This window comes from [Mycobacterium] fortunisiensis (genome assembly GCF_019050325.1).
In the GTDB taxonomy this organism is placed as follows: Bacteria; Actinomycetota; Actinomycetes; order Mycobacteriales; family Mycobacteriaceae; genus Mycobacterium; species Mycobacterium fortunisiensis.
Genome location: NZ_VOMB01000010.1, coordinates 57,672 through 173,014 on the forward strand (window position 1 = coordinate 57,672; position 115,343 = coordinate 173,014).

Below are 115,343 nucleotides of genomic sequence, written 5' to 3' on the forward strand. Positions count from 1 at the left end.
GGACGCAAAGGCATCAAGCAGGCGCGCGCTACCATCGCGCTGGTCGATCCGGGAGCGGAGTCGCCGCAGGAAACCTGGTTGCGGCTCTTGGTCATTCGCGCGGGTTACCCTCGCCCACAATCGCAGTATCCGGTCTGCAACGAGTACGGCGCGGTGATCGGTGAGGTTGACCTCGCCTGGCCGGAACTGAAGATCGCTCTCGAGTACGAAGGCGTTCATCACACCGACCCTGAGCAGCTTCGCAAGGACATCCTGCGAGTCGACGCGATGATCGAGATGGGGTGGATCGTCATTCGGGTCACTCGCCGGGACGGTGCGGCCAACGTGCTCGGCCGGATCGCCAAGGCCTGGGCCTCGCGTATGTAGCGCTGTGACGGAAAAAGGGCCTAAAAATCGCCACAGCGCTTCACGCGTGATGCCCGGGCCCCGGGCGGAGGGGCTGAAGTGAAAGGTGCGACGCGCGAGGGCCAGAAAAGGTCGCCCGAAACCGGAACTAGCCCGCGAATTCGGCTGCCAGCCCGTCGATTCCAGCGCGAATTGCCGTCAATGCGTCCGCGCGGGCCTTGAGCTTGCTCGCCACATGCGCACCGGCATGCAGCGTGCCCGCCGCCTCGGCGGCCACCTCCTGAGCGCGGGACAACACGGTGTCGGCCTCGACGGCCTCATCGAGCCACCCGCCGGCGACCGCCGCATCTCCGCTGAACGTCGCCGCCATCGCGATCGCGCGCTGAAAAGTGGCCGGTGTCAACCGCATCCGCATGATCTCGATCGCCGCGATCGGCAGCGTCATCCCGATCTTCACCTCATTGGCCTGGCAGCGCGCCGTCGCGGCGCCGACCCGGTGATCGCCCGACAACAACAGGAACGAGCCCATCGCGATGGCATGTCCGGTGGCGGCCATCACCACCGGCACCGGGAAACTCAAACACCGCACCGACAATTCGAAACCGCCGGCCAACATGGCCAGCGTGGCCGCCGGGTCACCGGCTGCGAACACGCTCAGATCGAACCCACCGCTGAACACCTTGGGGCTGCCCGCCAAGACCACGGCTTTCACCTCGCCGCCCGACGCGCCCTGCGTCGCCTGGTCCAACGCGCCGTTGAGCTCGTCCTGCATGGCCGGTGACAGGGCGTTGACCTTGCCGTCGTTCATCGTGATCGTGGCGACGGCGTCGTTGAGCTCGTAGCTCACCAGGGGACTCATCGCAGCAATGGTAGTGAGTGGGCTCAGGCCCGGTGCCGCCTACCGGAGCCGGCCGGCTTGATCAGATCGGTCTCGGGATCGTCGTCGTCGTAATCATCGTCGTCATCGTCATGGCCGGTCTCGTAGCGGTCCCGCCAGCGCGCCCGCGCCTCGGCGCCCAGCGCGTTGATGCGGTTGATCTCCGAACGCAGCTTCTGCTCGTCGGTCTCCTTGGCCGCGTACTGGAAATACGTCAGCACCCCGCGCAGCAACTCCAGCTTCTGCTTCTCCTGCCGGGCCCGGTCGTGCGTGGTCAGCAACTCCATCCGGTCCACCGGCGGCAGCGTCGCCCAATCCAGGATCACGGTGTTGCGCAGCTTGCGTCCGCTGGGCTTGCCGGGGGAGCCGGGCTCGTCGTAATAGGTGATGGCACCGTCGAACCGCGACGCGATCGCCTCACCCAGCTGCTTGCGGTCCAGCGCCGAATCCCACACGATGCGCCACTCCTGCGACGGCGCCAGATACGGGATCTCGGCCGGCAGATTCAACGGCACGATGTCGACGAAGTTGTCGTCATAGGAGCTCTCGTACTTTCCGACCGTCGGCGGGTTCGCGAACTCGAACCGCAGACCGTAGGCCGGGCGCTGCCCGTAATTGCGGACCACCAACTCCACCAGATGCCAGTCCGCGCTGCTGGGTTCCATGAACACCGACACATTGGGCTGGGTCAGCTCGGCCCGCCGCTCCCTGGCCTTCAGATACTGCCGCCACGCATAGACCAACGCGATGACCACGACGATGATGGCCACCCACGCCGCGAGCGCGGTCCACGCGCCCGGTTCGAAACCAGCCAACTCACGCCCCCGGTCCGTGATCGAATCGATGATCCCCACCAAGTGGGTATACCACGGCCTTTCCGTGCGGGCAGCGGTCCGGACCAGCAAACGACCGCGAAAACCCGGGCTACGACGCGAGCGCGGTGAGCACGTCGCGGGGCATCGTCACCGGGACCGGGGTGTGCACCAACCGCTCCCCGCGGGCCAGCCAGTCGACGTCGGTCCACTCGATCCGCGCAGGCAGCCGCCGCCAGTAGTGCGGATGCGAGCGCAGGTACAGCTCGACGCTGGCGTGCACCTTGGCGTCCAGCGGCGGCCGGCAGCGCCCGATCACCGGCGCGGTGCCGGCCAGCGCATCCAGATCGGTGGGGCAACTGCTGTGGTCGAAGACCCGCAGGCCCGCCGCGGCGGCGCCGTCCAGCATCCAGTCCAGGGCGATGTCGGCCAGCGGCCAGCAGGCTCCGGTGCCGCCGGTGATGTCGGCGCCCGATCCGCGGAACCACACCTCGTCGAGGTGCTCGCAGTAACGGATGGTGTGGCGGCCGCCCTCCACCGCCACGGCGTGCCGGCCGGCCTGGACCGTGGGCAGCGGCCCCATCCGCTGCTTGGTGCCCGGGGTGGCCGTCGCGTTCCACAGCCCGACGAACCGCACCGGCACGGCCGGATCGCGGTCGCCGAACAACTGCGCCGCCAGCACCCGGATGTGCCGCCAGTCCTGGGGCGTGCGTGCGGTGCGGGGCAGCACGTAGGTGGCCAGCGCGTAGTCCAGCACGTCGTCGGAGTGGGCCGGCAGCAACCCGACCGTGCCCAGCAACGTCGCCAGCTCGCCGGCGCGATGCCCGCCCTCGCCGCCGCCGAAGACGAAGATGCGGTCCCCGGGATCCCAGGCCTCGCCGAGGAAGCGGTACGCCTCCACGATCGCGGCACGGGCTTCGCTGACGGCATCGGCGCGGCGGCCCGGCGTGATCCGTCTGCCGTATCTCCGGCCCGTGCCGCTGTGATACCAGGTCAGCTGATCGGTGTCGTCGAGCAACCGGAACAGGAGCTCGGTATTCGATGCGTCACGCAGTCCGGGCTGTTCATCTGTGTGGTCGAAGCACAGTGCGATGTTCTTCACGGCGACCCCCGGCGGGACTGTCAACTACTCCTCGAAATTGCTGACCATTACTTTGCCGGGTTGGTCGGCCGATGTCCTGAGTATTGGACTACTCGAATCGCGTCGGAGGGTGCCTTTTTCCCTATGCAATGGGATGAACAACGAAATCCGTGGCAGCTAGCCGGTCAGGTAGTGGAATTTCCCCGTCGCTGCCGCGTCAATTCGGTGGATTTCGCATTATGGGCTACTGAATCGATTCCTCAGCCGCCCATCAGCATGCGCCATTGCTCCAGGTTCGAGGCCCGATACACGTAGTTGCTGCGTTTGACGTTCTCGAGCGTGGCACTGGGCTCGGCCGAGTACCAGTGGCCGGGATAGACCGTCGGGTCCCCGGGCAGTTCGGCCAGCGCCTGCAGGCTGCGGAACATGTCGTCGACGTTGCCGCCGGGAAAGTCGGTGCGGCCGCAGCCGTCCAGGAACAACGTGTCCCCGGCGACCAGCCGGCCGTCGAGCAGGAAGCACTGACTGCCCGGGGTGTGGCCCGGCGTGTGCAGTAGCTCGATCTCCACCGCGCCGACCGCCACCTTGTCGCCATGCCCGTGGCCGGTGAGCTCGCTGGGCGCGATGCCGGTGACCTTGGCGACCCAGTCGGCCTCATGGGTGTTGACGTGAACCGGCACGCTCTGGCGTTCCAGCAACTCCGGGAGGCCGGCCAGCGTGAAGCCCATCATCGAGCCGCCGACGTGATCGGGGTGATGGTGGGTGACCAGCACACCCGACAGGTGCATGCCGTCGGCCTCGAGCAGGTCGACCAGATCGTTGGCCGCATACGCCGGATCGACCATGACGGCATCACCCGTCTCGCGGTCGCCGATCAGGTAGGCGAAGTTGCGCATCTGCTGGGCGATCACATCGTCGGCCGCGTAGTCACGGCCGGCCAGCAGCTGCCGGAAATACAAGCGGTCTTGGGCCTTGGGCTCGGACATGCGCCCAAGCCTATTGCCGTGTCGTGTCGCCATCCCCACCGCCGCCGCGGCAGGTATCCGTGCAGGTCCAAAAACCGCACGTCACCACGTGTTTAAGCCCACACGCAGAAAACTCGCATCAAAAATGCGGAATTACTAGCGTCAGCCTCATGCACCTCACCCGATTCACCGACCTGGGACTGCGCACCCTGATGCTGCTGTCCGCCGGTGAGTCCCAGGAACGGCGCATCACCACCCGCACCATCGCCTCGGGCGCCAACGCCTCCGAGCACCACGTCGCCAAGGCCGTCTCCAAGCTGGCCGAACTCGGCATGGTGCACGCCCGACGCGGCCGGATCGGCGGCCTGGTGCTCACCGACGCCGGCCGCAACGCCTCGATCGGCTGGCTGGTGCGCGAACTCGAAGGGGACCGCGAGGTCATCGAATGCGGTGGCGATTCCCCCTGTCCGCTGATCGCAGCCTGCCGGCTGCGCCGGGTGCTGGCCGATGCGAAGGAGGCGTTCTATCGCGAACTCGACCGCTACACCGTCACCGACCTGACGGCAGACAACCGCCTGCCGATTGTTTTACAACTCACAACCGAAGGGAATCCCCGATGACCGTCACCAGCCCCGAGCCGTCTGCGGTACGCGACGAACTCGAGCCGCGCCACGCCGAAATCGTCTCGGCGACACTGCCTCTCATCGGCGCCCACATCGACGAGATCACATCGGAGTTCTACCGGCGGCTCTTCGCCAACCACCCCGAGCTGTTGCGCAACCTGTTCAACCGCGGCAACCAGGCGCAGGGCGCCCAGCAGCGTGCCCTGGCGGCCTCGATCGCCACGTTCGCCACCCATCTGGTCAACCCCGACCTGCCGCACCCGTCGGCCCTGCTGGCGCGGATCGGACACAAGCACGCCTCGTTGGGGATCACCGCCGAGCAGTACCCGATCGTGCACGACAACCTGTTCGCGGCGATCGTGGCGGTGCTCGGCGCCGAGACCGTGACGGCCGACGTCGCCGAGGCCTGGGACCGGGTGTACTGGATCATGGCCGACACCCTGATCGCGCTGGAGCGTGACCTGTACGCGGGCGCTGGCGTCGAACCCGGTGACGTCTTCCGCCGGCTGCGCGTTGTCTCGCGCGTCGACGACCCGTCCGGTGCCGTGCTGGTCACCGTGCGGGCCACCGAACCCGTCCGGTTCACCCCCGGGCAGTACGTCTCGGTCGGCGTCACCCTGCCCGACGGCGCCCGCCAGCTGCGCCAGTACAGCCTGGTCAACGTGGCCGGGTCGACCGATCTGACGTTCGCGGTCAAACCCGTCGACGCCGCCACCACCCAGCCCGCCGGCGAGGTGTCGTCCTGGATCCGGGCCAACGTCTGCGTGGGCGACCTGCTCGACGTCACACTCCCGTTCGGCGACCTCTACACCGGCGGCCGGCCCGACGGCCCGCTGGTGCTGGTGTCGGCGGGCATCGGGGTCACCCCGATGATCGGCATCCTGGAGTTCCTGGCCGCCGAGGCCCCCGACACCCAGGTGCGCGTCCTGCATGCCGACCGCAGCGACACCGCCCACCCGCTGCGCGAGCGCCAGCACGAGCTGATCGAGGCGCTGCCCAACGCCAACCTCGACCTCTGGTACGAGGACGGTGTCACCGCCGGCGCCCCGGGCGTGCACGCCGGCCTGCTCAAGCTCGACGGCGTCGAGCTGCCCGCCGACGCGGCGTACTACCTGTGCGGCGGAGCCGGGTTCGTCGAGGCGGTCCGCACCCAACTCGGTGACCGGGGCGTCGCCCACGAGCGGATGCACTGCGAGCTGTTCGCGCCCAACGATTGGCTCCTGGATTAACCGACCAGGCAAAACAGCTCCCCGGCGGCCGCGCTGACCTGCGGTTTGGTTTGGCTGCCGGGGAGGTTGTACCCTCTTTAAGGCCCCGCAGCCGCAACGCCGCGGGGACAAGCCCCCTTAGCTCAGTCGGCAGAGCGTTTCCATGGTAAGGAAAAGGTCAACGGTTCGATTCCGTTAGGGGGCTCGGTGGACGAGCAGGCGGTGCGCCGACTCGCATCATCGGGGCGGTGTAGCTCAGCTGGTTAGAGCGCACGACTCATAATCGTGAGGTCGGGGGATCGAGTCCCCCCACCGCTACAGGAACATCACACAAGCAGAGCGTGATTCAAGCAGGGAGAAGCTGACGTGGCGTCGAGTACCGACGTACGGCCGAAGATCACTTTGGCGTGCGAGGTGTGCAAGCACCGCAACTACATCACCAAGAAGAACCGCCGCAACGATCCCGACCGGCTCGAGATCAAGAAGTTCTGCCCCAACTGCGGTACCCATCAGCCGCACAAAGAGTCGCGGTAGCCCCACCCTCGTGGCTTTATCGACGAACATCGTCGGGATGCATTACCGGCATCCTGAGCACTACGAGGTTGGTCGCGAAAAGATTCGTGAACACGCGCTCGCGGTCAAAAACGACGATGCGTTTTTTCACGACGAGGCTGCGGCCGCCGAGATCGGACACGATCGGCTGCCCGCGCCGCTGACCTTCATCTGTATCTTCGGCTACCAGGCGCAGTCGGCATTCTTCGAAAACGCCGACATCGGTATCAACGACGCTCAGATCGTGCAGGTGGACCAGGAGCTGAAGTTTCTCAAGCCGATCAAGGCCGGTGACAAGCTCTACTGCGACGTGTACGTGCATTCCGTGCGCAAGGCGCACGGAACCGACATCATCGTGACGAAGAACATCATCACCGACGACAAGGGTGATGTGGTCCAGGAGACCTACACGACCCTCGCCGGGCGTGCGGGTGACGGAGAAGAGGGTTTTAGCTGATGGCGCTGCGCGAGTTCAGTTCTGTCAAGGTCGGCGACACACTTCCGGAGCGGGTGATCCCGCTGACCCGTGGGGATCTGGTCAACTACGCCGGCGTGTCCGGTGACCTCAACCCGATCCACTGGGACGACGAGATCGCCAAGCAGGTCGGCCTCGACACCGCAATCGCCCACGGCATGCTCACCATGGGCCTCGGCGGCGGCTACGTCACCGCCTGGGTGGGTGACCCGGCCGCGGTGACCGAGTACAACGTGCGATTCACCGCCGTCGTCCCGGTCCCCAACGACGGTGTGGGCGCCGAGATCGTGTTCAACGGGCGGGTCAAGTCCGTCGACCCCGACGAGAAACTGGTCACCCTCGCCATCTCGGCGACCGCAGGCGGAAAGAAGATCTTCGGGCGCGCTGTCGCGACCGCACGACTGGCGTAAGGAGCTTCAGGCCATGGCACTCAAGGCTGACATCCGCGGAATGGTCTGGAAGTACCCATACCCGTTCCTGATCGGCCGTGAGCAGATCCGTCAGTACGCCAAGGCCGTCAAGGCCATGGACCCGGCCAGCCACGACGAGGCGGCGGCCGCCGAGCTGGGCCACGACGCCCTGGTCGCCCCGCTGACCTTCGCTTCCACGTTGGCGCTGCTGGTGCAGGAGCACTTCTTCCAGAACGTCGACATCGGCATGGAAACCAAGCAGATCGTCCAGGTCGACCAGAAGTTCATGTACCGCAAGCCGCTCAAGGCCGGCGATCAACTGCATGCCGTCATGGAGATCGCCTCGGTCGAGGAGCGTTTCGGTGCCGACATCGTCGTCACCCACAACGTCTGCACCAACGACGACGGTGAGGTGGTCCTGGAAGCCATCACCACGATGATGGGCCACGACGCCGACGACTCCATCCAGGTCAAGTGGGACCCGGAGACCGGCAAGGTGATGCGGAAGGCCGCCGGGGAGTAACGGTGACACGTGGGCGCGATTAGTTTCTGGCGCCTACGCCGGGTACACTCGGCAACCGGGGTTTTTCCCATTTCAGCGCGCTGTCCGTCGGCTTGAACCATCGAACGGGCCGCGCGCGAATTGTGTAAGCCTCGGCGCAGTACGGTGATAACAGCGCCAGCATGTCACCGACAGAGGGGCGTAGCTCAACTGGCAGAGCAGCGGTCTCCAAAACCGCAGGTTGCAGGTTCAAGTCCTGTCGCCCCTGCTCAAACTGAATACTCGACAACGTGTGGACACTGGATAGTGACCCCGACAACCAGTCCGCCAGGAAATGAACGGAGTATGCGGTGAGCGACGAGCGCGAAGGTGCCGGCTCCGCAGACGACGCTGGAACTGACGCCGGCACCGACAACGGAGCAGCGGACACCACCCACGGTCAGACCGCGGTGGTGACCCGGCCGCTGCGCCCGACCGGCAAGCGGACCCGTCGCGGCGCGGTCGGTGAGACCGACAGCGACGAGACCGCCGACGACGACGTATCGAGCGACGACGCGAAGGCCGGGTCCGGCAAGGCCGGCAAGAGCAAGAAGGCCAAGAAGAAGACCGGGCCGTCGCGCAACCCGATCATGTTCGTCGTCAACTACCTGCGACAGGTCGTTGCCGAACTGCGCAAGGTGATCTGGCCGAACCGCAAGCAGATGGTCAGCTACACCTCGGTGGTGCTGGTTTTCCTGGTGTTCATGGTTGCGCTGATCGCCGGCGCCGACCTCGGCCTGGCGCGACTGGTGTCGCTGGTGTTCGGCACCTGATCTGGAATTGAGAGAGGACTGACAACGTGACCACGTTCGACGGCGACGAGACGTTCGCCGACGATCCGACTCAGGACCACGAGGCCGCCGAGTCGCAGACCGACGACCAGCAGGCCGACAGCCCGGAGACCGAGGCCGCCGAGGCGGCCGAGACCGAGACGGCCACCGAGGACGCGCCTGCTGCCGACGAGGCACCTGCCGCCGAGGAGGACGAGGAAGAGGATCCGGCAGTCGCGCTCAAGAAAGAGCTGCGTCTCAAGCCCGGCGACTGGTACGTCATCCACTCCTACGCCGGTTACGAGAACAAGGTGAAAGCCAACCTCGAAACCCGCGTGCAGAACCTGGACGTCGGCGATTACATCTTCCAGGTCGAGGTGCCCACCGAAGAGGTCACCGAGATCAAGAACGGCCAGCGCAAGCAGGTCAACCGCAAGGTGCTGCCCGGCTACATCCTGGTCCGCATGGAACTCAACGACGAGTCGTGGGGCGCGGTCCGCAACACGCCCGGCGTCACCGGCTTCGTCGGCGCCACCTCGCGCCCGTCGCCGCTGTCGCTGAACGACGTGGTGAAGTTCCTGCTGCCGCAGGGCGCGGCCAAGAAGCCCGCCAAGTCCAGCGCCGCCGCCGCGGCCGGTGCCAGCACCGAGGCCACCCTGGAACGGCCGGAGATCCTGGTCGATTTCGAGGTCGGCGAGTCCGTCACCGTCATGGACGGCCCGTTCGCGACGCTGCCCGCCTCCATCAGCGAGGTCAACGCCGAGCAGCAGAAGCTCAAGGTGCTGGTGTCCATCTTCGGCCGCGAGACACCTGTCGAACTGACCTTCAACCAGGTCTCCAAGATTTAGTCGCCACAGCGGCTAGAAACAACGGGCGTTTACCCGCCCTTGGATGAGCAAGTAAAGGAACACCACAAGCATGGCCCCGAAGAAGAAGGTCGCCGGGCTCATCAAGCTGCAGATCCAGGCCGGGCAGGCCAACCCCGCCCCGCCCGTCGGTCCTGCACTTGGCCAGCACGGCGTCAACATCATGGAGTTCTGCAAGGCGTACAACGCCGCGACCGAGTCGCAGCGCGGCAACGTCATCCCCGTGGAGATCACCGTCTACGAGGACCGCAGCTTCACGTTCGCACTGAAGACCCCGCCCGCCGCCAAGCTGCTGCTCAAGGCCGCTGGTGTGCAGAAGGGTTCGGGCGAGCCGCACAAGACCAAGGTCGCCAAGGTGACCTGGGATCAGGTGCGCGAGATCGCCGAGACCAAGAAGGCCGATCTCAACGCCAACGACATCGACGCCGCGTCGAAGATCATCGCCGGCACTGCCCGGTCGATGGGCATCACGGTCGAGTAGTTCGGCACCAAGCAATTGTGGGAGGGCCCGCTTCGGCCCGCCAACCACAGACTCTGAATTGGAGATTCAATGAGCAAGAACAGCAAGGCATACCGCGAAGCCGCGGAGAAGATCGACCGGACCAAGCTCTACACGCCGCTTGAGGCCGCGAAGCTGGCCAAGGAGACTTCCTCCAAGAAGCAGGACGCCACCGTCGAGGTCGCCATCCGCCTCGGTGTTGACCCCCGCAAGGCTGACCAGATGGTCCGCGGCACCGTCAACCTGCCGCACGGCACCGGCAAGACCGCCCGCGTCGCGGTGTTCGCCGTCGGTGAGAAGGCCGAGCAGGCGCTGGCCGCCGGCGCCGATGTCGTCGGCAGCGACGACCTGATCGAGAAGATCCAGGGCGGTTTCCTGGACTTCGACGCCGCGATCGCCACCCCGGATCAGATGGCCAAGGTCGGAAAGATCGCCCGCGTGCTGGGCCCGCGCGGTCTGATGCCGAACCCCAAGACCGGCACCGTCACCCCCGATGTCACCAAGGCTGTGGCCGACATCAAGGGCGGCAAGATCAACTTCCGTGTCGACAAGCAGGCCAACCTGCACTTCGTGATCGGCAAGGCGTCCTTCGACGACGCCAAGCTGGCCGAGAACTACGGCGCCGCCCTCGACGAGGTGCTGCGGGCCAAGCCGTCCTCCTCGAAGGGCCGTTACCTCAAGAAGGTGACCGTCTCCACCACCACCGGTCCGGGTATCCCGGTTGACCCGGCGGTGACCCGGAACTTCACGGAGGCGTAGCTCGCGGAGCCGACCATCGGCACCGAGGCGTAATTCTTTAGCCCGAGTGGCCAGTTGCGGCACAAGATTCTCTGAATCGCGTGTCATAACTGGCCATTCGGCGTTCCTGGGGTCTCTATATTTCCAGGTGTTCTCCAGGTGTGCCGCCTAGACTCGGTCCCATGAGGGACCACACGGTGGAAACCGTCTGCCGCTGCGGCCACGACGGCTCGGCGCACTCTCATTATCGTGCCGGGGCAGAGTGCGCGTTGTGCAGCTGCCGGCGGTTCCGGCGCCCCTCCGCGCTGCGGCGCCTGCTGAGCCGGCGACGGTAACCCCGCTAGCCACACTCGGAAAGACGGCGCCGCAGAAATGCCGCAGCGGGGGCGGAGACGCTGTCGAATCGCAGGGCGATCCGATACCAGTCCGCTGCCTCGGCGCGCCGGCCGGACCGCCGCAGCAGATCCGCGCGAATCGAGGCCACCGTGTTCGTCCTGGCCAGCCGCACATCGTCGGCAACGTCGTCGAGAGCAGCCAGACCGGCACCGAAGCCGTCGCGAAAACCGATGGCCAGGGCCCGATTTGCCCGAACGACGGGCGAATCGGTCAGGGCCAGCAGCCGGTCGTAGGCCAGGCAGATGGTGGCCCAGTCGGTCTGCTGCCAGGTGGGTGCCGTGGCGTGCAATGCCGCGATCACCGCTTGCGGAAGATAGGTTCCGGTGGCGCCCTCGGCGAGCCGTAACTGCTCCAGACCCCGCGCGATCCGGCCACGATCCCATTGGCTGCGGTCCTGCTCGTCAAGTGGCACCAGGGCACTGCTGCCGTCGACCCGGGTCCGGCGGCGCGAATCATGCAGCAGCACAAGCGCAGCGAGAGCATGCACGTCCCGATCGTCGGGCATGAGTGCGCACAACTCGCCGGCCAGGCGTACGCCCTCGTCGCACAGCTCGTCACGGATCGCCGACGGGCCGGCCGTGGACCAGTAGCCCTCGGTGAACACCGAGTAGATGCAGCCGAGGACGTGCGGCGTGCGTTCTGCCAGCAGCTCCCGTGGCGGCACCCGCAACGGGATATTGGCCTGACGAATCTTGTTCTTGGCCCGCGTGATTCGCTGGCCCACCGCCGCCTCCGACTGCAGCAGGGCGCGGGCTATCTCGGCGACGGTGAGCCCGGAGATCAGCCGCAGCGTGAGCGCCAGCTGGGAGCTGCGGTCCAACGCGGGATGGGCGCAGGTGAACATCATCCGCAGCTCGTCGTCACGCACCGGGTGCAGCTCGGCGTCCGTCGACGCTCCAACACGCTCGTACACGGCAGCGAGTTCCTTTCCGGGACGCGCGGATTCCCGCCGCAGCCGGTCCAGGGCGCGGTTGCGCGCCACGGTGGTCAGCCAGGCCCCGGGCTTGTCGGGAACCCCCTCGGCCGGCCATACCCGTAGCGCCTGCGCGCAGGCCTCCTGAACGGCGTCCTCGGCCACGCCGAGGTCACCCGACCACCGGGCGATGACAGCCACCGCCGGGCCCCACTCGCGCCGAAAGACGCCGTCCAGGTGGGTCATCGGGCGTTACAGGCCGGAGACACCGGAGAGCTGCCGGACCTCGATGACAGACGCCGGAATCATCGAGGCCAGCGTCACCGCCTCGTCGTGGTCGGCGGCCCGCAGCACATAGAAGCCGTTGGCCACTTCGGCACCTTCGATGTACGGCCCGTCGGTGAGCAACACCTTGCCGTCGCGTACCCGCACCGTGGTGGCGGTCGACGGCGGATGCAGCGGCGCGCCCGCCAGAGTCTTGTCGCCGATGGTCTTGGCGAGTTCGACGTGCAGGCCTGCCTGCGCATTCCAGGCGTCGGTACCCGGTGTGTTGACGGCCTCGGGCGGCTCCAGCAGCAGTGCCAGCCAATCGTTGCCCAGCGGCTGCTCGGGCGCCTGCCAATGCACCATCGGCCACACCTCGACCGCGCCGTACTGGGCCACCGGAATGTCGCGGGCCAAGGCCAGCGCGTCATCGAGATTGTCGGCCTCGAACACGTAGTAGCCGCAGGCCACCTCGGCGCCTTCGGCGAACGGGCCGTCGGTGGCTACCGTCGGCGGTGCCGACAATGGGACCAACGGATTGTCCGGACCCCCGGCGATCCGGGTGGCGGCGGTGGTCCTGTCCAGCGCGTCACCGGCCCGGATGGCCGCCCCGGCCTTGGCGTGGAATGCCTGGAAGGCCGCCACGCATTCGGCCCGCTGCTCGGGCGCGAGTTCCACGTCCTGGCTGATCAGTAATGCGAAGTAATGCATCGTCGTCTCCCGGTGGGCAGTGAGCAGAACCGTCTGTTCCACTCTCTACCCATCCGACGAACGAGGCCCCCAGGACCCGACAGCTCGCGCAGAACTACTTCTGCAACGTGAACTGATGCACGCTGATATGCCCCGAGGCGAAGTACTTCTGGCAGCCGTTGAGGTACTTGTCATAGCGGTCATAGACCTGCTGGCCCTGGATCGCGATGGCCTCGTCCTTGTGCGCCTCCAGCGCCTCCGCCCAGATCTTGAGGGTCCGCACGTAGTGCGGCCCGATCTCCTGCAACTGGGTGAGCGTGAACCCGGCCTCGAGTGCCCGCTCCTTCTCCATCGCCACCGAGGGCAACCGGCCACCCGGGAAGATCTCGGTCATGATGAAATGGGCAAACCGGGCATCTTCGAATGTCATGTGCAGGCCGAGCTTCTGGCCTTCGCGAAGGTCGAAACCGGTGATGTTGTGCAGCAACATGACGCCACCGTCGGGCAAGGCGTTATAGGTCGTCTCGAAAAAGGCCGGATACCGTTCGAATCCGAAATGCTCGAACGCGCCGATCGACACGATGCGGTCCACTTTGTCGGTGAACTCTTCCCACCCTTGCAGTCGGACCTCGACATTGCGATTGGTGGGGATCTTGGAGAGCTTATCGATGGCGTATTCGCGCTGCTCGCCGCTGAGCGTCAGACCGATGACGTTGACGTCGTACTTCTCGATGGCGCGCGCCATACCGCCGCCCCACCCACAGCCAATGTCCAGCAGGGTCATCCCCGGCTCCAGTCCGAGCTTGCCCAGCGCCAGGTCGAACTTGGCGTTCTGGGCCTCGTCGCCCGTCATGTCCTCGCGTTCGAAATAGCCGCACGTATAACCCATAGTGGGGCCGAGAAACAGCTCGTAGAATTCGTTTGAGATGTCGTAGATCGACTGCAGTTCTTCGTATTTGGGTGTCAATTTCGGCATTCGAAATGCTCCAAACCTTCGAGTTCTCCCCGCCGGGCGCCAGCCTACCGCAGGTAACTGCCAGGAGCTCTTGACTGCTGTCTGCGCGTTTCGCTGGCAAACAATGGTGTTTCGGGCACCGCGCCAAGCAATTGGATGGTGCCTGCGATGACCGGGGGGAGTGGAGTCTGGGCAGCGAAGAAATGCGCTCGCGACTATCGGGCCGCGGCGAAATTGGTCTTCAGCTCGCCGACGATCTCGTCCCACACCGGTTCGGGCAGCTCGTGACCCATTCCGTCGATCAATACCAGGCGGGCGTCGGCGATTGCCCGGGCCACCGCGCGGCCCCCGAATGGGCGCATCAACCGGTCGGCCAGGCCGTGGATCACCACGGTCGGGGCGCTGATCCGCTTGTCGTGGTGACGCAGGCTGCCGCTGCCCAGAATGGCGTCGAAATGCCGCGCGATGCCGGCCGGGTAGTACGCACGGTCGTACAGCTCGGCGGCCTGTGCCCGGATCTCGTCCTCGGGGGTGGGGTAGCCGGGACTGCCGTTGAGCCGGCTGATCCGAACCGTGTTGTCGATGACGGCTTCTCGTGACGAGTTCGCCGGTGGGCCGGTGATCACCGACAACAGCTGTTTGATGCCGGGCGGTGGCAGCAGCGGCTGATTGTTGCTGGAGAAGATCACCGCCAGGGATTTGGTGCGCGGCGCATACCGTGACGCGAAAACCTGGGCGATCATGCCGCCCATCGAACCGCCCACGACGTGCGCGGCGTCGATGTTGAGGTGATCGAGCAGCGCGGCGGCGTCGTCGGCGACGTCTTCGAGGGTGTACACCGCCGGGCTGCGCAGGCCGAGAAACGATCGGGCCATCCGCAGCGGCAGCGGTGAATCCGCCCGTGTGCCCGACAACTTGGTGGACAGGCCGACGTCGCGGTTGTCGTAGCGGATGACGCGCAAACCCTGATCGACGAGCTTTTCGCAGAAACCGGTGCGCCACATCAGCATCTGCGCGCCCAGGCCCATGATCAGCAGCACCGCCGGATCATTCGGGTCGCCCATGTCCTCGTAGTACAGCTCGATGCCGCCGGGCTCCGCCGGTGACGGGGCGAAGCCGGTGCGCACCTTGATGCCGGCCACTCAGGACTCGGTTTCGTCGGTAGTTGGATTCTCCTCGCGCGAGCGCTCGTCGGTAACCGGGTCGGCCAGCTCCGACTGCTTGTGCTCCCGGCTGATGTCCACCATGAAATTGGCGAAGTAGCCGGAGAACTGCGGATCGCTCATCATCTGCCACTTCGGGGCCAGCAGCTTCATGTACCGCTCGACGTAGAGGAACTGCTTACCGATCAGTACCAACTCGCGCGGGAGCTTGACGTCGTAGGCGTCGGCCAGCGCCGAGAGCTGCTTGCCGATCTCGGCGTAGCTCATATCGCCCAGCGTCGACATGGTCAGCGGGGTGGCGAAGCGCTCCAGGTCCTTGGCGGCCTCCGCCTCGGGTTTCATCGTGCCCACCGCGCCCATCAGCACGACGATCTTGCCCGCGGCGGCGTGGTCCTTCTTGACCAGCAGGGCGTAGACCAGCTCGCGCAGCAGCCAGCGGGTGCGCGGGTCGATGCGGCCCATGATTCCGAAGTCGAAGAACACGATCTTGCCGTTGTCATCGACGTAGAGGTTGCCCGCGTGCAGGTCGCCGTGGAACAGGCCGTGCCGCAGGCCCCCCTCGAACACGCTGAACAGCAGTGCCTTGACCAGCTCGGTGCCGTCGAACCCCTTCTTGCGGATCGCGGCGACGTCGTCGATGCGAGTGCCCTGGATGCGCTCCATGGTCAACACGCGGGGGCTGGTGAGATCCCAGTACACCTGCGCGACGCGGATGTTCTCGCCCAGCGGCGAGGAGTGCATGTGCGAGACCCAGGCATCCATCGACTGTGCCTCCAGCCGGAAGTCCAGCTCCTCGGCCAGGTTGTCGGCGAAGTCGGCCACCACGTCCTGGGCGGACAGCCGCCGGCCCAGCTTGGCCAGCTCCACCAGCTGGGCGCCCCGCTTGAGGATCTGCAGGTCCGCGGCGACCCGGCGGCGGATGCCCGGGCGCTGGATCTTGACCACCACCTCCTCACCGCTGTGTAGCGTGGCGTAGTGCACCTGGGCGATCGAGGCCGATGCGAACGGTTTCTCGTCGAAGCTCTTGAACAGCTTGCTGGGCTCGTCGCCGAGTTCTTCCTGGAAGAGTTGTTGTACGGCTTGCGCATTCGCCGGGGGAACCCGGTCGAGCAGCCCGCGGAACTCGCGGCTCAGCGGTTCGCCGAAGGCGCCGGGGCTGGACGCGATGATCTGGCCGAACTTCACGTAGGTGGGGCCCAGGTCCGAGAATGTCTGCGGCACCTGCTTGATGATCTTCTGCTGCAGGGACCCGGGGCCGAACATGCTGGCGGCGACGCGGGCCCCGGTGCGGGTGATCTGCCAGCCGGTGGCGCCGATTCGCGCGGCCTCCACCGGCAACGGCACCCGGCTCAACCTGGCGACCTCGCGGTGCTTGGTTTTCGGCGGCGTAGTGCTCATACCAGCAGTGTCTCAAAGCCCGCGGTGGGGCCAAAAACTTGTGTGCCGTGCATCACACCGAGGCGAAACTGTCCTCGGCCTGTTCGCGGGTGAGAACGGGGTCGCTGCCGCGGACGTAGGTGGGCTCGGTGTGCGGCGCGAGCGCGGGGTCGACGCCGTTCGCGACGCGTTGCTGGGCGGCCCGGAATTCCAGGGTGGTGCCCGCCGCGGTGTGCACGCCGTTGATGATCGACCACACGATGGCGCGCCGGGCGGCGCGCTCGATCGGGTTCGGGTCGGTGTGCCCGATCAGTTGCTTGGCCCATTTCGGCATGGTGTCGCGGATCGCCCAGTCCATCGCGCTGTGCGGCATCGACAGGTTGGAGCCGGTGCTCATCGCGGTGCCGTGGGTGAGTGCCAGCTTGGGCAGGTAGGAGTGCAGGCAGTCCAGCGTCTCGGCTTTCGTGGCCGGCAGGTCGGTGCCGCCGAGGGCGTGGCCGACCCGGACGAACTCGCCGTAGTAACGGTCAAGCTTCTTGCCGCGCAGTGGGTTTGGATGGTAGATCTCGTGCGCGGTGGCCAGCCCCCAGACCACTGTGGCGTAGTTCCAGCGCAGCCAGTCGGGGTCGTCGGCGTCGTAGACCGCGCCGTCGGGGCGGGTGCCCTTGATGGTGTGGTGCATGGAGCGCACGGTCTTGGCCACCCGTTCGGCGGTTTCGGTGTTGCCGTAGGCGGTGCCGATGAAGAACGCGATGGAATGACCCAGCCGCACCGCGGCACCTCTCGGGTCGATCTCGGGGATGCCGTTGCCGTCCTCGTCGCGCTTGACCAGGCGCGAATGGTGGATGCCCATCCAATAGATCGACGGATCGAGGCGTTCGATGTAGGCCGCGCACTGCAGGCCGAAGATCAGGGCCTCGGTGTGGGAGTGCACGTGCCAGACCGCGCTGCCCGGGCCGAACCATCCCGGGTCGCCGGCCGGGCCGGCGAACTCCATGCCACGGAAGTAGTTCTGCCGAACGTCCTTGTCGAACTTGCGCTGCAGCATCTGCTCGAGCACCTGGTGTGGCATGTCCACCGCAGACCCCTTTCTGGTCACACCTGTAGCCAGAATACATTTTGGTTACGGGTGTGACCAGACTTAGTGTGTAGGCATGTCCAGTCCGACGCGATGGGCCGGTGTGCCACTGACGGACCGCCGGGCCGAACGCCGTGGCCTGCTGATCGACGCGGCCTACCGGCTGTTCGGAGACGGTGGCGAAGCCGCGCTGTCGGTGCGCTCGGTGTGCCGCGAATGCGGGCTGAACACCCGGTATTTCTACGAGAGCTTCGCCGACACCGACGATCTGTTGGGGGCGGTGTACGACGACGTCAGCGCGGCACTGGCGGCCGACGTCGACGTCGCGATGACCGGGGCCGGCGACTCCGTGCGGGCCCGCACCCGCGCCGGGATCGCCGCCGTGCTGGGCTTCAGCTCGGCCGATCCGCGCCGCGGGCGGGTGCTGTTCACCGATGCCCGGGCCAATCCGGTGCTCGCCGCCCGGCGTGCGGCGACCCAGGACCTGTTGCGTGAGGCCGTGCTGTCCGAGGGGGGCCGGCTCAACCCGGGCTCGGATCCGGTCGCCGCCCAGGTCGGTGCGGCCATGTACACCGGGGCGATGGCCGAGCTCGCCCAGCAGTGGCTGGGCGGCAACCTGGGCGACGACCTTGGGGTGGTGGTGGATTACGCGCTACGGCTGGTGCTCGGCGGCGGTGCCGCCGGTTAGGCCCCGGCAGGCCGCCAGCGCTTGATCCAATCGGTTTCGGGCCACTGCTCCTCGGCCGCCATCAGCTCGTACATCGTGGCGCGGTCGATGGATTCCCGGATGATGTCGGCGTGGCCGGCATGCCGGCTGAGCTCCTCGATGAGGTGCATGACCACCCACCGCACCGACCAGTGCTCGACGTCCTGCGGGAACCACGGCACATCGTGGGGTACGGGAACGGCGGTGTCGAGGTCCCGCTCGGCGAAAACCCGTAGCGTCTCGGCATTTTGGGCCTTGAACGCCTCGAGTAGTCCGGCGAGGGTCTCGTCCTCACGCATCACGTGCAGATCGGCGTACTCGGCCGCCTGCTCCTCGAACGGGCGGGAATCTGGCGGTGGGAACTGCGGTGCATGCTCGGCGCGGTCGGCCCAGCCCTTCTGTACGGCCGTGACGTGCTTGATCAGGCCGCCGACCGACAGTGCACTCACCGACGGGGTGGACCGGGCCTGCTCGTCGGTGAGGCCGTGGGCGACCGCGAAGAAGGCGTTCTGCTGAAAGGCGACGAACTCGATCAGGGTGTGACGTTCGTCGATGGCCGGTGGGGGCATTCCTGGCATGGCTCAGTTCTCCTTGGTGGTGGGGGTGTGCACGTAAAGATCACGGATGCAGGCGATTTCGGCGCCGTGGTGGATCGCTTCGCGGTTGATGTGCAGGACCAGCTCGGACATCGGGTGATCGGCCCATGGGCCTTCGGCCGGACCGACGGGCTTCGCCAGGTCGCGTTCGTCGAGTTTGCGGACCCCATCGATCCAGTTCCGGTACGCCTCGTCGAGTTGACTCAGGGCGGTGTCCGCGTCGGTGGCATACGGCCAGGACTCGTAGTCGGCGGGCGGGCCGCCGAAGTGCGAGTGGCTGCGCATCGCGAACACGCCGACGATCACGTGCGCCAGCCGCCACGCGATCGTGGTGAACGGATCCGGTTGTGGTGCTGGATAACTGAAGTCGATACCGCCGTCGGGATGGACAGTCCAGCAGTCCGGCACCGGTTGCCAGAAGTACTCGTCGTCGGTCAGGCCGTCCAATCGCGGACGCAGGTGATGCGTCCAGTGGAAATCGAGTTGGTCGGCCAGCAGGTTGCTCCACATAGGACTACCGTGCCACGCATAGAGGACAGTTTCGGTCCTAAAAGTGCGGCAAACTTGTCGGCATGTCTGAAACCACCGGTCGGGTGCTGCAGCTGCTGGGGTTGCTGCAATCACGCCGGGCGTGGACGGGCGCGGAGCTGGCCGACCGGCTCGGCGTCACCACCCGCAGCGTCCGTCGGGACATCGAGCGGTTGCGCGCACTCGGATATCCCGTCCATGCCGGCAAGGGTCACGGCGGCGGCTATCGGCTCGGCGCGGGCGCGGCGCTACCGCCGCTGCTGCTCGACCCCGACGAGGCCGTCGCGATGGCCGTCTGCCTGCGGCTGGCCGCCGGCGGCAGCATCGCCGGCGTCGGCGAATCCGCCCTGCGGGCGCTGTCCAAACTCGACCAGGTGATGCCGGCCCGGTTGCGTTCGCAGGTGTCGGCGGTGCACGACGCCACCGTCACGCTCGCCTCGCACTCCTCGGACACGCCGGTGGAACCCGAGGTGCTGATGACCCTGGCCCGCGCCTGCCGCGACCGCGAACACGTCAGCGCGGATTACACCGACATCCGGGGCAACCACACCCAGCGCCGACTGGAGCCCTACCAACTGGTGACCACCGGCCGGCGCTGGTACCTGATGGCCTATGACCGTGACCGTGCGGACTGGCGCAGCCTGCGGCTGGACCGGATGTCGGCAGTGGCGGCCCGCGGCACCACGTTCGTGCCGCGCGACGCTCCGGACGCCGCCGACTATGTCGGCCGCTCGATCAGCTCCTCGCCCTACCGCTTTGTCGCGCGGGTGCGCTACCACGCACCGCAAGCGGTTGTGGCGCAACGCTTTCCCCCCGCGTCGGCCACGGTCGAGGCGGACGGGCCCGATGCCTGCATCGTCACCGCCGGCGCCGATGACCCCGAGCGCATGGTGCTGTACTTCGCGACGGTGGGGTACGAGTTCGAGGTGCTCGAACCGCCGGAGGTGGCTGACGCGGTGCGCACCGTCGCCGACCGGCTGCGGCTGGCTTCTCCGCGCGAGCAGACGTGAACGTACCCGGGTAACGACGTTACGGGGTACCGGAGGGTCTGCTCGGCAGGAGAATGCGGCAGGGGCAGATCAGGTGATACCGAGCCGGCCGATGAGCATCAGAAATGCCGCGGCGAAATCGTTGTCGGCTGTGGCGGCACGCACCGCGTCCCAGTCGACCTGCTCGCGCACCGCACGCACCGCCGGCAACAGCGCCGCGAAATCACAGTGGTGCTCGTTGAGCGACAGCAGTTTCTCCGACACCACCACCGTCGGCGGCAACACCGGCATCCGGATCGCCAGCACGTCGACCACGTCGGCGGGACTCAGCGTGGTCGCGTCCACCGACACCCCGTTGAGTTGATAGAGCACGTCGACCAGCACATCGTCATCGGCGTACGCCTTGAACAACCAGTCCTCCGGGGCGTGCACGATCTGGAAGCCGGCCTTACGCAATGTCACCTCCGCCGCTTCGGCGTCAGCTTCGGCGACCACGAAATCCACGTCGTGCACCGGTTCGGGTGCGCCGTAGACCCACAGCGCGTAGCTGCCGCCCAGCGCGAACCGCGGCCCATGCGTCTTGAGTGCCGATGCCGCGCGTTTCAGGGCCTCGCGCAGATCGTCGTTGCGGTCGAGCACGTGCCATCCCGGGTGTCAGGGCAGGCCCGTGATGGGGCCGATGCCGGAGTGGGTACTGAGTACCCATGCGCCTGGCCACTTTCAACATCCTGCACGGACGCAGCGTCCACGACGGCGACGTCGACCTGAGTCGGCTGGCCGCGGCAGTGGCCGAACTCGACGCCGACATCCTCGCGCTGCAGGAGGTCGACCTGGACCAACCCCGCTCGGGCAAGGCCGACCTGACCGCGGTGGCCGCCGATGCGATGAACGCCGGGTACCACCGCTTCGTCGCCGCGATCTCCGGAACCCCCGGGGCGACGTGGATGGCGGCCACCGGACGTGAGCAACCCGGCACCGCCGCCTACGGCATCGCCCTGCTGTCCCGGTACCCGGTCGAGAACTGGCAGGTACTGAGACTGCCGCGGATCCCGGTCCGGTTCCCGATGTACGTCTCCGGAATCCGCCGGTTCCGCATCATTCACGAGGAACCCCGCGCGGCGATGGTGGCCCGGATCGACACCCCGCTCGGTGCCATGACGGTGGCCAACACCCACCTGTCGTTCGTGCCGGGGTGGAACCGGGTGCAACTGCGGCACCTGCTGCGCGACGTGAACGGCTTTCCCGGCCCGAGGCTCCTGCTGGGCGACCTGAACACGGCCCGCCCTGGCCGCTGGCGTCCGCTCGGGGTGGCGCCGACGTTCCCGGCCACTGCGCCGACGACCCAGCTCGACCACATCCTCACCGACGACCCCGATTTGTCGTCGGCCTCATGTGCCGCACCGCACCTTCCGATTTCGGATCATCGGGCGCTGGTTGCCGACATTTCGGCGTCCTGACGCCGTAGGGTTTTGCAGATGCACGTCACGTCAGTGGAGACGACGGAGCTGTTTGCCGGGCCCGAGGATTCCCCTCGGCAGCTGGTGCGGGTGCGCTACGAGGCCTGCGCGGCGCCAACCCCGGTGCAGGTCAGCGGGGACGGCCTGTCGGGTGAGGCCATCGCCGCCCCCGGAGCCGGTGCCGTCGAGGTGCCGGTGCACGTCGACGGGGGAGCGCCCGGTGAGGTCCGGCGGGCGCGGGTGGGTTCGACGGACTTCGATTTCACCGTCGCCGAACCGGGCTGGACCATGTACATGATCAGCCACTTCCATTACGACCCGGTGTGGTGGAACACCCAGGCCGCCTACACCAGCGTCTGGACCGAGGATCCGCCCGGCCAGTGCCGGCAGACCAACGGCTTCGACCTGGTGGCTGCCCACCTGGAAATGGCCCGCCGCGAACCGGAATACAAGTTCGTGCTGGCCGAGGTGGACTATCTCAAGCCCTACTGGGATGCCCGGCCCGAAGACCGGGCCGACCTGCGCCGGTTCCTGGCCGAGGGGCGCGTCGAGATCATGGGCGGCACCTACAACGAGCCCAACACCAACCTGACCAGCCCGGAGACGGCGATCCGGAACTTCGTGGCGGGCATGGGGTTTCAGCGTGACATCCTCGGTGCCAGACCGGCCACCGCGTGGCAACTCGACGTGTTCGGGCATGACCCGCAGTTTCCCGGGATGGCCGCCGATGTCGGCCTGACCTCCAGTTCGTGGGCGCGCGGGCCGCACCACCAGTGGGGCCCGATGCAGAACGACGGCGACCCCGAACGGATGCAGTTCGCCAGCGAATTCGAGTGGATCGCCCCGTCCGGCCGCGGGCTGCTCACCCACTACATGCCCGCCCACTATTCGGGCGGCTGGTGGATGGACTCGGCCGCCTCATTGGCCGAAGCCGAGGAATCCACCTACGCGCTGTTCACCAAACTCAAACGAGTTGCCTTGACCCGCAACGTACTCCTGCCGGTCGGCACCGATTACACCCCGCCGAACAAATGGGTCACCCAGATCCATCGGGACTGGAACTCCCGCTACGCGTGGCCGAAGTTCGTCTGCGCGCTGCCGTCGGAGTTCTTCGCTGCGGTGCGGGCCGAGATGGATTCCCGCGGGTTGCGGCCGTCCCCGCAGACGCGTGACATGAACCCGATCTACACCGGCAAAGACGTCTCCTACATCGACACCAAACAGGCCAACCGGGCCGCCGAGGACGCGGTGCTCGACGGTGAGAAGTTCGCAGTGTTCGCCGGGCTGCTCGGCGGTGCGGACTACCCGCAGGCCGCGTTCGCCAAAGCCTGGGTGCAATTGGCCTACGGCGCACACCACGACGCCATCACCGGCTCGGAGTCCGACCAGGTCTACCTCGATCTGCTGACCAGCTGGCGCGACGCCTGGGAATTGGGCATCGCCGCACGCGACAACGCGCTGAGCCTGCTGTCCGCGGCCGTCGACGGATCGGTGGTGGTGTGGAACACGGTGGCGCACAACCGAACCGATATCGTCACCGTGCACCTCGAAGATTCCTTTCCAGGTGCGGTACTCGACAGCGACGGCAACGAGGTGCCGGTGCTGGCCGCCGAGGACGGGAAGACGGTCAGCTGGCTGGCCCGCGACGTGCCGTCGCTGGGCTGGCGGTCCTACCGGTTCGCCCCCGGAACCGGCAGCGGCTGGGAACCGTTGGCCGGGCACGAGATTGCCAACGACCGCTACCGGTTACGCGTCGACGCGGCGCGCGGCGGCGGGGTGTGCTCGCTGACCGACGCCGGCCGTGAGCTCATCGCCGCCGGCGGCGTCGGCAACGAACTGGCCGTCTACGACGAGTACCCGGCCCATCCCGAGGCCGGGGAAGGGCCCTGGCACCTGCTGCCGACCGGGCCGGTGGTGTGCTCATCGGCCACCCCGGCCGACGACGTGCAGTGTTATCGCAGCCCGCTCGGGCAGCGTGTCGTTGTCCGCGGACGGATCGCAGAGTTACTGCGCTACACCCAGATCCTCACGTTGTGGGACGGCGTGGACCGCGTCGACTGCCGCACCGTCATCGACGAATTCGTCGGCGCCGACCGGCTGGTGCGGTTGCGCTGGCCCTGCCCGGTGCCCGGTGCGCTGCCGGTGAGCGAGGTCGGCGACGCGGTGATCGGACGCGGGTTCGGGCTCATGCACGACCGCTCGGCAGCCCAAGCCGTCGATGCGGCACAGCACCCGTGGACCCTGGACAACCCGGCCTACGGCTGGTTCGGGCTGTCCTCGGCCGTGCGGGTGCGTATCGGTGCGGATGTCCGGGCGGTATCGGTGGCCGAGGTGGTCGCGCCCGAGACCGAGGACGCCGACGACACCGCCGGTGCCGACCCGCGCGAGCTGATGGTGGCCCTGGTCCGCGCCGGGGTGACCGCCACCTGCAGCGCCGCCGACAAACCCCGCTACGGCGATCTGACCGTGGACTCCAACCTGCCCGACACCCGATTCGCCCTCGGCGGCCCGGACGAAAACCCGTTTACCGCAGCGGTTCTGGCAGCGGCCGACATCACCTACGCCGACGAGCTCAAACGCCAGCTGGACGAAACCGGATCGGCGCGGGTCTGGGTCCCGGCGGCCACGCCGTTGACCGAGCACTGGGTGCCCGGGGCGGACCTGCGCGGGGTGCGCACCCTGCCGGTGCTGATCCTGGCCGGCGACCTCGGCGCGGTGGTCGAGGACCTGGGCGACGCCGAGATCGTCGTTGACCAGCGGGCCCCGGCCGAAGAAGTGCCGTTCGAGGACCGCACCGTCGCGCTCCTCAACCGCGGTGTGCCGAGCTTCGCCGTCGACCCCGACGGCACCCTGCACACCTCACTGATGCGGTCCTGCACCGGATGGCCCTCGGGCACCTGGATCGACCCGCCGCGGCGTACCGCACCGGACGGATCCAACTTTCAATTGCAGCACTGGACACACACCTTCGACTACGCCCTGGTGAGTGGCACCGGTGATTGGCGTGCGATGGGCGCGGCGTCGAGTGCCGCCGAGTTCAACCGGCCGCTGCTGCCCGTCGTACCGGATTCGGACGGGGCCGGCGGTCTGCCGGGATGGGGCTCGCTGCTGGAGATCGAGCCGGCCGGCGCAGTCCAACTCGGTGCGCTCAAAGCGACCGGCAACCCGCTGGCATCGGGCAGCCTACGCAGTGCGGACCCCGCCGACGGGGTTACCGCCCGCCTGGTCGAGATCACCGGCAGCAGTGCCGAAGTCACCCTCCGCTCCGGGTTGCGCGCGGTCTCGTCCGCGGCGAACCTGAACCTGCTGGAGGAGCCCGCGCCGGAGCAACCCTCACACCTGAGCCTGCACGGCTACGAGATCGCCACGGTCTCCACCCAACTGAACCAACCCAGGGTGTTGTCCGCCGAGCATCGACAGCTTGCCCCCGACGCCGAAGTGGCCCAACCCCTCTACGCCCGCTACTGGCTGCACAATCGCGGCCCCGCACCGCTGGGTGGGCTGCCCGCCGTCGCGTATCTGCATCCGGAGAGCGTCTCCGCCCGGCCGGGTGCCGAGGTGGTCGTGCGGCTCACCGCGGCCAGCGACTGCACCGACGGCGCCCTGCACGGGCGGGTGCGGTTGTCTGCGCCGCCGGGTTGGGACGTGCAACCCGACGAGCTGGCCTACGTGCTGCCGCCCGGCGAGCATCTGGAAACCGATGTGGTGCTGAGCATTCCGGCGGATGTTGCGCCTGGGCTGTATCCATTGCGTGCCCAGCTCGCGGTCACCGGCAGCGATTCGGGTGCGCTGCCGCCGTCCTGGCGGCAGGTGGTCGAGGATGTCTGTGTGGTCACGATCGGTGCGCCCGAGGCCCAGGTGCTCACCCTCGTGTCCGAACCGCAGCCCGTCGAGGTCAAGGCCGGCGAGACCGCCGGCCTGACGATCACCATCGGCACCGACGCGGGTGCCGGCCTGACCGCTGAGGCCCACCTGATCAGCCCGTGGGGGACGTGGGAGTGGATGGGCCCGGCCGCGGTGGGCGTCGAGTTGCCGGCCGGCGGGACCGCCGAGATCGGGTTCGAGGTCGCGCCACCACCCTGGGTCGAGCCAGGGGAATGGTGGGCGTTGATCCGGGTCGGTTGCGCCGGACGGCTGATCTACTCCCCGGCCGTGAAGGTGACGGTGCGATGAATTCTGCGCCGAATCCGGCGGCCTACGCGGCGCGGGTGGCAGGAAAACCGGTGCCGCTCACCGAGATCGACGAACGCGAGGCCGCGCTGCGGGCCGGGAACCGGGCGGCCGCGCTGCCGCGCCCACACACCAGTGAGGGGCGGCAACTGCGCCGCTGGATCACCCAGTTGGCGGTGGCCGATCGGGTGGTGGCCGACGAGGCCGCGGCGCGGGGACTGTCGCCCGACGGTGCGCCCGCCCACGACGAGGTGCTGCCCGATACCGCGGCCCGGCTCGAGATCGGCAGCGTCGCCGCCGCCACCCTGGCCACCCCGCTGGCCCGAGCGGTGTTCGCGGATGTCACTGCCGCCGTGGATGTTTCGGAAACCGAAGTGACCGGCTATCACGCGCGCAACCCGATGCGCTTCGCGGTCCGGCGATCCGGTGCTGACGGCTGGCGGGCCCGGCCCGTCGCGCCCGCGCTGCACGAGGTCCGTGAGCGCATCGCCGCGCACCTGCGGGCTGCCGCACGCCGACAGGTTTTCCGGCAGTGGCTCGATGCGCGGTGTGCGGCCGTGGTGGAACTGGCGCCCGGATACGAACATCCCGGTGATCCCCGTCAACCGGACAACACCCACAAACACTAGGAGCGCCACGTGAGCCTGAACCTGGCGGTCGACATCGGTGGCACCAAGATCGCGGTCGCTCTGGTCGATCCCGACGGGCAACTGGTTCACCGGGCGCAGCTGCCCACCCCGGACGGTGACGCCGAGGCAGTGTGGGTCGCCGTCGACACCCTGCTCGGCGAGGCCCTGCGGCACGGGCCGGCGGCCGCCGTCGGCGTCGCCTCGGCCGGGCCGATCGACCTGGCCGGCGGCACCGTCAGCCCGATCAACATCCCCCAGTGGCAGCACTTTCCGATCGTCGAGCGGGTGGCCGCCAGCTCCCGGTTGCCGGTGCGCCTCGGCGGCGACGGGCTGTGTATGGCACTCGGTGAGCAGTGGCGTGGCGCGGGGCGGGATGCGCAGTTCCTGCTCGGCATGGTGGTGTCGACGGGGGTGGGCGGTGGGCTGGTGCTCGACGGCGCGCCGTACGACGGCCGCACCGGCAACGCGGGGCACGTCGGCCACGTCGTCGTCGCGCCCGACGGAGGTGACCCGTGCGCCTGCGGCGGGCACGGCTGCGTCGAGACCGTCGCGTCGGGCCCCAGCATGGTGCGGTGGGCCCGGGGACAGGGCTGGGGCGGCACCGACGCCAAGGCGCTCGGCGATGCGGCGGCATCCGGTGATCCGCTGGCGCTCAAGGCCTTTGACCGCGGTGCCCGGGCGGTGGCGGCGACGATCGCGTCGGTGGGCGCGGTCTGCGACCTGGACCTGGCGGTGATCGGTGGGGGAGTGGCCAAGTCAGGGGCGCTGCTGTTCGGCCCACTGCGCGCGGCGCTGGCCGACTATGCCGGCCTGGAATTCCTGCGCGGGCTGCGGGTGGTGCCGGCCGAGCTGGGCGGAGACGCCGGCCTGGTCGGCGCGGCGGCTCTGGCCCGCGGCCTCTGACGCTCCATGTGGGTGCGGCCCCAGTCGCACAGCGCCTGCAGTATCGGCGCCAGCGTCATGCCGTACTCGGAGATCGAATAGTGCACGCACGGCGGCACCGTGCCCGCGTCGTGGCGGTCGATGATCCTGGCGTCGACCAGATCGTGCAGATGCCGGATGAGCATGCGCTCGGTGATGTCGGGGATGCTGCGCCGGAGTTCGGCGGTGCGCATCGGCCCGTCGGACAACCGCCACAGGATCGTGCCTTTCCAGCGGCCGTCGATCACCGACAGCGTCGCGTCGATCGGGCAGTCACCGATCTCCTTCTTCGAAACTGCCACGTCCACCTCTTTCCTGTGCTGACTAATTTGTCAGTACCTTGTTTTCTGTCAGCATAGTGATCAGGCTTGACGGCATGGAACAGGTTGTGCAGATTCTTGCCGTGATCGTCGTCGGTCCGCTCCTGGGTGTCGAATTCGGGGTCGCCGCATTCACCAACCCGATCCTGCAGCGACTTCCCGAGGCCGCCTACTGGCAAGCGCGGGGCGCCGGCGGCCGGATCCTCGGGACGGCGATGCCGTTCTGGTATCTGGGGTCGGCCGGGCTGGTGGCCGCGGCGGCGGTGTGGAATCGCGGACCGCTGCTCATCGCCGCGGTCGTGCTGATGGGGTTGATCGTCCTGCTGTCGGTCACCGTGCTCGTGCCGATCAACAACCGCGTCGCGGCGGCAGTGGGCGCCCCCGGCGCCGGTGGCGTTGCCGAGGACGCCGAGCACTTCCACGAGTTGGCCCGGCGTTGGGACCGCCTGCACTGGGTGCGGGTCGGCCTCCTGGCCGCGGCGTTTGTGTTGGTGGTGCTCGCCGGCGCACGCTGAGGCGCGGCGAACGTGCGCAGCACGCCGGTGCCCGGCGGCGCGTCTGGGGGCAAACGCGCACGCTCGCGGTGTGGATTAGGAAGTCACCGGGGGCGTCGGCTACTCTGGTCGGGTTCCACCGAAGACCGTCGGTCACCTAGCAATAGGTTGAAGGTCCGGGAAGTGTCCCGGCGGCCCACGCAGGAGGACGAGGCTAGACCAGTTTCGTGCTGGATATCTCTGCGCCCCGACCTGTCTGCGTCGGGGCGTTCGTCATTTCACGGCCCCAAGTTGGTGGAGCGCCCGATACCCACCACAAGGAGGCATGCATGGCCAAGGCTGACAAGGCCACGGCGGTTGCCGACATTGCTGAGCAGTTCAAGGCGTCGACGGCCACCGTCGTCACCGAGTACCGCGGGCTGACTGTGGCCAACCTGGCTGAACTGCGTCGTTCCCTCGGCGCCTCCGCCACGTACACCGTCGCCAAGAACACTCTGGTGAAGCGCGCTGCGACCGAAGCCGGCATTGAAGGTCTCGACGAGCTGTTCGCCGGTCCCACGGCGATCGCGTTCGTCCAGGGCGAGCCGGTTGACGCCGCCAAGGCGATCAAGAAGTTTGCCAAGGACAACAAGGCGCTCGTCATCAAGGGCGGCTACATGGACGGCAAGGCGCTGTCCGTCGCCGAGGTCGAGAAGATCGCCGACCTCGAGTCGCGCGAGGTGCTGCTCGCCAAGCTGGCAGGTGCCATGAAGGGCAACCTGTCCAAGGCCGCAGGCCTGTTCAACGCACCTGCTTCTCAGGTGGCCCGCCTCGCCGCGGCGCTGCAGGAGAAGAAGGCCGGCGAAGAAGCAGCGTAGCTGCGTCGTTTGAACCACTGCTCGCAAAGCAACCGCACATAACCACCCACCATCTGTAAGAAAAATCAGGAAGGACCATCACCATGGCCAAGCTGTCCACCGACGAACTGCTCGACGCGTTCAAGGAAATGACCCTGCTGGAGCTCTCTGAGTTCGTGAAGCAGTTCGAAGAGGTCTTCGAGGTCACCGCCGCGGCTCCGGTCGCCGTTGCCGCTGCCCCGGGTGCCGCCGCCGGCGGTGCCGCCGAGGCCGGCGAGGAGCAGTCTGAGTTCGACGTCATCCTCGAGGGTGCCGGCGACAAGAAGATCGGCGTCATCAAGGTCGTCCGCGAGATCGTCTCCGGCCTGGGCCTGAAGGAAGCCAAGGATCTGGTCGACGGCGCTCCCAAGCCGCTGCTGGAGAAGGTTTCCAAGGAGGCCGCCGAGGACGCCAAGGGCAAGCTGGAAGCTGCCGGCGCCAGCGTCACCGTCAAGTAGTCCATACCTGGACCGCACGAATCCCCGGATCCCCACGGATCCGGGGATTCTTTGCTGTGTGAGCAGGATTGGTGTGAAAGTGCACCGGGTATATAGGTACAAGCATGTGTGGGTGGTACCCAGTGCGCTATGGTGACTCAAGCCACAGGCCGCAGCAGGTGGCGGGGTGAGCCGTAGGCGGAAGGATCTTTATGGGCGTCCAAATCGATGTGACGGGGCTGAGCAAATCTTTCGGATCGTCAAAGATCTGGGAGGACGTCACGATGTCGATCCCCGCTGGCGAGGTCAGCGTGCTCCTGGGCCCGTCGGGTACCGGTAAATCCGTCTTCCTGAAGTCGCTGATCGGCCTGCTGCGCCCCGAGCGCGGTGAGATCATCATCGACGGCACCAACATCCTGGAGTGCTCGGCCAAGGAGCTCTACGAGATCCGCACCCTGTTCGGGGTGCTGTTCCAGGACGGCGCCCTGTTCGGCTCGATGAACATCTACGACAACACCGCCTTCCCGTTGCGCGAGCACACGAAGAAGAGCGAGAGCGAAATCCGCAACATCGTGATGGAGAAGCTCGAGCTCGTCGGTATGCCCAACGACGGTCACAAGTTCCCCGGCGAGATCTCCGGCGGTATGCGCAAGCGCGCCGGCCTGGCCCGCGCCCTGGTGCTCGACCCGCAGATCATCCTCTGCGACGAGCCGGACTCCGGTCTGGACCCGGTGCGTACCGCCTACCTGAGCCAGCTGCTCATCGACATCAACGCGCAGATCGACGCGACGGTGCTGATCGTGACGCACAACATCAACATCGCCCGGACCGTGCCGGACAACATCGGCATGCTGTTCCGTAAGCAGCTGGTCATGTTCGGTCCCCGTGAGGTGCTGCTGACCAGCGAGGAGCCCGTCGTCAAGCAGTTCCTCAACGGCCGCCGGATCGGTCCGATCGGTATGTCCGAGGAGAAGGACGAGGCGACCGCGGCCGCCGAGCAGGCGATGCTGGACGCGGGTCAGCACGACGGCGGTGTCGAGGAGATCGAGGGCGTGCCGCCGCAGCTGACCGCCACCCCGGGTATGCCCGAGCGTGCCGGTGTGGCCCGCCGTCAGGCCCGGGTGCGCGAGATCCTGCACACCCTGCCGCCGGCCGCGCAGGCCGCCATCCTGGACGACCTGGACGGCACCCACAAGCTGCCGGTGCACCAGTTCGGCGACGAGCCCACGACCCGGCATCAGCGGCCCGTCGAAGACGACGCGCCCACCGGTGTCATCGAGGTGCCACACCAGGCGTGAGTTTTCGCCAATCAGGCCGGGCCCATTCGGGTCCGGCCTGATTTGTGTCGTGAGAGGGCAGGAGCCGAATGCACGCGCAGCGGGGTCAGCCCACCCGATTCGAGGAATTGGGCGGCGGCGTCACCCGGGCGCACGGCGTCGCGCACCGGCACATGACCCACCAGCTGGCGCGGGCCGAATACCTCTCCAAACGTTGGCTGTGGGTCGTTTTGGCCCTGGTGACCGTTGTCGTCCCCGTCGTCCCCGTTCTTTCCGCCCGCATACCGTTCTCGGGCGAGAATCTCCCTTATCTCCTGTACGGGCTGGCGTTCGCCGTCGCCATGGGTGTCGGGGTCTTCACCGTGTTCGGGTTCGGCGTGCTCGTTCTCGCAGCACCCCGGAGCTGGGCGCTCAAGCTGCCTGCCGGCACTGCCGTGTGGGCCGAGTTCAGGCCGGAGGCCATCGGTATCGGCTGGTTGGAGCGCTTCGATGCGCTCTACCTCGACCAGGTACTTCAGGTCCGGCGTGTTGACTCGGTTCTCGTGGTGCAGGGCGTCGGTGACATCGAACTGCTGATCCCCGACGAACTGGTACCGCCGGACATCGCCGCCACATTGCTGTCCACCTTCAAAGAGCGTCGCCGGGTGATTCCGTCGTATTCGGAGGCGGCGAGGCCCGGGCTGAGGCAGCGGACGGGTCCCGACGGGGTGACCCGCACCAGGGACATTGCCGACGCCGGCCTGGCCGACGAACTGGGCGCCGCGGTCAAGCGCAGTGTCGTGACGCGATTGGCGCTCGCACTCGCGATCCTCATACCGCTGGTGGTGCTCGGCTATTCGTATGTCGAGGACGGGCAGCTGACCGCGTCTTCGGTGCTCCGCGCGGCTGTGCTGATGGTCGCCGCTGTCGGTGCGCTCACGTACGTGGTGTACTTCGCGACACCGGCGAAATTCCGTCAGTTGGTTCCGCCCGGAGCGCCGATCGCGGCCGAGTTCGGTCCGCAGCAGATCGGGGTACGTCTCGGAGGCCATCTGCAGATCCTGAAGCTGGACGGTATCGAACGCGTCTGGCACGCTGACCACGTATTTCACGTCTCGGCGCGAAGTTTGGGAGCAGGGCTGGTCATCCCGGACCGGCTGGTTCCGGCGGATGTCGCATCAGGGCTGTTCGCCCAATTCGGCGCGGCGTGACCCGCGGACAAGATAACGCCCGCTCAACCGTTGCGCGAGCTGCGGATCCGGGGCAGAGTTGGGCGCATCAAACCGCGCGTCACCTCTTGACGGAAGGCCATGGACAGGCCAATCTGTTGGGCAGCATGTGTGAAGGGTTTAGTGGACGCCAGCCAGCGCCGGGTGACCCAATTCATGCAGTGGATGTGTGGTGGTTGAGGAATGCGCCGTCTTGCGCTATCGTTGGACGTTGCGCTGGCTGCACCCTGCCCACCCTCACCTGATCTGCACATAATGTTCTAGCCTGAGCGTTGCTCAGTATCTAGTCCTGTGCCGTGCGTATGGGGTTCTGGACAGGCCAAAGCCAGCCGAACCGACGCAGAATCGCGGCCCAGAAGGACGGCTCTTGCTGGCCCTTTCAAAAGTCGCATGAGGTGCTGGAAGGATGCATCTTGGCAGTCTCTAGCCAGAGCACAGCGAACGCTAACACCAATAACTCCGTCCCAGGAGCACCGAACCGAGTTTCATTTGCCAAGCTCCGCGAACCGCTTGAGGTTCCGGGGCTTCTGGACGTTCAGACGGATTCCTTCGACTGGCTCGTCGGAGCGGACGGCTGGCGCCAGAAGGCTGTCGATCGCGGTGAGACCGACCCCAAGGGCGGCCTCGAAGAGGTGCTCGAAGAGCTCTCCCCGATCGAGGATTTCTCGGGCTCGATGTCGCTGAGCTTCTCCGACCCGCGCTTCGACGAGGTCAAGGCTCCGGTCGACGAGTGCAAAGACAAGGACATGACGTACGCGGCCCCGCTGTTCGTCACGGCCGAGTTCATCAACAACAACACCGGTGAGATCAAGAGCCAGACGGTCTTCATGGGTGACTTCCCGATGATGACCGAGAAGGGCACCTTCATCATCAACGGCACCGAGCGTGTCGTGGTGAGCCAGCTCGTGCGCTCGCCCGGTGTGTACTTCGACGAGAGCATCGACAAGTCCACCGAGAAGACGCTGCACAGCGTCAAGGTGATCCCGGGCCGCGGTGCGTGGCTGGAGTTCGACGTCGACAAGCGCGACACCGTCGGTGTCCGTATCGACCGCAAGCGTCGTCAGCCGGTCACCGTGCTGCTCAAGGCGCTGGGCTGGACCAGCGAGCAGATCACCGAGCGCTTCGGCTTCTCCGAGATCATGATGGGCACCCTGGAGAAGGACAGCACCGCCGGTCCCGACGAGGCCCTGCTGGACATCTACCGCAAGCTGCGTCCGGGCGAGCCGCCGACCAAGGAGTCCGCGCAGACCCTGCTGGAGAACCTGTTCTTCAAGGAGAAGCGCTACGACCTGGCCCGCGTCGGCCGCTACAAGGTCAACAAGAAGCTGGGGCTGAACCTGGACAAGCCGGTCCAGTCCTCCTCGAACACCCTGACCGAGGAAGACGTCGTCGCCACCATCGAGTACCTGGTGCGCCTGCACGAGGGCCAGACCACGATGACCGTCCCCGGCGGCGTCGAGGTTCCGGTCGAGGTGGACGACATCGACCACTTCGGCAACCGTCGTCTGCGTACCGTCGGTGAGCTGATCCAGAACCAGATCCGGGTCGGCCTGTCCCGCATGGAGCGCGTCGTGCGTGAGCGCATGACCACCCAGGACGTCGAGGCGATCACGCCGCAGACCCTGATCAACATCCGTCCCGTCGTGGCGGCGATCAAGGAGTTCTTCGGCACCAGCCAGCTGTCGCAGTTCATGGACCAGAACAACCCGCTGTCGGGCCTGACCCACAAGCGTCGTCTGTCGGCGCTGGGCCCCGGCGGTCTGTCCCGTGAGCGTGCCGGCCTTGAGGTCCGCGACGTGCACGCCAGCCACTACGGCCGGATGTGCCCGATCGAGACCCCTGAGGGCCCGAACATCGGTCTGATCGGCTCGCTGTCGGTGTACGCCCGGGTCAACCCCTTCGGCTTCATCGAGACGCCGTATCGGAAGGTGGCTGATGGTGTTGTCACCGACCAGATCGACTACCTGACCGCCGACGAGGAGGACCGCCACGTCGTGGCGCAGGCCAACTCGCCGATCGACGCGGACGGTCGCTTCAGCGAAGACCGCGTCATGGTCCGTCGTAAGGGTGGCGAGGTCGAGAACGTGGCCCCGTCCGACGTGGACTACATGGACGTCTCGCCGCGCCAGATGGTGTCGGTCGCGACCGCGATGATCCCGTTCCTCGAGCACGACGACGCCAACCGCGCCCTGATGGGTGCCAACATGCAGCGCCAGGCGGTTCCGCTGGTGCGCAGCGAGGCCCCGCTGGTCGGTACCGGTATGGAGCTGCGCGCCGCGATCGACGCCGGCGACGTCATCGTCTCGGAGAAGGCGGGCGTCGTCGAGGAGGTCTCGGCCGACTACATCACCGTGATGGCCGACGACGGCTCCCGGCACACCTACCGGATGCGCAAGTTCGCCCGGTCCAACCACGGCACCTGCGCCAACCAGCGTCCGATCGTGGACGCCGGGCAGCGTGTCGAGGCCGGCCAGGTCGTCGCCGACGGTCCGTGCACCGAGAACGGTGAGATGGCCCTGGGCAAGAACCTGCTCGTGGCGATCATGCCGTGGGAAGGCCACAACTACGAGGACGCGATCATCCTGTCCAACCGCCTGGTTGAAGAGGACGTGCTCACCTCGATCCACATCGAAGAGCACGAGATCGATGCCCGCGACACCAAGCTGGGCGCCGAGGAGATCACCCGGGACATCCCGAACGTCTCCGACGAGGTGCTGGCCGATCTCGACGAGCGCGGCATCGTCCGCATCGGCGCCGAGGTCCGCGACGGCGACATCCTGGTCGGCAAGGTCACCCCGAAGGGTGAGACCGAGCTGACCCCGGAGGAGCGCCTGCTGCGTGCCATCTTCGGTGAGAAGGCCCGCGAGGTCCGCGACACGTCGCTGAAGGTGCCCCACGGTGAGTCCGGCAAGGTCATCGGCATCCGCGTGTTCTCCCGCGAGGACGACGACGAGCTGCCCGCCGGCGTCAACGAGCTGGTCCGCGTGTACGTGGCCCAGAAGCGCAAGATCTCCGACGGCGACAAGCTCGCCGGACGCCACGGCAACAAGGGCGTCATCGGCAAGATCCTGCCCGTCGAGGACATGCCGTTCATGCCCGATGGCACCCCGGTGGACATCATCCTGAACACCCACGGTGTGCCGCGTCGTATGAACATCGGCCAGATCCTGGAAACCCACCTCGGGTGGGTGGCCAAGGCCGGGTGGAACATCCAGGTCGCGGACGGAACTCCGGAGTGGGCATCCAACCTGCCCGAAGGTCTGCTGTCCGCTCCGACCGACAGCATCGTGAGCACTCCGGTGTTCGACGGTGCCCGCGAAGAGGAGCTGGCCGGTCTGCTCGGCTCGACGCTGCCCAACCGTGACGGTGACGTCATGGTGAATGCCGACGGCAAGGCGACGTTGTTCGACGGCCGCAGTGGCGAACCGTTCCCGTACCCGGTGACGGTCGGCTACATGTACATCCTCAAGCTGCACCACCTGGTGGACGACAAGATTCACGCCCGCTCCACCGGCCCGTACTCGATGATCACCCAGCAGCCGCTCGGTGGTAAGGCGCAGTTCGGTGGTCAGCGGTTCGGCGAGATGGAATGTTGGGCCATGCAGGCCTACGGCGCCGCCTACACCCTGCAGGAGCTGCTGACCATCAAGTCCGACGACACGGTCGGCCGCGTGAAGGTGTACGAGGCGATCGTCAAGGGCGAGAACATCCCCGAACCCGGTATTCCGGAGTCGTTCAAGGTGTTGCTCAAGGAGCTGCAGTCGCTGTGCCTCAACGTCGAGGTGCTCTCCAGCGACGGCGCGGCGATCGAGATGCGTGACGGTGACGACGAGGACCTGGAGCGTGCTGCTGCCAACCTCGGTATCAACCTGTCGCGCAACGAATCCGCTTCAGTCGAAGACCTCGCCTGATCTCGCCCAGTACTCAAGTTTCAACACCCGCAAGGGGAAAGGGAGTTACGTGCTAGACGTCAACTTCTTCGATGAACTCCGCATCGGCCTCGCCACCGCGGACGACATCCGCAACTGGTCCTTCGGCGAGGTCAAGAAGCCGGAGACCATCAACTACCGCACGCTCAAGCCCGAGAAGGACGGCCTGTTCTGCGAGAAGATCTTCGGACCGACTCGCGACTGGGAGTGCTACTGCGGCAAGTACAAGCGTGTCCGCTTCAAGGGCATCATCTGTGAGCGCTGCGGCGTCGAGGTCACTCGCGCCAAGGTGCGTCGTGAGCGGATGGGCCACATCGAGCTGGCCGCGCCCGTCACGCACATCTGGTACTTCAAGGGTGTTCCGTCCCGGTTGGGCTACCTGCTCGACCTGGCCCCGAAGGATCTGGAAAAGATCATCTACTTCGCGGCTTACGTGATCACCTCGGTCGACGACGAGATGCGCCACAACGAGCTGTCCACGCTCGAGGCCGAGATGGCCGTCGAGCGCAAGGCCGTCGAGGATCAGCGCGACGCCGACCTGGAGGCCCGGGCCCAGAAGCTCGAAGCCGACCTGGCCGAGCTCGAAGCCGAGGGTGCCAAGTCCGACGTGCGCCGCAAGGTGCGCGACGGCGGCGAGCGGGAGATGCGTCAGCTCCGCGACCGGGCCCAGCGTGAGCTGGACCGGCTCGACGAGATCTGGACCACCTTCACCAAGCTGGCCCCCAAGCAGCTCATCGTCGACGAGGTGCTCTACCGCGAGCTGCAGGACCGCTACGGCGAGTACTTCACCGGTGCCATGGGCGCGGAGTCGATCAAGAAGCTCATCGAGAACTTCGACATCGAGGCCGAGGCCGAGAGCCTGCGCGAGACCATCCGCAGCGGCAAGGGCCAGAAGAAGCTGCGCGCGCTCAAGCGCCTGAAGGTCGTCGCGGCCTTCCAGCAGTCGGGCAACTCCCCGCTGGGCATGGTGCTCGACGCCGTCCCGGTGATCCCGCCGGAGCTGCGTCCGATGGTTCAGCTCGACGGTGGCCGCTTCGCCACCTCCGACCTGAACGACCTGTACCGCCGCGTGATCAACCGCAACAACCGGCTCAAGCGACTGATCGACCTCGGCGCGCCCGAGATCATCGTCAACAACGAGAAGCGCATGCTTCAGGAGTCGGTGGACGCGCTGTTCGACAACGGCCGTCGCGGCCGTCCCGTCACCGGGCCCGGTAACCGTCCGCTCAAGTCACTGTCCGATCTGCTCAAGGGCAAGCAGGGCCGCTTCCGTCAGAACCTGCTCGGTAAGCGCGTCGACTACTCGGGCCGTTCGGTCATCGTGGTCGGCCCGCAGCTCAAGCTGCACCAGTGTGGTCTGCCCAAGCTGATGGCACTCGAGCTGTTCAAGCCGTTCGTGATGAAGCGTCTGGTCGACCTGAACCACGCGCAGAACATCAAGAGCGCCAAGCGCATGGTGGAACGTCAGCGTCCACAGGTGTGGGATGTCCTCGAAGAGGTCATTGCCGAGCACCCGGTGCTGCTGAACCGTGCACCTACGCTGCACCGCCTGGGTATCCAGGCCTTCGAGCCGCAGCTGGTGGAAGGCAAGGCCATCCAGCTGCACCCGCTGGTGTGTGAGGCGTTCAACGCCGACTTCGACGGTGACCAGATGGCCGTGCACCTGCCGCTGAGCGCGGAGGCGCAGGCCGAGGCCCGCATCCTCATGCTGTCGTCGAACAACATCCTGTCCCCGGCGTCGGGTAAGCCGCTGGCCATGCCGCGTCTGGACATGGTGACCGGTCTGTACTACCTGACCACCGAGGTTCCCGGCGATGTCGGCGAGTACGTGCCGGCCGCCAAGGATGCCGCGGAGCAGGGTGTCTACAGCAGCCCGGCCGAGGCCATCATGGCGCTGGACCGCGGCGCCCTGTCGGTGCGCGCCAAGATTAAGGTGCGGCTGACCGACGCCCGTCCGCCGGCCGACGTCGAGGCCGAGCTGTTCGAGGGTGGCTGGAAGCCGGGCGACGCCTGGACCGCCGAGACCACGCTGGGCCGGGTGCTGTTCAACGAGCTGCTGCCCAAGGGCTATCCGTTCGTCAACGAGCAGATGCACAAGAAGGTCCAGGCCCGGATCATCAACGATCTGGCCGAGCGTTTCCCGATGATCGTGGTGGCGCAGACCGTCGACAAGCTCAAGGACGCCGGTTTCCACTGGGCCACCCGCAGCGGTGTCACGGTCTCGATGGCCGACGTGCTGGTGCCGCCGCAGAAGCAGGAGATCCTGGAGCGGCACGAGGCCGAGGCCGAGGCGATCGAGCGCAAGTACCAGCGCGGCGCGCTGAACCACAACGAGCGCAACGAGTCGCTGGTCAAGATCTGGCAGGACGCCACCGAAGAGGTGGGTAAGGCGCTGGAGGAGTACTACCCGGCCGACAACCCGATCATCACGATCGTGAAGTCCGGCGCCACGGGTAACCTCACCCAGACCCGCACCCTGGCCGGCATGAAGGGGCTGGTGACCAACCCGAAGGGTGAGTTCATCCCGCGGCCCATCAAGTCGTCGTTCCGTGAAGGCCTGACGGTGTTGGAGTACTTCATCAACACCCACGGTGCCCGTAAGGGTCTGGCCGACACCGCGCTGCGTACCGCCGACTCGGGTTACCTGACCCGTCGTCTGGTGGACGTGTCGCAGGACGTCATCGTGCGCGAGACCGACTGTGAGACCGAGCGCGGCATCGTCGTCACGCTGGCCGAGCGCGGCCCCGATGGTTCGCTGATCCGCGATGCGCACGTCGAGACCTCGGCGTTCGCCCGCACCTTGGCCACCGACGCGGTCGATGACAAGGGCAACGTCGTCATCGAGCGCGGCCATGACCTGGGTGACCCGGCCATCGACGCGCTGCTGGCCGCCGGTGTGTCGCAGGTGAAGGTCCGCTCCGTGCTGACCTGCGCCTCGGCGTCGGGTGTGTGTGCCAAGTGCTACGGCCGCTCGATGGCCACCGGCAAGCTGGTCGACATCGGCGAGGCCGTCGGCATCGTCGCCGCCCAGTCCATCGGTGAGCCCGGTACCCAGCTGACCATGCGTACCTTCCACCAGGGTGGTGTTACCGGTGGCGCCGACATCGTCGGTGGTCTGCCTCGCGTGCAGGAGCTGTTCGAGGCCCGTATCCCGCGGAACAAGGCGCCCATCGCCGACGTCGCGGGCCGGGTCCGGCTGGAGGAGAGCGACAAGTTCTTCAAGATCACCATCGTTCCCGACGACGGTGGCGAGGAAGTTGTCTACGACAAGCTCTCCAAGCGTCAGCGGCTGCGCGTGATCACCCACGAGGACGGCTCCGAAGGCGTGCTGTCCGACGGTGACCACGTCGAGGTCGGCGACCAGCTGATGGAAGGCTCCGCCGATCCGCACGAGGTGCTGCGCGTCCAGGGCCCCCGCGAGGTGCAGATCCACCTCGTCAAGGAGGTCCAGGAGGTCTACCGGGCCCAGGGTGTGTCGATCCACGACAAGCACATCGAGGTCATCGTCCGGCAGATGCTGCGTCGCGTCACGATCATCGACTCGGGTGCCACGGAGTTCCTGCCCGGCTCGCTGACCGAGCGTGCCGAGTTCGAGGCCGAGAACCGTCGCGTGGTGGCCGAGGGCGGCGAGCCCGCGGCCGGCCGTCCGGTGCTGATGGGTATCACGAAGGCCTCGCTGGCCACGGATTCGTGGCTGTCGGCGGCGTCGTTCCAGGAGACCACTCGCGTGCTGACCGATGCGGCGATCAACTGCCGCAGCGACAAGCTGCAGGGTCTGAAGGAAAACGTGATCATCGGCAAGCTGATCCCGGCCGGTACCGGTATCAACCGTTACCGCAACATCCAGGTGCAGCCGACCGAAGAGGCCCGCGCTGCGGCGTACACGATCCCGTCCTACGAGGATCAGTACTACAGCCCGGACTTCGGTGCGGCCACCGGTGCCGCGGTGCCGTTGGACGATTACGGATACTCGGACTACCGGTAGTCACTGACGAAGAGGTCCCCGCGCCCGTTGTCTGGGTGCGGGGGCTTTTTCGTGGGTCCGGGCATGTCGTGGCGTCCCGGATCAGGCTCGAGCCTGCTTTGTCACGGCAGAGTGGCTCTCGGCGCCGACAGCCACTCTCGCGTGACAAAGTTGGACGGCAAAGTCATGTCACCGGACCCACCTAGACTTGGCGGCGTGCTCATCGGCTCCCATGTAGACAACACCGACCCGTTGGCGGCGGCCGTCGCAGATGGCGCTGACGTGGTGCAGTTCTTCCTCGGTAACCCGCAGAGCTGGAAGAAGCCCAAACCTCGCGACGACGCCGACATGCTGAAGGCGTCGGGCGTCGGCCTGTATGTGCACGCGCCCTACCTGATCAACGTGGCCTCGGCGAACAACCGGGTGCGGATCCCGTCGCGCAAGATTTTGCAGGACACCTGCGACGCCGCCGCCGAGATCGGCGCCACCGCGGTGATCGTGCACGGCGGCCACGCCGACGACAACGACATGGCGGCCGGCTTCGAGCGCTGGGTCAAGGCGCTGGATTACCTGGAAACCGACGTTCCGGTCTACCTGGAGAACACCGCAGGCGGTGACCATGCCATGGCCCGGCATTTCGACACCATCGCCCGGCTGTGGGAACGCATCGGGGACAAGGGAATTGGCTTCTGCCTGGACACCTGTCACGCCTGGGCGGCGGGGGAGGCGCTGATCGATGCGGTCGACCGGATCAAGGCCATCACCGGCCGGATCGACCTCGTGCACTGCAATGACTCACGCGATGCGGCCGGCTCTGGCGCCGATCGGCATGCGAATTTCGGTGCCGGGCAGATCGATCCGCAGTTGTTGGCGGCGGTGGTAAAGACAGCTGATGCGCCGGTGATCTGTGAGACGTCCGACGCGGGCCGCAAGGACGACATCGCCTTCCTGCGCCGGCACGTCGACTGAACACGCAGGTCACAGGAATGGCTTTCAACGGCAACATGACGCGTAGGTGAACTAACGTCATCGCGGTGACCGCGGTTGATGACTCGGTAGCCGAAGAAGCTCCAGCGCAAGCAGTCGGTGAGACCCGTGCTCACCGACTGCGCGTGCTGCGGTATGCGGCGATCCTGATCTGGGCGGGTGTGGTCGGCTATCGCACCGTCACCGACGGTTTCGCCTTCAACCGCGAGTTGCTGCTGCTGTATATCTGCACCGGCCTGCTCGCGGCCAGCATCGGCCAGGGCCGGCGCATGTTCTATGTGATCCGGGACTGGCTGCCCTTTGCGCTGGTGCTGGTGGCCTATGACCTGAGCCGCGGCGCGGCGACCCTGATCGGCCGGCCCACGCTGTGGCACTGGCAGGTCGATGTCGACCGCTGGATGTTTTTGGGGACGGTGCCCACGGTGTGGCTGCAGGAGCGGCTGAAGCTGCCCCATCCGCCGTGGTGGGAAGTTGTGATCAGCACGGTCTACATGTCGTTCTTCATCCTGCCCTACGTGGTGGCCGGGGTGCTGTGGCTGCGCGACCGGGAGGAGTGGAAGCGGTTCGTCCGGCTGTTCGTCGGCTTGTCGTTCGCGGCGCTGGCCATTTACGCGTTGCTGCCCGCCGCCCCGCCGTGGGCGGCCGCGCGGTGCACCGCCGAGGACATCGACGGTGGACCGTCCGGGCCGCGGTGCATGTTCCGTTCGGCCCGCGAGGCGGTCGATGGGGGACTTCTCGGCGCGATGCAGTCCAGCCAGGACGGTGCGCACGACTGGATCGAGCGCATCGTCACCCGGGGCTGGGGCAAACTGCACCTGCACAGTGCCACCGCTCTGATCGATCAGGGCCAGGCCAGCGTCAACCTGGTGGCGGCCATCCCGTCGTTGCATGCCGGGTTGACGGCCGCGGTGGCGGCGTTCCTGTGGCATCGGGTGAATCGGGGCTGGCGGCCGGTGCTGGTCGCCTATCCGCTCATCATGGCGTTCACCCTGGTGTACACCGCCGAGCACTACGTCGTCGACATTCTGCTGGGCTGGACGCTGGCCGCGGTGGTGGTGATGCTGCTCAACCGCTACGAGGCGCGACGGCAGGCGCGGGCCGGGGCGTGAGGCGACGGCTCAGGTGACCCGGCCGCCGTTGACACCGATGATCTGGCCGGTGACGTAGCCGGCGTCGTCGGAGCACAGGTAGCTGCATGCGCCGGCGATGTCCTCGGGCTCGCCGATCCGCCGGACCGGGAGCCGGGCGGCCAGCGCCTCGACGTCCCCGAGGTGCCCGCGGTCGGCGGAGGCCCGCATCATCGGCGTCATGATCGAGCCGGGCGGAATGGTGTTGACCGTGATGCCGCTGGGGCCCAACTCCAGCGCCAGGCATTTGGTCATCGCGATCATGGCGCCCTTCGACGAGGCGTAGTGCGTCATGTACTCCGAACCGGTCTGCGCGCTGGAGGAGGAGATGTTGACGATGCGGCCCCAGCCGGCCTCGGTCATGTCACCCACGACGGCCTGGGTGCAGTAGAACGCACTGTTGAGGTTGACCTTGATGATCCGGTCCCACTGCTCGTCGGTGATGTCGACGAAACGCTGGAAGCCGGTGATGCCGGCATTGTTCACCAGTACCAGGATCGGGCCGAGCTCGTCGCGCACCCGCTGCATGGCGGCGTTGACCTGCTCGCGCACCGAGACGTCGACCCCGCCGAGCGCCAGCGCCCGGTACCCGGCCGAATTGATCTGGGCGGCAACGTGTTCGGCGGCGTCGCCGTCCAGGTCGACGATCGCCACCGCGAAACCGTCGCGGGCCAGCCGCCGGGCGATCGCCTCGCCCATTCCTTTGCCGCCGCCGGTGACGACGGCGGTGCGGGCAGGGTTGCGGGCGTGGTCGGTACTTGTCATGTCTCTCCGTTCGTGTGGTGTGCTCAGCGACCCGTCAATGCGGTCACCACCGGGGCAAACGCCTCGAGTTGTGCCTGCTGGATGGTCACGTAGTTGATGCCGAACCGTTCGCGCCGGGCCTGCAGAGTCTCGATGATCGAGGGCACCGGCCCGGCCAGAACGTTGGGATGGTCGGTCAGGACCGGCAGTGGCAGGCCGGTGTCGGCGCTGATGGTCTGTAGTGCCGAGGCCGGGTCGGAGGTGACGGTGGTGAAGTACGGCGAGCTCTCCACGTCGAGGTCGGTCAGGCGCGCGCCGGCGGCGTCGCGTACGTAGCCGATGCGCCGCATTGCCTCCTCGGCCGGGCTCAGCCCGTCGGCGTTGCGGTGCTCGAACGGCACGTTGGAGATGCTGACGATGTCGGCGGCACGTGCCGCGAAGGACAGCACGCGGCGCCGGCCGCCGCCGATCATGATCGGCGGATGGGGTTGCTGCACCGATCGGGGCCGCCCGGCGTAGCCGGCCACGTTGACGAATTCGCCGGTGCGGGAGAGCTGTTCGCCGGCGCAGTGCTCCTTGAACAGCGCGACCACCTCCTGCAGTTTGTCGATCCGCCGACCGGGCCGGTCGAAGTCCAGACCCATGGCGCGATACTCGCCCTCGCTCCAGCCCGCGCCGATGCCGAACTCCAATCGGCCGTCGGACAGCAGGTCCAGCGTCGCGGCCTCCTTGGCCAGCACCGCGGGCACGTGGTAGTCGACGCAGAACACCCGGCAGCCCACCCGCAGCGTGGTGGTGGCGGCCGCGGCCATCGCCATCGCGGCGATCGGCGCCAGGTCCTGCCGTGGGGTGTGTGCCGCGCGCTGCGCCGGGCCGGGGCCCAGATAGTGATCGGCGAGCAGCAGCGTCGAGTAGCCGAGATCTTCGACGGTTGTGGCCAACTGGCGCCACTGTGCCCCGGATGCCGCGTTGGTGGCCTGGACGGCGAAGCGGAAGGGGCGGTGCGGCATATGGGTAGCGTAGCTAGCTATCTGCAGAAAAGAAACACTTGTGTTTATTTTTCCCGCGCGACGTCAGCGGGGTGTGGTGCCGAGCAGGAAGAGCCGGATCGCGCTGCGCAGATGCCGGTCCTGCTGCGCCTCGGTCCGGAAGATGCCGAAGTCGGCCAGTCGGGCCGGCACCGATTCCACCAGGGTGAGAAAGTGCTCGGCGGTGAGTTCGGCGTCGTCGACCTCGATCCGTCCGCGGGCGGCGTGCCGGCGCAGCAGGTCGGCGAGCACACGTTGGCGCGGCGCCCACGTCATCGAATCCGCCGCGACGGCGAACTCTGGGAACTGGGCGGCCTCGGTCATCGCGATCCGTTTGAGCTTGACGTTGCGTGGGTGCGTGGCGCGGGCGATCGCCAACCGGCCGAAGGCGATCAGATCGGCCTCGAGGTCGTCGGTGTCGGTCATGGTGAACGAGTCGTCGTCGGCGATGCCGGACAGCGCCCACGGGATGACGTCGAGGAACGCCGTGCGCTTGTCGGGGTAGCGGGCGTAGAGGGTCTTGCGGGTGATGCCCGCGGCGCGGGCGATGGCGTCCATGCTCGTCGCGGCGTAACCGGATTCCAGGAACGCCTCCACTGCGGCTTCCCGGACCCGCCGGTCGAGTTCCTGCGCCTCGGTCCTGGTGGGCCGTCCGCGCCGAGTCGTCACCCGTGAAGTGTAGGTACCGGCAGCCGTCGCGGGCCGGACGCCGCGGGCATTACAACTATTGTGCGGTTGTAGGAAATTTGTAACACTGGAGGTATGGCTCATCTTTCCGGGACCCACGTCGTCACCAACCAGGTCCCCCCGTTGCAGGACTACAACCCGGCCACCTCGCCGGTACTCGCCGAGGCTCTGATCCGCGAGGGCGGGCAGTGGGGCGTCGACGACGTGTACGAACTCGGCGCCCTGAACGGCACCGCCAAGGCGCAGCGCTGGGGTGAACTCGCCGACCGCAACCAGCCGATCCTGCACACCCACGACCGTTACGGCCACCGCATCGACGAGGTCGAATACGACCCGGCGTACCACGAACTGATGAATACGGCCGTCACGCACGGCCTGCACGGCGCACCGTGGGCCGACGAGCGCGAAGGCTCACACGTGGTGCGTGCCGCCAAGACCTCGGTGTGGAACGTCGAGCCCGGCCACATGTGCCCGATCTCGATGACCTACGCCGTGGTGCCGGCGCTGCGGTTCAACCCGGAACTGGCCGCGGTCTACGAGCCACTGCTGACCAGCCGGATGTACGACCCCGAACTCAAGCTCGCGACCACGAAAGCCGGTATCACCGCCGGCATGTCGATGACCGAGAAGCAGGGCGGGTCCGATGTTCGTGCCGGCACCACCGAGGCCACCCGCAATGCCGACGGGAGCTACAGCCTGACCGGCCACAAGTGGTTCACCTCCGCACCGATGGGCGACATCTTCCTGGTGCTCGCGCAGGCACCCGGTGGTCTGAGCTGTTTCTTCCTGCCCCGCATCCTGCCCGACGGCACCCGCAACCGGATGTTCCTGCAGCGGCTCAAGGACAAGCTCGGCAACCATGCCAACGCCTCCAGCGAGGTGGAGTACGACGGGGCCACCGCCTGGCTGGTGGGTGAAGAGGGCCGCGGCGTGCCGACCATCATCGAGATGGTCAACCTCACCCGGCTGGACTGCACGCTGGGCAGCGCCACCAGCATGCGCAACGGTCTGGCGCGCGCGGTCCATCACGCCCAGTACCGAAAAGCCTTCGGCGCCTACCTGATCGACCAGCCCCTGATGCGCAACGTGCTCGCCGACCTGGCGGTGGAGGCCGAGGCGGCCACCATGCTGGCCATGCGGATGGCCGGTGCCACCGACAAGGCGGTTCGCGGTGACGAGCGCGAGGCGTTGTTGCGGCGTATCGGCCTGGCGGCCGGCAAGTACTGGGTGTGCAAGCGGGCCACGCCGCACGCCGCCGAGGCGATGGAGTGCCTGGGCGGTAACGGCTACGTCGAGGAGTCCGGCATGCCCCGGCTGTACCGGGAGGCCCCGCTGATGGGCATCTGGGAAGGCTCGGGCAACGTCAGCGCACTGGATACGTTGCGCGCCATGGCAACCCGGCCGCAGAGTGTCGAGGTGCTCTTCGACGAACTCGCCCAGACGGCTGGTCAGGATCCGCGGCTGGACCGGCACGTCACGGCCCTGCAGAACGACCTGGCCGACGTGGAGACGATCACCTATCGGGGACGCAAGGTCGCCGAGGACATTTCGCTGGCCATGCAGGGCGCCCTGCTGGTGCGTCACGGTCATCCGGCCGTGGCCGAGGCGTTCCTGGCCAGCCGGCTCGGCGGGCAGTGGGGCCAGGCTTTCGGCACCCTGCCGACCGGACTCGACCTGGCGCCGATCCTCGAGCGCGCCCTGGTCAAGGGGTGACACCTCCGCGTCTGCTCGGCGAGGTAATGGGGGAGGGGGAACCCGGCGTGGCGACGCTCAAACGGATGACCGCCCGGTCGGTGGTGTTGAGCGTGCTGCTCGGTGCGCATCCGGCCTGGGCGAGCGCCGCCGATTTGGTGCGGCTGACAGCCGATTTCGACATCCGCCAACCTACCCTCAGGGTGGCGCTGACCCGGATGGTCAGCGCCGGTGACCTGATCCGTTCAGAGGACGGCTATCGGCTCTCCGCCCGGTTGCTGACCCGGCAGCGGCGCCAGGACGACGCGATCGACCCCAAGCTGCGTGCGTATGACGGTCAGTGGCTGACCCTGGTGATCACCAGCGTCGGCACCGATGCCCGGACCCGGGCCGCACTGCGGAACACGCTGCAGCAGTATCGGTTCAGCGAGCTGCGCGAGGGGGTGTGGATGCGGCCGGACAACCTCGACCAGGTGTTGCCGCCGGAGGTCGCGGGCAGAACCAGGCTGCTGCGCGCCCGGGACGAGGATCCGGCCGGGCTGGCCGCCGAGCTGTGGGACCTGCCCGGCTGGCGGCGGACCGGCGAGCAGCTGTTGGATGCCATGGCTGCCGCGACCGACGTTCCGGGCCGCTTCGTCACGGCCGCCGCCATCGTGCGTCATCTCCTGGCCGACCCGGTGCTCCCGGGAGAACTGTTGCCGGGCGGCTGGCCGGGCGCCGATTTGCGCAAGGCCTACAACGACTTTGCCGCCGAACTGGTCGCCCGGCGCGACCGCACCGAGCTGATGGAGGCGACATGACCGAACCCGTCCGGGTGGACCGCAACGGGCCGGTGACCACCGTCGTCATCGACCGGCCGCACGCCCGCAACGCGGTCGACGGCCCCACCGCCGCGGCCCTGGTCGCGGCGTTCGAACAGTTCGACGCCGATCCGGACGCCGCGGTCGCGGTGCTGACCGGTGCCGGTGGAACCTTCTGCGCCGGAGCCGATCTGAAGGCGTTCGGCACACCGCAGATGAACCGGCTGGACCCCGCCGGCCCCGGTCCCATGGGGCCGAGCCGAATGGTGTTGTCCAAGCCGGTGATCGCGGCGATCAGCGGCCATGCGGTGGCCGGTGGATTGGAGCTGGCACTGTGGTGTGACCTGCGGGTGGTCGAGGAGGACGCCGTGCTGGGCGTGTTCTGCCGACGGTGGGGGGTACCGCTGATCGACGGCGGCACCGTGCGGCTGCCCCGGCTGATCGGGCAGAGCCGCGCCATGGACCTGATCCTGACCGGCCGTGCCGTCGACGCCGCCGAAGCTCACGCCATCGGCCTGGCCAACCGCGTCGTGCCCAAGGGCCAAGCCCGCCAACGTGCCGAGGAACTGGCCGCCGAACTGTCTCGGCTGCCTCAGCAGTGCCTGCGGGCCGACCGGCTCTCGGCGCTGCACCAGTGGGGTGAAACTGAGCAAGCGGCAATGGAATTCGAATTCGACAGCATCGAGCGGGTCAAGGACGAGGCCGCTGACGGGGCCGGCCGCTTCGCTGCGGGCGAGGGCCGTCACGGCGCCCGCGCTTAGCCCGCACACTGCCCGCGTGTCGATCGGCCGGCACGCCGGTACCATTCCCACCTGGCCCGCGGCAGTCGCGGTGCAGCGGGGGGAGGACCAGTTGAACTATCCGGGGGGCTTCGACCAGAACGTCAACCCGTGGCCGTCGGCGGGACAGCCGCCGATGGGCCAGTCGCCGGTTGCCGGCCCAGGATTCGGCTACGGCAATGCCCCGGGTTGGCCGCCCGCGCCGGCACCGCGGTCCGGCCCGAGCGGCCTGCTGATCGCCCTGTTGGTTCTGGCCGTGGTGGTCGTGTTGGTCATCGGCGGTGTGGCCGCCTACTTGCTGTGGCCCAACGGCGATGCCCCGGTGAAGGAATCGGCCCTGAGCGATGTGCTGCTCACCCCGCAGGAGGCGGGCGAGATTCTCGGTACCGGACCGTTGGTCGGCATGCCAGACGAAGGTGACGAAATCTTCACCACATTCGGTGACCCGATGCCCGCGGCCGTTGACGAAGACTGTGACATCGGCAGCCCCGACGAACCGGCGGCGCATGAGGGCAGCGGCTGGACCGGGGTACGGGTGCAGTACCTGCAGGCAGCGCCGACGGACGACACGTACACCGATCCGAACGGGATCAGCTTTCCCTCGTACATCCAGTCTGTGGTGGCCTACCCGGACGCGTCCGCGGCCACCGACTTCGTCGCCGCCACCCGGCCCACGTGGGAACACTGCGCCAACCGCACGGTCAATCTGCGCGCGCGTGACCAACCCGACGACCCCGACCTCATCTGGGACTTCGGCGCCGTGTCCGAACGCGACGGCACGGTGACCTGGCCGGCGGTACGGTCGGACACCGGTGAGCGGTGTGTCGAGGCCATGGCGGCGCGGAACAACCTCGTCATCGAGCTAGAGGTCTGCAACAAACCGTTCGACCCGGTTGGCGCTGAAGCCCTGGTCGCCAAGATCGGCGAGAAGATCGCTGCCGCGCCGCGCGGGGACTGAGCCCGGCGCTCAGCCCTTGTTGACCTTGTTGTTGCTGCCGGTGTTGTTGACCTTCGGGTCGCCGTCGCGGTAGGTGACGGTGTTGTTCAGCCCGACGATGGTCAGGCCTTTGTCGATCCGCTCGAAGGTGATCTTGTTGTCGGAGCCACCGATGTTCACATTGGCGCAGGTGCCTTTGACGGTCAGCGTGTTGTTGGTGCCGCCCACCGTGAGTGACTTGCCGTCGGCGCAGTCGATGTCGGTGGTGGTGCCGACCGACATGTAGTTGATGGTGTTGCCGACCTCGACGTTGACGCCGGAGGATCCCGCGGTGGCCGACGGGGCTGAGGTGTCCGAGCTTTCGGAACCACACGCCGCCAGGGTCAGTGCGGTGGCCACCGCGGCGGCACCGACGATCAACTGGGTATAGGGCAAGCGGGTGAACAAGGTCTGTCTCGGCTTTCTGTTCAGGCTATTCAGGCAGGGACACGACTGATGTTGTTGGTCATCCCGGTTTCACGGCCGCGGTCCACCACGATGGGATCGCCGTTCTTGTAGAACACCGTCTGGTTCCAGCCGTACACGGTGATGTCGTTGATCACGTTGTCGGCCACGATCACGTTGGACGTCCCCTGCACCGTGATGGCCCAGCAGGTCCCCAGGGCGGTGATCCGGTTTTCGGATCCGTTGACGAACAGCGTGCCGTTGTTGCAGTCCATGGTTTTTTCGACGCTCTGGCCGGTGATGTGGGTGTCACCGTCCTTGGCCGCGGCGCCGGGCGCACCGACGGTCAGCGCCAGCGGAAGTACGAGTGCACCGGCTGCCAGCCAGACCGGCTTCCTGCGACCCACAGCTGTCCAATTCACGGTGCGTTCCCCTTCCGATGCGCTTCACGAAGAGTACGTGGCGCCCTGCCTGTGACGGTAAACGTTCATCAGTTTGACCGACCGCCGGGACCGCGTGCCGCCGACCGGTCGCGTGCGGTGTTCGTGCTGGGTACCGTATTCAGCAATGCGTCGGTGTGTTGTTCAGGCTGCTGCCGTGGCAGTCACAGCCGTGGTGACCGTCGCGGGGTGTTCGCACACCATCGGCGGGACTGCGCAGCGCGCGTCGAGCGACACCGTGCACGCCGAACGCAGTTTCGGGTACGTCGACGATCGCTGCGGGTTGCTGGTCGACAGCACGGTTCAAGAGATCCTGGGTGCCGACAACGTGGTGCGCCCGTACAGCGGGGCGGTGTGCCAGTACGTGTTGTCCCGCGCAGCCGCGCCCGACGCCGGATCGCCGGTGATGCTCGACGTGACCTTCTCCTGGTTCGAGAAAGGGTCGTTGCAGCGGGAGCGGGCTCTGGCCCAGAGCCGCGACGCCAGGCTCACCGACACCGTGGTCGAGCGGCAGCAGGCATTCCTGGCGCGACGGGACGTGACCGGTGCGGCGTGCTCGGCGACCTCGGCGGCCGGTTCCGGCGTGATCAGCTGGTGGGTCCAGGTCCGCGGCGCCGCCGGTCGTGCCGGCCAGGCCGACCCGTGCCGGGACGCCAAGAAGCTGCTCTCGGCCACCCTGCAGTCGGAACTCTGACCGTGGCGCACCGTCTCCGGGTGGGGATCTGTCTGGCCGGTCTCGCGATCGGCGCGGCACTGCTGCCGGCGTGCGGGCCGGCGCAGGAGGCGCCCGGCCCCGCCGCGGGCGCGGCCGGCGGGGGTTTCCGCGGCGCGGAGTGCAACGGTGTCACCGACGCCGACATCGCCGATGCCGTCGGATCGCAGATGTTCACCCGGGCGGTGGTCAGCGACACCGGGTGTTTCTGGCAGGAGAACTCGGTGCTGGGCACCTTCGGCGCCGGCATGGGGATTTCGACGTGGTGGTACCGGGGCAGTGACATGGACACCGAACGAACGCTGGAGACCAGGGCCGGACGTACGCTCACCGAGCTGTCCATCGACGGCAACAAGGGATTCCGCGCCGCCGACGCGAACGTGTGCAGTATCTATGTGGCCAAGGGCGACGACGTCATCACCTGGTCGATCCAGACGATGAACCCGGCCACGCTGCCCGCCCTGTGCGAGGTCACCGAGAAACTCGCCCGCCTCAGTCAGGGCCGGGTGAACTGATCTGTGCCCGGTGAGGGGCTACAGTTTCACGGCAACCGGAACCGGGTCGGTATCACCTAGTTCCGACAATCACCTCTACCCGAAGGCAGTGCGCACATGTCAGCTCGGCCGGAGCCACAGGCTGCTGGCACTCGGCGTGCCTCGGCGCGGCCGGCGCGGACCACCAGGCTCAGTCGCGACACCATCGTCAACGCTGCGCTGACGTTCCTGGACCGGGAAGGCTGGGACGCGTTGACCATCAACGCCCTGGCCGGCCAGCTCGGGACCAAGGGGCCGTCGCTCTACAACCACGTGAACAGCCTCGATGACCTGCGCCGCACGGTCCGGATGCGGGTGATCGACGACATCATCGAGATGCTCAACACGGTCGGCTCCGGCCGTACCCGTGACGATGCGGTGTCGGTGATGGCCAGCGCCTACCGCAGCTATGCCCATCACCACCCCGGCCGCTACTCGGCATTCACCCGGATGCCGTTCGGCGGTGACGACCCGGAGTACTCGGCGGCCACCAAGGCAGCGGCCGGACCCGTGATCGAAGTCCTGGCCTCCTACGGCCTGGAAGGTGAGGATGCGTTCTACGCTGCGCTGCAGTTCTGGGCGGCGCTGCACGGTTTCGTGCTGCTGGAGATGACGGGTGTGATGGACGACATCGACACCGATGCGGTGTTCACGGATATGCTGCGACGGTTGGCCTCCGGTATGGGGCAAACGAGGTCGTAGCGTCTGACCTGGGATTAGGTCGTCGTGAGCGGGTTTGGTTCGGCACGCCCAGCCCTGGTATCGTGGTAGATCGTGCCTGGCCGGAAGGCGCACGCAGCTGAGTGCTTCGCAAGCGTGCCCGCACGCCGGGCCAATTTGCATGTCTAACACGCAACGGAATTCCACCGGTGTAAGAACGTGCGACACGCCCGGGCGCGGGGGCCGCGGCCGGGAGAAAACTGCAGTACAGAGACTTAAGAAACAGCAAGAGCACCAAAGCAACACAGAGAAAGCCGGTACATGCCAACCATCAACCAGCTGGTCCGCAAGGGTCGCCGCGACAAGGTCGCCAAGGTGAAGACGGCGGCACTCAAGGGCAGCCCGCAGCGCCGCGGCGTGTGCACCCGCGTGTACACCACCACCCCGAAGAAGCCGAACTCGGCGCTTCGCAAGGTCGCCCGCGTGAAGCTGACCAGCGGGGTCGAGGTCACCGCCTACATCCCCGGTGAGGGCCACAACCTGCAGGAGCACTCGATGGTGCTGGTGCGTGGTGGTCGTGTGAAGGACCTCCCCGGCGTCCGTTACAAGATCATCCGCGGGTCGCTGGACACCCAGGGTGTCAAGAACCGCAAGCAGGCACGTAGCCGTTACGGCGCGAAGAAGGAGAAGAGCTGATGCCGCGCAAGGGACCCGCGCCGAAGCGTCCGTTGGTCAACGATCCGGTTTACGGGTCGCAGCTGGTCACCCAGCTGGTCAACAAGGTTCTGCTGGACGGCAAGAAGTCGTTGGCCGAGCGCATTGTCTACGGTGCGCTGGAGCAGGCCCGCGACAAGACCGGCACCGATCCGGTCGTCACCCTCAAGCGTGCGCTCGACAACGTCAAGCCCGCCCTCGAGGTGCGCAGCCGCCGCGTCGGTGGTGCCACCTACCAGGTTCCGGTCGAGGTGCGCCCCGATCGCTCCACCACGCTGGCCCTGCGCTGGCTGGTGAGCTTCTCCAAAGCCCGTCGTGAGAAGACCATGGTCGAGCGTCTGGCCAACGAGATTCTGGATGCCAGCAACGGCCTGGGTGCCGCTGTGAAGCGTCGTGAGGACACTCACAAGATGGCCGAAGCGAACCGGGCTTTCGCGCACTACCGCTGGTGACGCACGGAGCTTGCTCCGTGCGCGGCGAAGCCGCGGCCAGATTCAAAGACAGCCTTTAGACAGTAATCTTCCCGAAGGGAATCCCGTGGCACAGGACGTGCTGACAGACCTGAACAAGGTCCGCAACATCGGCATCATGGCGCACATCGACGCCGGCAAGACGACGACGACAGAGCGCATCCTCTATTACACCGGCGTCAATTACAAGATCGGTGAGACGCACGACGGCGCCTCCACGACCGACTGGATGGAGCAGGAGCAGGAGCGTGGTATCACCATCACCTCCGCAGCCGTGACCTGCTTCTGGAACAACAACCAGATCAACATCATCGACACCCCCGGGCACGTCGACTTCACCGTCGAGGTGGAGCGCAGCCTTCGGGTTCTCGACGGTGCGGTCGCCGTCTTCGACGGCAAGGAAGGTGTCGAGCCGCAGTCCGAGCAGGTGTGGCGTCAGGCCGACAAGTACGACGTGCCGCGGATCTGCTTCGTCAACAAGATGGACAAGCTCGGTGCGGACTTCTACTTCACCGTGCAGACCATCAAGGACCGCCTCGGGGCCAAGCCGCTGGTGATCCAGCTGCCGATCGGCGCCGAGAACGACTTCGTGGGCATCATCGACCTGGTCGAGATGAACGCCAAGGTGTGGCGCGGCGAGACCAAGCTCGGTGAGAGCTATGAGACCGTCGAGATCCCCGCCGAGCTGGCCGACAAGGCCGCCGAGTACCGCAGCGAGCTGCTGGACACGGTCGCCGAGACCGACGAGGAACTGCTGGAGAAGTACCTCGGCGGCGAAGAGCTGACGATCGACGAGATCAAGGGCGCCATCCGCAAGCTGACGGTGAGCAGCGAGCTGTACCCGGTGCTGTGCGGCAGCGCGTTCAAGAACAAGGGTGTGCAGCCGATGCTGGACGCCGTGATCGACTACCTCCCGTCGCCGCTGGACGTCGAGTCCGTCAAGGGCCACGTCCCCGGCAAGGAGGACGAAGAGGTGCTGCGCAAGCCGTCGGTCGACGAGCCGTTCGCCGCGCTGGCCTTCAAGATCGCCGTGCACCCCTTCTTCGGCAAGCTCACCTACGTCCGGGTGTACTCGGGCAAGGTCGAGTCCGGCGCCCAGGTGATCAACGCCACCAAGGGCAAGAAGGAGCGGCTGGGCAAGCTGTTCCAGATGCACGCCAACAAGGAAAACCCGGTCGAATCTGCTTCGGCGGGCCACATCTACGCGGTGATCGGCCTGAAGGACACCACCACCGGTGACACCCTGTGCGATCCGAACCAGCAGGTCGTGCTGGAGTCGATGACCTTCCCGGATCCGGTCATCGAGGTGGCCATCGAGCCCAAGACCAAGAGCGACCAGGAGAAGCTGGGCACCGCGATCCAGAAGCTCGCCGAAGAGGACCCGACCTTCAAGGTGCACCTGGACCAGGAGACCGGCCAGACCGTCATCGGCGGTATGGGCGAGCTGCACCTGGACATCCTGGTGGACCGCATGCGTCGCGAGTTCAAGGTCGAGGCCAATGTCGGTAAGCCGCAGGTGGCCTACCGCGAGACCATCCGCCGCAAGGTGGAGAAGGTCGAGTTCACCCACAAGAAGCAGACGGGTGGCTCCGGCCAGTTCGCGAAGGTGCTCATCGACCTCGAGCCGTTTATCGGCGAGGACGGTGCCACCTACGAGTTCGAGAACAAGGTCACCGGTGGCCGCATCCCGCGCGAGTACATCCCGTCGGTCGATGCCGGTGCGCAGGACGCCATGCAGTACGGCGTGCTCGCCGGCTACCCGCTGGTGAACCTGAAGGTGACGCTGCTCGACGGCGCCTACCACGAGGTCGACTCCTCGGAAATGGCGTTCAAGGTGGCGGGTTCGCAGGTGCTGAAGAAAGCTGCGCAGGCAGCCCAGCCGGTCATCCTGGAGCCCATCATGGCTGTCGAGGTCACGACGCCCGAGGATTACATGGGTGACGTGATCGGCGACCTGAACTCCCGCCGTGGTCAGATCCAGGCCATGGAGGAGCGGAGCGGTGCGCGCGTCGTCAAGGCGCAGGTGCCGCTGTCGGAGATGTTCGGCTACGTCGGCGACCTTCGGTCGAAGACCCAGGGCCGGGCGAACTACTCCATGGTGTTCGACTCGTACGCCGAGGTTCCGGCGAACGTGTCGAAGGAGATCATCGCGAAGGCGACGGGTCAGTAAGTAGACGGGCCAGTAGTCTCTGACCCGCCCGCCTCGGCGGAACACAACTGAACACATCAACACTGCTTAAGTACAAGCACCAACACAGTCCAGGAGGACACCACAGTGGCGAAGGCGAAGTTCGAGCGGACGAAGCCGCACGTCAACATCGGGACCATCGGTCACGTTGACCACGGCAAGACCACGCTGACCGCAGCAATCACCAAGGTTCTGCACGACAAGTTCCCCGAGTTGAACGAGTCGCGCGCATTCGACCAGATCGACAATGCGCCTGAAGAGCGTCAGCGCGGCATCACGATCAACATCTCCCACGTGGAGTACCAGACCGACAAGCGTCACTACGCCCACGTGGACGCCCCCGGTCACGCCGACTACATCAAGAACATGATCACCGGTGCCGCCCAGATGGACGGCGCGATCCTGGTGGTCGCGGCCACCGACGGCCCGATGCCGCAGACCCGCGAGCACGTGCTGCTGGCCCGCCAGGTGGGTGTGCCCTACATCCTGGTGGCGCTGAACAAGTCGGACGCCGTGGACGACGAGGAGCTCATCGAGCTCGTCGAGATGGAGGTCCGCGAACTGCTGGCCGCCCAGGACTTCGACGAGGACGCCCCGGTCATCCGGGTCTCCGCGCTGAAGGCGCTCGAAGGCGACCCGAAGTGGGTCAAGTCGGTCGAGGACCTCATGGAGGCCGTCGACGAGTCCATCCCGGACCCGGTTCGTGAGACCGACAAGCCCTTCCTGATGCCCGTCGAGGACGTCTTCACCATCACCGGTCGTGGCACCGTGGTGACCGGTCGCGTCGAGCGTGGCGTGATCAACGTCAACGAAGAGGTCGAGATCGTCGGCATCCGCCCGACCACGACCAAGACCACCGTCACCGGTGTGGAAATGTTCCGCAAGCTGCTCGACCAGGGCCAGGCCGGTGACAACGTCGGTCTGCTGGTTCGTGGTATCAAGCGCGAGGACGTCGAGCGTGGCCAGGTTGTGGTCAAGCCCGGCACCACCACCCCGCACACCGAGTTCGAGGGCAGCGTCTACATCCTGTCCAAGGACGAGGGCGGCCGCCACACGCCGTTCTTCAACAACTACCGCCCGCAGTTCTACTTCCGTACCACGGACGTGACCGGCGTGGTGACCCTGCCCGAGGGCACCGAGATGGTGATGCCCGGTGACAACACCGACATCTCCGTCAAGCTGATCCAGCCCGTCGCCATGGACGAGGGCCTGCGCTTCGCGATCCGCGAAGGTGGCCGTACCGTCGGCGCCGGCCGGGTTACCAAGATCATCAAGTAGGCTCCGCCTACGATCCTCTAGGTGATCTAGTTCCACAGCACTGCGAAAGCGGCGCTCACCTCTCCGGTGAGCGCCGCTTTTGTCTTTCCGGAGTGTTCTTGCTGGGTCCGGTGTAACGGCTGTGATAGGTGAGACGATCTTCAATGCATAGGTGAGCTAGACGGGTTGGGGACGAACATGATGCGACGGATGTGGGCACTGGCGAGTGCGACGGTGCTGGCCGGTGCGGTTCTGGGACTGGCCGCCGGCACCGCCCAGGCCGCACCCGACTGCCCGGACCTGCACTGGATCGGTGTTGCCGGCTCGGGGGAGCGGGATGATCCGAGCACCAACGCCGGCATGGGCCGGGTGGTCTACAACTCGTTGCGCGACCTGTCCGGTTGGGTGCGGCAGGACGGCCGGACCCTGACCGGCGAGGCTGTGGTCTACCCGGCGGCGCCCGTCCCCGAGGACGGTGACGTGCTGGGCTGGGCCGGATTCATGAGCAGTGTGGATGCCGGGGTGGCCGCACTGGGCAACCAGTACGCGGCGTTCACCCGGCAGTGCCCGGACACCGAGGTGGTGCTGGCCGGCTACTCGCAGGGCGCGATGGTGGTGCACCGCAACCTGGCCGCGCTGTCAGACAGCCCCAACCTGACTGCCGCGTTGCTGGTGGCCGACGGCGACCGGTTGCCGAGCGATCCCACCGTGAACCTGGGCACGGCCACCGCGGTGCGCGGCGCGGGCAAGGGCGTCGCGCAGGACTGGCCGATCCTGTCCCACGCACCGGCGGCGCTCCCGGCGTCGGTCGGGAGCCGCACGATCAGCGTCTGCGACCGTGGCGACGCGGTCTGCGACTACGACTCGGACGCCGAAGAGGTGACCGCCACCGCGATCGCCGTGCACACCAGCTACGCGCGATCCAGCAGTGGCGGATTCCGGTGGACCTGGCCGCTGTACCAACTGCTGGGGCCCTCGCCGGTGCCGCAGCAGACCTTGCCGGTGGATGGCTCAACGGGCGGTGTCATTCACTCCTGACCCGGGTGGTCCCGAGCGCTAATCTGGTGCGGTCATTCCGACGACGGGAGCGCGATGTCCACATTCTGGCGGTACCTGCGCATCCAGGCGTTCGTTCTGCTCTGCGGCATCGTCGGCCCGATCTTTTTGACCGTCTACTTCGTCAGCGGCAGCGATCCGATGATGCAATGGATGCTCTGGGTCGGTCTGCTGATCACCGTCGTCGACATCGTGATCGCGGTGGTGATCACCGCCATCGGGTCGAGATCGGCGGCGCGGACCCAGAGGCTCGAGCAGGTTGGTGTGCTGGCGTTGGCGCAGGTGGTCGGTATCCATGAGACCGGTACCCGGGTGAACGAGCAGCCCCTGGTGAAGTTGGACCTGCAGATCTCCGGGCCCGGGATCGCGCCGTTCGCCACCCAGGATCGGGTGCTCGCCTCGGTGTCACGGTTGCCGATGATCACCAACCGCACACTGGTCGCGCTGGTGGATCCGAGCACCAGCGAGTACCAGATCGATTGGGCGAGAAGCGGCCTCGTCAGCGGTCTGATGCCGGCGACGTTCACGCTGGCCGAGGAGAACAAAACCTACGACCTGACCGGTCAGCCCGGTCCGCTGCTGGAGATCCTGCAGATCCTCAAGGCGCACGGCATCGGGGTCGACAGCATGGTCGACCTGCGGGCCAATCCTGCCGCCCGCGAACAGGTTCAGGCGGTGGTGCGACGTGCCGCAGCGCAGCAGACCCCGACCCCGGCGCCCGCCGCTCCGGCGTCGTCCGCGCCGTTTCTGGCGCCTCCGGCCCCGTCGACCGCGCAGCGACTCCAAGAGCTGGAGACCCTTCGCGCCACCGGTGCGGTCAGCGAGGACGAGTACACCGCGAAGCGGCAGCAGATCATCGCCGACCTGTGAGGATCCCACTGACTGATACCACTTCAGGAACACGTTCTACTTCTGCTGTTAGCCTGGGCCCAGACGCACCGAAAGGACCCCGGAATGGCGGCAGGTAACACCACATTGGACGGCAAGGTCGCCTTCGTCACGGGCGCTGCCCGCGGTCAGGGGCGGGCGCATGCGGTGCGGTTGGCCAACGAGGGCGCCGACATCATCGCGATCGATGCGTGTCGTCCGGTCGACGAGACGATCACCTATCCGGCTGCGACGCCGGAGGATCTGGCCGAGACCGTGGCCGCGGTGGAGGCGGCCGGCCGCAAGGTGCTGGCCCGCGAGGTCGACATCCGCGACCTGGCCGCCCAGCAGCAGGTGGTGTCCGACGGGGTCGAGCAGTTCGGCCGGCTCGACATCGTGGTGGCCAATGCCGGTGTGCTCAGCTGGGGACGGTTGTTCGAGCTGTCGCCCGAGCAGTTCGACGCGGTCGTCGACGTCAACCTCAACGGCACCTGGCGCACCATCCGGGCCGCGGTGCCGGCGATGATCGAGGCCGGCAACGGCGGGTCGATCATCATCGTCAGCTCGTCGGCGGGGCTCAAGGCCACCCCGGGCAACGGCCACTACTCGGCCTCCAAGCACGGCCTGGTCGCCCTCACCAATGCCCTGGCCCTCGAGGTGGGCGAGTTCGGCATCCGGGTCAACTCGATCCACCCCTACTCGGTGGACACCCCGATGATCGAGCCCGAGGCCATGGCCGAGGTGTTCGCGAAGTACCCGAACTACCTGCACAGCTTCGCGCCCATGCCGTACCAGCCGGCGGGCCAGGCGGCCGAGGGCCTTTCGGCGTTCATGTCGCCGGCCGAGGTCGCCGACGTGGTGGCCTGGTTGGCCGGTGACGGGTCGGCCACCTTGTCGGGCAGCCAGATCGCCGTCGACCGCGGCGTCCTGAAGTACTGAGTTCCCGGCTCGCGGGGTCAGCCCGGCAGCACCAGCACCGGAACCGGGCTGTGCCGCAGGATCTTTGATCCGTGTGAGCCCAGAAACACCCGGGCCGCCGCGCCGCCGGGCGAGGTACCGATGGCCAGGATCTCGCCCTCGAGCCAGTCGGTGGCATCGAGCGCTTCACTCCAGTCGTTGCCGGTGACGACCTGTTGTTCCACGTCGTCGCCGACGACGCCGTCTGCCTTCAATCGGGCCAGTGCCCGCCGGGCCTGCTTCACCCATTCGCCGAGGACCGCGTCCTCGGCGTGCAGCCCGACCGTGGGCGGGTACATGTTGCGCCCGCGTACCGCGAACGTCACCACCCGCATGGGCGTGCCGAGACGCCGGCTCAACTCGCTCACCTGCCCAACCACCGGCACCGCCTCGGGGGACCCCGGGTAGGCGCACGTGATCCGCACCAGCGCACCGGATTTCGGGCGACGATAGCCGCGCGGGCTGATCGCCAGCGGGACGGGGCAGGAATGCAAGAGCCGATCGGCGGTCGAACCCACCACCACCTGACCCAACTGTCCGTCGGCGGCCGAGCCGAGGACCAGGAGCTCGGCGTCGAGCGTGGCGACGGCTTCCAGCAGGCCACCGGGCACCGACCGGTGCGCGAATTTGTGGAAGCTGACGTCGAGGCGGTCGTCGAGGGCAGCGACGTGCGCCCGGGCCTGTTCCGCCGAGGAGGCGGCCAATTGCGCTGCGTACTGGGCATATTCGGCGTCGACGCGGGCCGGCGACGGGTTCAGCCACGGTTGTGGGACGACGGTGGCCACCGCCAGCGAGGCCTTCAGCGTCCGGGCGGCACCGACGGCGAGGTGCAGCGCCGCCGCGCCGCCCTTGCCGGCGAGGTATCCGAGGACGACGGTCATCGGGTGTCCTCAGGGCCGGGCGTCGTCATCGCGTCATCCACACCGGCGGCCGGACCCGGGATGTATCCGTCGCCGCCGTCGTTGAGCGCGCTATGGTGCCGGCTCCACAACAGGTAGAAGGTGAGCACCACGCCGACCCAGAGCCCGAACCACAGCCAGGTGATGTTGGGCAGGCCGTAGAGCACGAACAGGCAGGCCGCCACCGAAAGGACCGGGGTCACCGGGTAGCCGGGAACCTTGAACGCGCGGGGCAGGTCCGGTTGCCGGACCCGCAGGATGATCACCCCGACGGACACCACGATGAACGCGATGAGGGTGCCGATCGAGACGAGGTCCCACAGATAGTCCAGCGGCACGAGCCCGGCCAGGGCGCCGGTGATCGCGCCGACCACGACGGTGTTGTTCACCGGAGTCATGGTGCGCGGGTTGACCTTTGCGAACATCGCGGGCAGGAGTCCGTCGCGGCCCATGGCGAACAGGATGCGGGTTTGGCCGTACATCACCACCAGCGTCACCGAGAAGATCGAAATCACCGCGCCCACCGCCAGAATGGTGCTGGCCCAGGTCTGGCCGTGCAGGATGTTGGTGAGCATCACCGACAGACCGGCCTCCGACTGTGCGTCGGAGCCGAACTCGTCGGCGGATTGGGTGCCCAGGCCGGCGAAGGCGACCAGGATGTAGACGCTGGTCACCACTGCCAGTGCCCCGAGGATGGCCCTCGGCATGGTTTTCTGAGGGTCCTTCACCTCGTCGCCGGCGGTGGACACCGCGTCCAGACCGATGAAGGTGAAGAAGATGGTGCTGGCGGCCGCGGTGATCCCGGTGAACCCCTTGTCCCAGAACCCGGCGAAGTGGTCGGTGGTGAAGGCGGTGAACGCGACGGCCACGAACATGCCGAGCACGCACAGCTTCAGGATGACCATCACGGTGTTGACCGTCGCGGATTCGCTGGCGCCGCGGATCAGCAGCAGGGCGCACATGAGGATCAGGACGGTCGCGGGCAGGTTGATCACGCCGGGGTTCTCGCCCCACGGGGCCGCCGACAACGCGTGCGGCAGGCGCCAGTCGAAGAGGTTTTGCAGCAGTTGGTTGAGGTATCCGCTCCAGCCGACCGCGGTGGCCGATGTCGAGACGCCGTACTCGAGGAGCAAGCACCCCGCGACGCCCATCGCGACGAACTCGCCCATGGTGGTGTAGGCGTAGGAATAGGTGGAGCCGGAAACCGGTACGGCCGCCGCCATTTCCGCATAGCAGATCGCCGACATCCCGGCGGCGATGCCGGCCACCACGAACGACACCAGCACCGCGGGCCCGGCTTTGGGCACCGCCTGCTGCAGCACGATGAAGATTCCGGTACCGACGGTGGCCCCGACGCCGAACATGGTCAGCTGGAATGTGCCGAGGCTGCGCCGCAGGTGGTCGGACGCCCCATGGGCGACCGGCGCGCCGATTACCGGGCGGCGTCGCAACATCTGACCGGGAAGGTTGTTGGCTCGGGCGGGCATGAGGCCTCCTTGCTGCCGATCAACCGATTATCGGCGCACCTCGGCCAGCGCATCGGCGAATTGGTCAACGGCCCAGTCGAGCTCGCCGGCGGTCACCACCAGGGGCGGGGCGAAACGCAAGGTCGAGCCGTGCGTGTCCTTGACCAGCACGCCACGTTCGGCCAATGCCAGACCGAACTGTCTGCCGGTGCCCAGGGCGGGGTCGATGTCCACCCCGGCCCACAGGCCCAGCCCGCGCACGGCCCGCACTCCCTGCCTGACCAGGTCCATCAGGCGGGCATGCAGGTGGGCTCCGAGTTCGGTTGAACGCCGCTGGAATTCGCCGCGACGCAGCATATTGACCACGGTAATGCCGATGGCCGCGGCCAGGGGATTGCCGCCGAAGGTGGAGCCGTGCTCGCCGGGATGCAGCACCCCCAATACGTCCCGATCGGCCACCACCGCTGACAGCGGAACCACCCCGCCGCCCAGCGCCTTGCCGAGCAGGTAGATGTCGGGCACCACGTCCCAGTGTTCGCAGGCGAAGGTTCGTCCGGTGCGGGCCAGGCCGGACTGGATTTCGTCGGCGATCAGCAACACCCGGCTCCGGGTGCAGATTTCGCGAACCCGGGGCAGGAAATCGGCGGGCGGGACGATGATCCCGGCCTCCCCCTGGATGGGCTCGATGAGCACCGCGGCGGTGTGGGCGTCGATGGCGTCGGCCACGGCGCGATGGTCGCCGAACGGTACCGAGCGGAAACCGGGCGTGTACGGGCCGAACCCGCGCCGGGCCGTCTCGTCGTCGGAAAAGCTGATGATCGTGGTGGTGCGGCCGTGGAAGTTGTTGTGCGCCACGACAATATTCGCGCGGTTGGCCGGTACGCCCTTGACGTCGGCGCTCCACTTGCGGGCCACTTTGATGCCGCTCTCCACGGCTTCGGCACCGGTGTTCATCGGCAACACCATGTCCTTGTCGCACAATTCGGCCAACGCCTGGGCGAACGGGCCCAGCCGGTCGGCGTGGAAGGCCCGGCTCACCAGGGTCAGCCGGTCCAGCTGTGCGTGCGCGGTGGCCATGATCTCGGGGTTGCGGTGCCCGAAGTTCACTGCCGAATATGCGGCCAGACAGTCCAGATACCGGCGGCCGGTCACGTCGGTGATCCAGGCGCCCTCGGCGTCGGCGGCCACCACCGGCAGGGGCGCGTAGTTGTGGGCGAGGTAGCGATCGTCCAGCGCGATCGCCGATTCCGGGGTGACGTGGTTTCCCACCCGCTCCAGGGCGGTCATGGGTGCAGCTCCAGGGTGCAGCATTTGACCGATCCGCCACCTTTGAGCAGTTCGGAGAGGTCGACGCCGATCGGTTCGAAGCCGGCCTGGCGGAGTTGGGCGGCGAAGCCGGTGGCGGCCGCGGGCAGCACCACGTTGCGGTTGTCGGACACCACGTTGAGGCCGAGGACGTAGGTGTCGGCCGAGCTCACCTCGATGGCGGCGGGAAACAGTTCGGTGATGCGCTGCTGCGCCTCGGCGCTGAAGGCCGGGGGATAGTAGGCGATCGTCGAGTCGTCGAGCACGGCCAGCGCGGTGTCGAGGTGGTAGAACCGTGGGTCGACGAGTTCCAGGCTGGTCACGGTCCGGCCGGTCAGTGCCGCGATCTCGGCGTGGGCACGGCGGTCGGTGCGAAAGCCATGGCCGGCCAACAGATGTGACCCGACCAGTAGCAGGTCGCCCTGGCCTTCGTTGACGTATTGGGTGCGCAGCGGACGGTAACCGAGGCCGGTCATCCACTCGGCGTACGCGTCGGCCTCGCCGGCGCGCTGCGGATAGGCGAACCGGGCCACCACCGCGGTGTCGCCGATGAGGAAGCCGCCGTTGGCGGCGTACACCATGTCGGGCAGGCCGGGGCGGGGCGCCACCAGCTCTACGGTGTGCCCGAGGTCGGCGTAGACCTGGCGCAGGGTCTCCCACTGGCTGCGGGCCAGCGTGGGGTCGACGGGGGTGCTGATGTCCATCCATGGGTTGATGACGTATTCGACGGTGAAGTACTGCGGTGCGGTCATGGCGTAGCGGCGGGTGCGCGCTGTCCGTTGGTGCGTGATCGTGGGCATGACTTCGTCGGAAATAGTCATGAATCGACGATAAGAAGCCATTCTGGCGCAATCAATCGTTACCCGTTGCGTACCAGCTGGGCATATGTTGCGTAGATTATGCGAGTGCGACGTTTTATTGCGTGGAGGTGATCGTGGAGCGACTGGACGACACCGATGAACGGATCCTGGCCGAGCTCACCGAGCACGCCCGGGCGACGTTCGCCGAGATCGGGCAGCGGGTGAATCTGTCGGCGCCCGCGGTCAAGCGCCGGGTGGACCGCATGGTCGCCGACGGGGTGATCCGCGGTTTCACCACCGTCATCGACCGCAATGTGCTCGGCTGGCACACCGAGGCCTACGTGCAGGTGTTCTGTCAGGGCACGATCGCCCCAGATCAGTTGCGCGCGGCCTGGATCGACATTCCCGAGGTGGTCAGTGCGGCCACCGTGACGGGCACCGCCGACGCCATCCTGCATGTGTTGGCCCGCGATATGCGTCACCTCGAAGAGGCCCTGGAACGCATCCGCGCGACCGCCCGCATCGAGCGCAGCGAGAGCATCGTGGTGTTGTCCAACATCATCGAACGGGGCCGGCCGTGAGGCCGGCCTGTGACCGACGCCGGTGGCGTGCGCAAACGTAGGGTGGCGCACAACGCTTGACCGCCATCGTGTAAAAACCCCACGTGACTACTTCAACGGGATCAGCAGCGGGCATCGTCATCGTCGGTGGCGGGCTGGCGGCGGCCCGCACGGCGGAACAGCTGCGGCGTTCGGAGTACACCGGGCCCGTCACCATCGTCAGCGACGAAGATCATCTGCCCTACGACCGGCCTCCGCTGTCCAAGGAAGTGCTGCGCGCCGAGACCGATGACGTCACGCTCAAGCCCGCGGAGTTCTACGCCGAGAACGACATCACGCTGCGGCTCGGATCTGCCGCGCAATCGGTGGACACCGCGGCCAAGACGCTGAAGCTGGCCGACGGCAGCGAGGTGGGCTACGACGAGCTCATCATCGCCACCGGGCTGGTTCCCAAGCGCATCCGGTCGTTCGGCGATCTGCCCGGCATCCACGTGCTGCGGTCGTACGACGAGAGCATGGCCCTGCGCGAGCATGCCGGGAAGGCTCAGCGCGCCGTGGTGGTCGGGGCCGGCTTCATCGGCTGTGAGGTGGCGGCGAGCCTGCGCAAGCTGGGCGTCGAGGTGGTGCTCGTCGAGCCGCAGCCGACGCCGCTGGCCTCGGTGCTCGGTGAGCAGATCGGCGCGTTGGTGACCCGGCTGCATCAGGCCGAAGGGGTCGACGTGCGCTGCGGTGTCGGGGTCAGCGAGGTGCGCGGTGCCGAGCGCGTCGAGCAGGTCCTGCTCGGTGACGGCACCGAACTCGACGCCGATCTGGTGGTGGTCGGTATCGGCTCGCACCCGGCCGTCGACTGGCTCGAAGGCAGCGGGATCGAGCTCGACAACGGCGTGGTGTGCGACGAGCTCGGCCGGGCCAGCGCCCCGAACGTGTGGGCCATCGGCGATGTCGCGTCGTGGCGGGATCACGTGGGTGGTCAAGTGCGGGTTGAGCATTGGAGCAACGTGGCCGACCAGGCCCGGGCCATGGTGCCGGCGATGCTGGGCCAGGAGGCCTCGCCCGTGGTGTCGGTGCCGTACTTCTGGAGCGATCAGTACGACGTCAAGATCCAGTGCCTGGGCGAGCCCGAGGCCGACGATGTGGTGCACGTCGTGGAAGACGACGGCCGGAAGTTCCTGGCCTTCTACGAGCGCGACGGTGTCGTGGTCGGCGTGGTCGGCGGCGGGATGCCCGGCAAGGTGATGAAGGCCCGCGGCAAGATCGCCGCCGGTGCTCCGATCGCCGACGTCCTGGGCTGACTTTCCTGCGATTTGTGCACGTTCAGCGGCGCTCACCGCCGGTGGATGTGCACAAATCGCTCTAGAACTGGCCGAGGTAGAACCGGCCGCCCTGGTCGTCGGTGCATTCGGCCATCAGTCCGTACGGCTGTCGTGACGGCTCTTGGAGCACCGTGCCGCCGGCTTCACGGACCCGGTCGACCGCGACCTCGATATCGGCGACCGTCCACATCGGCACGGTGGTGGCGCGCTCGGCTCCGCCGGCCATACCGGACATCGGCTGGCTGCCCTGCACGCCCCAGCCGTCGTCGACCCGGCCCGGCTCGAAGGTCCACGACAGCACCCGACCGTAGAACTCCTTGAATGCCCCCGAATCGGGCACTTCGTAGGTGAGGTACGAAAGTTCGCCTGGCCCAGCACCATTGAGCTCGGGACGGGGCACGTAGGTGCTGGGCTGGAACACCGCGAACGCGGTCCCGGCCGGGTCGGTGGCGTCGAGTACGGTGCCGAATTCCCGCGGCTGCGGCTCACCGGTGACGCCGCCGGCCGCGGTGATGGCGTGGCGTGCCGTGTCGAGGTCGTCCACGGCGAAGCAGCAGAACAACGTGGCGGGCCCGTCGGTGCCGAAGATCCCGACGTGTTGTCTGGTGTTCGTCACCCGATGGGTGACCGGATCGAAGGTCCAACCCAGCACCCGTCCGTAGAACCGGGCCGCCCGTTCGACGTCGGGCGCCCAGACCGAGACGTAGCCGACGTCGCCGTGCCGGATCGGTGGCGGTGCGTCGGGCAGCGGGCCGGCCAGCATCCAGCGGTGCCCGGACGGGTCGAAGATCGTGGCGTTGCGGGTGCCGTAGTTTTCGTACGGCTCGCGCTGCACCTGAGCGCCGAACGTGCGGGCTCGTTCCAGAACCGCGTCGGTGTCCGCCACGTGGAGCAGCAGGCTCACCGAATTGGTTTCCGGTTCAGGGACTTTCAATCCCAGTTCGGGGTATTCGTCGGCCAGGTAGAGCACGCCTCCGGCCAGCTCGAGCTCGGCGTGCCCGATACGGCCGTCATCCATGACGATCGGCTCGCCGACCTGTCGGGCGCCGAACACGTCGACATACCAGGCGATCGCCGCGCGCGCGTCGCGGGTGGCGAGGTAGGGGATCACGGCCGAGCGCGGCTGCGGCGCCGCCGGGTGGTTCAGTGCCGCTGATGGCCGGTCCAGGTCGGAAAGCGCGGTGTCGGTTCCGCTCATGACGACTCCTTCGGTGTGGGTGGGCAGGGTGAGTGCCGATTCCAGGCGGGCACGCAGGCGGGCCGCGAACGCCGGATCGGGGGAGACCGGATGGTCGTGGCCGGTCAGCACGGTCAATGGATCGTGGCTGTTGTTCACGACGTTCCTCCCTCCGGGTACTGGGATCGGAAGGCGCGGCGGGCCCGCACCAACAGGGCTTCGGTGGCGTGCACCGTGCGGCCGATCAACTCGGCGCACTCGGGCACCGTGCAGTCATCGAGGTAGCGCAGCGCCAGCACGGTCCGGTGGTGTTCGGGCAGGCGCGCCAAAACCGACTCGGCGACAAGGCGATCCAGTTCGGCATCCCAGTCGTCGGCCGGGTCCACCGGTTCGGGCAGTTCGGCCACCGGCACGGTGAAGCGGTCGTGGCGGCGTCGGTAGTGGTCGGCGAGTTTGTGCCGGGCCACCCCGATCAGCCACGGCACCGAGATCGGCGGCGGCGACGGTCGGCGAGCCGCGTCCATGGCGGCCAGGAACGTCTCCGACGTCAGGTCCTCGGCGGTTCCGCGGTCACCGCAGCGGCGTACGAAGTAGCCGTACACCACTGGCAAGGCCTCGTCGTAGCACCTCAGCAGTAGCCGCGGAGCGTCAGTTTCGGCGCTCACACCCTTATCGTCGCCTTCGGGGACCGAACTCCGACGGGTTGCGCGAAGAAATTTTCACCGGAAAATCATTGGCCCCGGTCAGTGGTGGTGCGCCATGGTGGTGGTCGACGTGGTGGATGTCTATGCATTCCGGAGGGACGGGTTCGTCAGGGTCGAGCAGGCGGCTCCGGTCGAAATTGCCGATGCGGCCAGGGATCTGCTCTGGGAGCAGATCGGGCTGTCGCCGTATGAACCGGCAACCTGGACCAGCCCGGTGGTCTGGGCGGCCGACCTCACCGGGGCCGGCCCGTTCGGGGAGTTGGCGGGCAGCGTCGTGCTCGCCGATACGTTGGACGAGATCTGCGGAGCCGGACGGTGGCAGCCGCGGGGCTGGCACATCGACGCCAACACCCCGCTGCCGGGTGGGGAGTGGGCGGTCAGCGGCCGTCCGCACACGCTGTTGGTGCTGACCCTGCTGTCCGAGGTGGGTCCTACCGATGCGCCGACGCGCATTCGGGTGGGTTCACACCGTGACGTCGCCCGGGTGCTGGGCCCAGATCCGGTCGATTTCGTGGCGGCCGGTGCGGTGGTCGACGATGCGAGCCGAAGCTGTCCGGTGGCCCATGCGACGGGCCGGCCCGGTGACATGTACGTGGTGCACCCGTTCACAGCCCATGCCGCCGACGTACATCGTGGCAGCACACCACGTTTCATGTCGCAGGCGCCTGTCATGCTCACCGACGAACTCGGCCCGCAGGGTCCGCCGGCCCTGGCCTGCGTGTGGGACAGGCCGTCGGATCAGGACTTGGCGTAGAAGAAGCCCGTTCCGATGATCGCGATGTGATCGCGATGCCCGACAGCACGGCGATACCTTGAGGCCTGGTTACCCGGAAGGCCGGATGTCCATACCCGCCGGGGTCAGAGCCTCCAGCCCCGGCCGGGCCACCTCGAAGGCGTCGGCGATGGCCTGCGACAGGGCCACCGACTCGTCGGCCAGCCAGTGCCCATAGGCCGACAGTGCCACGCCAAGCATCAGCCAGCCCACGGTCTGTGGCATCAGATCGTCGGCGTGGGCGCCGATCCGTCCCGCCACGTACACCGCGACCACCTCACGCCAACCGGCGTACATCGTCATCGAATACGCCTGCAGTTCAGCAGTTTCCAGGATCACCCGCATGCGCCGGCGATGCTGGGTCAGCTCGGCGTCGTCGTAGGTGTTGAACGACAGCAGGGCCGCACGCAGTGCCTCGGCCAGCGGGATCTCGGTGCTCAGCGAGGCGAGCAGCTCCCGTAGGTGCTGCAGGTGGGCGTTGAAATCTCCCCAGGGGATGGCGTTCTTGGAGGCGTAGTAGCGGAACAGCGTGCGCCGTGCGATGCCGGCCGCCTTGGCCACGTCATCGACGCTGACCTGGTCGAAGCCGCGGGTGGCGAAGAGCTGCAGGGCGACGTCGGTGATGTGGTCCTGGGTGGTGGACGGACGCCGGCCGACGCGCGACCCGGATGCCCCCGGGGCCAAACCCGCCATGAATCCGCCCTTCCATTTGTGCACTCGATGCCATATTCTTGCGACTCAGGTCACAATTGTCGAGGACCACAGCCGAAAGAAAGGTGCGATTCGTGGATCAGAACCCGCAGACAGAAACCGAAACCCAGCTCGTCACCGAGACGCTCGTCGAAGAGGTCTCGATCGACGGTATGTGCGGGGTTTACTGACAGTGTCCACACAGGTCACCGAAGCGGCCGGGCGCACCGGTGTGGTCTTCGACCCCGATGTCAGCTGGCGGTTACACCACCAGGTGGCGGTGCGGCCCGAGCCGTTCGGTGCCCTGCTGTATCACTTCGGAACCCGCAAGCTGTCGTTTCTGAAGAACCGGACGGTCGTCGAGGTGGTCAACGCTCTGGCTGACCATCCCGACGCCCGGTCCGCGTGCCGCGCGGCCGGTATCGCCGACTCCGACCAGGGCCCGTACCTGCATGCGCTGAGTGTGCTGGTGGCCTCGAAGATGCTCATCCCCGGGAATACACAATGACTTCTGTTGCGCCTGCGCCGGTGCGCACCCCCGTTCCGAGGCTCGTCGAACAGTTCGAACACGGACTCGACGCGCCGATCTGCCTGACCTGGGAGCTCACCTACGCCTGCAACCTGGCGTGCGTGCACTGCCTGTCCTCCTCGGGCAAGCGGGATCCGCGCGAGCTGTCCACCCAGCAGTGCAAGGACATCATCGACGAGCTGGAACGCATGCAGGTGTTCTACGTGAACATCGGCGGTGGCGAACCCACTGTGCGCCCGGACTTCTGGGAGTTGGTCGACTATGCGACCGAGCACCACGTCGGGGTCAAGTTCTCCACCAACGGCGTGCGCATCACCCCCGAGGTGGCCGCGAAACTTGCCGCCAGTGACTACGTCGACGTGCAGATCTCCCTGGACGGCGCCAACGCCGAGGTGAACGACGCGGTGCGCGGCAAGGGCTCGTTCGACATGGCCGTGCGCGCGCTGGAAAACCTTGCCGCGGCTGGCTTTTCCGATGCCAAGATCTCCGTGGTGGTGACCCGGCACAACGTCGACCAGCTCGATGAGTTCAAGGCGCTGGCCGACCGCTACGGGGCCACGCTGCGGATCACCCGGCTGCGCCCGTCGGGCCGCGGTGCCGACGTCTGGGACGAACTGCACCCCACCCCGGACCAGCAGCGCCAGCTGTACAACTGGCTGGTCGCCCATGGCGAGCGGGTGCTCACCGGCGACTCGTTCTTCCACCTGTCCGGGCTCGGTGAGCCTGGCGCGCTGGCCGGGCTGAACCTGTGCGGCGCCGGCCGGGTGGTCTGCCTGATCGATCCGGTGGGCGACGTCTACGCCTGCCCGTTCGCCATCCATGACAAGTTCCTGGCCGGAAACATTTTGGAAGATACCGGTTTTGGCTCCGGTTTCCAGAACGTCTGGCAGCACTCGCCGCTGTTCCGGGAACTGCGCGAGCCGCAGTCGGCCGGTGCCTGCAGTGGCTGCGGGCATTACGACGCCTGTCGCGGTGGCTGCATGGCCGCCAAGTTCTTCACCGGTCTGCCGATGGACGGGCCGGATCCCGAGTGCGTCGAAGGCTGGGGCGAGCCGGCCCTGGCCGCCGAACGCGTCAAGCCCAAGCCCAGCGGCGATCATTCCCGCGGCACCAAGCAGGGGCCGGTGGCCCTGAAGTTGCTGACCAAGCCGCCCGCCCGCATCTGTAACGAAAGTCCGGTGTAAATCCATGGCTCGTGATACCTGGTTCGAGACCGTCGCCATCGCCCAGCAGCGGGCGAAGAAGCGACTGCCCCGCTCCGCGTACTCGTCGCTGATCTCGGCCAGCGAAAAAGGTGTGACGGTCTCCGACAACGTGGAGTCGTTCGCCGAACTGGGGTTCGCCCCGCACGTCATCGGTGCCACCGAGAAGCGTGAGATGGCGACAACGGTGATGGGGCAAGACATTTCGATGCCCGTCATCATCTCGCCGACCGGTGTGCAGGCGGTGGACCCCGACGGTGAGGTGGCCGTGGCGCGGGCGGCCGCGGCACGTGGCACCGCCATGGGGCTGTCGTCGTTCGCGAGCAAGCCGATGGAAGAAGTCACCGCCGTCAACGACAAGATCTTCTTCCAGATCTACTGGCTCGGATCCCGCGACGAGATTGCCGAGCGGGTGCAGCGGGCCAAGGATGCGGGTGCGGTCGGGCTCATCGCCACGACCGACTGGAGCTTCAGCCACGGCCGGGACTGGGGTAGCCCGAAGATTCCGGAGCGAATGGACTTGCGCACGATGTTGCGGATGTCCCCGGAGGTGCTCACCAAGCCGCGCTGGCTGTGGAGCTTCGGCAAACACCTGCGTCCGCCGGACCTGCGGGTGCCCAACCAGGGCCGGCGCGGCGAGCCGGGGCCGACGTTCTTCGAGGCCTACGGCCAGTGGATGGGCACCCCGCCACCCACCTGGGAGGACATTGCCTGGTTGCGCGAGCAGTGGGGTGGACCTTTCCTACTCAAGGGCATGGTCCGCGTCGATGACGCCAAACGTGCTGTTGACGCAGGTGTTTCGGCGATCACGGTGTCCAACCACGGCGGCAACAACCTGGACGGCACGCCCGCGGCGATCCGCTGCCTGCCGGCCATCGCCGAAGCGGTGGGGGACCAGGTGGAGGTTTTGCTGGACGGCGGGATCCGCCGGGGCAGCGACGTGGTGAAGGCCGTGGCGCTGGGTGCCCGGGCCGTGATGATCGGTCGGGCCTACCTGTGGGGCCTGGCTGCCAACGGGCAGGCCGGTGTGGAGAACGTCCTCGATATCCTCTCCGGCGGCATCGACTCGGTGCTGCGCGGGTTGGGTAAGTCCTCGATCCACGAGTTGACGCCCGAGGACATCCTCGTGCCCGAGGGCTTCACCCGGACGCTCGGAGTGCCGCGCGCCGGGGCCTGACGGCGCACCCGTGCGCGTCGCGGTGTGCCGTGACTGGGGTGGCAGAAGAGGCGTACGTGATGCTCACGGCGGGTGTGGGGAAATTCGGGGCAAAGCAATTGCTGCCCGTACTCCAACAATTGGCGCACAGTAGGTGAATTCGGCCTACGATCGGCACGTGGCTTTCCCCAGCGGGCTCGGGAACTCAACGTCGAGACAGCTACGCAGCATGTCGCCAATGTTGATCATCCCGGTGGGCTCTACCGAGCAACATGGTCCGCACCTGCCCCTGGACACCGACACCCGGATCGCCACCGCCGTCGCGCACGCGGTGCGTGAGCGTCTCGATGCTCCGGTGCCGGGGGAGTGGATGGTCGCACCGCCGGTCTGTTACGGCGCCAGCGGCGAGCACGAAGGTTTTCCGGGCACGGTGTCGATTGGCACCGAAGCCCTGCGATTGTTGCTGGTGGAGTACGGACGGTCCGCGTGTGGTTGGGCCCCGCGGCTGGCCTTCGTCAATGGTCACGGGGGGAATCTGCAGGCATTGGCGGCGGCCGTGACCCGGCTGCGTGACGAGGGCCGCGATGTTGGCTGGGTGCCGTGCTTCGCGTCCGGTGCCGACGCACATGCGGGGCATACCGAAACATCTGTATTGCTACATATTTCGCCCGAGGATGTCGATGCCGCGGCGTGGTCCCCCGGGAACACGGCTCCGCTGGCGGAGCTCATGCCGGCGATGCGTAGCGGCGGCGTCGCCGCGGTCAGCGAACTCGGGGTGCTCGGCGACCCGACAACCGCCACCGCCGCCGACGGGGAGCGTATCTTTGCTGAAATGGTCGACGGGTGTGCCGGTCGGATGAGGCGGTGGCAGCCGGACCGGAACGGATTGTTGATATGACCGGACCGAGGCTGCCCGACGGTTTTGCCGTGCAGGTGGATCGCCGCGTCAAGGTGCTCGGGGCCGGCGCGGCCCTGCTGGGTGGGTCGCCCACCCGGTTGCTGCGGCTGGCGCCGACGGCGCAGACGATGCTCAACGGTGGCCGTCTGGAAGTGCATGATGCGCAGAGCGCGCAATTGGCGCGGACTTTGCTCGACGCCACGGTGGCTCATCCCCGCCCGCCGAGTGGGCCCTCGCATCGCGACGTGACGGTCATTATTCCGGTGCGCGACAACGTATCCGGTCTGCACCGGTTGATCGCGGCGTTGCGCGGTCTGCGGGTGATCGTGGTTGACGACGGGTCGGCCGTCCCGGTGGCGCAATCCGAGTTCGCCGGGATGCACTGTGATGTGCAGGTGCTCCGGCACCTGCGTAGCAACGGTCCGGCGGCGGCCCGCAACACCGGTCTGGCCGCCTGTGAGACGGACTTCGTGGCGTTCCTCGACTCTGATGTGGTGCCCCGCCGCGGCTGGCTGGAGGCGTTGCTCGGGCACTTCTGCGATCCGGCTGTGGCGCTCGTGGCACCCCGGATCGTCGGGCTGCACACCGCCGACAACGTGGTGGCCCGGTATGAGGCGGTGCGGTCGTCGTTGGATCTGGGGGTGCGTGAGGCGCCGGTGGTGCCCTACGGCCCGGTGTCCTACGTGCCGAGTGCGGCGATCATCTGCCGGCGGTCGGCGCTGGCCGCGGTCGGCGGCTTCGACGAGACCATGCGATCAGGCGAGGATGTGGACCTGTGCTGGCGGCTGGTGGAATCCGGGGCCCGGCTGCGCTACGAGCCGATCGCGCTGGTGGCTCACGATCACCGGACAGATCTGCGAGAGTGGTTCAACCGCAAGGCTTTCTACGGCAGCTCGGCCGCACCGTTGAGCACCAGGCACCCGGGCAAGACCGCACCGGTGGTGATCTCGGGCTGGACGCTGATGGTGTGGCTGCTGCTGGCCATGGGCTCGAGCGTGGGATATCTGGGCTCGGTGGTGATCGCCATCTTCACCGGCCGCCGCATCGCCCGGTCGCTGAGCGCCGTCGACACCGAGCCCACCGAGGTCGCCGCGGTGACCGCGCGCGGGCTGTGGTCGGCGGCGCTGCAGCTGTGCTCGGCCATCTGTCGGCACTACTGGCCGGTCGCCCTGATCGCCGCGCTGCTGTTCCGCCGGGCCAGGCATGCGGTGCTGGTGGCCGCGGTGCTCGACGGGGTGGTGGATTGGGCCACCCGGCGAGGCAACGCCGACGACGACACCAAACCGGTCGGCCTGCTGGCCCACTTGCTGCTCAAGCGACTCGACGACATGGCCTACGGGCTGGGGCTGTGGACCGGCGTGGTGCGGGAACGCCAGTTGGGTGCGCTCAAGCCGCAGCTGCGGAGCTGAAGCGGCGACGTGACCTGGCCAACCTATCGGCCGCCCGAGTGGACGGACGTCTTGATCGTCGGTGCCGGCAGCGCTGGATCGGTTTTGGCAGAACGGCTTTCCGCCGATCCCGGCTGCCAGGTGACCGTCGTGGAGGCGGGCCCGGCACCGTCTGATCCCCGAGTGGCGGCGCAGATCACCGATGGCCTGCGGCTGCCGATCGGTGCGGCAAGTTCGGTGGTGCGTCATTACCCGTCGACGCTGACCGAGCAGCCGCGGCGGCACACCGAGATCGTCCGCGGTTCGGTGGTGGGGGGTTCGGGCGCGGTCAACGGCGGTTACTTCTGCCGCGGCTTACCGACGGACTTCGACGGTTGGGCGGTCGCCGGCTGGGGGTGGGACGACGTGCTGCCGCACTTTCGGGCGATCGAGTCCGACCTGGACTTCGATACCGCCCTGCACGGATCTGACGGTCCGATCAAGGTTCGTCGGGTACGTGAATTCGATGGTTGCACAGCGTCATTCGTCGATGCGGCGAGAGATTCCGGATTCACCTGGATCGATGATCTCAACGGATCGGATACCGGGGCGGCGTTGCCGGCCGGCGTGGGCGCGGTGCCGCTGAACATCAACGGCGGCACCCGGGTCGGCCCCGGCGGGGCGTACCTGCAACCTGCCGTGCATCGCCCGAATCTGGCCGTGCTGACCGACACCGCGGTCCGCCGGGTGATGATCGCCGACGGGCGGGCGGCCGGTGTGGAGCTCGACGATGGCGAGCTGGTGCTTGCCGACCGAATTATTCTGTGCGCCGGTGCGATTGGGTCTGCACACCTGCTGATGTTGTCGGGTGTCGGTCCGCCGGCCGAGCTCGCGGCACTCGGGATCGAGGTGGTGGCGCCCCTGCCCGTCGGTATGCACACCGTGGACCATCCGGAATGGGTACTGCCGGTCTCCTGGACGCCGACGCACGGCCTGCCGCCGTTGGAGGCTGTGCTCACCACCGCCGACGGTATCGAGGTACGCCCGTACACCGTGGGCTTCTCGGCGATGGTGCACGGCCCCGGGCATGATCCAGCTGAGCTCCCGCATCTCGGCGTGGCACTGATGCGTCCACATTCGCGGGGGCGGGTCCGGTTGGTCTCCGCCGATCCGGCGGTGGCGCCGGTCATCGAGCACCGTTACGACACCGTGGCCGAGGATGTCGAGGCGCTGCGCCGCGGTGCCGAGCTGGCTCGCGAATTGGTCAGCCGCACGGCGGAAGTCGGTGAAGCGTCGTGGTCGACGTCGCAACATTTGGCCGGCACCGCGCCGATGGGAACCGGGCCCGATGCCGTGGTGGACCCGACGTGCCGGGTGCTCGGGGTCGAGGGGCTGTGGGTCGTCGACGGGTCGATCATGCCCGCCATCACCAGCCGCGGCCCGCACGCGACCATTGCCATGATCGGTCATCGGGCTGCGGAGTTTCTTGCGACCTGAGCCGTCGGACCACCCGGAGTTGCGCACCGTCGCGGCCCGGCGCCCAGACGCCGACAAACAGTGCGGCCACGGCGAGCACGGCCGCCATCACGAGCAGGGCCGAGTTCGTGGCATCCAGGAATGCCTGCTTGGCCAACTGTCCGACAGCCGTACCTTCCGGGCCGAGCTGCCCGACCACGGCGAGCGCTTCGGCCAACGAACTCAGCAGCGGCTCTCGCACCTCGGCGGGGAGCCCGGACAGCTTGGGCCCCAGGTGGTTCTGGTAGTTGGCGGCCAGGATGGAGCCGGCCACCGCGATGCCCAGGGCCGCGCCGACCTCCCGGGTGGTGTCGTTGACGGCGGAGGCCACGCCCTGCTTCTCGTCGGGAACTGCGCTCATGATGGCCGATGTGGTCGGTGCGGTGCACAGGCCGATACCGATGCTGATGATGACCAGCGGCCAGGTGTAGTCCAGGTAGGTGGAGTCCAGTTGCAGCAGCCGCATGCACATCAGGCCGGCCGCGATCACCAGCAGGCCCAGCGACACGCACACCCGAAGTCCCAGCCGCGGGAGATACAGGTGGGTGGTGGCGCCGAGCGCGAGCACCGGAATCATCAATGGACACAGCGCTATTGCGGTCTGGATCGGGCTGTATCCCATCACCAGCTGGATGTACTGCATGCTGACGAAGAAGTAGCCGAAGTTCGCGAAGAACAAGAATGTCACGCCCACGGCGCCGGTGGCGAAGTCGGGTTTTCGGAACAGCCGGACGTCCAGGAGCGGGTGGCGGCGCTTGAGTTCGACGACGGTGAAGGCGGCCGCCAGGGCGATGCCGGTGCTCATGCAGCCCCACACCAACGGATCGGTCCAGCCCCGTACCGGGGCCTCCACCACGCCGAGCACGAAGACCGCGACCGCGACCCCGATCAGGATCGCCCCGATCCAGTCCAGCGGCGCGGCGTCGTCGTCGCGCGAGGAGGGCACGGTGCAGGTCAGTACGAACAACCCGGCTCCGGCGAGGGCGAACGCCGCGAAGATGGACTGCCATGCCCAGAAGTGCAGCAACCCGCCGGTGATCAGGAAGCCGAAGACGGCGCCCGAACCGACGACACCGGCCCAGACCCCAATCGCCTTGTTGCGTTCGGATTTTGGAAAGGCCGCCGTGAGTAGGGAGAGGGTGGCCGGCATGATGAAGGCCGCGCCGGCCCCGGCCACGGCGCGGGCCGCGATCAGCTGTGGTGGGTCGTCGAACATCAGGGGCGCGGCTGAGGCCAGCACGAAGACCGCCAGGCCGGTCAGCAGGGCGCCGCGGCGGCCGTAGCGGTCGCCGATCGCGCCGGCCGGCAGCAGCAGGCAGGCGAGCACCAGGGTGTATCCGTCGATCACCCAGGTGAGTTGGGCCTGGGTGGCCGTGGTCTGCCGGGCGATGTCGGGGAGCGCGGCGTTGAGCGCCACCATGGAGGCGATCACGATCGAGACGTCCATGCAGGCCACCGCGAGCAACCAGTACCGGCGCCGGATCGACAGTTGGGCCAGGCCGGAGTCGATATCCTGACGGAACTCGACGAGCGTGTCGGACATGCTGGGCGCCTTTTCGTCGATGAAGTTTTGAGACTAACAGTCTCGTAGCGAGACGGTAAGTCTTTTTTGGAGGTGTTGGTGCATGACTGCGCAGAGCGGTGACCCGCGGCCGGCTCGATCCCGGGCCCGGCTACTCGAGGCGGCGACGTCGTTGTTGCGGTCGGGCGGACCCAGCGCGGTGACGGTGGACGCGGTCACCAAGGCCGCCAACGTGGCCAGGGCGACGCTGTACCGGCATTTCCCCAGTGGAAATGACTTGCTGGCCGCGGCATTTCGGACACTTATCCCGGCGGCGCCGACGCCGCCGGACGAGGGTACGCTGCGCGACCGGTTGGTCGCCCTGGTTCAGGCGCAGGCCGATTCGATCGCCGAGGCGCCGATCAGTGTGACCGCGATGTCATGGCTGGCGCTGGGGGGCGACATGGAGAAGCTGCCCTGGCGCACCGACGACAGCCCGGAGGTGCGGACACTGCGCGAACGGGTGGCCGAACAGTACGCGGCGCCGTTCGAGGCGATCTTCGCCCACCCGGATGCGATCGCCGAACTCGGCGAGGTGGATCGTACCCAGGCTGCGGCGCTGCTGCTGGGCCCGATCGTCCTCGGCAAGCTCAGCACGCTGTCGGAATTCGACTACAGCGCCTGCGTGCGGGCCGCGGTGGATGGCTTCCTGGCCACCCACCGCCGTACCGAAACCGCTCAGCGCAGCGAGTAGCGGATCGGCAGGTGTTTGAGCCCGCCGACGAACGTGGTCGCGGAAAGCTGTGGCGTACCGGCCAATTCGATGGACTCCAGCCGGCTCAATAACTCGGTGAACAGGCTGTTCATCTCCATCCGGGCCAGGGCCGCGCCCAGGCAGAAGTGCACGCCGTATCCGAATGCGAGGTGTTTGTTGGGGTCTCGCGTGATGTCGAAACGGTGCGGCTGGTCGAAGACCTCTTCGTCGCGATTGCCGGAAACGTAAGCCAGGTAGACGGATTCGCCCTTGGCGATCGGCGTACCGCGCACGGTGGTGTCGGCGGTGGCGGTGCGCATGAACTCCTTCACCGGTGTGGACCACCGGATCATCTCCTCGACCGCGGTGCCCATCAGGTCGGGTTGGGCCTGAAGTGCGGCCAGCTGGTCCGGATTTTCGATGAGGGCGTGCAGACCGCCGGAGATCGCGTCCTTGGTGGTGTCGTGACCGGCGCTGGCGACGATGACGTAATACGACGCGGTGTCGACGTCGGACAGCGGTTGCCCGTCGATGGTGCCGTTGGCAATGGCCGAGGCCAGATCCTCGGTCGGGTTGGCCCGGCGTGACGCGGTCAGTGTCGAGAAATAGGCGAAGAAGTCCATCAGGACGCTGAGCTGGTCCTCCAACGACCCGCTCTCGCGCTTGTACTCGTCGTCGTCGCCACCGAACATCTCCTGCGTCAGCATGTGCATCCGGGAGAAATCTTCTTCGGGCAGGCCGAGCAGCGACATGATCACGTAGAGCGGGAAGTCGACGGCGATCGCGGTGACGAAATCGCATTCGGGTCCGATGTCACGCATCTTGTCGACGTAGCGCTTGGCCAGTTCGTCCACTCGCACCTTCAGGGCGCGCATCGCCTTGGGGCGGAACCAATCTGCGCCGATCGCCCGGACCTTGCGATGGTGCGGGTCGTCCATGTGGATGAGGGTGCGCAGGCCCATGCCGGCTTCGAGTTGCTGCTTGGCCAGGTCGTCGGCGGCCGCGGTGGCCAGCAGGGGCCGGGGCTCGCTGATGAACAGTTCGTTGTCGCGCTCGACGGCCATGATGTCGGCGTGCTTGGTGATTGCCCAGAACGGGCGGTAGGGCCGGTTGTCCACCCAGGCCACCGGGTTGTGGGCACGCAGGTGGGTCAGCGCGGAGTGCAGGCGCGCGTCGTCGGCATACGCCGTCGGGTCGGCCAGAACTTTCGCGGCGTCATCCATCGTCGGCGCGCTCATGCGGACTCCTCACTGCTACTTGACGGGTGTCAATTACCACCATATGTGATCGGCACCACGTAAGGGGGTCGATTCTGCCGACCGGACCCGTACGCTCGCAGCCATGCGGTCGGGACGTCTCGGTGTCGCTTTGCTGACGATGCTGGTGATGCTGGTGGCGGGCTGTGTCCAGGGTGGCGGTCAGGGGACGACGCCGAGTCGGCCGCCGACCCGCGTCCAGGGGGCCGACCCGGCGCTGGTGCAGCTGGCGGCCGGAACCCTGCGTGGCACAGTGACATCCGACCGGCGGGTGTTCGCCGGAATCCCCTATGCCGCTGCGCCGGTGGGGCCGCTGCGGTTCGCGCCCCCGGCCCCCGCGCAGGGTTGGGCCGGGCAGCGTGACGCCACCCGGCCGGGCCCCCGCTGCATCCAGGACCCCGCCGTGGACCCGGAGCAGGGGCGTAACGCGGCCGAGGACTGCCTGACACTGAACGTCTGGACGCCGCCGGTCTCGGACGAGTTGCGACCCGTGATGGTGTGGATCCACGGCGGGGCATTCGTCGGTGGCAGCGGCGACATCTACGACGCCGGACAGCTGGCGGCGCGCGGCGGCATCGTGGTGGTCACGATCAACTACCGGCTGGGCACATTGGGCTTCCTGGCCCATCCGGCACTGGGCGCCGACGGCGACGTCGGCAACTATGGGTTGGCCGATCAGCAGGCAGCTTTGCGGTGGGTCCGGGACAACATCGCCGATTTCGGTGGAGACCCGGAAAAGGTCACGGTGGCAGGCGAATCCGCCGGCGGCATGTCGGTGTGTGATCACCTGGTGGCACCCGAATCGGCGGGATTGTTCCGGGCGGCGATCCTGATGAGCGCGCCGTGCCAGGCGCAGGCCGACCTGGCTTCCGCGAGCCGCAGGTCGCTGGACTACGCCGCGGCGGTCGGGTGTCCGGTCCCTGCGGCCGCGGCCGCCTGCCTGCGCGGCTTACCGGTCGAGGAGCTGCGAGAACCCGTGTGGTACTTCAACATCGGCAGCGACGAGCTCACCGGACCGGTCACTGGATCGGCCCTGGTGCCCCGGGCGCCGTTGGCGGCGTTCGGGTCCGGGCAGGCTCAATCGGTCCCGGTGTTGATCGGCACCAACCGTGACGAGTTCACCCTCTTCGTGGCGCTGCGGTACCTGCGCGAAGGTCAGCGGTTCACCCAGGCGGATTATCCGCGGCTACTGGCCGAAACATTTGGTCCCGGTGCGGCGGCCGTCGGTCTGCACTACCCGGTCGGCCGGTACGGCGGGGTGGCGCAGGCCTATTCGGCAGCGGTCACCGACGGCGAATTCGCCTGCGTGGCAGACCGGATGGCGGCCGAGCTGGCCGAGAAAGCCCCGGTCTACGCCTACGAGTTCAACGACCGCGAGGCCCCGGCGCCGGAGGTGATGCGGACCCTGCCGTTCCCCGTCGGCGCCAGCCACTCGCTGGAGCTTCGCTATCTGTTCGACGTTGGTGGGGCGCCCCCGCTGAACGCTGTGCAGCAGCGGCTCTCCGACGAGATGCTCGACTACTGGAGCGCGTTCGTGCGCGACGGCCGGCCCGCGGTCGACGGCCTGCCGGATTGGCCCGGGTTCGATGCGGCCGGCCCGCCGTCGAGAATGTCGTTGCAGCCCGGCGGCAGCCGGGTGAACAATGGCTTCGCCCTCGAACACCAATGCGCATTCTGGGCGGCGTTGAAGGAGAAGTGAATTCGATGGCCACACCGGACCCGCAGGCGTTCGCCCAAGAGTGGGTCCGGGCATGGAACGCGCACGACGTGGATGCGGTGCTGGCGCATTTTCATGACGACGTGGTGTTCAGTTCACCGATCGCGGCGCGGGTACTTCCCGAGAGTGGGGCCGTGGTGCGGGGCAAGGACGCCTTGCGTCACTACTGGACGACGGCGTTGGCCGCGTATCCCGACCTGCATTTCGAGGTGGTCGACGTCTACCGCGGTGAATCGGCGCTGGTGATCCACTACCGCAATCAACTCGGCGGCCTGGTCAACGAGGTGCTGCTGTTCGACGGTGCACTGGTGCGCGAGGGGCACGGCACCTATCTGGACCAGTAGCGGCTCAGGCCGGCGTCACCCACGTGGTGATGTCGGCGTGCACCACCTCTTCGCCGTGACGATCGGTGATGCTGACCGGGACCACGATGTCGGTGCCCTCGGTGATGGCCTCGAAGTCCGGCGGCGCGAGCTGCGCGGTGGCCCGCAGCGAGGTGGTCGCCTTGGCGAGGTACTGCACGGTCATCGCCTTGGGGATCCAGCGGTGCGTCGTCGGCACCGTGGCCTCCATGAGCATGCCCATCGCCATCTCGGCGGCGTTGCACGATGCGATGGCGTGCACGGTGTGCAGGTGGTTGTAGACGTAGAACCACTTCGGCACCGTCACCTCGGCCAGCCCGGGCTCCATGCGCACCACATGCGGCAGCACCGAGGCGAAGTACGGCACCCGGACCATGGCCGCGGCGGAGAACAGCCGTGAACCGCCGGGCAACGCCGACATCTTCTTCCATGCTTTATAGGTGGCGCTGGGCTGTGTCATGCCCAGACCTTACTCAAGAGTAAGTTCGGTACCGAAGGGTGTGGCTGAGCTGAGGAAGCCACGGGCAAGACGAAGCTTCGCGTGTGAAGCGCTGTGGCGCTCAGGAGCCGGATTTTCCGCCATGGCGCTTCATGAGCGGCCCATGCCTGGCGGGTAGCGTCGACGTCGGGAAACGGTGGGAAATCCGCGCCGTGGATCGTCATTGCCGGCCAGTCGCGTCGACGGGCCCCGACCTGCTCGATCGCGGATTTGGAGCAGGCCCGGATCTGAGGCATACTGTTCGGGTTGCCTTGCGCCGGGTATGCACCTGGCCGGGCAAACGACCGGCGCCCTTGCGGGCGCATCCGGTTCCAACACATATCGCGACAGATTCTGCAGCGAGAAAGTGTGCGTGAGGGCGACACGCCCGACCGCGGGGATCGGTGGACCACAGACAGGTAAACAGCGGCGGCAATTCTCGGCGCACCCGCGCCGGGCACCAGGCCCGACGACGTTTCGGTGGGATTCCCACCGGGATTTCGATACGGCCGGCCGATGTACGAAGTAGAGGTAGGAGAAGCGTGGCGGGACAGAAGATCCGCATCAGGCTCAAGGCCTACGACCATGAGGCCATTGATGCCTCGGCGCGCAAGATCGTCGAGACGGTCACCCGTACCGGTGCCAGTGTGGTGGGCCCCGTGCCGCTGCCGACCGAGAAGAACGTGTACTGCGTGATTCGGTCGCCGCACAAGTACAAGGACTCGCGGGAGCATTTCGAAATGCGCACCCACAAGCGACTGATCGACATCCTCGACCCGACGCCGAAGACGGTTGACGCGCTCATGCGCATCGACCTGCCGGCCAGTGTCGACGTCAACATCCAGTAGGAGACCCGAGAAAAATGGCTCGAAAAGGCATTTTGGGCACCAAGCTGGGCATGACGCAGGTGTTCGACGAGAACAACAAAGTCGTCCCGGTGACGGTCGTGAAGGCCGGCCCCAACGTGGTGACCCGTATCCGTACCACCGAGCGCGACGGCTACAGCGCCGTGCAGCTCGCCTATGGCGAGATCAGCCCGCGCAAGGTCAACAAGCCCGTCGCCGGCCAGTACGCCGCCGCGGGTGTGAACCCGCGCCGCCACCTGGCCGAGCTGCGGGTCGATGAGGCTGCTGCCGCCGAGTACGAGGTGGGCCAGGAGCTGACCGCCGAGATCTTCGCCGACGGCGCTTACGTCGACGTGACCGGCACCAGCAAGGGCAAGGGCTTCGCCGGCACCATGAAGCGGCACGGCTTCGCCGGCCAGGGCGCCGCGCACGGTGCCCAGGCGGTGCACCGTCGTCCCGGCTCCATCGGTGGCTGCGCCACCCCGGGCCGCGTGTTCAAGGGCACCCGGATGTCGGGCCGCATGGGCCACGACCGGGTGACCACGCAGAACCTCAAGGTTCACAAGGTCGATGCCGAGAACGGCGTGCTGTTGATCAAGGGCGCCATCCCCGGACGCAACGGTGGTCTGGTGGTTGTCCGCAGCGCAATCAAGCGAGGCGAGAAGTAATGACTCTCAATATTGATGTGAAGACGCCGGCAGGCAAGAAGGACGGCTCCGTTGAATTGCCGGCTGCCCTCTTCGACGTCGAGCCCAACATCGCTCTGATGCACCAGGTCGTCAACGCGCAGTTGGCCGCCAAGCGCCAGGGCACGCATGCCACCAAGACGCGGGCCATGGTGTCCGGTGGTGGCAAGAAGCCGTACCGCCAGAAGGGCACCGGCCGCGCCCGCCAGGGTTCGACCCGCGCGCCGCAGTTCACCGGTGGCGGCGTCGTCCACGGCCCGCAGCCGCGCGACTACAGCCAGCGGACCCCGAAGAAGATGATCGCCGCCGCCCTGCGCGGAGCGCTCTCCGACCGGGCCCGCAACGAGCGCATCCACGCGATCACCGAGCTCGTCGAGGGTCAGACCCCGTCGACCAAGAGCGCCAAGACGTTCCTGGGCAGCCTGACGGAGAACAAGAAGATCCTCGTCGTCATCGGCCGCACTGACGAGGTCGGTGCCCGCAGCGTTCGCAACCTGCCTGGCGTGCACGTGATCTCACCGGATCAGCTGAACACCTACGACGTGCTCAACGCTGACGACGTGGTGTTCTCGGTGGAGGCCTTGAACGCCTACATCAGCGCGAATACCAAAGAAGGAGCGTCGGTCTGATGGCAACGATTACCGACCCCCGCGACATCATCCTGGCCCCGGTCATCTCGGAGAAGTCGTACGGGCTGATCGAGGACAACGTGTACACGTTCGTCGTGCACCCGGACTCCAACAAGACGCAGATCAAGATCGCCATCGAGAAGATCTTCGACGTCAAGGTGAGCTCGGTGAACACCGCCAACCGGCAGGGCAAGCGCAAGCGCACCCGTTCGGGCTTCGGCAAGCGCAAGGACACCAAGCGCGCCATCGTCACCCTGGCCGCCGGCAGCAAGCCGATCGATCTGTTCGGAGCCCCGGCGTAACCCGCCGGGATCCTATCCAGGATTTAAGAGAGATTTAACTGATATGGGAATTCGCAAGTACAAGCCGACGACCCCGGGTCGTCGCGGTTCGAGCGTCTCCGATTTCGCCGAGATCACTCGCTCGACTCCGGAGAAGTCGCTCATCCGTCCGCTGCACGGCACCGGTGGGCGTAACGCGCACGGCCGTATCACCACCCGGCACAAGGGCGGCGGCCACAAGCGCGCCTACCGCGTCATCGACTTCCGTCGCCACGACAAGGACGGCGTCAACGCGAAGGTCGCGCACATCGAGTACGACCCCAACCGCACCGCGAACATCGCGCTGCTGCACTACCTGGACGGCGAGAAGCGCTACATCATCGCGCCGCAGGGGCTGAAGCAGGGCGACGTCATCGAGCAGGGGCCGAACGCCGACATCAAGCCCGGCAACAACCTGCCGCTGCGCAACATCCCCGCCGGCACCGTGATCCACGCGGTGGAGCTGCGGCCCGGTGGCGGTGCCAAGCTGGCCCGCTCGGCCGGCGTGAGCATCCAGCTGCTGGGTAAGGAAGGCAGCTACGCCTCGCTGCGTATGCCTTCCGGTGAGATCCGCCGCGTCGACGTGCGCTGCCGCGCCACTGTCGGCGAGGTGGGCAACGCCGAGCAGGCCAACATCAACTGGGGCAAGGCCGGCCGGATGCGGTGGAAGGGCAAGCGCCCGACCGTCCGAGGTGTCGTGATGAACCCGGTTGACCACCCGCATGGTGGTGGTGAAGGCAAGACCTCCGGTGGCCGTCACCCGGTCAGCCCGTGGGGCAAGCCCGAGGGCCGCACCCGCAAGCCCAACAAGCCGAGCGACAAGCTCATCGTCCGTCGCCGGCGCACCGGCAAGAAGCGCTAGGCCGCGGAAGGAGTAGCAGCGATGCCTCGTAGTCTCAAAAAGGGTCCGTTCGTCGACGACCATCTGCTCAAGAAGGTCGACGTCCAGAACGAGAAGAACAGCAAGCAGGTCATCAAGACCTGGTCGCGTCGGTCGACCATCCTCCCCGACTTCATCGGGCACACCTTCGCGGTGCATGACGGCCGCAAGCATGTCCCGGTGTTCGTCACCGAGGCGATGGTTGGGCACAAGCTCGGCGAGTTCGCCCCGACGCGCACCTTCAAGGGTCACATCAAGGACGACCGGAAGAGCAAGCGGCGATGAGTACCACAGTTACCGAATACCCCTCAGCCCAGGCGAAGGCACGCTTCGTGCGTGTCTCGGCCAGCAAGGCCCGCCGCGTCATCGACCTGGTCCGCGGCAAGAGCGTCGAGGAAGCCCTCGACATCTTGCGGTGGGCGCCGCAGGCTGCCAGCGAGCCGGTCGCCAAGGTGATCGCCAGCGCTGCTGCCAACGCGCAGAACAACGACGGCCTGGACCCGACGACGCTGGTGGTTGCGACCATCACCGCCGACGAGGGCCCGACCGCCAAGCGCATCCGTCCGCGTGCCCAGGGGCGTGCGTTCCGGATCCGCAAGCGCACCAGCCACATCACGGTGATCGTAGAGAGCCGTCCGCCGCGGAAGGGCAGCGAGAAGGGTTCCGCATCATCCTCGCGTAGCCGTCGTGCGCAGGGCAGCAAGGCTGCAGCCACGAAGGGCACGGCCGAGACGAAGGGAGGCTCGGAGTAGTGGGCCAGAAGATCAATCCCCACGGTTTCCGGCTCGGTATCACCACCGAGTGGAAGTCCCGCTGGTACGCCGACAAGCAGTACAAGGACTACGTGAAGGAAGACGTCGCCATCCGGCGGCTGCTGGCCACCGGTCTGGAGCGGGCCGGCATCGCCGACGTGGAGATCGAGCGCACCCGGGACCGGGTCCGCGTTGACATCCACACCGCGCGTCCCGGCATCGTCATCGGCCGCCGCGGCACCGAGGCCGACCGCATCCGCGCCGACCTGGAGAAGCTGACCGGCAAGCAGGTTCAGCTCAACATCCTCGAGGTGAAGAACCCTGAGTCGCAGGCTCAGCTCGTCGCCCAGGGTGTGGCCGAGCAGCTGAGCAACCGTGTGGCGTTCCGTCGTGCGATGCGTAAGGCGATCCAGTCGGCCATGCGTCAGCCCAACGTCAAGGGCATCCGGGTGCAGTGCTCGGGCCGCCTCGGTGGTGCTGAGATGAGCCGCTCGGAGTTCTACCGCGAGGGTCGGGTTCCGCTGCACACGCTGCGCGCGGACATCGACTACGGCCTCTACGAGGCCAAGACCACCTTCGGCCGGATCGGCGTGAAGGTGTGGATCTACAAGGGCGACATCGTCGGTGGCAAGCGTGAGCTGACCGCCGCCGCGCCGGCCAGTGACCGGCCGCGTCGTGAGCGTCCGTCGGGCACCCGGCCGCGTCGCAGCGGTTCCTCGGGCACCACGGCGACGAGCACCGAGGCGGGACGGGCTGCCACCGGAGACGATGCATCGGCCCCCACCGAGGCCGCGGCTGCCAGCGCACCCGCAGCTGAGAGCACGGAGAGCTAATCATGCTGATTCCCCGCAAGGTCAAGCACCGCAAGCAGCATCACCCACGGCAGCGTGGCATCGCCAGCGGCGGCACGTCGGTGAGCTTCGGCGACTACGGCATCCAGGCACTGGAGCACGCCTACATCACCAACCGGCAGATCGAGTCCGCTCGTATCGCCATCAACCGGCACATCAAGCGTGGCGGCAAGGTGTGGATCAACATCTTCCCGGACCGTCCGCTGACCAAGAAGCCCGCCGAGACCCGCATGGGTTCCGGTAAGGGTTCGCCGGAATGGTGGGTCGCCAACGTCAAGCCCGGTCGCGTGCTCTTCGAGCTCAGCTACCCGGACGAGAAGACCGCCCGGGACGCGCTGACCCGCGCGATCCACAAGCTGCCGATCAAGGCACGCATCGTGACTCGAGAGGAGCAGTTCTGATGGCAGTGGGAACTACGCCTGGTGAACTGCGCGAACTGTCCGACACCGAGTTGAAGGACAAGCTGCGCGAGTCCAAGGAAGAGCTGTTCAACCTGCGCTTCCAGATGGCGACCGGTCAGCTGGCCAACAACCGTCGGCTGCGCGTTGTGCGCCAGGAGATCGCACGGGTCTACACCGTGCTGCGTGAACGTGAGTTGGGTCTGGCTTCCGGGCCCGTTGGTGAGGAAAGCTAATGGCAGAAACTAAGGGCCCCAGGCACACCCCGGCCAAGGACGAAACCCGTGGTCGTCGCAAGACCGCCATCGGCTATGTGGTGAGCGACAAGATGCAGAAGACCATCGTGGTCGAGCTGGAAGATCGTAAGAGCCACCCGCTCTACGGCAAGATCATCCGGACCACCAAGAAGGTCAAGGCGCACGACGAGAACGGCGACGCCGGTATCGGCGACCGCGTCTCGCTGATGGAGACCCGGCCGACGTCGGCCACCAAGCGGTGGCGGCTGGTCGAGGTTTTGGAAAAAGCGAAGTAGCGAAGGCTCGTCCTTCTCCTTCCCTTCTCCTGCGCGAGCAGACAGAAAAGTGCCCCAAATCTTCGGATTTGGGGCACTTTTGTTGGGGTCCCTCCCGCGTGTGGGGGACTGCTGACGGGAACGACTGGCCGATAACCACCAAGGTGAGCCGCAGATACCCATAATCTGGTCGGGATGTCTCAGCTGATCGTCATGATTGTTCTCGCCCTTGCCGCGGCGTTTCTCTTCGCGCTTGCGGCCGATCTTCAGCGACGTGGCGCGCATGAGGTCCTGGCCGGCGCTGGGGCACCGTTGCCGGCGACAGGTGCCAAGCGGTTGTTGTTGAGTCTCCCGACGAACGGGACGTGGCGGACGGGTGTCTTCGCGAACATCGGTGCGTTCATCCTGCAGGCTGCGGCCCTGGCGAAGGGGTCCGTTGCGACTGTGCAGCCGTTGATCGCCACTCAGCTGCTGTTCGTGGTGGGGATGGGCTCGGTTCGCCAACGCGCATGGCCGCCGGTGCGTGACAGCGTGTCGGCAATCGCGGTGTGTGCCGGGCTGGCGTGGTTGTTGGCCACCGAAGGCCGCATCGTCTTGCAGGGCCAGCCGAACCGGCAGCGCATCGTGCTCACCATGATCGTTGTCATTGTGTTGATCCTGGCGTTGGTGGTCATCAGCCGGATGTCCACGGCGTGGCTGGGAAGCATGTTGCTCGGTGTCGGAACCGGCCTGTTCCAGGCGATGAGCGCGGGATTCATGAAGTTGGCGCTGCGTGACTACTCCGCCGGCGGGATCACTGCTGCGCTAGGGGACTGGCCGCTGTATGCGGTACCGGTCTCGGTGCTGGGCGGTGTTGCACTGGGGCAGTTGGCATTCGCCTCCGGCAGCCTGCCGCCCGCCGTTGCCGCGATGAGTGTGACCAACCCTGTGGCGAGCTTGACATTCGCGCTTGTCGCTTTCGAGACGTTCCCCCGTGATGCCGGATTACTGACCGCGGTGGTGCTGTCGGGTGCGTTGATCGCTGCGGGCATCATAGGCATCGCCACCGCACCCACGACGCGACAGCTGCTCGCCGAGCAGGCCGGAATGTCAGCGGGACAACGCGACTGACCGGCACTCAGGCTTCGGATGCCGGCTCGTTGACCCGGTAGAGCCGCCAATCGGGTTGACCGTCACCGTCGTTCGGGATCTCGAGTTCCAGTGTGGCGACATCGCCGCCGGTTTCGTAGAGCGTCGGATAGCGCAGGTTGACGGCGTCGGATACACCGCGTCCGGTGTTGGGCACGGACAGCAGGTATTTCACCCCGAACGCCGCCGGATCGTTGAGCACCTTCACGAAGTCGTTGTCGGAGGGCACGATGAATGTCTTGGGGTCGCGGGATGCGACGACGACCGCGAACCCATATACGGTGTCGGTGATCACCGACCCCTCGGGCAGATCGAGATTGTCGAGATATCTGGCCAGTTCCCGCTCTGTGGAAAAGGTGGCAGCGATCCGGCGTTGCGAGGTGGCCTTGTCGCTGGTGTTGTGCGGGTCCGGGGCGAGCACCGCGCCCAACGAGTACTCCTGGGGCGCATAACGTTGCAGGCTCATACCCCAGCCCGCGACCGGCATGCAGAGCGCAAAGGCCAGCGCTACGGGCAGGTATCCGTAGCGGGCCGGTCTGATGGTGGATCCGGTGGCCGGGGCCAACGCATTCCGGCCGCGACGTTTCGGTTCGGCGAGCGCGCCGTCGGGTACGGCGAGCATCGCCATGCACGCCGCGAACGGGATCGCCACGATGTAGTACCGCAGGAAGCCGAACGTCTGCCCGGTGGCGTAGCTGTAGGTCTGGAATGCCAGGACGCCGCCGAACACCACGAGGGGGACCACCAGCACGCCCCAGTTCGGCCGACGCCATCGAATGACCCCGGCCCACAGCAGAATCGGGATCAACGTCGGCGCCAGCAGCGTCATGCAGACGATCGCGTATTGGACGCCGGTGCCGAACGACGCCGGGCCGGTGCCGCCCGACTGCAGGAAGATCGCCGCGTTGCCGTACTGCGAGGAGAACTGGGCGAACGCGTTCCCGGTGATCAGCCAACTTGCGATGGCCCAGCCGACGAAGGCGAGGAACCCCGGCCCGGACACCAGCATCATGTCCAGCAGTGCCCGCCTGATACGCGGCGGGCGCGGAGCGCGCAGATAGGTGGTGAGGGCCACGACGAAACCGACGGAGGCGATGGCGCCGACCGAGTCGTAGCGCACGAGATAGGCCAGGCTCAGCGCGATGAACCCGGCCGAGATGAGGTGGTGGACATCGTCGTCGACCATCCACATGATGAGGCGGCGCACGGTCCACATCAGGAAGAAGATGAACGGCGCTTCGCTCATGCCGTTGGAGCCGTAGAAGACGATCATCGGATTGAGGGCGAAGATCGCCGTGATGGCCAGGATGTACGGCCGGGGGAGTCCACGGTCGGTGCCGATCGAGAGTGCCTGAACGACACCGCCGGCCATGAAGAGTGCGGAGGCGAGGGAGGCGACGAATCCATAGGTCACCATGTCCGGCCATACCCCGCGCAGCAATATGCCGGGGATGTCGACCATGGCGGTCAGCGGGGTGAAGATGAAGCCGATCGCCGCCAGGTGTGGTTGGCGACTGTCGATCACGCTCTGCGCCGCCTGCACCCGCGACAGCGCATCACCGATGATGAACCCGTGCTTGACCTGCAGCCAGTAGCCGGCCGCAGCGTAGACCAGAAAGCTCGCGACGAACGCGAGCTGCTTCACCCGACGGTCGGTCAGCCGGCCGTTCATGTGGCGGTGGCCAGGTCTGCCGGCTCGGATTCGGCTCCTCCATCAGGCCGCTCGGTGAGGCCGTGAAACGTCTTCTCCCAGTAGGACGGATTGCGGATCAGTTGGTATACGCCCTTGGTCGCGGCGACACTCATCATCACCCAGAACGCCGGCACCGTGAGGGCGGCCACCAGAAGGTCCGAGCGGTCGTCCTCGCGCAGGGTGATGAGATTCATGTACATCGTCGCGATGTTGCCGAGGATGAGGCAGACCAGCGCGGGGAAATAGACGTATGGAGGAAACACCGCGCCCACAGCGGCCGGCTGGCCCAGGAACCACAACACCGTGATCAGCCAGAACATCAGGTTCAGCACCGCGATGATGGGGGTTCCGGCGAGTACCAGGTTGAACCGCAGGAAGCTGCGCAATCCCAGGGTGCGGAACAATCTCACCGGCCGCCGGATATGCACCAGCCAGGTCTGCAGGTAGCCCTTGTACCACCGCGAACGCTGCCGCACCCAGTTGATCGGGTCGCTGTTCGCCTCTTCCAGAGTGGTCGAATCCACCACCGCCGTCTGATACCCCGTCGACGCGATGCGCAGGCCGAGGTCGGCATCTTCGGTGACGTTGAACGGATCCCAGCTGCCGATCTGGTCGAGCACATCGCGACGCAGGTGGTTCGACGTGCCGCCCAAGGGGATCGGCGATGAGCTGTTCATCATGCCGGGCAGCAGGTAGCCGAACCACAGCGCGTACTCGGCGGTGAACCATCCGGTGAGCAAGTTCTGATGACCATTGTGGTAGGCCAGTTTGGCCTGTACGCAGGCGATGTTGTCGGGTAGCTGATGGAACGCGGCGACGACGCGCCGCAGCTGCAGTGGGTCGGGCAGATCTTCGGCGTCGTAGATGGTGACGATGTCACCGGTGGCGAAGAACAGACCGTAATTGCAGGCCTTCGGTTTGGTGCGCGGGTCTGCCGGGGGAACCAGGACGATGGTGATCATGTCCGACTGGGCGCAGGCCTTCGCGGCGTTGATCGTCACGTCGTCGTCGGCCTCCAGCAGCAGGAGCACCTGGAGCTTGTCGGATGGGTACTCCAGCGCCGCCATGGCGCCGAGCAGGTCGGCAACCACCTCTGGTTCGTTGTAGGCGGGCACGAGCACGGTGTACCGGGGCAGTTGATCGTCAGGTAGGGCGCGCGCTTGCGCGTCGGTGATGGTGATCGGCGGGCACGCGAGCCCTTCCTTGAACATCAAGACCCGGTCGAACATCGTCAGGACGTAGCCGAGTGTGCACAGCCCCATCACCGTGACGGCGGTGGCCGTGGGCTGCCAGATGGCACAACCGATGGTGATCAACAGCAGGGCGATGAGAACGGGTTTCTGCCAGCCCCACAGTGGGATTGACGCGGATTCGGTGGGGTGGTCCTCACGCAGGCCTTCGATGGCGCGGTTCAGCGCGTATTCCCGGTCGGCTGGGTTGTCCATGTCCAGCGGGGTCCGCTCGACGCGGGGGATCACCGCTCGGTCCTTTGGTCTTCGAGCTGGGCGTCGGCCAGCGCCCGCCCGAACTCCGTCAGCAGCACCTCGTCCTTGATGACCGGATTGGTGTCGGTGGCCGCGGTGTTCCCGCGGAACAGGATGGTGAACATCGAGTTCAGCGTGCGCACGATTCCTCCGGTCGGTTGCGGGAACGGGGCGTCGTCGTCGTGGTTGTCCACGGCGATGATCACGATCCGTTGTGCGACAGATCCGTTGGTCCAGGTCCACTCCAGTGCATCCCAGGTGATCAGGATCTCGTCGTCCACCGCTGTCAGCAGGGTGCCGGAAATGCCGTGGCCGAGGTCCACCTGACGGGGAGTGGAGATACGTACCCCGTTGACGCGGTAGGGCATCCGCGCGGGAAACAACGACAACGAGGCCGGACGTGGGGTGGTGATGGTGTCGACGACAACTGCGCGCGGGCGGGCGAACTTGTCGAAACGCGGATCGCGATGGTCTGCGACCATCTCCTGCCGGACCAGTTCGCCGCCTTCGCCGTGGATCCGCGCCACCCACGGGTAGGTTCGGGTGGCGGCGACGTGCCAGCCGGCCGGTGCGCGCAGGCTGGTGCTCGGATTCGTGCCCGCGATCCGCGCCGGCTCGGGCACACCGGAATCGGGTAACCGCACGAACGAGAGCGCGACGGCGACCACGAGGACCAGCGGCACAGCCGACCAGACCTGTTTGGCCGCAAGGGGTTCGATCTTGCGGTACAACACCCGGATCGGCCGGCCCCTGCGGGTCAGCAGGAACATTGCCGAGGCGGCGACAACGATCGCCGTCATGGCGGGGATCAGCTGATAGGCGAGCAGCGACGCACCGCGGAAGAAGACGTACATGAGCACGAGGACGGTCAGCCCAGCCACCCAGGAGGACAACGCGCCGATCAGCCCACGCCCCCAATGTCTTCCGACCGCGATGGCGGTGCCCGCCGCCGCGACGAGCAGCGTGCCCATCGCGGCGGCGACGTGTGAGCCGCCGAGGACGAGCACGAAAATGTGGTACGGCAGCGGGAAGACGGCCAGCAGCAGCAACCAGGCCCACCCGAAGCGGGTGACGGGCCGCAGCCCGAACAGCGCGATGCTCGCGCTGAGCATGAACAACCACCAGGCCACGAGATCCAGCCGCAGCAGGTCGAAGTACAGCGCGTAACGCTGGAGCAGCACACCGTGCAGGAGCAGCGCCAGCACCAGGCCCATGATCGCGACGATGATGTCGGTCTGTCGGTCGTGGATGGGCAGTTCGGTGCGGTTGTGGATGGCCAGCCCCGCCGCGGCCAACAGGGACGCGAACGCCACCATCCAGACATAGCCGTTCATCCCGCCGTGCCGGGTGGTGTCGATCAGGCTGAAAAGTGTGCGGTGGAACGCAAATACGCTGGTCGCCACGATGAAGGCCCACCGCAGGGTGGCCATGGCAACCGAGCTGTGTACACCGAGCAACGGTTTACGTTCGTCGGCCGGGGGCGGGGCAGGCTGAACGGGGGCCGTCACGGCTATTCCTCCGGTGTGGCCGACCGCCGGCGTCGCAGCCACAACCACCAGGCGGTGCTCGCGACGAGCAGCACCAGCACACCGGTGGCGAACCACCAGGGTTTGATGTCGGGTGCGGCCCGGGTATCGGGCGTCGGTTCGACGTTCTGCGTGGCGAGCACGGTCACCGGCGCCCTGCCCGGCACCGATATCACGGCGACGCCGTCGAGGTTCGCCGGCCGCTGCCGGTTGGCGTGCAGCCAGCGCAGCAACTCATCGAGCTGTTCGGGTGCCCCGTTGGAGGTGGCCACCAACAGCGAGCGCTTCCCGTCGACCACGGTTTGCAGGGAACCGAAGCGTAAGGCCGGCTCGAGCGTGAGCGTCGTCGGCTGCCCGCTGTCATCGGTGACGTCCATCATCATCGGAATGTTTCGAGGTGCCACCACCGGCAACCTGATCTCCGGATGGTCCCAGTCGTCGGCATCGATCAGGACCGCCGGATTGGGTGAATCGATGGCCTCCTGCAGCGGCACCACCGCGGTGTCCAGCGGCAGCGCGCTGAGCCGCTGCATGCCCACGATGAGGGTGACCGCACGCTCGGTGTCGTCCGACGAGTCAGGGTCGATACCGACCTCGACCCGAGGCATCAGCGACTGGGGCAGTGACTGGAACCCGGCCGGCACCGGCGGTGAGGCCGGCTCGCTCGACACTTCGGACTCGCCGTCGATGGTGAGCGTCAGCGGCTGGAACTCGCCGCAGTAACCGGTGTTGCCGGCAATGTCGAGTTGGATTCGCAGGCTCGTGAACCGGGCCAGCAACCGGTCGGGGACGTCGATCCACCGGTCGATCACGCCCTCATGCGTGACCTCCCAGCGGTCGATCGTGTCGGATCCGACCGATGCGACGAGGCGGCCGCCCATGGCCTCGGGCAGCGGGGTGTAGGAGCCCCGCAGATGCACCCGCACATTGTGTGATGCCCGTCCCAATCGGGTCTGGTCCAGCGAGATGTAGACCTCGGGCTTGATCGCCGTGGAGTTGACGCCGGGCTGACCGAGTTTACGGATCGTGGTCAGGTTGGTGGTCAGTTGCGGCGCGGAGCGCAGTGGTCCGGCGACGGCCGAGGTGCTCAGCGCGTATTGGGCCACGTTGCTGGTGATCAGGCGGGCCTGATTGGTCAACTCATTGGCCGGCCCGGAGACCAACAGGGACGGCACGCCGCTGTCGTTGGGCTGCAGCGAAACCTGGGCCTTCGGACCTTCGGTGATCACGACCTGGCGTTCGAACGGTCGTGCGGTGCCGGGCGGCGGTGTGGAGCCGGGCCCCATCCGGGCCAGCGAGATATCCGGGTACTGCCGTCCGTAGTGCGCCGCGATGGCGGCCGCGAGTTGCACTGCCGCGTCGGCCACGCCCTGCGAAACGTCGGGCGCGACGTAGATGGTGAGTGCGCGCAGGATCGGGGGCAGGAAATCGGCGATCGCCGTCGGGGCCCGTTCGCCACCTTCGTAGCCGACTGTGGTGTCGGTCAGGCGCATCGGGTTGCTGGGGTCCAGGCAATAGCCTTCCAGCGGTAGCAGGTAGGTGCGCAGCATCAGCGTCACCGCGTTGTCCACCACTCGGACCCCCGCCAGCGGAATGGTCAGTGGCACCGGGCCGCCCGTGGGGACGTCCTGCCGGGAGATCACCCGGTTGTCCTGCAGCACGGTCAGGCTTGCGGTCCGCACGAAGGTCGGTACCAACGCCGTGGTGTTCAGGACCGTCGGTGTCGTTCCCGGCAACACCGGGATGTCGATGGTCTGCACACCCGCCTGACCGTAGAGCTCGATGTCGGGATCGGAGCCCAGATCCCGCAACGACAGCGTCGGAGCAGAAGCCAGCCCGTCGCCGGGAGCGGCACCTGCCGTCGGGCTCAGCAGCAACACCAGGGCGCCGATGGTGGCCACCGCGATCAACCGGCTCAGACGTCTCGTAACCATCGCTGGCCAGACTAAGGTGCGCAACGCTCCTGTGCCCGGGTACCGCACAATTCAGCACCATCTGTCGCGACGGATATCGCGATGGCGTCGGCACTCATCCGAAATGGGTGAGCGCGAACGGGGTGCGGCTGAGTTCTAGCGGGGTAGGGGGACCTGCTCGGAATGTGGGGTGCCGAGCCGGCCTGCCAGCCACGGGAGCGCGTCGGCGAACCCGACCCCGGCCGCCGGGAAGGTATGTGAGCCGGGGTAGCTGACCACCGCGCACTCCGCATTGTGGGCACTCAGCAGCAGGCACAGCTTGTTGGCGTTGGCCGCGTGCTCTTCGGAGTACTGATCCCAGCCGGCGATCGCGTTCGGGTCCACCGGCACATCACTTGCGGCGCGGTGCACCGTCGGCGTCTTCTCCGAAACCCCCAGCCAGGCTGACATGTTGTCGTAGCGGCCGTGTTTTTCGATGAGCGTCTTGGGGTCGAACGCAGCCCAGGCCGCCGCATCCCCACCGAACAACCGGGCGATCGTCTGATCCCTGGTCCCGCTGTTGGGGCCGAGTTGCCCGTCGAGCGCCACGAAGGCGCTGAACAGCTCGGGATTTCGGACCGCCAGCATCAGCGCGCACGTCCCACCGGACGACCAGCCGGCCAGACCCCAGTTCGCCGGGTCCGCACTGACGCCGAAATGCGAGACCACGTATGGGCGCACGTCTTTGGTGAGGTGATCGGCCGCGTTACCGCGGGGGCCGTTGACACATTCGGTGTCGTTGTTGAACGCCCCGGTGGCGTCGGGAAACACCACCACCGGGGCGTACCCGTGGTGGAACGCCGCGAACTCGTCGAGGCTCTCGAGAGCACCGCCGGATTCCGGCCAGTCGGAGGGGTGGCTGAACTCTGCACCGATGGCCATCACGGCCGGCAACTGGGGCGGGGGATCGGACCGGAACCACGCCGGCGGCAGGTACACCAGCTCGCGTCGGTGGCCGAATCCCGAAGCATCCCGCGGGATGTCCACCCACACGATGGTTCCGCGGGTCGGTTGTTCACCGTTCGCGCGCATGGCGGCCAGTGCGGGTTCATCGATCCATTGCGGTGGTTCGGATCCGGTCACGCGTTGCCACAGGGCCTGGACCGTCGGGAAGTACCCGGTGGCGATGTTCAGCTGGGCGAACGCACACACCACCGCCAGCAGCACGGCAACCATCGAGAGGATCCGGCGGCGCCAGCAGCCGCCCCGCCAGGCCAAAATCATGATGGCGGCGGCGAATCCCGTGATGACCACCCAGATCACCGTGCCGACCGAGGCAGCGCGCTCCGACCAGCCCTGATATTTCACGCTCACCCGAACGACCACCGCGAACAGCACGCCGGCCAGGAGCGCGATCGTCACCCACCGCAGCAGCGTGGGCCGGGGTTGGCGGCCGACCGCGAAGATCAAAGCCGCCAGTGCCAGGATTTCGAAAGTTATCGGCACCCAGCCGCTGGTCAATGACATCGGTGTGGCTCCGCTCCGGTCAGTCGGTCATGGTTGGTGGGCGGCGAGGAACGCCGGGCAATCATTGGCCGCGGGAATCGATTTCATCCGGTCGTTGAGCCAACCCAGCGCCGCCAGGGGTTCGATCTGTTCGCGCGGTTTGTCTGCCCAGAAGGCGATTTGGATGCCGTCGCCCATCTTGCAGGCCTCGGTGAGTGCCCGGTCCGTCCACGCCGCCGGGATCACCGAATCCTGGCCGCCGTAGATGACGTACATCTGTGCCTTCGTGGGCCCCTGGGGGAGGTTGGTCTTCTGGAAATACCCGCGCAATGTCTGCAGCGCTTCGGGGTTGGCGGGGCGCAGGTCGTCCGGGCTGAGCTGCTCGGCCAGCGTTCTGCGTTGGGCGGGGTCGTGACAACTGAGCAGGGCGTCCCAGTTCTCTTGGGCGGCCCCGCGCCGGTAGTCGTCGAGTTCGAAGTCGTAGTAGTACTGATCTTTCAAGGCCGAGAGGTAGGCGATGTAGGCCAGTTTCTGGTCGGGGTTCAAGGTGCCGGCCATGGCGGCGTCGGCGAGGCCTTCGATGTTCGCCATCGGTGCCATGGCCGCGGCGGCGACCAGCGTGAGGCCCTCGCCGTAGTTGTCGACGAGTTCGTTTGCGGCCCAGGCGGCTTGGCCGCCTTCCAGGGCGCCCAGTGCGGCCCAGGACGTGGATGCTCCCGGGACCATCGAATACGTGGCCCGTACCGCGTCGATCATGTTGTAACCGGCGGTGGTCGAGTCCAGGTACGGGTGGAAGTCGTATTCGTCGGGTTCGGTCGGTTTTCCCAGGCCCTGGTAGTCGGGCACGGTCACCACATAGCCGGCTTTCAACAGTGCCGCCACCGTCGCGGCCTCACCGCCGAGGTCCGGCGACAGCGAGGGTGCGCAATCCGCTGTCGTTCCGCGGGTCCGGTGCCCGAGAGCCACGATCGGAAAACCGTCCTTCGGCGGATCGCCCTTGGGGACGAACACCGTCCCTGTCACGTGTGACACCGCGTCGTTCACCCCGTTGCGCGAGGCGTACGTCATGGTCTTGGCCGCCGAGCCGGCATCACGCAATTCAGGCGCCAAGTTGTCCAGTGGCGCTTGGGAGATGACGTGGCCGGCGCTGTCTGCATCCTCGGTGGAGGACGGCGTCGACGGTCCGCCGCACGCCGTGAGGACGGCGAGCGCGACCGAGAACAGAACAGTGACTCGAACCATCGATTTCCCTTACATAGCGATCCGTGGCGGGTTGGTGCCGTTGTCCCATCTTTTCATCGCGGCATTGGACGTGTGGGATGTATGCCCAAGGTCATCCGGTGTGTTGATGATCGGGGCGTCTCGAAATCGTGAATACGCTTGGAGTTTCGGATCTTGTGAAATGGCGAATCGGGTCCTGTCGGCAATTAGGATCGGCCACTATGCCGGTAATCGATGTGATGTCCCACGGCGCCACCGGGGACGGAACGACAGACGATTTTGCGGCCGTGATGAGTGCCATTCACCAGGCCGTCGAGTCCGGCGGCGGGACGGTGTTCTTTCCGGCGGGTGCCTACGCGCTCTCGGATTCGATCGGTAACGGTTCCGCCGGGTTTGCCCAGGTCCGCCTGCTCGGCGACGGTGAACGGGCCGCCCGGTTGCGGGTGACGGCGAATGTCGCGCCGATCAGCGGGCTCTGGCGGGAAAGCCGGATCGAAAACCTCAAGGTCGATGCGAACTTTCGGGGCTCACCGGGATTTGATGTCGACCTGGACAAGAGCTACATCAGACACTGCTGGCTCGACGGCTGGACCGACTTCGGCATGCGGATCAACGCCGACACCGACGGGCTGTTGAATTGGATCGACGACAACTTCATCGAGCAGTGCACCGGCTACGGCATCTACACCACCCATCATTTCTACGATTCGTGGATCGTGAACAACAACATCGGGTCCAGCGGGCCGAATCTGTCGATCGAGGCGGGGCCGGTGCGCATCATCGCCAACCATCTCGACGGCGAGCCGATTCACAACATCGAGCTGCGCGGCTGCAAGTCGCTCAACATCATCGGCAACATCTGCGAGAACGCCCGCCGGGAGGCCATTGTCTTCCGGATGCCGGAGTGGATGGAATCCGACAATGAGCAGGTGGCGATCGTCGGCAACAACATCACGAACGGCGGTAAGGGTGCGCCCAACGAGTACCCCGCCATCGGCATCTACTCGGTCGACGCCGACCACCGCACCAAGGGTTTCAACATCACCGGCAATTTCATCGCCAACACCGACGACGGTGCGGGCTGGAGTTATGCCGTGGACGCCCAGTACGTCGACGACATCGCGATATCCGGAAACCAGTGGGACAACAACGGGTACAGCGTTGCCCCGGTCCGGGCCGAGGGGCGCAATGTCGGCGTTGCGGGCAACACATCGGGGAATCGAGCGGTGTCACGACGTTCGGTGGTGACCCTGTCCGCCCCCGGCACGCTGGAGAATTCTCCCGACGCCGAGTACGTGTATCTGCTCGGCGAAGGGGCTTCGGTGGTCAGATTGCCCACGGCCGTGGACAACACCTCGCGGTACACGGTCAAAAACATCTCGGGTAGTGAGGCGAAAATCAGCGCTCACGCACGGCAGAGCGTCGAGGGAGCAGCAGAATTCGCGCTCGCCGGCGGCGCGGCGGTAGAGGTGATCTCCGACGGGGCGAATTGGTGGATTCTGTGATCTGAAATCCGATCCGAGACATTCCCGGCTGACCCGGATCTGGACGCGGGCGTCGGCCTGTCTGTTCGGCACGTGCATGTCTGAGCCTCGGGTCACCCAATTTGGGTGAGGGAATTTGCCGGGCAGCCGGTGTAAATCGTGATCGGGAATCCTCGCCGCAATGCCGGTGGCAGGCGTTATCGTCGAGCCGGAATTCGAATAATCCGCAGAGATCCACGAATGCGAGGCATCGTGAAGGCATTACGGCTGATGGATTGGAAGACCGAACCCGAACTGGTCGAGGTGCCGAAGCCGACACCCGGACCCGGACAGGTCGTTGTCAAGGTCGGAGGTGCCGGAGCCTGCCACTCCGATCTGCACCTCATGCACGACTTCGAGCCCGGGACGATGCCGTGGACCATGCCGTTCACGCTCGGCCACGAAAACGCCGGCTGGGTGGATTCGGTGGGTGCCGGGGTCACCACCGTCTCGGAGGGAGACGCGGTCGCAGTCTACGGTCCGTGGGGCTGCGGGAAGTGTGAGCGGTGCCGACTCGGCATCGAGAGCTATTGCGAGAACCAGGCGGCGGCGCCGGTGGTCAACGGCGGCGGCGGTCTGGGCCTCGACGGCGGGATGGCCGAATATCTCCTCGTTCCGTTCGAGCGGCTGCTGATCCCGCTTCCGGCCGACCTGGAGCCGGCCACCGCCGCGCCGATCACCGACGCGGGTCTGACTCCCTACCATGCCATCCGCCGGTCATGGCCGAAGATGACACCGACCTCGACTGTCGTGGTGATCGGTATCGGCGGCCTGGGCCATGTCGGGCTGCAATTGGTGAAGGCCACCACGGGCGCGCGCGTGATCGCCGTCGACAACCGTAAAGAGGCGCTGGAACTTGCCACCAAGATGGGCGCGGATCATGTTCTGCCGTCGGATGATCACGCCGTGACGGCCATCAAAGATCTGACTGCCGGGCATGGTGCCGATGTCCTGCTGGATTTCGTCGGTGCCTCGGCGACCATGGAACTGGCCCGAACGGCGGCCCGGCCGCTCGGCGACGTGACGATCGTCGGCCTCGCCGGCGGCTCGGTGCCGCTGTCCTTCTTCGCGCAGCCGTATGAGGTCAGCATCCAAACCACCTACTGGGGTTCGCATCCCGAACTCGTCGAGCTGTTCGATCTGGCCGCCAGAGGGCAGCTGCATGTCGAAACCACCCAGTACTCACTCGATGACGCCCCGCAGGCATATCGAGACTTGAAAGACGGGAAGGTCAACGGACGCGCCGTCGTGGTGCCGTGACGGGTAGCCCTCAGAAGAGGCTGGCGGTCAGTCCACCGTCGACGACGTAGCCGGCGCCGGTGCAGAACGAGGACTGGGCACCGGCCAGGAACAGAGCCACGGCCGCGACGTCCTCGACGCTGACGTACCCGCCCTGTGCCTGAGCCATGACGGCGTCGAAGTCGAGGCCGCCCATCGCTGCGGTGTAGGTCTCCTTGTTGCCCGTGACGAGTGCGGTCTCGGCGAAACCGGGCAGGATCGAGTTGACCCTGATGCCGTGCCGGCGCAACTCCAGCGCCGCCGTCTTGGTCAGGCTGACCACGGCGGCCTTGGTGGCCGCGTAGTGCCCGAGGAGCGGCGTGCCCGCCAGGGCGGTCACCGACCCCATCGTGATGATCGAACCCGGGGTGCCTGCGCCCACCATCGCCCGGGCGGCGTGTTTGACGGTGAGGAACACCCCGTCGAGGTTGATCGACATCATCTTCCGCCAGGTTTCGTAGGACATTTCGGCCAGCGGGGAGACGGTGGCGATGCCGGCGTTGGCGACGGCGATGTCGACCTGTCCGTGCAGGTTCAGGGTGTGGTCGATCAGATTGACGACGCTGTCTTCGTCGGTGACGTCGCACGCGAATGCGCAGGCGCCGTCGAGCGCATCGGCAGCGTCGGTCATCGCCGCCGCATCGATGTCGGACATCACCACCTTGGCGCCGTGTGCCGCATAGGTTCGGGCGATTTCGAGGCCGATACCGCGCGCGGCGCCGGTGATGACCGCAACCTTGCCGGCCAGAGATTGAGTTGCATCAGTCATGAAAGTGCTCCTGTCTAAAAGAGGTTCGCGGTGAGGCCGCCGTCGACCAGGTAGTGGCTGCCGGTGATGAACCGGGCCTGCGCCGAAGCCAGGAAGGCAACCATTTCGGCCACGTCGCCGGGGGTGCCGAAGCGGCCCTGCTTGAGCGCGATCAGATCGTCGAACGGGATCGGCGCGATCGCCTCGATCGGCGCGGCCAGGCGATCGGCCATGTCGGTCTGCACGATGCCCGGGCAGACGGCGTTGACCCGGATACCGGCGTCCCGCAGCTCGATGGCCACCGATTCGGTGAACCGGATGACCGCTCCCTTCGAGGCGCAGTACGTGCTCAGCAACGGTCCACCGGCAGTCGCGGCCACCGACGCCATGTTGACGATCGCGGCGCTTCCGGCCGCGGCCAGCGCGGGCACCGCGGCCTTCGTGAACCGGAACGTACCGACCACGTTGATGTCGAGAATGCCGAGGAACTCTTCATCGGTGATTTCGACTGCCGGTTTGGCGATTTCGATGCCGGCGTTGTTCACCAGCAGGTCCAGCCCGCCGAATGCGTCGACAGCAGTGGCGACCGCTGCGGTGACGTCGGCGGTGGACCGAACATCGCACGCGATACCGACGCAGCCGTTGCCGAGTTCGGCTGCGGCGTCCTCGGCGCCGGCACCGTCGACGTCCGCGACGGCCACTCGGGCGCCACCGGCCACCAAACGCTCGGCAATCGCGCGGCCGATACCGCGGGCGGCGCCTGACACGATTGCCCGGCGACCCGTCAGGTCATTCATGGAATATCTCCTAATTGTGTTGTTGGACAATGTGATAAGTTGTCGGCACGCCCAGGTCTGCCAACGCGGTCGTAGCGGCGTGAAGTCCGCACATCCCATGTGCGCCGGGTCCGGGCGGGGTGGCGGCCGAACAGAGGTAATAGCCACCCGCTCCGGTGGTATACGGCGATAGGGTGACGCGCGGGCCGAAGGTCAGCTGACGAATGTCCTTGGCCCCGGTCATGATGTCGCCGCCCACATAGTTGGCGTTGTAACCGGCCATTGCCGTGGTGGAGCGGACGGTGTGGCCGACGATGCGGTCCCGGAAACCCGGTGCGAAGCGTTCGATCTGGCCGATGATCGCCTCGGTGGCATCGCCGGTGTAGCCGTTGGGGACATGCGCGTAGCTCCACACCGGGTGGACGTTGCCTACGGAGCGCTGCGGGTCGGCGAGGTACTGCTGGCCGACGAGCACGAACGGACGTTCGGGCATCCGCCCGGCATGGATAGCACGCTCGGTGGCGGCGAGCTCGGCGAAGGTGCCGGCGAGATGGACGGTTCCGGCCCGATGCGCGTTCGAATTCGTCCATGGCACACCGCCTTCGACGGCGAAGTCGACCTTGAACGCGCCGGGTCCGCGCCGGAAGCGGCGATAGGCTTTCGCCACGCGGTGGGGCAGGCGGTCGCCGAGGATGTCCGCGACGATTTCCGGTGCCAGGTCGAACATCGTGATGTCGGCCGGCGGGAGCTGCGAGGCCGACCGCACGCGGACACCGGTTTCGATGCGGCCGCCCAGGCCCGTCAGTTTGGCTGCCATCGCGTCGGTGATGCGGCGCGAACCGCCGACCGCCACTGCCCACCCGTGCCGATGACCCGCGGTCAGGATTCCCAGCCCGATGGCCGATGTCATCGGCAGGTGCAGCGGCCGGAATGCGTGGGCGGCAACGCCGCCGAACAATGCCCGCGCCTGCGCGGTGCGAAAGACGCGGGCCAGGGCTGATGCCGGAAGCACTGTCGGCGCGCCGAACCGGGCCAGGGTCAGCGGATGCGAGGGAACCCGCAGCAGCGGGCCCATGATGTCCTCGGCGAGTGCGTCGAACCGGCGTGCCGGTCCGCCGAACAATGTGCGCCAGGCGGCGCCGTCGATTGCCATCCCGTCCGCGGTGGTGCCGACGGAGCGGTGTAACACCCCGGCGCTTCCGTCGTCGAGTGGGTGTACGCAATCGAACTCGGGCAGTTGCCACTGCAGGCCGTAGCGGTCCAGCCCGGCGAGCAGGGGAGAGCCGACCGCCATCGGGTGTATCGCCGAGCAGTGATCGTGCAGCAGCCCGGGCACGAGGGCCTCGCTGCTGCGGGTGCCGCCGCCGATCTCGTCGCACGCCTCCAGCACCGTCACCGAAAGGCCGGCCTCGGCGAGGGTGAGGGCGGCAGCCAGGCCGTTGGGCCCGCTGCCGACCACTGTCGCGGTGTTCACACCCGCGTCCCGGATGTCCGGTGATCGCGCGACCAGGTGATCTCCGTGGCGATGGGGCCGTCGGGCAACCATGGTTGGGTCTGAACGGCGTCGGCCACCTTCCAGGTGCCCCGCTCGATGACGCCGGTGGCGGCGTCGATCAGCTTGTAGTGCTGCACCGAGCTGCCCCAGGCCTGTGACTCGACCCAGGCCACCACCAGCTCGCCGGGCTCGAACTGGGCCTCGCGCTGCACCGCGGCGATCAGGTCCTCGTTGTGCAGGTGGCCGTCGCCGAAGTTGAAGCCGATCAGGGAGTTGCAGACGAACTCGGCCTCGCGCACCGTGCGAGAGTCGATGTCAGGCAACGCTTTCAGCAGCACCGAGAACAGGCCCCGGCCCTGGCTGTGCAGGCACCGCCAGGCGATCGGCGCGTTCATGGTGACCTCGGCCCACTCCGGCTCGTAGCCGAACGTGACGAACTGGTCGACGGTGTTGGCGGCCGAGCGGGTGACCTTGTTCAGCTTGGCTTCCGCCCCCGGGGCGAAGGCCCACGTGGCCGAGGCCCAGTTGCCGGCATACTGCCGCATCGAGGGCAGGAACGACACCTTGTCCGGCCGGAGATTGCCGAGAATCGGGAAGAACACCAGGCCCGCGACGATCACCGCGGTCAACCACGGCGACGACATGTCCGTGACGGCGTAGCCATCCCAGGCCGGGAAACCGACGAACAGGAACACCGACGCGTAGGCGAACAGCACGTTCCACTCCAGCGGGACTGCCAGCGGGAAGGTGGAGACGATGAACAGGTGGAAGCAGACCATCAACACGGCGGCGGCAATGGTGAGCATCTTGTTCTGAGAGAACAACAGGGTCAGGGGTGCGATGATCTCCACGGTGGTGCCGAGCACATGCGCCATGACCTGCGCCAGGTGCGACGGCCGCAGGTCGTGCGGGAAGTCGCGGTAGTGCGCACGCTTGAACCACTTGGACGGGATCAACGGGCTGTTGCTGACCATCGGGGGGATGACGTTCGCGAAGTGCTTGCCGAATTTCGACACCCCGGCGCCCACCCACACCACGACGATCAGCAGCTTCAGCGCGATGATCATGTCGACGAACGGCAACACGGCAAAGAAGAACAACGCGGGCAGGTATTGCTCGCCGCGTGCGCCCAGGAAGATGGTCTTGTCGCGCAGCCCCATCAGCATGAGCAGCACCATGGGGGCGATCAGCAGCATCGGGCTCACCAACCCGGAAGTGTTGTCGGGCAGCGCCGCTGACAACGAGGCACTCGGCGCGCCGGGTGCCAACAGCGGCACTGCGACAGCGATCAGCAGTGCCACGTAGAGCAGCACGTCGACCCGGGTGCGCCGGTCACCTGCGGTGAACGGGACCCATTTCCACGGCCGCAACCGGATGGTGCCGGGACGCGCCCAGAACAGGATGCCGCCGGTCATCGGCTTCACCTTGCCCGCCAGCGGCCCCCAGGAGCCCGCAACACCGATGGCCTCCAGCAGCACTGTCCACAACACGGCCTTCTGGTAGACGATCGGCTGGTTCCACCATTGCGAGACATGCCAGAACGCAGGGAGATCCGAGGTGAGGGTGGCCACCACGACTGCGCCGAGCGCGTAGCAGAAGATCAGCTTGGCGATGTAGATGACGTGCACCATCCACGGTGAGCCGAAGCCGTGCTCGACCCAGTTCGCAGACAAGATGCGCATGCGTTCCATGAGGGGTTGGCGAAGGAAGTGTTCAGGTTCGACCGCGGGCAGGTCGGGTTGTGCGAATCCCATGTCAATTACTCCTGTTTCGGGATGGTCAAGCGGTACGGGCGGCAGCCGCGACGGTGCGCAGGGCGGGTTTGTCGATCTTGCCGACTGGGTTCTTGGGCAGCGTGTCGAGAATGGTGATGTCCACCGGCCGTTTATATTTCGCCAACTTCGACGCGAGATGGGCGCCGATGTCCGCGCTGTCGAGACGAGCCTCCGGTGAGAGCGCGACGAACATCACCGGCTGCTCTCCGTAGATCGGGTCGGGGCGGCCGACAACGGCCGACTCGGCGATGCCGGGCAGTTGGTAGGCGATCGCCTCGATCTCTTTCGGATAGATGTTCTCGCCACCGCGGATGACCATGTCTTTGGCGCGGTCGACCAGTACGAGGTAGCCGTCCTCGTCGAGGCGGCCGATATCGCCGGTGTGCAGCCAGCCGTCCACGAGAGTCCGTGCCGTCTCCGCCGGCCGGTTCAGATAGCCCCGCATCACGTTGGGTCCCGAGATCAGCACCTCGCCGAGCTCGCCGGCGGCGACCGGGTTGCCGTCTTCGCCGGCGATGCGGATCGTCTGCCCGGGCAGCGGCAGGCCGACGGTGCCGGGCTTGCGGACCCCGCCCAGCGGGTTACCCGTGCTGGCGCAGCTGCCCTCCGACAGGCCGTACCCCTCGACAATCGGTACGCCGTAACGGGTTTCGAACTTGTCGAGCAGCTCGATGCTGGCCGGTGCCGCGCCGCACACCGCGAAGCGCAGCGATGAGGTATCCGGGTTCTGCTCCTCGGGCAGGTCGGCCAGCATCGTGTAGATCGTGGGTACGGCCGAGAAGTAGGTGGCGCGGGTGTGCTCGACACGGCTGAAGAACGTCGAAGGGTTGAAGCGTCCGGCGACGGTGGTGCGCGCCCCGGCCAGCAGTGGCGCAAGCGTGCTCACCACGATCCCGTTGACGTGGAACAACGGCAGGATCAGCAGGCTGTGGTCGGATGCGGTGAGCGTGAAGGCGTCGATCACCATCTGGCACATCGCATTCAGGTTGCCGTGGTCGAGCATGACGCCCTTGGGCTTGCCGGTGGTTCCACTGGTGTAGATCAGCAGGGCCAGCAGGTCCGGATCCGAAGGCGGCTCGATATCGGACGGTGCGTCGGCGGTGAGGTCACTGGTGGCCAGGACCGTCACCGGCGCACTCGAGACCCGCGCTTCGGACACGATCAGCACCTTCGCTGCGGCATCGGTGATCTGGTAGTCGGCCTCGTCGGCCGACAGCGCCGGGTTCAGCGGGGTCAGGGCCGCGCCGATGCGCCACGCGGCGAACAGCGCGACCACCAGGTCGACGGTGTTGGGCAGCATCACCGCGACGACGTCACCGGTCCCGACGCCGTGGCGGCGCAGGGTGGCCGCGGCGCCACGTACCGCGGCGAGGAACTCGGTGTTGTCGAGCACGACGTCGTCGTCGGCGACGCACGGTGCGCCGGGCGCTTCGATGGCGCGGCGGTCGGGCAGGGAAGGCAGGGGCACGGCATGTCCTGAGTCGGTGTTTGTCGGTCGAAGCCACCGTATGGATGCGTGACCGAACCCACACCGTCGTCGCGCCACCAAGTCCGGTCACACGTTTGTTTCGAGGAACCAAAAGCCCCGCTGCCGGGCTCGCTGCTTGGGTACCGTGCCGACATGGCTGTTGGCCACGGTGGGAGGTCCGTCGACGCGAGCGTGACGGTGATCATCGATCGGCTGCGTGACCGGGCGGTGGATGTCGTCGGCCTCATCCAGCACCACTTGGCCGACGAGATCATCGAGCTGCGGGGCGACTCGCAGCTCCTGGAACTGCTGCGGGCCAGCGTGGCCGGCAATGTCGAGACCGTGTTCGACGCACTGCGGTACGGCATCGACATCGAGCGGGTCGAACCACCGACCGCCGCCCTGGAGTACGCCCGCCGGGTCGCGCAGCACGGAATTCCGGCCAATGCCCTGGTCCGGGCGTATCGGCTGGGCCAGCAGCAGATGCTTCAGCAGGTACTGGTGGAGGTGCGGGCTGCGGGTCTGGATGCGGCGTTGGCGCTCGACGTGTTCGACGCCATCAGCGACGTGACGTTCCGGTACATCGACTGGATCTCGCAACAGGTCGTGGCATCGTACGAGACCGAGCGCGAACGCTGGGTGGAGAACCGGAACAGCATTCGCGCGCTGCGGGTGCGTGAACTCCTCGATGCCCCCTCCGGTCCGGTCGACACCGATGCCGTCAGCGCCGGGCTTCGATATCCGCTGCGCCGCACGCACCTCGCCGTGGTCCTGTGGGCCGGGGCCAACGAGGTTCCCGGCCGGGAGCTGATGGGCCTGGAGCACTTTCTGCGGGAGGTTTCGGAGTCACTGTCGCTGCGGGACAGCCCCCTGTTCGTCGCCGCAGACCGCGTGACCGCATGGGGTTGGCTACCGTTGATTCCGGGTGCCTCACCCGATCCGATCAACGCGATCCGGAGCCGCGTGGCCGAGTACCCCGGCCGGCTGTATGTCGCGGCGGGCACTGCCCAATCGGGCATCGACGGTTTCCGGCGATCGCACCGCCAGGCGCAGAATGCACGGCGGGTGATGCTCGCGGGGCCGTCCGATCGTCCATTCGTCGCCGCCGGGGAACCCGGGATACTGGCAGTGGCGATGTTGAGCGAGGATCTGGCACAGCTGCAGGCCTGGGTGTCGGAGACGTTGGGACAGTTGGCCGCCGATACCGACAACGACGCGCGCCTCCGGCAGACGCTGCAGGTCTTCCTCAGCGAGAACTCCAGTTACAAGGCAGCGGCCGAACGTCTGAACCTGCACCACAATTCGGTCAAGTACCGGGTGCAACGTGCAGTCGAGCGACGTGGCGAACCGATCGGCGACGACCGATTGGACGTTGAGCTGGCTCTGCTCGCATGCCGGAACTTCGGTACCAGTGTGTTGACCCCACCGACCTCGTCGGGCATCGAAACCGACCGCGGCTGAAGCGGTCCCGACGAAAATTACTGTTTGACGAAATCTCCCGGCTTGTATTTGTGGTCGAAGAACTCCTGTTTGGGTCCGTACCACCTGATCAGGCTGAACCAGCCGCGGCCGGGCACGGTCTTGAGCCAGTTCTTCGCGCCGTCCGGAGGGTTCGGCCCGACGTGGAAGGTGACCGATCCGTCGTCGTTGAACGCCAGATCGTTCATCGAGTTCAGCGAAGGATAGCCCTGATTGGGCGCATCGACGCCGGCGGCGGTGTCGGCGTCGTAGACGGTCACCGACCACAGGATGTTCGCCGGCGGGTTGGCGGGCAGGTCGATCGTGTAGTTGTTCTCGCCGCGCAGATAGTCGCCGTTGCTGTCCTTGTAGGCCGCGCCGTATTTGGCCCCCATACCGACGATCGAGGACATCATCCCGGTGCTGATCGAATAGGCGTTGATGAACATGTGCGCCTTGGCGTTGACGTCGGTGTGGCCGGTGGTGCGATCCCGCCACTGTTCGTCGAGGATGGTGTGCCAGAAGTCGTCCAGTTCGGTCTTGGCGTGGGCGACCCAGTGCCGGTCCGACCACCACAGCGCGTTCTGTTCCTGGTCGAAGTGGGCCGCGATGTTCTTGGCCATCTTCCACGCGGTCTGCGCGCCGAGTCCGAGCAGTTCGTGTTGGCGGTCGGTGGGGGCGAATTCGCGGCCTTTGGCGATGCCGAGCGCGGCGAGTGTGCCGTGCATGTACGGGTCGACCGAATCGATGCGTTCACTCTGGATCAACTCGTCGAGCATGTCGAAGTAGCCGGCGTCATGCGCGAACAGGGCATTGGCGGGCAGGTCGGAGACGTGCTGGAACTTCATCGGCTCGGCCTCGCCCTTGAGCGGACGGACCACGAGCCCCTCGACGGCTTTCACCCCCGGTGTCAGGTCGTCGACCGATTGGAAGAAGCCGCGCTGGAATAGGAACACCCCGTTGGTGGGGCAGTCGTAGATGAAGTATTCCTTCGGGTCGATCCCGAGTTCCTCGATGTTCTGTCCGGAGGGGACGACGAGATACTTGCCGCCGTTGCCTTTGTCGGGGCCGGGGATCCCGATGTCGCCGAGGTACTGGACGTCACCGATCTTGGGACCGGTGAGTGGGCGATGCCAGAAGTCGTCCATCAGGCCCTGGATCTTCGGCGGCGCCTCCAATACCAGGGGCCCGGTTTCGCTCAGATCGGCGAACCCCATGCAGTAGATGACGTCGGAGTTGGGCGTGGTGATGATGGTGTTGGGCTTGAGGCGCTTCTCGTAGACCGACATGACGTTGTAGCCGGTGCCGGCGACGTCGCCGAGGCCCTTCTTCATCGCGTACATGTTGACGGCGGGCAGGGCCCACAGATAGGCCTGTACTGCGCGCTGGAAATACAGTTCCTCGGTCAGCGCCGTCGAAGCGTCCGCGGTGGGATAGCCGCCGGAGAATTCGGCGTCCGCAATGGTCTTGAAGTGGTCGGAGTCCGTCATTTCAGGCTGTGTTCCTTCCTCGCGCGCGCACGCCCGATCGCCACTCCCGCGCCGGCAGAGGCTGCGGTCATGACTGCCATTTGCAGTGCTGCTCTTCGGGGCAACTCCCAGGCCATTCCGCGCCTTCCGTGAGATGAACTGGTGTGGTACTCAACCTACCCGCGTGGTGTCGATGAAATGCGTTGATCGGTGTTTCGAATCGCTTCGCGTCGATGAGAGCCCGATGCAGGCAAATGTGGATCGGGGCAAAGGATTTCACCCATCTCACCCAAAATGGGTGAGATGGTCCATGTCGGGATATTCGGCGGCGCGCTACTGATCGACGACTTGGAATGCCCGTAGCGCAAGTCAATTGCGGCTATGGTCGCTATGGATTTGCGTTGCGCGACCCGAACGGAACCGGGAAAGGAACTGTAGGGACATGGATATGCAACTGAGTCGACGCGGAATGCTGCGCACCGCGGGTTTGGCGGCCGCCACCGCCGGCGTCGCGACCGCGATGGCCGCCTGCTCGAACGACAAGGACAACGAAGGGGCGGAATCTTCCCCGTCGACGTCGCCCGCGACGCCGAACGCGCCGGCCGGCACCCCGGATGTCACGCAACCCGCGGGCGGGGTCGGCATGTTCCCCGGTTACGCCCAGACCATCGCGCAGTTCGCCTACGTCTGGGGGTGGCCGATGGTCAACATGCTCAATCGGCGCACCCAGATCACCCAGGCGCCCCATCCCGGCCTGCTCAATGGTGTCCTGCCGGTCGCGCCGCAGGGCCGGCTCGGGATGCTGTCGAGCTACATCGATCCGGCCGAGACGTTTGTCACCTGCCCGAATCAGGACGTGGTGTACGGGTTGGCTTACTTCTCTCTCGATGACCAGCCGGTGATCGCCCAGGTGCCCGATTTCGGTGATCGCTTCTGGGTCTACGCCCTCTACGACGCGCGCACCGACCAGTTCGGCGAACTCGGCAAACCGTACGCCACCAAGCCCGGGTTCTACCTGCTGGCCGGGCCGAACTGGGAGGGCGAGAAGCCCGACGGGGTGGAGGCGGTGATCCGCAGCTCCACATCGCTGTCGAATGCCGTGCCACGGGTTTTCATGGACGACACCCCCGAGGACCGCGCGGCGATCCAGTCCGTGATCAACCAGATCGACTTCTATCCGCTCAGCGACTTCGACGGCAAGATGAAGACCACGGAATGGGCTAAGGCGCCCGCCATCCCGGGGCCGCCGGCCGAACCCGGCGCCGGTGAAACGAAATGGGTTGTACCCGAGAAGTTCTTCGACGAGTTCGGCACCATCCTGGACCAGGTGTCGCCCCTTCCTGGCGAAGAAGCGCTCTACGCGCAGTTCCGGGCGTTGCTCGACTCGGCGACTCAGAACCCGGATATCAAGAAGGTTCTCGTCGACACCGCGGTCGCCACCGAACGTGATGTCATCGGACAGTTCTTCCAGTGGGCACACAACGGCCGGCCGGCAGGCAACGGCTGGAACCGTTCCACCAACAACGCGCAGTTCGGGATCGACTACTTCGACCGCACCGGTACGGCGAAATCGAACATGTTCGACAATCGGCCCACCGAGACGCAGTACTTTTACACCGACAACGACGCCGGCGGTGCTCCGATGCGCGGCGACCGCACGTACAAGGTGACCTTCCCGGCCGGGCAGGAACCTCCGGTGCAGGGGTTCTGGTCGTTGACGCTCTACAACGACAAGCACCTGTTCCACCCCAACGATCTCAACCGGTACTCGTTGGGCACCAAGAACAAGAACCTCAAGCGCAACCCCGATGGATCGCTGACGCTCTATGCCGGGGCGAAATCTCCTGGACCAGAACAAGAGTCGAACTGGCTGCCGGCGCCAGACGGTCCGTTCTCCCTCTACATCCGTGCCTACTGGGGTGAGCCCGGCATCACCGAGGGTACCTGGAAGCCGCCCGCCATCGAGGCGATGTAGCACGGTGGAAATTGCATTGACAGCAGGGCGGAGCCACCTGGCACACCTTGTTTGTAGCGCAATTCGGATGGCCGGAAATCGAGCAGATCGCACGCCGCATCAGTGCTGAAATGGAATTGCTCCTGGCCCGGTGTTTCACGCGAAAATCAGGTGCGACGACGGCATAATTCACTGGCATGGATCCCAATTCAACGTCAAATCAAGCCGATAAGCCTGACGAATTGCGGGCGCATTTGCCGCGGCGCAGGATGCTGGGCGGGCTGGCGGTGGCAGGTGTCGCGACCACCTTGATTGCCGCCTGCAACGACGATTCCAACGGCGGAGCATCCGGTGGTGGCGGCGGCCCGGTCAAGACCGACAACAGCGTCAAGGGCGCCACTGAGGCGACCAAGGCGGCCAATCAGAAGCTGCTCGACACACTGCCGTTCAATGACAAGTCCGACTTTGAGGATGCGAAGCGCGGCCTAATCGCCCGCCCTGACACGCTGACCATCAAGGACGCGAACGGCAACGTGGTCTGGGACCTCGAGGAATACAAGAAGTACATCGCCGACGACAAGCCGGCGCCCGACACCGTCAATCCCAGCTTGTGGCGCATGACCCAGCTCAACATGCAGTACGGACTGTTCGAGGTGGTCAAGGACCGGATATACCAAGTGCGGGGCTATGACCTGTCCAACATCACCTTCATCAAAGGTGATACGGGCTGGATCGTGATCGACCCCGTGGTCTCGGCGGAAACTGCCAAGGCCGCTCTGGATCTGGCGAACGAGAAGCTGGGTCCCCGCCCCGTGGTCGCGGTGGTACACAGCCATTCACACATCGACCATTACGGCGGCGTGCGCGGTGTCGTCAACCAGGCCGACGTCGACTCCGGCAAGGTGAAGATCATCGCCCCGGTCAACTTCGTCGAGGACGTGATCAGTGAGAACGTCATCGCGGGCAACGCGATGAGCCGTCGCGCGGTGTACATGTTCGGTGCGCTGCTGCCGCGCAACGCCCAAGGTGGTGTGGGAGCTGGTCTGGGCCAGACGAATTCGACCGGAACCGCCGGCATGATCATTCCGACCGACATCATCGACCACACGGGTCAGAAGATGACGATCGACGGTGTCGAGATGGAATTTCAGTACACGCCCGGCACCGAGGCGCCCACCGAGATGAACACGTTCTTCCCCCAGTTCAAGGCCATGTGGATGGCCGAGAACACCACCAACACGATGCACAACCTGTTGACGCTGCGCGGCGCGCAAGTGCGCGACGGGCTGGTGTGGGCCAAGTTCATCGACGAGACCATCCGGCGGTACGGGCCGAACACCGAGGTCAAGTTCCAGAGTCACCACTGGCCCAGGTGGGGCAACGCCAACATCATCGACTACTGGAAGCGTCAACGTGATCTGTACAAGTACACCCACGACCAGTCGGTTCGGATGATGAACAACGGTCTGGTGGGCTCCGAGATCGCCGAGGAGATCACGTTGCCGCCGGAACTCAACAACTTCTGGCCCGACCGTGGCTATTACGGGACCCTGAAGCACAATTCACGCGCGGTGTATCAGCGGTACATGGGCTGGTATGACGCCAATCCGTCAGATCTCGACGATCTGCCGCCAGAGCCCGCCGCCAAAAAGTACGTCGAGTACATGGGCGGCGAAGGCGCCGTTCTGGACAAGGCGAAGAAGGATTTCGACGCCGGCAACTACCGCTGGACCGCCACGGTGCTCAAGCAGGTGGTGTTCGCCAACCCCGACAACACCGATGCCAAGAACCTGCTCGCGGACTCGTACGAGCAATTGGGATATCAGGCCGAGTCGGGCCCGTGGCGTTCGATATATCTGCAGGGAGCCTATGAGCTGCGTAATGGTGTGCCCGACACCGGGGGTCTCGACAGTGCGAGCCCCGACACGGTCAGGGCGATGCCCCCCGACATGTTGTTCGATTACCTGGCGGTGCGGCTGAACGGGCAGAAAGCCACCGGCAAGAATCTGACGATGAACGTCAATTTCAAGGACATCAACAAGGAATACGGCCTGACTGTCGAGAACGCCGTACTCAACTACGCGCCGGCGCCGGTGCCGAACGCCAATGCCACCGTCACCCTCGACAAGGCGACGCTGGATGACATCCAGCTCGGCAACCTCAAACTGGAGGACGCGATCGCGCAGAACAAAGTGACCATCGACGGTAACCGGGGCTCATTCGACGAGTTCATGGGCCTGCTCGACACCTTCCCGTTCTGGTTCAACATCGTCACCCCCTAGCGGGGACAATGGTGTGCTGTCCGGTGCCCCGCCGGGCAGCACACCGTGCCCGCGACAGTAAGCGATAGGAACCAGCGTGCAGTCCTTCGGAACATCGGCAATGCAGCCGGTGCCGTGGTTCCTCGCGACCACGCCGTCATCGAGCCCAGAGATGCTGCGGCGCCGGGTGATCATCGCCCTGTTCGATGAACATCTGGGCCACCGTCGTGCCGTATTCGTGGCCGCCCCATCGGGTTTCGGGAAAACCGTCTCGGCGGCACAGTGGGCCTCTGGGCGACAGCGTGACCAGCCCGGTTCGGTTGGGTGGCTGACACTCACCGAACGGGTCAACGACCGCACCGACGTGCTGCGCGGCATCCTGACCGCGCTGCTGAACACCGCTCGCGCTGGCGGCGACAGGTCATTGGAACGGTGCTTGACGGCGGCGTTCGATGTGACGGGGTATGACGCGGCAGTGGCCGCCTTGATGACCATCGAGCCACCTCTGCCGGTGACGATCGTCATCGATGACTTCCAGCTGGCCCGGTCGATATGGCGCGACGCCGATGTCGTCGAGCTGGTCGAGAACGGGCCGCAGTGGTTGCGATTCGTGCTGATCACGACGGACCCGGTGAGCCCCGCCTGGGCTCGGCTGCGGGTTCACGACAAGGTAGCGGTAATCGGTTCGGAAGACCTGGCTTTCACCGGCGACGACGTGAAGGCGTTGGTCGCCGCAACCGGTAGGTCACCCGAGCCGGGCGACATCGAGCGCATCCTGGCCGCCACCGATGGATGGCCTGGCGCCGTCCGCCTCATCCTGGTGAGCGGCGAGCGAGCGCCGGCGTTCACCGTCGATGTCGATCTCACCGATTACATGGAGACGGCGGTGCTGGCCCGGATCCGGCCCGATCTGGCCGAGTTCGCGCTGAAGGCCACGGTGTGCCCACGGGTGGACGGTCAACTCGCCCGGCTACTCACAGACCATCCAGACAGCGGAAAACTTCTCAACGACTGTGTTTCTGCCGGCCTCTTCCTGGAACGTATCGGGTCAGGGGAAAGCGCGGTCTTTCAATGGCATTCGATCTTCGTCACACATTGCCAGGAGATCCTGAAACGACGGTCCGCCGAGGAGTGGAAGCAGCTCAACCGGCTCGCCGGTGCCGAGTTGGCGCGGCGGTATCCGCTGGAGGCGGTCGAGCACACGATTCGCGGCGACGA

At 66.7% G+C, this 115,343-nt stretch carries 110 protein-coding genes, 3 tRNA genes and 2 pseudogenes (2 of these 115 cut by a window edge); 74 read left to right on the top strand and 41 right to left on the bottom strand.

What is annotated here, in order from left to right; genetic code table 11:
• A protein-coding gene (locus FR943_RS06925) for a hypothetical protein (protein ID WP_217155623.1) crosses the window boundary here: on the top strand, positions 1-366 show its final stretch. 474 nt of this gene lie to the left of the window's left edge; the window shows 366 of its 840 coding nt (coding positions 475-840); its start codon lies off the left edge, out of view; it ends in the stop codon at positions 364-366.
• Positions 367-493: 127 nt separating this feature from the next.
• On the opposite strand, the gene FR943_RS06930 is transcribed toward FR943_RS06925, so the two are convergent.
• The 4 genes from FR943_RS06930 to FR943_RS06945 form a co-directional block, all read right to left on the bottom strand.
• Positions 494-1,204 (bottom strand): crotonase/enoyl-CoA hydratase family protein, encoded by a 711-nt coding sequence (locus tag FR943_RS06930; protein WP_217155624.1) that lies wholly within the window; start codon positions 1,202-1,204, stop codon positions 494-496.
• Positions 1,205-1,227: 23 nt separating this feature from the next.
• Positions 1,228-2,076 carry a DUF8453 domain-containing protein gene (locus FR943_RS06935; RefSeq protein WP_217155625.1) on the bottom strand — a complete coding sequence of 283 codons (849 nt, stop codon included), beginning with the start codon at positions 2,074-2,076 and terminating at the stop codon, positions 1,228-1,230.
• 70 nt (positions 2,077-2,146) lie between these two features.
• Complete coding sequence (locus FR943_RS06940) at positions 2,147-3,136, bottom strand: phospholipase effector Tle1 domain-containing protein (RefSeq protein ID WP_217155921.1); 990 nt, start codon at positions 3,134-3,136, stop codon at positions 2,147-2,149.
• Between the two features lie 239 nt (positions 3,137-3,375).
• Complete coding sequence (locus FR943_RS06945) at positions 3,376-4,101, bottom strand: MBL fold metallo-hydrolase (RefSeq protein WP_217155626.1); 726 nt, start codon at positions 4,099-4,101, stop codon at positions 3,376-3,378.
• A 149-nt stretch (positions 4,102-4,250) separates the two neighbouring features.
• On the opposite strand from FR943_RS06945, the gene FR943_RS06950 reads away from it, so the two are divergent.
• The 13 genes and pseudogenes from FR943_RS06950 to rplA all read left to right on the top strand — a co-directional run bounded on the left by FR943_RS06950 (position 4,251) and on the right by rplA (position 10,783).
• Complete coding sequence (locus tag FR943_RS06950) at positions 4,251-4,700, top strand: RrF2 family transcriptional regulator (protein WP_217155627.1); 450 nt, start codon at positions 4,251-4,253, stop codon at positions 4,698-4,700.
• The gene (locus FR943_RS06955; RefSeq protein ID WP_217155628.1) at positions 4,697-5,932 is read left to right on the top strand and encodes a globin domain-containing protein; all 1,236 of its coding nucleotides are present in this window, start codon (positions 4,697-4,699) and stop codon (positions 5,930-5,932) included. Before FR943_RS06950 ends, FR943_RS06955 begins: the two co-directional genes overlap by 4 nt.
• 111 nt (positions 5,933-6,043) lie before the next feature.
• A tRNA-Thr gene (locus FR943_RS06960) sits at positions 6,044-6,116 on the top strand.
• Between the two features lie 39 nt (positions 6,117-6,155).
• A tRNA-Met gene (locus tag FR943_RS06965) sits at positions 6,156-6,229 on the top strand.
• Positions 6,230-6,277: 48 nt separating this feature from the next.
• Positions 6,278-6,445 (top strand): 50S ribosomal protein L33, encoded by a 168-nt coding sequence (gene rpmG / locus FR943_RS06970; RefSeq protein WP_003881823.1) that lies wholly within the window; start codon positions 6,278-6,280, stop codon positions 6,443-6,445.
• A gap of 10 nt (positions 6,446-6,455) precedes the next feature.
• Positions 6,456-6,930 (top strand): annotated as a pseudogene (hadA, locus tag FR943_RS06975) ((3R)-hydroxyacyl-ACP dehydratase subunit HadA); the annotation flags it as partial.
• The gene (gene hadB, locus FR943_RS06980; RefSeq protein WP_217155630.1) at positions 6,920-7,348 is read left to right on the top strand and encodes a (3R)-hydroxyacyl-ACP dehydratase subunit HadB; all 429 of its coding nucleotides are present in this window, start codon (positions 6,920-6,922) and stop codon (positions 7,346-7,348) included. The pseudogene hadA and the gene hadB, both read left to right, overlap by 11 nt.
• 13 nt (positions 7,349-7,361) lie before the next feature.
• Entirely contained in the window at positions 7,362-7,871 is a 510-nt protein-coding gene (gene hadC, locus FR943_RS06985; RefSeq protein WP_217155631.1) for a (3R)-hydroxyacyl-ACP dehydratase subunit HadC, read from the top strand.
• Between the two features lie 174 nt (positions 7,872-8,045).
• A tRNA-Trp gene (locus tag FR943_RS06990) sits at positions 8,046-8,118 on the top strand.
• A gap of 82 nt (positions 8,119-8,200) precedes the next feature.
• The gene (gene secE / locus FR943_RS06995) at positions 8,201-8,662 is read left to right on the top strand and encodes a preprotein translocase subunit SecE (protein ID WP_217155632.1); all 462 of its coding nucleotides are present in this window, start codon (positions 8,201-8,203) and stop codon (positions 8,660-8,662) included.
• Between the two features lie 26 nt (positions 8,663-8,688).
• Entirely contained in the window at positions 8,689-9,507 is an 819-nt protein-coding gene (gene nusG, locus FR943_RS07000; RefSeq protein ID WP_217155633.1) for a transcription termination/antitermination protein NusG, read from the top strand.
• A gap of 70 nt (positions 9,508-9,577) precedes the next feature.
• Positions 9,578-10,006 carry a 50S ribosomal protein L11 gene (rplK, locus tag FR943_RS07005; protein WP_003881829.1) on the top strand — a complete coding sequence of 143 codons (429 nt, stop codon included), beginning with the start codon at positions 9,578-9,580 and terminating at the stop codon, positions 10,004-10,006.
• A 69-nt stretch (positions 10,007-10,075) separates the two neighbouring features.
• Positions 10,076-10,783, top strand: a complete 708-nt coding sequence (gene rplA / locus FR943_RS07010) for a 50S ribosomal protein L1 (RefSeq protein WP_217155634.1) — start codon at positions 10,076-10,078, stop codon at positions 10,781-10,783.
• Positions 10,784-11,102: 319 nt separating this feature from the next.
• On the opposite strand, the gene FR943_RS07015 is transcribed toward rplA, so the two are convergent.
• The 6 genes from FR943_RS07015 to FR943_RS07040 form a co-directional block, all read right to left on the bottom strand.
• Positions 11,103-12,317 carry an RNA polymerase sigma factor gene (locus tag FR943_RS07015; RefSeq protein WP_217155635.1) on the bottom strand — a complete coding sequence of 405 codons (1,215 nt, stop codon included), beginning with the start codon at positions 12,315-12,317 and terminating at the stop codon, positions 11,103-11,105.
• Positions 12,318-12,323: 6 nt separating this feature from the next.
• A complete protein-coding gene (locus tag FR943_RS07020; RefSeq protein WP_217155922.1) occupies positions 12,324-13,046 on the bottom strand; it encodes a YciI family protein in 723 nt (240 codons plus the stop codon).
• A gap of 94 nt (positions 13,047-13,140) precedes the next feature.
• Complete coding sequence (locus FR943_RS07025; protein WP_217155636.1) at positions 13,141-14,001, bottom strand: cyclopropane mycolic acid synthase family methyltransferase; 861 nt, start codon at positions 13,999-14,001, stop codon at positions 13,141-13,143.
• Between the two features lie 194 nt (positions 14,002-14,195).
• A complete protein-coding gene (locus FR943_RS07030) occupies positions 14,196-15,113 on the bottom strand; it encodes an alpha/beta fold hydrolase (protein ID WP_217155923.1) in 918 nt (305 codons plus the stop codon).
• Between the two features lie 9 nt (positions 15,114-15,122).
• Positions 15,123-16,541 carry an ABC1 kinase family protein gene (locus FR943_RS07035; RefSeq protein WP_217155637.1) on the bottom strand — a complete coding sequence of 473 codons (1,419 nt, stop codon included), beginning with the start codon at positions 16,539-16,541 and terminating at the stop codon, positions 15,123-15,125.
• Between the two features lie 52 nt (positions 16,542-16,593).
• Positions 16,594-17,598, bottom strand: coding sequence for an oxygenase MpaB family protein (locus tag FR943_RS07040; protein ID WP_217155638.1), 1,005 nt, complete (start codon positions 17,596-17,598; stop codon positions 16,594-16,596).
• Positions 17,599-17,674: 76 nt separating this feature from the next.
• On the opposite strand from FR943_RS07040, the gene FR943_RS07045 reads away from it, so the two are divergent.
• Positions 17,675-18,286, top strand: coding sequence for a TetR/AcrR family transcriptional regulator (locus FR943_RS07045; protein WP_217155639.1), 612 nt, complete (start codon positions 17,675-17,677; stop codon positions 18,284-18,286).
• On the opposite strand, the gene FR943_RS07050 is transcribed toward FR943_RS07045, so the two are convergent.
• Together FR943_RS07050 and FR943_RS07055 are read right to left on the bottom strand one after the other, a co-directional pair.
• Entirely contained in the window at positions 18,283-18,882 is a 600-nt protein-coding gene (locus FR943_RS07050; RefSeq protein WP_217155640.1) for a DinB family protein, read from the bottom strand. The genes FR943_RS07045 and FR943_RS07050 overlap by 4 nt on opposite strands.
• A gap of 3 nt (positions 18,883-18,885) precedes the next feature.
• The gene (locus FR943_RS07055) at positions 18,886-19,410 is read right to left on the bottom strand and encodes a DinB family protein (RefSeq protein WP_217155641.1); all 525 of its coding nucleotides are present in this window, start codon (positions 19,408-19,410) and stop codon (positions 18,886-18,888) included.
• Positions 19,411-19,472: 62 nt separating this feature from the next.
• On the opposite strand from FR943_RS07055, the gene FR943_RS07060 reads away from it, so the two are divergent.
• A complete protein-coding gene (locus tag FR943_RS07060) occupies positions 19,473-20,438 on the top strand; it encodes a helix-turn-helix transcriptional regulator (RefSeq protein WP_217155642.1) in 966 nt (321 codons plus the stop codon).
• Between the two features lie 69 nt (positions 20,439-20,507).
• Here the strand turns inward: FR943_RS07060 and FR943_RS07065 are convergent, their stop codons facing one another.
• Positions 20,508-21,056, bottom strand: coding sequence for a hypothetical protein (locus tag FR943_RS07065; RefSeq protein ID WP_217155643.1), 549 nt, complete (start codon positions 21,054-21,056; stop codon positions 20,508-20,510).
• Between the two features lie 65 nt (positions 21,057-21,121).
• Between FR943_RS07065 and FR943_RS07070 the strand changes: the two genes are divergently transcribed.
• Genes FR943_RS07070 through FR943_RS07085 form a run of 4 tightly spaced genes read left to right on the top strand, consistent with a single transcriptional unit; the run spans position 21,122 to position 27,576 of the window.
• Positions 21,122-21,874 carry an endonuclease/exonuclease/phosphatase family protein gene (locus tag FR943_RS07070; RefSeq protein WP_217155644.1) on the top strand — a complete coding sequence of 251 codons (753 nt, stop codon included), beginning with the start codon at positions 21,122-21,124 and terminating at the stop codon, positions 21,872-21,874.
• An 18-nt stretch (positions 21,875-21,892) separates the two neighbouring features.
• Positions 21,893-26,047 carry a glycoside hydrolase family 38 N-terminal domain-containing protein gene (locus tag FR943_RS07075; RefSeq protein WP_217155645.1) on the top strand — a complete coding sequence of 1,385 codons (4,155 nt, stop codon included), beginning with the start codon at positions 21,893-21,895 and terminating at the stop codon, positions 26,045-26,047.
• On the top strand, positions 26,044-26,673 hold the full coding sequence (locus FR943_RS07080; protein ID WP_217155646.1) for a DUF7158 domain-containing protein: 630 nt from the start codon (positions 26,044-26,046) through the stop codon (positions 26,671-26,673). The genes FR943_RS07075 and FR943_RS07080 overlap by 4 nt, the downstream gene beginning before the upstream one ends.
• Positions 26,674-26,682: 9 nt before the next feature.
• Positions 26,683-27,576: an ROK family protein gene (locus tag FR943_RS07085; protein WP_217155647.1), complete on the top strand. Its 894-nt coding sequence runs from the start codon at positions 26,683-26,685 to the stop codon at positions 27,574-27,576.
• On the opposite strand, the gene FR943_RS07090 is transcribed toward FR943_RS07085, so the two are convergent.
• Entirely contained in the window at positions 27,474-27,896 is a 423-nt protein-coding gene (locus FR943_RS07090) for a winged helix-turn-helix transcriptional regulator (protein WP_217155648.1), read from the bottom strand. The genes FR943_RS07085 and FR943_RS07090 overlap by 103 nt on opposite strands.
• A 74-nt stretch (positions 27,897-27,970) precedes the next feature.
• Here FR943_RS07090 and FR943_RS07095 point away from each other — a divergent pair, with 74 nt between their 5' ends.
• The 9 genes and pseudogenes from FR943_RS07095 (at position 27,971) to FR943_RS07135 (ending at position 42,194) form a co-directional block, all read left to right on the top strand.
• Positions 27,971-28,429: an anthrone oxygenase family protein gene (locus tag FR943_RS07095; RefSeq protein ID WP_217155649.1), complete on the top strand. Its 459-nt coding sequence runs from the start codon at positions 27,971-27,973 to the stop codon at positions 28,427-28,429.
• 308 nt (positions 28,430-28,737) lie between these two features.
• Positions 28,738-29,262 (top strand): annotated as a pseudogene (rplJ, locus tag FR943_RS07100) (50S ribosomal protein L10); the annotation flags it as partial.
• An 86-nt stretch (positions 29,263-29,348) separates the two neighbouring features.
• Positions 29,349-29,741, top strand: coding sequence for a 50S ribosomal protein L7/L12 (gene rplL / locus FR943_RS07105; protein ID WP_217155651.1), 393 nt, complete (start codon positions 29,349-29,351; stop codon positions 29,739-29,741).
• A gap of 191 nt (positions 29,742-29,932) precedes the next feature.
• A complete protein-coding gene (locus FR943_RS07110) occupies positions 29,933-31,018 on the top strand; it encodes an ABC transporter ATP-binding protein (protein WP_217155652.1) in 1,086 nt (361 codons plus the stop codon).
• Between the two features lie 68 nt (positions 31,019-31,086).
• Positions 31,087-32,187, top strand: coding sequence for a hypothetical protein (locus FR943_RS07115; protein WP_217155653.1), 1,101 nt, complete (start codon positions 31,087-31,089; stop codon positions 32,185-32,187).
• 413 nt (positions 32,188-32,600) lie between these two features.
• Positions 32,601-36,116 carry a DNA-directed RNA polymerase subunit beta gene (rpoB, locus tag FR943_RS07120; RefSeq protein ID WP_217155654.1) on the top strand — a complete coding sequence of 1,172 codons (3,516 nt, stop codon included), beginning with the start codon at positions 32,601-32,603 and terminating at the stop codon, positions 36,114-36,116.
• 49 nt (positions 36,117-36,165) lie between these two features.
• Positions 36,166-40,119, top strand: a complete 3,954-nt coding sequence (locus tag FR943_RS07125) for a DNA-directed RNA polymerase subunit beta' (protein ID WP_217155655.1) — start codon at positions 36,166-36,168, stop codon at positions 40,117-40,119.
• Between the two features lie 195 nt (positions 40,120-40,314).
• Complete coding sequence (locus tag FR943_RS07130; protein ID WP_217155656.1) at positions 40,315-41,067, top strand: deoxyribonuclease IV; 753 nt, start codon at positions 40,315-40,317, stop codon at positions 41,065-41,067.
• Between the two features lie 65 nt (positions 41,068-41,132).
• Entirely contained in the window at positions 41,133-42,194 is a 1,062-nt protein-coding gene (locus tag FR943_RS07135; protein ID WP_217155657.1) for a phosphatase PAP2 family protein, read from the top strand.
• Between the two features lie 9 nt (positions 42,195-42,203).
• On the opposite strand, the gene FR943_RS07140 is transcribed toward FR943_RS07135, so the two are convergent.
• From FR943_RS07140 to FR943_RS26625, 3 genes are all read right to left on the bottom strand, one after another.
• The gene (locus FR943_RS07140) at positions 42,204-42,977 is read right to left on the bottom strand and encodes an SDR family NAD(P)-dependent oxidoreductase (protein WP_217155658.1); all 774 of its coding nucleotides are present in this window, start codon (positions 42,975-42,977) and stop codon (positions 42,204-42,206) included.
• Between the two features lie 23 nt (positions 42,978-43,000).
• Positions 43,001-43,966, bottom strand: a complete 966-nt coding sequence (locus tag FR943_RS07145) for a TIGR03621 family F420-dependent LLM class oxidoreductase (RefSeq protein WP_217155659.1) — start codon at positions 43,964-43,966, stop codon at positions 43,001-43,003.
• Positions 43,967-44,029: 63 nt separating this feature from the next.
• On the bottom strand, positions 44,030-44,653 hold the full coding sequence (locus FR943_RS26625) for a TetR/AcrR family transcriptional regulator (RefSeq protein ID WP_308170487.1): 624 nt from the start codon (positions 44,651-44,653) through the stop codon (positions 44,030-44,032).
• Between the two features lie 93 nt (positions 44,654-44,746).
• On the opposite strand from FR943_RS26625, the gene FR943_RS07155 reads away from it, so the two are divergent.
• From FR943_RS07155 to FR943_RS07170, 4 genes are all read left to right on the top strand, one after another.
• On the top strand, positions 44,747-46,384 hold the full coding sequence (locus FR943_RS07155; protein ID WP_217155661.1) for an acyl-CoA dehydrogenase family protein: 1,638 nt from the start codon (positions 44,747-44,749) through the stop codon (positions 46,382-46,384).
• Positions 46,385-46,449: 65 nt separating this feature from the next.
• Positions 46,450-47,163, top strand: a complete 714-nt coding sequence (locus FR943_RS07160; RefSeq protein WP_217155924.1) for a PaaX family transcriptional regulator C-terminal domain-containing protein — start codon at positions 46,450-46,452, stop codon at positions 47,161-47,163.
• The gene (locus FR943_RS07165) at positions 47,160-47,924 is read left to right on the top strand and encodes a crotonase/enoyl-CoA hydratase family protein (protein ID WP_217155662.1); all 765 of its coding nucleotides are present in this window, start codon (positions 47,160-47,162) and stop codon (positions 47,922-47,924) included. The genes FR943_RS07160 and FR943_RS07165 overlap by 4 nt, the downstream gene beginning before the upstream one ends.
• 16 nt (positions 47,925-47,940) lie before the next feature.
• Positions 47,941-48,900: a sensor domain-containing protein gene (locus FR943_RS07170; protein WP_217155663.1), complete on the top strand. Its 960-nt coding sequence runs from the start codon at positions 47,941-47,943 to the stop codon at positions 48,898-48,900.
• A gap of 9 nt (positions 48,901-48,909) precedes the next feature.
• Here the strand turns inward: FR943_RS07170 and FR943_RS07175 are convergent, their stop codons facing one another.
• Positions 48,910-49,326: a DUF3060 domain-containing protein gene (locus tag FR943_RS07175; RefSeq protein WP_217155664.1), complete on the bottom strand. Its 417-nt coding sequence runs from the start codon at positions 49,324-49,326 to the stop codon at positions 48,910-48,912.
• 29 nt (positions 49,327-49,355) lie between these two features.
• On the bottom strand, positions 49,356-49,745 hold the full coding sequence (locus FR943_RS07180) for a DUF3060 domain-containing protein (protein ID WP_217155665.1): 390 nt from the start codon (positions 49,743-49,745) through the stop codon (positions 49,356-49,358).
• A 145-nt stretch (positions 49,746-49,890) separates the two neighbouring features.
• Here FR943_RS07180 and FR943_RS07185 point away from each other — a divergent pair, with 145 nt between their 5' ends.
• The 10 genes from FR943_RS07185 to FR943_RS07230 all read left to right on the top strand — a co-directional run bounded on the left by FR943_RS07185 (position 49,891) and on the right by FR943_RS07230 (position 59,159).
• Complete coding sequence (locus FR943_RS07185) at positions 49,891-50,457, top strand: DUF3558 domain-containing protein (RefSeq protein ID WP_217155666.1); 567 nt, start codon at positions 49,891-49,893, stop codon at positions 50,455-50,457.
• 20 nt (positions 50,458-50,477) lie between these two features.
• On the top strand, positions 50,478-50,990 hold the full coding sequence (locus FR943_RS07190; protein ID WP_372448089.1) for a DUF3558 domain-containing protein: 513 nt from the start codon (positions 50,478-50,480) through the stop codon (positions 50,988-50,990).
• A 96-nt stretch (positions 50,991-51,086) separates the two neighbouring features.
• Positions 51,087-51,710, top strand: a complete 624-nt coding sequence (locus tag FR943_RS07195; RefSeq protein WP_218045390.1) for a TetR/AcrR family transcriptional regulator — start codon at positions 51,087-51,089, stop codon at positions 51,708-51,710.
• A 279-nt stretch (positions 51,711-51,989) separates the two neighbouring features.
• Positions 51,990-52,364, top strand: a complete 375-nt coding sequence (gene rpsL, locus FR943_RS07200) for a 30S ribosomal protein S12 (RefSeq protein WP_003881867.1) — start codon at positions 51,990-51,992, stop codon at positions 52,362-52,364.
• The gene (rpsG, locus tag FR943_RS07205) at positions 52,364-52,834 is read left to right on the top strand and encodes a 30S ribosomal protein S7 (protein ID WP_018601866.1); all 471 of its coding nucleotides are present in this window, start codon (positions 52,364-52,366) and stop codon (positions 52,832-52,834) included. The genes rpsL and rpsG overlap by 1 nt, the downstream gene beginning before the upstream one ends.
• 85 nt (positions 52,835-52,919) lie before the next feature.
• Positions 52,920-55,022: an elongation factor G gene (gene fusA / locus FR943_RS07210; RefSeq protein WP_217155668.1), complete on the top strand. Its 2,103-nt coding sequence runs from the start codon at positions 52,920-52,922 to the stop codon at positions 55,020-55,022.
• A gap of 105 nt (positions 55,023-55,127) precedes the next feature.
• On the top strand, positions 55,128-56,318 hold the full coding sequence (gene tuf, locus FR943_RS07215) for an elongation factor Tu (RefSeq protein WP_217155669.1): 1,191 nt from the start codon (positions 55,128-55,130) through the stop codon (positions 56,316-56,318).
• Positions 56,319-56,507: 189 nt separating this feature from the next.
• Positions 56,508-57,335, top strand: a complete 828-nt coding sequence (locus FR943_RS07220) for a cutinase family protein (RefSeq protein WP_217155670.1) — start codon at positions 56,508-56,510, stop codon at positions 57,333-57,335.
• 54 nt (positions 57,336-57,389) lie between these two features.
• Positions 57,390-58,223, top strand: coding sequence for an SHOCT domain-containing protein (locus FR943_RS07225; RefSeq protein ID WP_217155671.1), 834 nt, complete (start codon positions 57,390-57,392; stop codon positions 58,221-58,223).
• A gap of 84 nt (positions 58,224-58,307) precedes the next feature.
• Complete coding sequence (locus FR943_RS07230) at positions 58,308-59,159, top strand: mycofactocin-coupled SDR family oxidoreductase (RefSeq protein ID WP_217155672.1); 852 nt, start codon at positions 58,308-58,310, stop codon at positions 59,157-59,159.
• Positions 59,160-59,176: 17 nt separating this feature from the next.
• Here the strand turns inward: FR943_RS07230 and FR943_RS07235 are convergent, their stop codons facing one another.
• From FR943_RS07235 to ddaH, 4 genes are read right to left on the bottom strand one after another with little or no spacing between them, the layout of a single operon-like run.
• Entirely contained in the window at positions 59,177-60,058 is an 882-nt protein-coding gene (locus tag FR943_RS07235) for a universal stress protein (RefSeq protein WP_217155673.1), read from the bottom strand.
• Positions 60,055-61,563, bottom strand: coding sequence for an amino acid permease (locus FR943_RS07240; protein WP_217155674.1), 1,509 nt, complete (start codon positions 61,561-61,563; stop codon positions 60,055-60,057). Before FR943_RS07240 ends, FR943_RS07235 begins: the two co-directional genes overlap by 4 nt.
• Before the next feature lie 27 nt (positions 61,564-61,590).
• A complete protein-coding gene (rocD, locus tag FR943_RS07245; protein WP_217155675.1) occupies positions 61,591-62,829 on the bottom strand; it encodes an ornithine--oxo-acid transaminase in 1,239 nt (412 codons plus the stop codon).
• Positions 62,826-63,668: a dimethylargininase gene (ddaH, locus tag FR943_RS07250; RefSeq protein WP_217155676.1), complete on the bottom strand. Its 843-nt coding sequence runs from the start codon at positions 63,666-63,668 to the stop codon at positions 62,826-62,828. Before ddaH ends, rocD begins: the two co-directional genes overlap by 4 nt.
• Before the next feature lie 113 nt (positions 63,669-63,781).
• On the opposite strand from ddaH, the gene FR943_RS07255 reads away from it, so the two are divergent.
• Together FR943_RS07255 and FR943_RS07260 are read left to right on the top strand one after the other, a co-directional pair.
• Entirely contained in the window at positions 63,782-64,228 is a 447-nt protein-coding gene (locus FR943_RS07255; RefSeq protein ID WP_217155677.1) for an Rv2324 family transcriptional regulator, read from the top strand.
• A gap of 83 nt (positions 64,229-64,311) precedes the next feature.
• The gene (locus FR943_RS07260) at positions 64,312-65,499 is read left to right on the top strand and encodes an NAD(P)/FAD-dependent oxidoreductase (protein ID WP_217155678.1); all 1,188 of its coding nucleotides are present in this window, start codon (positions 64,312-64,314) and stop codon (positions 65,497-65,499) included.
• 61 nt (positions 65,500-65,560) lie between these two features.
• Here FR943_RS07260 and FR943_RS07265 read toward each other — a convergent pair whose 3' ends face one another.
• Together FR943_RS07265 and FR943_RS07270 are read right to left on the bottom strand one after the other, a co-directional pair.
• A complete protein-coding gene (locus tag FR943_RS07265; RefSeq protein WP_217155679.1) occupies positions 65,561-66,856 on the bottom strand; it encodes a VOC family protein in 1,296 nt (431 codons plus the stop codon).
• On the bottom strand, positions 66,853-67,362 hold the full coding sequence (locus tag FR943_RS07270; RefSeq protein ID WP_217155680.1) for an RNA polymerase sigma factor: 510 nt from the start codon (positions 67,360-67,362) through the stop codon (positions 66,853-66,855). The genes FR943_RS07265 and FR943_RS07270 overlap by 4 nt, the downstream gene beginning before the upstream one ends.
• 94 nt (positions 67,363-67,456) lie before the next feature.
• Here FR943_RS07270 and FR943_RS07275 point away from each other — a divergent pair, with 94 nt between their 5' ends.
• Positions 67,457-68,155: a phytanoyl-CoA dioxygenase family protein gene (locus tag FR943_RS07275; protein ID WP_218045391.1), complete on the top strand. Its 699-nt coding sequence runs from the start codon at positions 67,457-67,459 to the stop codon at positions 68,153-68,155.
• Positions 68,156-68,224: 69 nt separating this feature from the next.
• Here the strand turns inward: FR943_RS07275 and mftR are convergent, their stop codons facing one another.
• On the bottom strand, positions 68,225-68,866 hold the full coding sequence (gene mftR, locus FR943_RS07280) for a mycofactocin system transcriptional regulator MftR (protein ID WP_217155681.1): 642 nt from the start codon (positions 68,864-68,866) through the stop codon (positions 68,225-68,227).
• Positions 68,867-68,958: 92 nt separating this feature from the next.
• Here mftR and mftA point away from each other — a divergent pair, with 92 nt between their 5' ends.
• From mftA to mftG, 7 genes are all read left to right on the top strand, one after another.
• Positions 68,959-69,054, top strand: a complete 96-nt coding sequence (gene mftA, locus FR943_RS07285) for a mycofactocin precursor MftA (protein ID WP_076241817.1) — start codon at positions 68,959-68,961, stop codon at positions 69,052-69,054.
• A gap of 2 nt (positions 69,055-69,056) precedes the next feature.
• Positions 69,057-69,371 (top strand): mycofactocin biosynthesis chaperone MftB, encoded by a 315-nt coding sequence (mftB, locus tag FR943_RS07290; protein ID WP_308170489.1) that lies wholly within the window; start codon positions 69,057-69,059, stop codon positions 69,369-69,371.
• Entirely contained in the window at positions 69,368-70,576 is a 1,209-nt protein-coding gene (gene mftC, locus FR943_RS07295) for a mycofactocin radical SAM maturase (RefSeq protein ID WP_218045393.1), read from the top strand. Before mftB ends, mftC begins: the two co-directional genes overlap by 4 nt.
• A gap of 4 nt (positions 70,577-70,580) precedes the next feature.
• A complete protein-coding gene (gene mftD / locus FR943_RS07300; protein ID WP_217155683.1) occupies positions 70,581-71,771 on the top strand; it encodes a pre-mycofactocin synthase MftD in 1,191 nt (396 codons plus the stop codon).
• Between the two features lie 133 nt (positions 71,772-71,904).
• On the top strand, positions 71,905-72,648 hold the full coding sequence (gene mftE / locus FR943_RS07305) for a mycofactocin biosynthesis peptidyl-dipeptidase MftE (protein WP_217155684.1): 744 nt from the start codon (positions 71,905-71,907) through the stop codon (positions 72,646-72,648).
• Positions 72,645-74,057 (top strand): mycofactocin biosynthesis glycosyltransferase MftF, encoded by a 1,413-nt coding sequence (gene mftF, locus FR943_RS07310; RefSeq protein ID WP_217155685.1) that lies wholly within the window; start codon positions 72,645-72,647, stop codon positions 74,055-74,057. The genes mftE and mftF overlap by 4 nt, the downstream gene beginning before the upstream one ends.
• A 9-nt stretch (positions 74,058-74,066) precedes the next feature.
• Positions 74,067-75,512 carry a mycofactocin dehydrogenase MftG gene (gene mftG, locus FR943_RS07315; protein ID WP_217155686.1) on the top strand — a complete coding sequence of 482 codons (1,446 nt, stop codon included), beginning with the start codon at positions 74,067-74,069 and terminating at the stop codon, positions 75,510-75,512.
• Here the strand turns inward: mftG and FR943_RS07320 are convergent.
• Positions 75,442-77,073 (bottom strand): MFS transporter, encoded by a 1,632-nt coding sequence (locus FR943_RS07320; RefSeq protein WP_217155687.1) that lies wholly within the window; start codon positions 77,071-77,073, stop codon positions 75,442-75,444. The two genes, mftG and FR943_RS07320, sit on opposite strands and share 71 nt — an antisense overlap.
• 82 nt (positions 77,074-77,155) lie before the next feature.
• Here FR943_RS07320 and FR943_RS07325 point away from each other — a divergent pair, with 82 nt between their 5' ends.
• The gene (locus FR943_RS07325; protein WP_217155688.1) at positions 77,156-77,785 is read left to right on the top strand and encodes a TetR/AcrR family transcriptional regulator; all 630 of its coding nucleotides are present in this window, start codon (positions 77,156-77,158) and stop codon (positions 77,783-77,785) included.
• On the opposite strand, the gene FR943_RS07330 is transcribed toward FR943_RS07325, so the two are convergent.
• Entirely contained in the window at positions 77,770-79,023 is a 1,254-nt protein-coding gene (locus FR943_RS07330) for a cytochrome P450 (protein WP_217155689.1), read from the bottom strand. The genes FR943_RS07325 and FR943_RS07330 overlap by 16 nt on opposite strands.
• Positions 79,024-79,126: 103 nt before the next feature.
• Between FR943_RS07330 and FR943_RS07335 the strand changes: the two genes are divergently transcribed.
• Positions 79,127-80,740: a carboxylesterase/lipase family protein gene (locus tag FR943_RS07335; protein ID WP_217155690.1), complete on the top strand. Its 1,614-nt coding sequence runs from the start codon at positions 79,127-79,129 to the stop codon at positions 80,738-80,740.
• 5 nt (positions 80,741-80,745) lie between these two features.
• The gene (locus FR943_RS07340; protein WP_217155691.1) at positions 80,746-81,102 is read left to right on the top strand and encodes a nuclear transport factor 2 family protein; all 357 of its coding nucleotides are present in this window, start codon (positions 80,746-80,748) and stop codon (positions 81,100-81,102) included.
• 4 nt (positions 81,103-81,106) lie between these two features.
• Here FR943_RS07340 and FR943_RS07345 read toward each other — a convergent pair whose 3' ends face one another.
• A complete protein-coding gene (locus tag FR943_RS07345; RefSeq protein WP_217155692.1) occupies positions 81,107-81,580 on the bottom strand; it encodes a hotdog fold domain-containing protein in 474 nt (157 codons plus the stop codon).
• A gap of 560 nt (positions 81,581-82,140) precedes the next feature.
• Here FR943_RS07345 and rpsJ point away from each other — a divergent pair.
• The 12 genes from rpsJ to FR943_RS07405 all read left to right on the top strand — a co-directional run bounded on the left by rpsJ (position 82,141) and on the right by FR943_RS07405 (position 88,580).
• A complete protein-coding gene (gene rpsJ / locus FR943_RS07350) occupies positions 82,141-82,446 on the top strand; it encodes a 30S ribosomal protein S10 (protein ID WP_003883485.1) in 306 nt (101 codons plus the stop codon).
• Between the two features lie 14 nt (positions 82,447-82,460).
• Positions 82,461-83,111: a 50S ribosomal protein L3 gene (gene rplC, locus FR943_RS07355; RefSeq protein ID WP_217155693.1), complete on the top strand. Its 651-nt coding sequence runs from the start codon at positions 82,461-82,463 to the stop codon at positions 83,109-83,111.
• On the top strand, positions 83,111-83,758 hold the full coding sequence (gene rplD / locus FR943_RS07360; protein ID WP_217155694.1) for a 50S ribosomal protein L4: 648 nt from the start codon (positions 83,111-83,113) through the stop codon (positions 83,756-83,758). The genes rplC and rplD overlap by 1 nt, the downstream gene beginning before the upstream one ends.
• Entirely contained in the window at positions 83,758-84,060 is a 303-nt protein-coding gene (gene rplW / locus FR943_RS07365; protein ID WP_217155695.1) for a 50S ribosomal protein L23, read from the top strand. Before rplD ends, rplW begins: the two co-directional genes overlap by 1 nt.
• Before the next feature lie 43 nt (positions 84,061-84,103).
• The gene (gene rplB, locus FR943_RS07370; RefSeq protein ID WP_217155696.1) at positions 84,104-84,940 is read left to right on the top strand and encodes a 50S ribosomal protein L2; all 837 of its coding nucleotides are present in this window, start codon (positions 84,104-84,106) and stop codon (positions 84,938-84,940) included.
• A gap of 21 nt (positions 84,941-84,961) precedes the next feature.
• Entirely contained in the window at positions 84,962-85,243 is a 282-nt protein-coding gene (rpsS, locus tag FR943_RS07375; RefSeq protein ID WP_029106857.1) for a 30S ribosomal protein S19, read from the top strand.
• On the top strand, positions 85,240-85,710 hold the full coding sequence (gene rplV, locus FR943_RS07380; protein WP_217155697.1) for a 50S ribosomal protein L22: 471 nt from the start codon (positions 85,240-85,242) through the stop codon (positions 85,708-85,710). Before rpsS ends, rplV begins: the two co-directional genes overlap by 4 nt.
• Positions 85,710-86,543, top strand: a complete 834-nt coding sequence (gene rpsC / locus FR943_RS07385; RefSeq protein WP_217155698.1) for a 30S ribosomal protein S3 — start codon at positions 85,710-85,712, stop codon at positions 86,541-86,543. Before rplV ends, rpsC begins: the two co-directional genes overlap by 1 nt.
• A gap of 2 nt (positions 86,544-86,545) precedes the next feature.
• Positions 86,546-86,962 carry a 50S ribosomal protein L16 gene (rplP, locus tag FR943_RS07390; RefSeq protein WP_070186337.1) on the top strand — a complete coding sequence of 139 codons (417 nt, stop codon included), beginning with the start codon at positions 86,546-86,548 and terminating at the stop codon, positions 86,960-86,962.
• On the top strand, positions 86,962-87,195 hold the full coding sequence (gene rpmC, locus FR943_RS07395) for a 50S ribosomal protein L29 (RefSeq protein WP_217155699.1): 234 nt from the start codon (positions 86,962-86,964) through the stop codon (positions 87,193-87,195). Before rplP ends, rpmC begins: the two co-directional genes overlap by 1 nt.
• Entirely contained in the window at positions 87,195-87,491 is a 297-nt protein-coding gene (rpsQ, locus tag FR943_RS07400) for a 30S ribosomal protein S17 (protein WP_217155700.1), read from the top strand. The genes rpmC and rpsQ overlap by 1 nt, the downstream gene beginning before the upstream one ends.
• Before the next feature lie 174 nt (positions 87,492-87,665).
• Entirely contained in the window at positions 87,666-88,580 is a 915-nt protein-coding gene (locus FR943_RS07405; RefSeq protein WP_217155701.1) for a DMT family transporter, read from the top strand.
• A gap of 7 nt (positions 88,581-88,587) precedes the next feature.
• Here the strand turns inward: FR943_RS07405 and FR943_RS07410 are convergent, their stop codons facing one another.
• The 6 genes from FR943_RS07410 to FR943_RS07435 all read right to left on the bottom strand — a co-directional run bounded on the left by FR943_RS07410 (position 88,588) and on the right by FR943_RS07435 (position 97,941).
• A complete protein-coding gene (locus FR943_RS07410; protein WP_308170490.1) occupies positions 88,588-90,243 on the bottom strand; it encodes an ABC transporter in 1,656 nt (551 codons plus the stop codon).
• A 23-nt stretch (positions 90,244-90,266) separates the two neighbouring features.
• The gene (locus FR943_RS07415) at positions 90,267-91,736 is read right to left on the bottom strand and encodes a glycosyltransferase (protein WP_217155936.1); all 1,470 of its coding nucleotides are present in this window, start codon (positions 91,734-91,736) and stop codon (positions 90,267-90,269) included.
• A gap of 29 nt (positions 91,737-91,765) precedes the next feature.
• Entirely contained in the window at positions 91,766-93,283 is a 1,518-nt protein-coding gene (locus FR943_RS07420; protein ID WP_217155703.1) for a phosphatidylglycerol lysyltransferase domain-containing protein, read from the bottom strand.
• A gap of 2 nt (positions 93,284-93,285) precedes the next feature.
• Complete coding sequence (locus FR943_RS07425) at positions 93,286-95,235, bottom strand: cellulose biosynthesis cyclic di-GMP-binding regulatory protein BcsB (protein WP_217155704.1); 1,950 nt, start codon at positions 95,233-95,235, stop codon at positions 93,286-93,288.
• A gap of 135 nt (positions 95,236-95,370) precedes the next feature.
• Positions 95,371-96,720, bottom strand: a complete 1,350-nt coding sequence (locus FR943_RS07430; RefSeq protein WP_217155705.1) for an alpha/beta hydrolase — start codon at positions 96,718-96,720, stop codon at positions 95,371-95,373.
• A gap of 27 nt (positions 96,721-96,747) precedes the next feature.
• Positions 96,748-97,941 carry a lipase family protein gene (locus tag FR943_RS07435; protein WP_217155706.1) on the bottom strand — a complete coding sequence of 398 codons (1,194 nt, stop codon included), beginning with the start codon at positions 97,939-97,941 and terminating at the stop codon, positions 96,748-96,750.
• Positions 97,942-98,141: 200 nt separating this feature from the next.
• Between FR943_RS07435 and FR943_RS07440 the strand changes: the two genes are divergently transcribed.
• Both FR943_RS07440 and FR943_RS07445 read left to right on the top strand, forming a co-directional pair.
• A complete protein-coding gene (locus tag FR943_RS07440; protein WP_217155707.1) occupies positions 98,142-99,425 on the top strand; it encodes a glycosyl hydrolase family 28-related protein in 1,284 nt (427 codons plus the stop codon).
• Between the two features lie 219 nt (positions 99,426-99,644).
• A complete protein-coding gene (locus tag FR943_RS07445; RefSeq protein ID WP_246584899.1) occupies positions 99,645-100,703 on the top strand; it encodes an NAD(P)-dependent alcohol dehydrogenase in 1,059 nt (352 codons plus the stop codon).
• 10 nt (positions 100,704-100,713) lie between these two features.
• Here the strand turns inward: FR943_RS07445 and FR943_RS07450 are convergent, their stop codons facing one another.
• From FR943_RS07450 to FR943_RS07470, 5 genes are read right to left on the bottom strand one after another with little or no spacing between them, the layout of a single operon-like run.
• Entirely contained in the window at positions 100,714-101,490 is a 777-nt protein-coding gene (locus FR943_RS07450; RefSeq protein WP_217155708.1) for an SDR family NAD(P)-dependent oxidoreductase, read from the bottom strand.
• Between the two features lie 14 nt (positions 101,491-101,504).
• Positions 101,505-102,266 (bottom strand): SDR family NAD(P)-dependent oxidoreductase, encoded by a 762-nt coding sequence (locus tag FR943_RS07455; protein WP_217155709.1) that lies wholly within the window; start codon positions 102,264-102,266, stop codon positions 101,505-101,507.
• A gap of 10 nt (positions 102,267-102,276) precedes the next feature.
• Positions 102,277-103,719, bottom strand: a complete 1,443-nt coding sequence (locus FR943_RS07460; RefSeq protein WP_308170491.1) for a phytoene desaturase family protein — start codon at positions 103,717-103,719, stop codon at positions 102,277-102,279.
• Entirely contained in the window at positions 103,716-105,494 is a 1,779-nt protein-coding gene (locus tag FR943_RS07465; RefSeq protein WP_217155711.1) for a DUF3556 domain-containing protein, read from the bottom strand. The genes FR943_RS07460 and FR943_RS07465 overlap by 4 nt, the downstream gene beginning before the upstream one ends.
• 25 nt (positions 105,495-105,519) lie before the next feature.
• Complete coding sequence (locus FR943_RS07470) at positions 105,520-106,983, bottom strand: class I adenylate-forming enzyme family protein (RefSeq protein ID WP_217155712.1); 1,464 nt, start codon at positions 106,981-106,983, stop codon at positions 105,520-105,522.
• 153 nt (positions 106,984-107,136) lie between these two features.
• Between FR943_RS07470 and FR943_RS07475 the strand changes: the two genes are divergently transcribed.
• On the top strand, positions 107,137-108,444 hold the full coding sequence (locus FR943_RS07475; RefSeq protein WP_217155713.1) for a PucR family transcriptional regulator: 1,308 nt from the start codon (positions 107,137-107,139) through the stop codon (positions 108,442-108,444).
• Between the two features lie 17 nt (positions 108,445-108,461).
• Here the strand turns inward: FR943_RS07475 and FR943_RS07480 are convergent, their stop codons facing one another.
• Positions 108,462-109,931, bottom strand: a complete 1,470-nt coding sequence (locus tag FR943_RS07480) for a DUF1254 domain-containing protein (protein ID WP_217155714.1) — start codon at positions 109,929-109,931, stop codon at positions 108,462-108,464.
• A gap of 421 nt (positions 109,932-110,352) precedes the next feature.
• On the opposite strand from FR943_RS07480, the gene FR943_RS07485 reads away from it, so the two are divergent.
• The 3 genes from FR943_RS07485 to FR943_RS26755 form a co-directional block, all read left to right on the top strand.
• Positions 110,353-111,885, top strand: a complete 1,533-nt coding sequence (locus tag FR943_RS07485; RefSeq protein ID WP_246584900.1) for a DUF1254 domain-containing protein — start codon at positions 110,353-110,355, stop codon at positions 111,883-111,885.
• 176 nt (positions 111,886-112,061) lie between these two features.
• Positions 112,062-114,146, top strand: a complete 2,085-nt coding sequence (locus FR943_RS07490; RefSeq protein WP_246584901.1) for an alkyl/aryl-sulfatase — start codon at positions 112,062-112,064, stop codon at positions 114,144-114,146.
• A 76-nt stretch (positions 114,147-114,222) separates the two neighbouring features.
• Positions 114,223-115,343, top strand: partial view of a LuxR C-terminal-related transcriptional regulator gene (locus tag FR943_RS26755; protein ID WP_217155715.1) — the 5' end (the start) only. 1,465 nt of this gene lie beyond the right edge of the window; 1,121 of the gene's 2,586 nt are visible here — the first part of the coding sequence; it begins with the start codon at positions 114,223-114,225; the stop codon falls past the right edge of the window.

Coding starts and splice junctions, on each gene's coding strand:
- rocD (WP_217155675.1), bottom strand. CDS start 62,829: ATGACCGCCCTGGAGCGGGTGGGAAACCACGTCACCCCGGAATCGGCG.
- FR943_RS07490 (WP_246584901.1), top strand. CDS start 112,062: ATGGATCCCAATTCAACGTCAAATCAAGCCGATAAGCCTGACGAATTG.
- FR943_RS07225 (WP_217155671.1), top strand. CDS start 57,390: ATGTCCACATTCTGGCGGTACCTGCGCATCCAGGCGTTCGTTCTGCTC.
- FR943_RS07445 (WP_246584899.1), top strand. CDS start 99,645: ATGCGAGGCATCGTGAAGGCATTACGGCTGATGGATTGGAAGACCGAA.
- FR943_RS07050 (WP_217155640.1), bottom strand. CDS start 18,882: ATGCCAGGAATGCCCCCACCGGCCATCGACGAACGTCACACCCTGATC.
- FR943_RS07450 (WP_217155708.1), bottom strand. CDS start 101,490: ATGACTGATGCAACTCAATCTCTGGCCGGCAAGGTTGCGGTCATCACC.
- FR943_RS07020 (WP_217155922.1), bottom strand. CDS start 13,046: ATGCATTACTTCGCATTACTGATCAGCCAGGACGTGGAACTCGCGCCC.
- hadB (WP_217155630.1), top strand. CDS start 6,920: ATGGCGCTGCGCGAGTTCAGTTCTGTCAAGGTCGGCGACACACTTCCG.
- FR943_RS07060 (WP_217155642.1), top strand. CDS start 19,473: ATGTCTGAAACCACCGGTCGGGTGCTGCAGCTGCTGGGGTTGCTGCAA.
- rplW (WP_217155695.1), top strand. CDS start 83,758: ATGGCAACGATTACCGACCCCCGCGACATCATCCTGGCCCCGGTCATC.
- FR943_RS07195 (WP_218045390.1), top strand. CDS start 51,087: ATGTCAGCTCGGCCGGAGCCACAGGCTGCTGGCACTCGGCGTGCCTCG.
- FR943_RS06930 (WP_217155624.1), bottom strand. CDS start 1,204: ATGAGTCCCCTGGTGAGCTACGAGCTCAACGACGCCGTCGCCACGATC.
- FR943_RS07325 (WP_217155688.1), top strand. CDS start 77,156: ATGACTGCGCAGAGCGGTGACCCGCGGCCGGCTCGATCCCGGGCCCGG.
- mftF (WP_217155685.1), top strand. CDS start 72,645: ATGACCGGACCGAGGCTGCCCGACGGTTTTGCCGTGCAGGTGGATCGC.
- FR943_RS07480 (WP_217155714.1), bottom strand. CDS start 109,931: ATGACGGACTCCGACCACTTCAAGACCATTGCGGACGCCGAATTCTCC.
- FR943_RS07335 (WP_217155690.1), top strand. CDS start 79,127: ATGCGGTCGGGACGTCTCGGTGTCGCTTTGCTGACGATGCTGGTGATG.
- rplD (WP_217155694.1), top strand. CDS start 83,111: ATGACTCTCAATATTGATGTGAAGACGCCGGCAGGCAAGAAGGACGGC.
- FR943_RS07345 (WP_217155692.1), bottom strand. CDS start 81,580: ATGACACAGCCCAGCGCCACCTATAAAGCATGGAAGAAGATGTCGGCG.
- FR943_RS06950 (WP_217155627.1), top strand. CDS start 4,251: ATGCACCTCACCCGATTCACCGACCTGGGACTGCGCACCCTGATGCTG.
- FR943_RS07160 (WP_217155924.1), top strand. CDS start 46,450: ATGACCGCCCGGTCGGTGGTGTTGAGCGTGCTGCTCGGTGCGCATCCG.
- FR943_RS07025 (WP_217155636.1), bottom strand. CDS start 14,001: ATGCCGAAATTGACACCCAAATACGAAGAACTGCAGTCGATCTACGAC.
- FR943_RS07240 (WP_217155674.1), bottom strand. CDS start 61,563: ATGCCCGCCCGAGCCAACAACCTTCCCGGTCAGATGTTGCGACGCCGC.
- FR943_RS07045 (WP_217155639.1), top strand. CDS start 17,675: ATGTCCAGTCCGACGCGATGGGCCGGTGTGCCACTGACGGACCGCCGG.
- FR943_RS07435 (WP_217155706.1), bottom strand. CDS start 97,941: ATGGTTCGAGTCACTGTTCTGTTCTCGGTCGCGCTCGCCGTCCTCACG.
- rplK (WP_003881829.1), top strand. CDS start 9,578: ATGGCCCCGAAGAAGAAGGTCGCCGGGCTCATCAAGCTGCAGATCCAG.
- FR943_RS07055 (WP_217155641.1), bottom strand. CDS start 19,410: ATGTGGAGCAACCTGCTGGCCGACCAACTCGATTTCCACTGGACGCAT.
- FR943_RS07440 (WP_217155707.1), top strand. CDS start 98,142: ATGCCGGTAATCGATGTGATGTCCCACGGCGCCACCGGGGACGGAACG.
- FR943_RS07330 (WP_217155689.1), bottom strand. CDS start 79,023: ATGAGCGCGCCGACGATGGATGACGCCGCGAAAGTTCTGGCCGACCCG.
- FR943_RS07465 (WP_217155711.1), bottom strand. CDS start 105,494: ATGGGATTCGCACAACCCGACCTGCCCGCGGTCGAACCTGAACACTTC.
- FR943_RS07415 (WP_217155936.1), bottom strand. CDS start 91,736: ATGGACAACCCAGCCGACCGGGAATACGCGCTGAACCGCGCCATCGAA.
- FR943_RS07425 (WP_217155704.1), bottom strand. CDS start 95,235: ATGGTTACGAGACGTCTGAGCCGGTTGATCGCGGTGGCCACCATCGGC.
- FR943_RS07475 (WP_217155713.1), top strand. CDS start 107,137: ATGGCTGTTGGCCACGGTGGGAGGTCCGTCGACGCGAGCGTGACGGTG.
- FR943_RS07430 (WP_217155705.1), bottom strand. CDS start 96,720: ATGTCATTGACCAGCGGCTGGGTGCCGATAACTTTCGAAATCCTGGCA.
- rplA (WP_217155634.1), top strand. CDS start 10,076: ATGAGCAAGAACAGCAAGGCATACCGCGAAGCCGCGGAGAAGATCGAC.
- FR943_RS07340 (WP_217155691.1), top strand. CDS start 80,746: ATGGCCACACCGGACCCGCAGGCGTTCGCCCAAGAGTGGGTCCGGGCA.
- hadC (WP_217155631.1), top strand. CDS start 7,362: ATGGCACTCAAGGCTGACATCCGCGGAATGGTCTGGAAGTACCCATAC.
- rplV (WP_217155697.1), top strand. CDS start 85,240: ATGAGTACCACAGTTACCGAATACCCCTCAGCCCAGGCGAAGGCACGC.
- rplB (WP_217155696.1), top strand. CDS start 84,104: ATGGGAATTCGCAAGTACAAGCCGACGACCCCGGGTCGTCGCGGTTCG.
- rplL (WP_217155651.1), top strand. CDS start 29,349: ATGGCCAAGCTGTCCACCGACGAACTGCTCGACGCGTTCAAGGAAATG.
- FR943_RS07070 (WP_217155644.1), top strand. CDS start 21,122: ATGCGCCTGGCCACTTTCAACATCCTGCACGGACGCAGCGTCCACGAC.
- FR943_RS07115 (WP_217155653.1), top strand. CDS start 31,087: ATGCACGCGCAGCGGGGTCAGCCCACCCGATTCGAGGAATTGGGCGGC.
- mftC (WP_218045393.1), top strand. CDS start 69,368: ATGACTTCTGTTGCGCCTGCGCCGGTGCGCACCCCCGTTCCGAGGCTC.
- FR943_RS07155 (WP_217155661.1), top strand. CDS start 44,747: ATGGCTCATCTTTCCGGGACCCACGTCGTCACCAACCAGGTCCCCCCG.
- FR943_RS06945 (WP_217155626.1), bottom strand. CDS start 4,101: ATGTCCGAGCCCAAGGCCCAAGACCGCTTGTATTTCCGGCAGCTGCTG.
- FR943_RS07235 (WP_217155673.1), bottom strand. CDS start 60,058: ATGACCGTCGTCCTCGGATACCTCGCCGGCAAGGGCGGCGCGGCGGCG.
- FR943_RS07455 (WP_217155709.1), bottom strand. CDS start 102,266: ATGAATGACCTGACGGGTCGCCGGGCAATCGTGTCAGGCGCCGCCCGC.
- FR943_RS07220 (WP_217155670.1), top strand. CDS start 56,508: ATGTGGGCACTGGCGAGTGCGACGGTGCTGGCCGGTGCGGTTCTGGGA.
- mftR (WP_217155681.1), bottom strand. CDS start 68,866: ATGGCGGGTTTGGCCCCGGGGGCATCCGGGTCGCGCGTCGGCCGGCGT.
- rpsG (WP_018601866.1), top strand. CDS start 52,364: ATGCCGCGCAAGGGACCCGCGCCGAAGCGTCCGTTGGTCAACGATCCG.
- FR943_RS07275 (WP_218045391.1), top strand. CDS start 67,457: ATGGTGGTGGTCGACGTGGTGGATGTCTATGCATTCCGGAGGGACGGG.
- FR943_RS06955 (WP_217155628.1), top strand. CDS start 4,697: ATGACCGTCACCAGCCCCGAGCCGTCTGCGGTACGCGACGAACTCGAG.
- FR943_RS07185 (WP_217155666.1), top strand. CDS start 49,891: ATGCGTCGGTGTGTTGTTCAGGCTGCTGCCGTGGCAGTCACAGCCGTG.
- rpsL (WP_003881867.1), top strand. CDS start 51,990: ATGCCAACCATCAACCAGCTGGTCCGCAAGGGTCGCCGCGACAAGGTC.
- FR943_RS07485 (WP_246584900.1), top strand. CDS start 110,353: ATGGATATGCAACTGAGTCGACGCGGAATGCTGCGCACCGCGGGTTTG.
- ddaH (WP_217155676.1), bottom strand. CDS start 63,668: ATGACTATTTCCGACGAAGTCATGCCCACGATCACGCACCAACGGACA.
- FR943_RS07140 (WP_217155658.1), bottom strand. CDS start 42,977: ATGACAAGTACCGACCACGCCCGCAACCCTGCCCGCACCGCCGTCGTC.
- FR943_RS07095 (WP_217155649.1), top strand. CDS start 27,971: ATGGAACAGGTTGTGCAGATTCTTGCCGTGATCGTCGTCGGTCCGCTC.
- rplC (WP_217155693.1), top strand. CDS start 82,461: ATGGCTCGAAAAGGCATTTTGGGCACCAAGCTGGGCATGACGCAGGTG.
- FR943_RS07145 (WP_217155659.1), bottom strand. CDS start 43,966: ATGCCGCACCGCCCCTTCCGCTTCGCCGTCCAGGCCACCAACGCGGCA.
- FR943_RS07080 (WP_217155646.1), top strand. CDS start 26,044: ATGAATTCTGCGCCGAATCCGGCGGCCTACGCGGCGCGGGTGGCAGGA.
- FR943_RS07035 (WP_217155637.1), bottom strand. CDS start 16,541: ATGAGCACTACGCCGCCGAAAACCAAGCACCGCGAGGTCGCCAGGTTG.
- FR943_RS07230 (WP_217155672.1), top strand. CDS start 58,308: ATGGCGGCAGGTAACACCACATTGGACGGCAAGGTCGCCTTCGTCACG.
- FR943_RS07320 (WP_217155687.1), bottom strand. CDS start 77,073: ATGTCCGACACGCTCGTCGAGTTCCGTCAGGATATCGACTCCGGCCTG.
- rpsQ (WP_217155700.1), top strand. CDS start 87,195: ATGGCAGAAACTAAGGGCCCCAGGCACACCCCGGCCAAGGACGAAACC.
- rpsS (WP_029106857.1), top strand. CDS start 84,962: ATGCCTCGTAGTCTCAAAAAGGGTCCGTTCGTCGACGACCATCTGCTC.
- mftD (WP_217155683.1), top strand. CDS start 70,581: ATGGCTCGTGATACCTGGTTCGAGACCGTCGCCATCGCCCAGCAGCGG.
- FR943_RS07165 (WP_217155662.1), top strand. CDS start 47,160: ATGACCGAACCCGTCCGGGTGGACCGCAACGGGCCGGTGACCACCGTC.
- FR943_RS07015 (WP_217155635.1), bottom strand. CDS start 12,317: ATGACCCACCTGGACGGCGTCTTTCGGCGCGAGTGGGGCCCGGCGGTG.
- rplP (WP_070186337.1), top strand. CDS start 86,546: ATGCTGATTCCCCGCAAGGTCAAGCACCGCAAGCAGCATCACCCACGG.
- FR943_RS07075 (WP_217155645.1), top strand. CDS start 21,893: ATGCACGTCACGTCAGTGGAGACGACGGAGCTGTTTGCCGGGCCCGAG.
- rpmC (WP_217155699.1), top strand. CDS start 86,962: ATGGCAGTGGGAACTACGCCTGGTGAACTGCGCGAACTGTCCGACACC.
- FR943_RS07110 (WP_217155652.1), top strand. CDS start 29,933: ATGGGCGTCCAAATCGATGTGACGGGGCTGAGCAAATCTTTCGGATCG.
- FR943_RS07405 (WP_217155701.1), top strand. CDS start 87,666: ATGTCTCAGCTGATCGTCATGATTGTTCTCGCCCTTGCCGCGGCGTTT.